This is a genomic window from Comamonas resistens (assembly GCF_030064165.1).
GTDB lineage: Bacteria > Pseudomonadota > Gammaproteobacteria > Burkholderiales > Burkholderiaceae_C > Comamonas > Comamonas resistens.
The window spans coordinates 4,664,562-4,774,541 of record NZ_CP125947.1; the positions used below are offsets into that span (position 1 = coordinate 4,664,562).

126 protein-coding genes and 1 tRNA gene (2 of these 127 running past the window's edge) are annotated in these 109,980 nt (G+C 62.3%); 76 read left to right on the forward strand and 51 right to left on the reverse strand.

Going from position 1 to position 109,980, the window contains the following annotated elements:
* The 3 genes from QMY55_RS21660 to QMY55_RS21670 form a co-directional block, all read left to right on the forward strand.
* Positions 1-649 carry the final stretch of a heavy metal sensor histidine kinase gene (locus QMY55_RS21660; protein WP_283486170.1) on the forward strand. Its footprint begins 728 nt before the window's first position, so only the last 649 of its 1,377 coding nucleotides appear in the window; its start codon lies beyond the left edge, outside the window; its stop codon occupies positions 647-649.
* Between the two features lie 122 nt (positions 650-771).
* Positions 772-1,191, forward strand: a complete 420-nt coding sequence (locus QMY55_RS21665; protein ID WP_283486171.1) for a hypothetical protein — start codon at positions 772-774, stop codon at positions 1,189-1,191.
* A gap of 48 nt (positions 1,192-1,239) precedes the next feature.
* Positions 1,240-1,677 (forward strand): hypothetical protein, encoded by a 438-nt coding sequence (locus QMY55_RS21670; RefSeq protein ID WP_283486172.1) that lies wholly within the window; start codon positions 1,240-1,242, stop codon positions 1,675-1,677.
* A gap of 9 nt (positions 1,678-1,686) precedes the next feature.
* Here the strand turns inward: QMY55_RS21670 and QMY55_RS21675 are convergent, their stop codons facing one another.
* Together QMY55_RS21675 and QMY55_RS21680 are read right to left on the reverse strand one after the other, a co-directional pair.
* Entirely contained in the window at positions 1,687-4,113 is a 2,427-nt protein-coding gene (locus tag QMY55_RS21675; RefSeq protein WP_283486173.1) for a WG repeat-containing protein, read from the reverse strand.
* Between the two features lie 164 nt (positions 4,114-4,277).
* Positions 4,278-5,603, reverse strand: coding sequence for a DUF445 domain-containing protein (locus QMY55_RS21680; protein ID WP_283486174.1), 1,326 nt, complete (start codon positions 5,601-5,603; stop codon positions 4,278-4,280).
* 139 nt (positions 5,604-5,742) lie between these two features.
* On the opposite strand from QMY55_RS21680, the gene QMY55_RS21685 reads away from it, so the two are divergent.
* Together QMY55_RS21685 and QMY55_RS21690 are read left to right on the forward strand one after the other, a co-directional pair.
* Positions 5,743-5,988, forward strand: coding sequence for a DUF3297 family protein (locus QMY55_RS21685; RefSeq protein ID WP_283486175.1), 246 nt, complete (start codon positions 5,743-5,745; stop codon positions 5,986-5,988).
* 11 nt (positions 5,989-5,999) lie between these two features.
* Entirely contained in the window at positions 6,000-6,704 is a 705-nt protein-coding gene (locus tag QMY55_RS21690) for a hypothetical protein (RefSeq protein ID WP_283486176.1), read from the forward strand.
* 82 nt (positions 6,705-6,786) lie between these two features.
* On the opposite strand, the gene hmpA is transcribed toward QMY55_RS21690, so the two are convergent.
* Positions 6,787-7,965: an NO-inducible flavohemoprotein gene (hmpA, locus tag QMY55_RS21695; protein WP_283486177.1), complete on the reverse strand. Its 1,179-nt coding sequence runs from the start codon at positions 7,963-7,965 to the stop codon at positions 6,787-6,789.
* Between the two features lie 159 nt (positions 7,966-8,124).
* Here hmpA and norR point away from each other — a divergent pair, with 159 nt between their 5' ends.
* Positions 8,125-9,696: a nitric oxide reductase transcriptional regulator NorR gene (gene norR, locus QMY55_RS21700; protein ID WP_283486178.1), complete on the forward strand. Its 1,572-nt coding sequence runs from the start codon at positions 8,125-8,127 to the stop codon at positions 9,694-9,696.
* 18 nt (positions 9,697-9,714) lie between these two features.
* Here the strand turns inward: norR and QMY55_RS21705 are convergent, their stop codons facing one another.
* The 5 genes from QMY55_RS21705 to QMY55_RS21725 form a co-directional block, all read right to left on the reverse strand.
* Positions 9,715-10,125, reverse strand: coding sequence for an FKBP-type peptidyl-prolyl cis-trans isomerase (locus QMY55_RS21705; protein WP_283486179.1), 411 nt, complete (start codon positions 10,123-10,125; stop codon positions 9,715-9,717).
* Between the two features lie 60 nt (positions 10,126-10,185).
* Complete coding sequence (locus QMY55_RS21710; protein WP_283486180.1) at positions 10,186-10,659, reverse strand: hypothetical protein; 474 nt, start codon at positions 10,657-10,659, stop codon at positions 10,186-10,188.
* A 41-nt stretch (positions 10,660-10,700) separates the two neighbouring features.
* Positions 10,701-11,831, reverse strand: a complete 1,131-nt coding sequence (locus tag QMY55_RS21715) for an aminotransferase class V-fold PLP-dependent enzyme (RefSeq protein ID WP_283486181.1) — start codon at positions 11,829-11,831, stop codon at positions 10,701-10,703.
* A gap of 208 nt (positions 11,832-12,039) precedes the next feature.
* On the reverse strand, positions 12,040-15,333 hold the full coding sequence (locus QMY55_RS21720) for an acetyl-CoA carboxylase family protein (protein ID WP_283486182.1): 3,294 nt from the start codon (positions 15,331-15,333) through the stop codon (positions 12,040-12,042).
* 157 nt (positions 15,334-15,490) lie between these two features.
* On the reverse strand, positions 15,491-17,089 hold the full coding sequence (locus QMY55_RS21725; protein WP_283486183.1) for an AMP-binding protein: 1,599 nt from the start codon (positions 17,087-17,089) through the stop codon (positions 15,491-15,493).
* 165 nt (positions 17,090-17,254) lie between these two features.
* Between QMY55_RS21725 and QMY55_RS21730 the strand changes: the two genes are divergently transcribed.
* Together QMY55_RS21730 and QMY55_RS21735 are read left to right on the forward strand one after the other, a co-directional pair.
* Positions 17,255-18,010 carry a TetR/AcrR family transcriptional regulator gene (locus QMY55_RS21730; protein WP_283486184.1) on the forward strand — a complete coding sequence of 252 codons (756 nt, stop codon included), beginning with the start codon at positions 17,255-17,257 and terminating at the stop codon, positions 18,008-18,010.
* Between the two features lie 42 nt (positions 18,011-18,052).
* Positions 18,053-19,300 (forward strand): branched-chain amino acid ABC transporter substrate-binding protein, encoded by a 1,248-nt coding sequence (locus QMY55_RS21735; protein WP_283486185.1) that lies wholly within the window; start codon positions 18,053-18,055, stop codon positions 19,298-19,300.
* Positions 19,301-19,444: 144 nt separating this feature from the next.
* On the opposite strand, the gene QMY55_RS21740 is transcribed toward QMY55_RS21735, so the two are convergent.
* Complete coding sequence (locus QMY55_RS21740; protein WP_283486186.1) at positions 19,445-20,176, reverse strand: YggS family pyridoxal phosphate-dependent enzyme; 732 nt, start codon at positions 20,174-20,176, stop codon at positions 19,445-19,447.
* A 37-nt stretch (positions 20,177-20,213) separates the two neighbouring features.
* Here QMY55_RS21740 and QMY55_RS21745 point away from each other — a divergent pair, with 37 nt between their 5' ends.
* From QMY55_RS21745 to QMY55_RS21755, 3 genes are all read left to right on the forward strand, one after another.
* Complete coding sequence (locus tag QMY55_RS21745; protein WP_283486187.1) at positions 20,214-21,257, forward strand: type IV pilus twitching motility protein PilT; 1,044 nt, start codon at positions 20,214-20,216, stop codon at positions 21,255-21,257.
* A 127-nt stretch (positions 21,258-21,384) separates the two neighbouring features.
* Positions 21,385-22,521 carry a PilT/PilU family type 4a pilus ATPase gene (locus QMY55_RS21750; protein ID WP_283486188.1) on the forward strand — a complete coding sequence of 379 codons (1,137 nt, stop codon included), beginning with the start codon at positions 21,385-21,387 and terminating at the stop codon, positions 22,519-22,521.
* A 121-nt stretch (positions 22,522-22,642) separates the two neighbouring features.
* Entirely contained in the window at positions 22,643-23,548 is a 906-nt protein-coding gene (locus QMY55_RS21755) for an NAD(P)-dependent oxidoreductase (protein WP_283486189.1), read from the forward strand.
* A 154-nt stretch (positions 23,549-23,702) separates the two neighbouring features.
* Here the strand turns inward: QMY55_RS21755 and QMY55_RS21760 are convergent, their stop codons facing one another.
* The 3 genes from QMY55_RS21760 to QMY55_RS21770 form a co-directional block, all read right to left on the reverse strand.
* Positions 23,703-24,356 carry a BON domain-containing protein gene (locus tag QMY55_RS21760; protein ID WP_283486190.1) on the reverse strand — a complete coding sequence of 218 codons (654 nt, stop codon included), beginning with the start codon at positions 24,354-24,356 and terminating at the stop codon, positions 23,703-23,705.
* Positions 24,353-24,961, reverse strand: coding sequence for an SIS domain-containing protein (locus QMY55_RS21765; RefSeq protein WP_283486191.1), 609 nt, complete (start codon positions 24,959-24,961; stop codon positions 24,353-24,355). The genes QMY55_RS21760 and QMY55_RS21765 overlap by 4 nt, the downstream gene beginning before the upstream one ends.
* Before the next feature lie 78 nt (positions 24,962-25,039).
* Positions 25,040-25,429 carry a YraN family protein gene (locus QMY55_RS21770; RefSeq protein ID WP_283486192.1) on the reverse strand — a complete coding sequence of 130 codons (390 nt, stop codon included), beginning with the start codon at positions 25,427-25,429 and terminating at the stop codon, positions 25,040-25,042.
* On the opposite strand from QMY55_RS21770, the gene rsmI reads away from it, so the two are divergent.
* On the forward strand, positions 25,429-26,352 hold the full coding sequence (rsmI, locus tag QMY55_RS21775) for a 16S rRNA (cytidine(1402)-2'-O)-methyltransferase (RefSeq protein WP_283486193.1): 924 nt from the start codon (positions 25,429-25,431) through the stop codon (positions 26,350-26,352). The genes QMY55_RS21770 and rsmI overlap by 1 nt on opposite strands.
* 57 nt (positions 26,353-26,409) lie before the next feature.
* Here the strand turns inward: rsmI and QMY55_RS21780 are convergent, their stop codons facing one another.
* The 3 genes from QMY55_RS21780 to QMY55_RS21790 form a co-directional block, all read right to left on the reverse strand.
* A complete protein-coding gene (locus QMY55_RS21780; protein WP_283486194.1) occupies positions 26,410-27,660 on the reverse strand; it encodes an Hsp70 family protein in 1,251 nt (416 codons plus the stop codon).
* A gap of 179 nt (positions 27,661-27,839) precedes the next feature.
* A complete protein-coding gene (locus tag QMY55_RS21785) occupies positions 27,840-28,844 on the reverse strand; it encodes a 2-hydroxyacid dehydrogenase (RefSeq protein ID WP_283486195.1) in 1,005 nt (334 codons plus the stop codon).
* Between the two features lie 10 nt (positions 28,845-28,854).
* On the reverse strand, positions 28,855-30,360 hold the full coding sequence (locus tag QMY55_RS21790; RefSeq protein WP_283486196.1) for a DASS family sodium-coupled anion symporter: 1,506 nt from the start codon (positions 30,358-30,360) through the stop codon (positions 28,855-28,857).
* 279 nt (positions 30,361-30,639) lie between these two features.
* Here QMY55_RS21790 and QMY55_RS21795 point away from each other — a divergent pair, with 279 nt between their 5' ends.
* Entirely contained in the window at positions 30,640-30,966 is a 327-nt protein-coding gene (locus QMY55_RS21795) for a hypothetical protein (protein WP_283486197.1), read from the forward strand.
* A 74-nt stretch (positions 30,967-31,040) separates the two neighbouring features.
* On the opposite strand, the gene QMY55_RS21800 is transcribed toward QMY55_RS21795, so the two are convergent.
* The 19 genes from QMY55_RS21800 to QMY55_RS21890 form a co-directional block, all read right to left on the reverse strand.
* A tRNA-Met gene (locus tag QMY55_RS21800) sits at positions 31,041-31,117 on the reverse strand.
* A 22-nt stretch (positions 31,118-31,139) separates the two neighbouring features.
* Positions 31,140-31,523 (reverse strand): 50S ribosomal protein L17, encoded by a 384-nt coding sequence (gene rplQ / locus QMY55_RS21805; RefSeq protein ID WP_003050544.1) that lies wholly within the window; start codon positions 31,521-31,523, stop codon positions 31,140-31,142.
* Positions 31,524-31,661: 138 nt separating this feature from the next.
* The gene (locus QMY55_RS21810; RefSeq protein ID WP_003050542.1) at positions 31,662-32,660 is read right to left on the reverse strand and encodes a DNA-directed RNA polymerase subunit alpha; all 999 of its coding nucleotides are present in this window, start codon (positions 32,658-32,660) and stop codon (positions 31,662-31,664) included.
* A gap of 112 nt (positions 32,661-32,772) precedes the next feature.
* The gene (gene rpsD, locus QMY55_RS21815; RefSeq protein WP_283486198.1) at positions 32,773-33,396 is read right to left on the reverse strand and encodes a 30S ribosomal protein S4; all 624 of its coding nucleotides are present in this window, start codon (positions 33,394-33,396) and stop codon (positions 32,773-32,775) included.
* Between the two features lie 88 nt (positions 33,397-33,484).
* A complete protein-coding gene (gene rpsK, locus QMY55_RS21820; protein WP_042417426.1) occupies positions 33,485-33,886 on the reverse strand; it encodes a 30S ribosomal protein S11 in 402 nt (133 codons plus the stop codon).
* Between the two features lie 17 nt (positions 33,887-33,903).
* Entirely contained in the window at positions 33,904-34,269 is a 366-nt protein-coding gene (rpsM, locus tag QMY55_RS21825) for a 30S ribosomal protein S13 (RefSeq protein WP_003068424.1), read from the reverse strand.
* Positions 34,270-34,291: 22 nt separating this feature from the next.
* Positions 34,292-34,405 carry a 50S ribosomal protein L36 gene (rpmJ, locus tag QMY55_RS21830; protein ID WP_003050535.1) on the reverse strand — a complete coding sequence of 38 codons (114 nt, stop codon included), beginning with the start codon at positions 34,403-34,405 and terminating at the stop codon, positions 34,292-34,294.
* A 118-nt stretch (positions 34,406-34,523) separates the two neighbouring features.
* Positions 34,524-35,837 (reverse strand): preprotein translocase subunit SecY, encoded by a 1,314-nt coding sequence (gene secY, locus QMY55_RS21835; RefSeq protein ID WP_283486199.1) that lies wholly within the window; start codon positions 35,835-35,837, stop codon positions 34,524-34,526.
* 24 nt (positions 35,838-35,861) lie between these two features.
* Positions 35,862-36,293 carry a 50S ribosomal protein L15 gene (gene rplO / locus QMY55_RS21840; protein ID WP_003050519.1) on the reverse strand — a complete coding sequence of 144 codons (432 nt, stop codon included), beginning with the start codon at positions 36,291-36,293 and terminating at the stop codon, positions 35,862-35,864.
* A gap of 11 nt (positions 36,294-36,304) precedes the next feature.
* Positions 36,305-36,487 (reverse strand): 50S ribosomal protein L30, encoded by a 183-nt coding sequence (gene rpmD, locus QMY55_RS21845; protein ID WP_003050517.1) that lies wholly within the window; start codon positions 36,485-36,487, stop codon positions 36,305-36,307.
* Positions 36,488-36,501: 14 nt separating this feature from the next.
* Entirely contained in the window at positions 36,502-37,023 is a 522-nt protein-coding gene (gene rpsE, locus QMY55_RS21850) for a 30S ribosomal protein S5 (protein ID WP_003050515.1), read from the reverse strand.
* A 16-nt stretch (positions 37,024-37,039) separates the two neighbouring features.
* Positions 37,040-37,405 (reverse strand): 50S ribosomal protein L18, encoded by a 366-nt coding sequence (gene rplR, locus QMY55_RS21855; protein WP_283486200.1) that lies wholly within the window; start codon positions 37,403-37,405, stop codon positions 37,040-37,042.
* 11 nt (positions 37,406-37,416) lie between these two features.
* Positions 37,417-37,950 (reverse strand): 50S ribosomal protein L6, encoded by a 534-nt coding sequence (gene rplF / locus QMY55_RS21860; protein WP_283486201.1) that lies wholly within the window; start codon positions 37,948-37,950, stop codon positions 37,417-37,419.
* Between the two features lie 24 nt (positions 37,951-37,974).
* Positions 37,975-38,370, reverse strand: coding sequence for a 30S ribosomal protein S8 (rpsH, locus tag QMY55_RS21865; RefSeq protein WP_283486202.1), 396 nt, complete (start codon positions 38,368-38,370; stop codon positions 37,975-37,977).
* 20 nt (positions 38,371-38,390) lie between these two features.
* Positions 38,391-38,696 (reverse strand): 30S ribosomal protein S14, encoded by a 306-nt coding sequence (gene rpsN, locus QMY55_RS21870; RefSeq protein ID WP_283486203.1) that lies wholly within the window; start codon positions 38,694-38,696, stop codon positions 38,391-38,393.
* 8 nt (positions 38,697-38,704) lie between these two features.
* Positions 38,705-39,244 carry a 50S ribosomal protein L5 gene (gene rplE, locus QMY55_RS21875; protein WP_283486204.1) on the reverse strand — a complete coding sequence of 180 codons (540 nt, stop codon included), beginning with the start codon at positions 39,242-39,244 and terminating at the stop codon, positions 38,705-38,707.
* Between the two features lie 10 nt (positions 39,245-39,254).
* Entirely contained in the window at positions 39,255-39,575 is a 321-nt protein-coding gene (gene rplX, locus QMY55_RS21880) for a 50S ribosomal protein L24 (RefSeq protein ID WP_283486205.1), read from the reverse strand.
* Positions 39,576-39,585: 10 nt separating this feature from the next.
* Entirely contained in the window at positions 39,586-39,954 is a 369-nt protein-coding gene (gene rplN / locus QMY55_RS21885; RefSeq protein ID WP_120971765.1) for a 50S ribosomal protein L14, read from the reverse strand.
* A gap of 448 nt (positions 39,955-40,402) precedes the next feature.
* On the reverse strand, positions 40,403-41,998 hold the full coding sequence (locus QMY55_RS21890; protein WP_283486206.1) for a glycerol-3-phosphate dehydrogenase/oxidase: 1,596 nt from the start codon (positions 41,996-41,998) through the stop codon (positions 40,403-40,405).
* Positions 41,999-42,427: 429 nt separating this feature from the next.
* On the opposite strand from QMY55_RS21890, the gene QMY55_RS21895 reads away from it, so the two are divergent.
* Genes QMY55_RS21895 through glpK form a run of 3 tightly spaced genes read left to right on the forward strand, consistent with a single transcriptional unit; the run spans position 42,428 to position 45,194 of the window.
* Positions 42,428-43,192: a DeoR/GlpR family DNA-binding transcription regulator gene (locus tag QMY55_RS21895; protein WP_283486207.1), complete on the forward strand. Its 765-nt coding sequence runs from the start codon at positions 42,428-42,430 to the stop codon at positions 43,190-43,192.
* Complete coding sequence (locus QMY55_RS21900) at positions 43,189-43,689, forward strand: GNAT family N-acetyltransferase (protein ID WP_283486208.1); 501 nt, start codon at positions 43,189-43,191, stop codon at positions 43,687-43,689. Before QMY55_RS21895 ends, QMY55_RS21900 begins: the two co-directional genes overlap by 4 nt.
* The gene (glpK, locus tag QMY55_RS21905; protein WP_283486209.1) at positions 43,686-45,194 is read left to right on the forward strand and encodes a glycerol kinase GlpK; all 1,509 of its coding nucleotides are present in this window, start codon (positions 43,686-43,688) and stop codon (positions 45,192-45,194) included. The genes QMY55_RS21900 and glpK overlap by 4 nt, the downstream gene beginning before the upstream one ends.
* A gap of 108 nt (positions 45,195-45,302) precedes the next feature.
* Here the strand turns inward: glpK and aqpZ are convergent, their stop codons facing one another.
* A complete protein-coding gene (gene aqpZ / locus QMY55_RS21910) occupies positions 45,303-46,001 on the reverse strand; it encodes an aquaporin Z (protein ID WP_283486210.1) in 699 nt (232 codons plus the stop codon).
* 99 nt (positions 46,002-46,100) lie between these two features.
* Between aqpZ and QMY55_RS21915 the strand changes: the two genes are divergently transcribed.
* Positions 46,101-47,279 carry an esterase-like activity of phytase family protein gene (locus QMY55_RS21915; RefSeq protein WP_283486211.1) on the forward strand — a complete coding sequence of 393 codons (1,179 nt, stop codon included), beginning with the start codon at positions 46,101-46,103 and terminating at the stop codon, positions 47,277-47,279.
* A gap of 54 nt (positions 47,280-47,333) precedes the next feature.
* Positions 47,334-48,173: a pyrroline-5-carboxylate reductase gene (gene proC / locus QMY55_RS21920; protein ID WP_283486212.1), complete on the forward strand. Its 840-nt coding sequence runs from the start codon at positions 47,334-47,336 to the stop codon at positions 48,171-48,173.
* Between the two features lie 93 nt (positions 48,174-48,266).
* Here the strand turns inward: proC and ubiA are convergent, their stop codons facing one another.
* From ubiA to recG, 5 genes are all read right to left on the reverse strand, one after another.
* Entirely contained in the window at positions 48,267-49,148 is an 882-nt protein-coding gene (gene ubiA, locus QMY55_RS21925; protein WP_283486213.1) for a 4-hydroxybenzoate octaprenyltransferase, read from the reverse strand.
* Between the two features lie 52 nt (positions 49,149-49,200).
* Positions 49,201-50,022, reverse strand: a complete 822-nt coding sequence (locus QMY55_RS21930; protein ID WP_283486214.1) for a phosphatase PAP2 family protein — start codon at positions 50,020-50,022, stop codon at positions 49,201-49,203.
* 163 nt (positions 50,023-50,185) lie between these two features.
* Positions 50,186-50,737 (reverse strand): Dps family protein, encoded by a 552-nt coding sequence (locus tag QMY55_RS21935; protein WP_283486215.1) that lies wholly within the window; start codon positions 50,735-50,737, stop codon positions 50,186-50,188.
* Positions 50,738-50,794: 57 nt separating this feature from the next.
* Positions 50,795-51,763: a LysR substrate-binding domain-containing protein gene (locus QMY55_RS21940; protein ID WP_283486216.1), complete on the reverse strand. Its 969-nt coding sequence runs from the start codon at positions 51,761-51,763 to the stop codon at positions 50,795-50,797.
* Positions 51,764-51,951: 188 nt separating this feature from the next.
* Positions 51,952-54,183, reverse strand: a complete 2,232-nt coding sequence (gene recG, locus QMY55_RS21945; protein ID WP_283486217.1) for an ATP-dependent DNA helicase RecG — start codon at positions 54,181-54,183, stop codon at positions 51,952-51,954.
* A gap of 164 nt (positions 54,184-54,347) precedes the next feature.
* On the opposite strand from recG, the gene QMY55_RS21950 reads away from it, so the two are divergent.
* Together QMY55_RS21950 and queA are read left to right on the forward strand one after the other, a co-directional pair.
* On the forward strand, positions 54,348-55,556 hold the full coding sequence (locus tag QMY55_RS21950) for an HD-GYP domain-containing protein (RefSeq protein ID WP_283486218.1): 1,209 nt from the start codon (positions 54,348-54,350) through the stop codon (positions 55,554-55,556).
* A gap of 72 nt (positions 55,557-55,628) precedes the next feature.
* The gene (queA, locus tag QMY55_RS21955) at positions 55,629-56,717 is read left to right on the forward strand and encodes a tRNA preQ1(34) S-adenosylmethionine ribosyltransferase-isomerase QueA (protein ID WP_283486219.1); all 1,089 of its coding nucleotides are present in this window, start codon (positions 55,629-55,631) and stop codon (positions 56,715-56,717) included.
* 149 nt (positions 56,718-56,866) lie between these two features.
* Here the strand turns inward: queA and QMY55_RS21960 are convergent, their stop codons facing one another.
* On the reverse strand, positions 56,867-57,601 hold the full coding sequence (locus tag QMY55_RS21960) for a uracil-DNA glycosylase (RefSeq protein WP_283486220.1): 735 nt from the start codon (positions 57,599-57,601) through the stop codon (positions 56,867-56,869).
* 158 nt (positions 57,602-57,759) lie between these two features.
* Between QMY55_RS21960 and QMY55_RS21965 the strand changes: the two genes are divergently transcribed.
* The gene (locus QMY55_RS21965) at positions 57,760-58,161 is read left to right on the forward strand and encodes a winged helix-turn-helix domain-containing protein (RefSeq protein WP_283486221.1); all 402 of its coding nucleotides are present in this window, start codon (positions 57,760-57,762) and stop codon (positions 58,159-58,161) included.
* A gap of 21 nt (positions 58,162-58,182) precedes the next feature.
* Here QMY55_RS21965 and trpC read toward each other — a convergent pair whose 3' ends face one another.
* The 4 genes from trpC to QMY55_RS21985 form a co-directional block, all read right to left on the reverse strand.
* Positions 58,183-58,983, reverse strand: coding sequence for an indole-3-glycerol phosphate synthase TrpC (trpC, locus tag QMY55_RS21970; RefSeq protein WP_283486222.1), 801 nt, complete (start codon positions 58,981-58,983; stop codon positions 58,183-58,185).
* A 2-nt stretch (positions 58,984-58,985) separates the two neighbouring features.
* On the reverse strand, positions 58,986-59,132 hold the full coding sequence (locus QMY55_RS21975) for a hypothetical protein (protein ID WP_283486223.1): 147 nt from the start codon (positions 59,130-59,132) through the stop codon (positions 58,986-58,988).
* On the reverse strand, positions 59,129-60,163 hold the full coding sequence (gene trpD, locus QMY55_RS21980) for an anthranilate phosphoribosyltransferase (RefSeq protein WP_283486224.1): 1,035 nt from the start codon (positions 60,161-60,163) through the stop codon (positions 59,129-59,131). Before trpD ends, QMY55_RS21975 begins: the two co-directional genes overlap by 4 nt.
* Positions 60,164-60,300: 137 nt before the next feature.
* Complete coding sequence (locus tag QMY55_RS21985) at positions 60,301-60,882, reverse strand: anthranilate synthase component II (protein ID WP_283486225.1); 582 nt, start codon at positions 60,880-60,882, stop codon at positions 60,301-60,303.
* 1,068 nt (positions 60,883-61,950) lie between these two features.
* Here QMY55_RS21985 and QMY55_RS21990 point away from each other — a divergent pair.
* From QMY55_RS21990 to QMY55_RS22095, 22 genes are all read left to right on the forward strand, one after another.
* Complete coding sequence (locus tag QMY55_RS21990) at positions 61,951-62,706, forward strand: hypothetical protein (protein ID WP_283486226.1); 756 nt, start codon at positions 61,951-61,953, stop codon at positions 62,704-62,706.
* A gap of 118 nt (positions 62,707-62,824) precedes the next feature.
* Positions 62,825-63,037 (forward strand): AlpA family transcriptional regulator, encoded by a 213-nt coding sequence (locus QMY55_RS21995; RefSeq protein ID WP_283486227.1) that lies wholly within the window; start codon positions 62,825-62,827, stop codon positions 63,035-63,037.
* A 41-nt stretch (positions 63,038-63,078) separates the two neighbouring features.
* Entirely contained in the window at positions 63,079-63,954 is an 876-nt protein-coding gene (locus QMY55_RS22000; RefSeq protein ID WP_283486228.1) for a ParA family protein, read from the forward strand.
* A complete protein-coding gene (locus QMY55_RS22005; protein WP_283486229.1) occupies positions 63,938-64,195 on the forward strand; it encodes a type II toxin-antitoxin system HicA family toxin in 258 nt (85 codons plus the stop codon). Before QMY55_RS22000 ends, QMY55_RS22005 begins: the two co-directional genes overlap by 17 nt.
* Complete coding sequence (locus QMY55_RS22010; RefSeq protein WP_283486230.1) at positions 64,183-65,817, forward strand: ParB family protein; 1,635 nt, start codon at positions 64,183-64,185, stop codon at positions 65,815-65,817. Before QMY55_RS22005 ends, QMY55_RS22010 begins: the two co-directional genes overlap by 13 nt.
* Before the next feature lie 15 nt (positions 65,818-65,832).
* Positions 65,833-66,393, forward strand: coding sequence for a DUF2857 domain-containing protein (locus QMY55_RS22015; RefSeq protein ID WP_283486231.1), 561 nt, complete (start codon positions 65,833-65,835; stop codon positions 66,391-66,393).
* Positions 66,394-66,396: 3 nt separating this feature from the next.
* Entirely contained in the window at positions 66,397-67,665 is a 1,269-nt protein-coding gene (locus QMY55_RS22020; RefSeq protein ID WP_283486232.1) for an STY4528 family pathogenicity island replication protein, read from the forward strand.
* 252 nt (positions 67,666-67,917) lie between these two features.
* The gene (locus QMY55_RS22025) at positions 67,918-68,277 is read left to right on the forward strand and encodes an ArsR/SmtB family transcription factor (protein ID WP_283486233.1); all 360 of its coding nucleotides are present in this window, start codon (positions 67,918-67,920) and stop codon (positions 68,275-68,277) included.
* Complete coding sequence (gene fdxA / locus QMY55_RS22030) at positions 68,274-68,615, forward strand: ferredoxin FdxA (protein ID WP_283486234.1); 342 nt, start codon at positions 68,274-68,276, stop codon at positions 68,613-68,615. The genes QMY55_RS22025 and fdxA overlap by 4 nt, the downstream gene beginning before the upstream one ends.
* 35 nt (positions 68,616-68,650) lie before the next feature.
* The gene (locus tag QMY55_RS22035; protein ID WP_283489033.1) at positions 68,651-69,628 is read left to right on the forward strand and encodes an arsenic resistance protein; all 978 of its coding nucleotides are present in this window, start codon (positions 68,651-68,653) and stop codon (positions 69,626-69,628) included.
* Positions 69,629-70,054: 426 nt separating this feature from the next.
* Positions 70,055-70,831: a PFL_4669 family integrating conjugative element protein gene (locus QMY55_RS22040; protein WP_283486235.1), complete on the forward strand. Its 777-nt coding sequence runs from the start codon at positions 70,055-70,057 to the stop codon at positions 70,829-70,831.
* Positions 70,828-71,355, forward strand: a complete 528-nt coding sequence (locus QMY55_RS22045; protein WP_283486236.1) for a DUF3158 family protein — start codon at positions 70,828-70,830, stop codon at positions 71,353-71,355. The genes QMY55_RS22040 and QMY55_RS22045 overlap by 4 nt, the downstream gene beginning before the upstream one ends.
* A 69-nt stretch (positions 71,356-71,424) precedes the next feature.
* The gene (locus tag QMY55_RS22050; protein ID WP_283486237.1) at positions 71,425-71,871 is read left to right on the forward strand and encodes a single-stranded DNA-binding protein; all 447 of its coding nucleotides are present in this window, start codon (positions 71,425-71,427) and stop codon (positions 71,869-71,871) included.
* 300 nt (positions 71,872-72,171) lie between these two features.
* Positions 72,172-74,205, forward strand: coding sequence for a DNA topoisomerase III (locus QMY55_RS22055; RefSeq protein WP_283486238.1), 2,034 nt, complete (start codon positions 72,172-72,174; stop codon positions 74,203-74,205).
* A gap of 543 nt (positions 74,206-74,748) precedes the next feature.
* On the forward strand, positions 74,749-76,323 hold the full coding sequence (locus tag QMY55_RS22060) for a DNA cytosine methyltransferase (RefSeq protein ID WP_283486239.1): 1,575 nt from the start codon (positions 74,749-74,751) through the stop codon (positions 76,321-76,323).
* A 307-nt stretch (positions 76,324-76,630) separates the two neighbouring features.
* Complete coding sequence (locus QMY55_RS22065; RefSeq protein WP_283486240.1) at positions 76,631-78,208, forward strand: ATP-binding protein; 1,578 nt, start codon at positions 76,631-76,633, stop codon at positions 78,206-78,208.
* 316 nt (positions 78,209-78,524) lie between these two features.
* Positions 78,525-79,088, forward strand: coding sequence for a hypothetical protein (locus QMY55_RS22070; RefSeq protein WP_283486241.1), 564 nt, complete (start codon positions 78,525-78,527; stop codon positions 79,086-79,088).
* Positions 79,089-79,419: 331 nt separating this feature from the next.
* Entirely contained in the window at positions 79,420-79,629 is a 210-nt protein-coding gene (locus tag QMY55_RS22075; RefSeq protein WP_283486242.1) for a hypothetical protein, read from the forward strand.
* Positions 79,630-79,651: 22 nt separating this feature from the next.
* Entirely contained in the window at positions 79,652-80,041 is a 390-nt protein-coding gene (locus tag QMY55_RS22080) for a hypothetical protein (RefSeq protein WP_283486243.1), read from the forward strand.
* A gap of 244 nt (positions 80,042-80,285) precedes the next feature.
* On the forward strand, positions 80,286-80,987 hold the full coding sequence (locus QMY55_RS22085) for a hypothetical protein (RefSeq protein WP_283486244.1): 702 nt from the start codon (positions 80,286-80,288) through the stop codon (positions 80,985-80,987).
* 78 nt (positions 80,988-81,065) lie between these two features.
* Positions 81,066-81,803, forward strand: a complete 738-nt coding sequence (locus tag QMY55_RS22090) for a DUF5983 family protein (RefSeq protein ID WP_283486245.1) — start codon at positions 81,066-81,068, stop codon at positions 81,801-81,803.
* A gap of 97 nt (positions 81,804-81,900) precedes the next feature.
* A complete protein-coding gene (locus tag QMY55_RS22095; protein ID WP_283486246.1) occupies positions 81,901-82,179 on the forward strand; it encodes a uridylate kinase in 279 nt (92 codons plus the stop codon).
* A 35-nt stretch (positions 82,180-82,214) separates the two neighbouring features.
* Here the strand turns inward: QMY55_RS22095 and QMY55_RS22100 are convergent, their stop codons facing one another.
* Together QMY55_RS22100 and QMY55_RS22105 are read right to left on the reverse strand one after the other, a co-directional pair.
* Entirely contained in the window at positions 82,215-82,676 is a 462-nt protein-coding gene (locus QMY55_RS22100) for a PaaI family thioesterase (RefSeq protein ID WP_283486247.1), read from the reverse strand.
* A 29-nt stretch (positions 82,677-82,705) separates the two neighbouring features.
* Entirely contained in the window at positions 82,706-83,374 is a 669-nt protein-coding gene (locus tag QMY55_RS22105; RefSeq protein ID WP_283486248.1) for an ArsR/SmtB family transcription factor, read from the reverse strand.
* Between the two features lie 106 nt (positions 83,375-83,480).
* On the opposite strand from QMY55_RS22105, the gene QMY55_RS22110 reads away from it, so the two are divergent.
* From QMY55_RS22110 to hisI, 24 genes are all read left to right on the forward strand, one after another.
* Positions 83,481-83,834, forward strand: coding sequence for a DsrE/DsrF/TusD sulfur relay family protein (locus QMY55_RS22110; RefSeq protein WP_283486249.1), 354 nt, complete (start codon positions 83,481-83,483; stop codon positions 83,832-83,834).
* Positions 83,834-84,499 carry an aminotransferase class V-fold PLP-dependent enzyme gene (locus QMY55_RS24855; RefSeq protein ID WP_407650558.1) on the forward strand — a complete coding sequence of 222 codons (666 nt, stop codon included), beginning with the start codon at positions 83,834-83,836 and terminating at the stop codon, positions 84,497-84,499. Before QMY55_RS22110 ends, QMY55_RS24855 begins: the two co-directional genes overlap by 1 nt.
* Positions 84,496-85,041: a prolyl-tRNA synthetase associated domain-containing protein gene (locus QMY55_RS22125; RefSeq protein ID WP_283486250.1), complete on the forward strand. Its 546-nt coding sequence runs from the start codon at positions 84,496-84,498 to the stop codon at positions 85,039-85,041. Before QMY55_RS24855 ends, QMY55_RS22125 begins: the two co-directional genes overlap by 4 nt.
* Before the next feature lie 25 nt (positions 85,042-85,066).
* Positions 85,067-85,687, forward strand: a complete 621-nt coding sequence (locus QMY55_RS22130) for a class I SAM-dependent methyltransferase (RefSeq protein WP_283486251.1) — start codon at positions 85,067-85,069, stop codon at positions 85,685-85,687.
* A 275-nt stretch (positions 85,688-85,962) separates the two neighbouring features.
* Positions 85,963-86,775 carry a GTPase gene (locus QMY55_RS22135; RefSeq protein WP_283486252.1) on the forward strand — a complete coding sequence of 271 codons (813 nt, stop codon included), beginning with the start codon at positions 85,963-85,965 and terminating at the stop codon, positions 86,773-86,775.
* Complete coding sequence (locus QMY55_RS22140; RefSeq protein WP_283486253.1) at positions 86,772-86,990, forward strand: hypothetical protein; 219 nt, start codon at positions 86,772-86,774, stop codon at positions 86,988-86,990. Before QMY55_RS22135 ends, QMY55_RS22140 begins: the two co-directional genes overlap by 4 nt.
* Positions 86,991-87,069: 79 nt before the next feature.
* Positions 87,070-87,423 carry a DUF3085 domain-containing protein gene (locus QMY55_RS22145; protein ID WP_283486254.1) on the forward strand — a complete coding sequence of 118 codons (354 nt, stop codon included), beginning with the start codon at positions 87,070-87,072 and terminating at the stop codon, positions 87,421-87,423.
* A 145-nt stretch (positions 87,424-87,568) separates the two neighbouring features.
* The gene (locus QMY55_RS22150) at positions 87,569-88,411 is read left to right on the forward strand and encodes a phosphoadenosine phosphosulfate reductase domain-containing protein (protein WP_283486255.1); all 843 of its coding nucleotides are present in this window, start codon (positions 87,569-87,571) and stop codon (positions 88,409-88,411) included.
* Between the two features lie 294 nt (positions 88,412-88,705).
* Positions 88,706-89,614: a DUF3577 domain-containing protein gene (locus QMY55_RS22155; RefSeq protein ID WP_283486256.1), complete on the forward strand. Its 909-nt coding sequence runs from the start codon at positions 88,706-88,708 to the stop codon at positions 89,612-89,614.
* 57 nt (positions 89,615-89,671) lie between these two features.
* On the forward strand, positions 89,672-90,370 hold the full coding sequence (locus QMY55_RS22160; protein WP_283486257.1) for a DUF3275 family protein: 699 nt from the start codon (positions 89,672-89,674) through the stop codon (positions 90,368-90,370).
* Between the two features lie 95 nt (positions 90,371-90,465).
* Positions 90,466-90,789, forward strand: a complete 324-nt coding sequence (locus QMY55_RS22165) for a hypothetical protein (RefSeq protein ID WP_283486258.1) — start codon at positions 90,466-90,468, stop codon at positions 90,787-90,789.
* Between the two features lie 101 nt (positions 90,790-90,890).
* The gene (locus QMY55_RS22170; RefSeq protein WP_283486259.1) at positions 90,891-91,049 is read left to right on the forward strand and encodes a hypothetical protein; all 159 of its coding nucleotides are present in this window, start codon (positions 90,891-90,893) and stop codon (positions 91,047-91,049) included.
* A 16-nt stretch (positions 91,050-91,065) separates the two neighbouring features.
* Positions 91,066-91,326, forward strand: coding sequence for a hypothetical protein (locus QMY55_RS22175; RefSeq protein ID WP_283486260.1), 261 nt, complete (start codon positions 91,066-91,068; stop codon positions 91,324-91,326).
* 76 nt (positions 91,327-91,402) lie between these two features.
* A complete protein-coding gene (locus tag QMY55_RS22180; RefSeq protein WP_283486261.1) occupies positions 91,403-91,744 on the forward strand; it encodes a hypothetical protein in 342 nt (113 codons plus the stop codon).
* 112 nt (positions 91,745-91,856) lie between these two features.
* Positions 91,857-92,507: a hypothetical protein gene (locus QMY55_RS22185; RefSeq protein WP_283486262.1), complete on the forward strand. Its 651-nt coding sequence runs from the start codon at positions 91,857-91,859 to the stop codon at positions 92,505-92,507.
* Between the two features lie 68 nt (positions 92,508-92,575).
* Positions 92,576-93,685, forward strand: coding sequence for a DUF6094 domain-containing protein (locus QMY55_RS22190; protein WP_407650715.1), 1,110 nt, complete (start codon positions 92,576-92,578; stop codon positions 93,683-93,685).
* Positions 93,686-93,737: 52 nt separating this feature from the next.
* Positions 93,738-94,055, forward strand: coding sequence for a methyltransferase (locus QMY55_RS22195; protein WP_283486264.1), 318 nt, complete (start codon positions 93,738-93,740; stop codon positions 94,053-94,055).
* A 103-nt stretch (positions 94,056-94,158) separates the two neighbouring features.
* Complete coding sequence (locus QMY55_RS22200) at positions 94,159-94,458, forward strand: hypothetical protein (protein ID WP_283486265.1); 300 nt, start codon at positions 94,159-94,161, stop codon at positions 94,456-94,458.
* Between the two features lie 112 nt (positions 94,459-94,570).
* Entirely contained in the window at positions 94,571-96,853 is a 2,283-nt protein-coding gene (locus tag QMY55_RS22205) for a helicase-related protein (protein WP_283486266.1), read from the forward strand.
* 733 nt (positions 96,854-97,586) lie between these two features.
* A complete protein-coding gene (locus QMY55_RS22215; RefSeq protein WP_283486267.1) occupies positions 97,587-97,976 on the forward strand; it encodes a Fur family transcriptional regulator in 390 nt (129 codons plus the stop codon).
* Between the two features lie 122 nt (positions 97,977-98,098).
* Complete coding sequence (gene yidD / locus QMY55_RS22220; RefSeq protein WP_283486268.1) at positions 98,099-98,356, forward strand: membrane protein insertion efficiency factor YidD; 258 nt, start codon at positions 98,099-98,101, stop codon at positions 98,354-98,356.
* Complete coding sequence (locus tag QMY55_RS22225) at positions 98,353-98,913, forward strand: LbetaH domain-containing protein (protein ID WP_283486269.1); 561 nt, start codon at positions 98,353-98,355, stop codon at positions 98,911-98,913. Before yidD ends, QMY55_RS22225 begins: the two co-directional genes overlap by 4 nt.
* Positions 98,914-98,915: 2 nt before the next feature.
* Positions 98,916-99,158 carry a hypothetical protein gene (locus tag QMY55_RS22230; protein WP_283486270.1) on the forward strand — a complete coding sequence of 81 codons (243 nt, stop codon included), beginning with the start codon at positions 98,916-98,918 and terminating at the stop codon, positions 99,156-99,158.
* Positions 99,155-99,673: a phosphoribosyl-AMP cyclohydrolase gene (hisI, locus tag QMY55_RS22235; RefSeq protein WP_283486271.1), complete on the forward strand. Its 519-nt coding sequence runs from the start codon at positions 99,155-99,157 to the stop codon at positions 99,671-99,673. Before QMY55_RS22230 ends, hisI begins: the two co-directional genes overlap by 4 nt.
* Before the next feature lie 356 nt (positions 99,674-100,029).
* Here the strand turns inward: hisI and QMY55_RS22245 are convergent, their stop codons facing one another.
* The 3 genes from QMY55_RS22245 to QMY55_RS22255 form a co-directional block, all read right to left on the reverse strand.
* Complete coding sequence (locus tag QMY55_RS22245; RefSeq protein WP_283486272.1) at positions 100,030-100,242, reverse strand: YgaP family membrane protein; 213 nt, start codon at positions 100,240-100,242, stop codon at positions 100,030-100,032.
* Positions 100,243-100,311: 69 nt separating this feature from the next.
* Entirely contained in the window at positions 100,312-100,839 is a 528-nt protein-coding gene (locus QMY55_RS22250) for a rhodanese family protein (protein WP_283486273.1), read from the reverse strand.
* Positions 100,840-100,861: 22 nt separating this feature from the next.
* Positions 100,862-101,173, reverse strand: a complete 312-nt coding sequence (locus QMY55_RS22255) for an ArsR/SmtB family transcription factor (protein WP_283486274.1) — start codon at positions 101,171-101,173, stop codon at positions 100,862-100,864.
* Positions 101,174-101,263: 90 nt separating this feature from the next.
* On the opposite strand from QMY55_RS22255, the gene QMY55_RS22260 reads away from it, so the two are divergent.
* From QMY55_RS22260 to QMY55_RS22270, 3 genes are read left to right on the forward strand one after another with little or no spacing between them, the layout of a single operon-like run.
* A complete protein-coding gene (locus QMY55_RS22260; RefSeq protein ID WP_283486275.1) occupies positions 101,264-102,133 on the forward strand; it encodes an MBL fold metallo-hydrolase in 870 nt (289 codons plus the stop codon).
* Positions 102,130-102,612, forward strand: coding sequence for a 6TM ABC transporter family protein (locus QMY55_RS22265; protein ID WP_283486276.1), 483 nt, complete (start codon positions 102,130-102,132; stop codon positions 102,610-102,612). The genes QMY55_RS22260 and QMY55_RS22265 overlap by 4 nt, the downstream gene beginning before the upstream one ends.
* A gap of 7 nt (positions 102,613-102,619) precedes the next feature.
* Positions 102,620-103,846 (forward strand): MFS transporter, encoded by a 1,227-nt coding sequence (locus QMY55_RS22270; RefSeq protein WP_283486277.1) that lies wholly within the window; start codon positions 102,620-102,622, stop codon positions 103,844-103,846.
* A gap of 22 nt (positions 103,847-103,868) precedes the next feature.
* On the opposite strand, the gene QMY55_RS22275 is transcribed toward QMY55_RS22270, so the two are convergent.
* A complete protein-coding gene (locus QMY55_RS22275; protein WP_283486278.1) occupies positions 103,869-105,638 on the reverse strand; it encodes a SulP family inorganic anion transporter in 1,770 nt (589 codons plus the stop codon).
* 66 nt (positions 105,639-105,704) lie between these two features.
* On the opposite strand from QMY55_RS22275, the gene QMY55_RS22280 reads away from it, so the two are divergent.
* The 6 genes from QMY55_RS22280 to QMY55_RS22305 all read left to right on the forward strand — a co-directional run.
* Positions 105,705-106,028, forward strand: a complete 324-nt coding sequence (locus QMY55_RS22280) for an ArsR/SmtB family transcription factor (protein WP_283486279.1) — start codon at positions 105,705-105,707, stop codon at positions 106,026-106,028.
* A 13-nt stretch (positions 106,029-106,041) separates the two neighbouring features.
* A complete protein-coding gene (locus QMY55_RS22285) occupies positions 106,042-107,394 on the forward strand; it encodes an NAD(P)/FAD-dependent oxidoreductase (protein ID WP_283486280.1) in 1,353 nt (450 codons plus the stop codon).
* Positions 107,395-107,406: 12 nt separating this feature from the next.
* Positions 107,407-107,772 (forward strand): DUF5368 domain-containing protein, encoded by a 366-nt coding sequence (locus QMY55_RS22290; protein ID WP_283486281.1) that lies wholly within the window; start codon positions 107,407-107,409, stop codon positions 107,770-107,772.
* Positions 107,773-107,808: 36 nt separating this feature from the next.
* Positions 107,809-108,186 carry a carboxymuconolactone decarboxylase family protein gene (locus QMY55_RS22295; RefSeq protein WP_283486282.1) on the forward strand — a complete coding sequence of 126 codons (378 nt, stop codon included), beginning with the start codon at positions 107,809-107,811 and terminating at the stop codon, positions 108,184-108,186.
* 106 nt (positions 108,187-108,292) lie between these two features.
* On the forward strand, positions 108,293-108,664 hold the full coding sequence (locus tag QMY55_RS22300) for a DsrE family protein (protein ID WP_283486283.1): 372 nt from the start codon (positions 108,293-108,295) through the stop codon (positions 108,662-108,664).
* A 705-nt stretch (positions 108,665-109,369) separates the two neighbouring features.
* Positions 109,370-109,980: the 5' end (the start) of a c-type cytochrome gene (locus QMY55_RS22305; RefSeq protein ID WP_407650560.1), read on the forward strand. The gene runs 1,582 nt beyond the window's last position; the window shows 611 of its 2,193 coding nt (coding positions 1-611); its start codon is at positions 109,370-109,372; its stop codon lies beyond the right edge, outside the window.

The window sequence follows — 109,980 nt, forward strand, 5'->3', positions numbered from 1 at the left end:
CAACACCCCGCTGACCACGCTGATCAGCAGTTGCGAGCTGGCTCTGCGCAAGCCGCGCGACGCAGAGGAGCTGCGCGACATCCTGGCCTCCAATCTGGAAGACCTGCAGCGCATGGCCGGGATCGTGGCAGACATGCTGTTTCTGTCCCACGCCGACCGCGGCGAAAGCGCCCGCCGCACCCTGGTGCCCAGCATGGCCGGGCTCGCCAGCGAGGTGATCGACTATCACGAGGCCTCGCTGCAGGAAGCGGGCCTGCAGATCAAGGTCGAGGGCGATGCCAGCGCCGAAGTCGATGCACGCCTGCTGCGCCGCGCCCTGTCCAACCTGCTGGGCAATGCCACCCGCTACGCCCACGCAGGCTCGACCATCGCCTTGCGCATCATCAACTCCACACCGGATGGAACGCTGAGGCTGGAGGTCAGCAACATCGGCCCCGAGATTGCCCCCGAACATCTGCCACGCCTGTTTGACCGCTTCTACCGCTCCGATGCTTCGCGCAGCCACGGCGACCGCAACCACGGACTGGGCCTGGCCATCGTGGCGGCCATTGCCCGCATGCATGGAGGCCAGGCTTTTGTGGACTCCTCCCAAAGCATTACCACCGTGGGCATGGTGCTGCCCGCCAACACCAGCACAGCCATGCGTTGAGAGCCGGCCCTGCGCCGGCCTTCGTCCATGCAGTGCCCACATGGACGGTCAAGCACAGATGACATACAGGCCTGCCTCAAAGTAGAAACATCGAAGTCTGCTTCCCTTTGAAAGGACAAACCATGTCAAAGCTCTGGAAAACGACAGCACGCATATTGCCCGCCCTGCTGCTGACTGCGGCCGGTTCGCTCGGTCTGCAGGCTCAGGCACAGGGCCAGATACCGCCCATGCATGAAAAAGGTGCCGTGCAATACAGCTGCGGCGGCATCGGCAAGGACGAGTCCACCGCCATGCGCGCCGCCATGAAGGACTACCCTCTGTCTCTGCTGTTTGCGGCCAAGGATGGCGAATACCTTGCCGATGTGTCGGTGGACATTCAGTCTTCCCAGGCCAGCGCACAGTTCGTCGCCGGTGGCCCCGTCTGCCTGATCAAGCTGCCCGCAGGCAGCTACAAAGTCACCGCCACCTCCAAGGACGGTCAAAGCCATAGCCAGTCGGTCACGACGGGCAAGTCGGCGCACAGCCTGGACTTCCGGTTCTGAACCGGCTCAAAGGGACATGAACCCAAGAGCCGCCAGAACTTCTGCGCAATGACGACAATTCCGTCCATGCCCCAAGACAGCAGTACCGACTACCAAAACCACCTGCAGGCAGGCAATGCCCTGGTGGCCCAAGCCCAGACCCAGGCCACCCAGGACTTTGCCAAGGCCCGATCGCTCTGGCAGGCCGCCGGCAAGGAGTTCTATCTGGCACACAAGGCTGACATGAACCAGCCCGAAGCCGCTTTTCGCCTGGCGCAGGCCTGGATGGCCGAAGCCCATGCACTGCAAAAGGAAGAGAGCAACAACGCCTTGGTCATGTGGGCCAATGCGGCAGCGCAGTGCGAGATGGCATTTGACCTGGACCCCGAGAACGGCCGCATCGCCATGACAGCCGCCAGCTGCCACTACTTTGCCGGGCAGACCGATGCCGCCAAGGCCTGGCAGCAGATCGGCCAGCATCTGCTGCCCGATGCCGAGCAGCCTTAAGAACCAGCGCTAGCCTCCGCGCTGGCGCTTGCGCCGGGAGAGGCCGGCCCAGAATATCAGCAGCAGCGGGATGACAGTGGCAAGAGCACGCCAAAGAAGGCTGCGTATCCGTTCATCGCGCTGCTCGCGGTCGCGCTCAAGCACCTGCACCAACCGCTCCTGGAACTCCGCAAGTTCAACGGGTTTGCTGCCTGTGATCAGCGAAGCTGCATCACGCTCCGACACCACCTCTTCCGTGGCTGGCTCGTCTCCTGGCTGCAGCACAGCCGCATCAGCTAGCAGCGCCAGTTGCTGCATGACGGCAGCGGCCTGCGCAGGCCGCATTCTGTACACCGGCACATTGAGCACCAGGCTCTCGTTACCCTGCACGGTCTGCACCAGCGTGATGCCGCTGACGGAATTGCCCTTGGGCCGGCCCAGCACCAACTTGCTCAGCCCCCAGCTCAGACGCTGATGCCCATCGTCCCACTGCGGAGGGAGCAGCCAGGTCACCGAGGTTGATTGCACGCCTTCAGCTCCTGCATCCAGGGGGCTGCCATAGTCATAGCGGCGAATGGTATCGGCCAGTCCCTCGGGCTCCAGCTCCTGGTCCGAAGGCCGCCGCAGACGCCCCGTCCTGATCAGCTGGACACGTGCCGCCCATTGAGGATCCTTGCCCTGCGCAATCACTCCCCAGGTGAGGTCACCGTCCTGCTCCTGCGTCGATCCGGCAGTAGTTTCCTCCCTGCGCATGGCGGCAATGGCCTCGGGCGGAAGATAGCGATAGCCAGCCGGCAGGTGCAGCGTCAGCTGGCCCGACATGCGCGGACTGGCAAGCACTATCGCCGCAGGCCCCTCCACCCAGCCGGTGCGATCGCTCAGGTACTGGTCGTCGCTGCGCAAGGGCAAAGGCCATACCGGCAAGCCTGCTGCCTGGCGCAGCACGGCTTCCGGCCCCAGATTCAGATCTGTGTCATTGGCCTCGCGCAGCTGCTGCAGACGCCCTTGATCGGCGGCAGACAGATATTGGGCCTGCGGTTGCCGCTGTTGACGCTCGGCCTCCAGCACACAACGCTCGGCCACATCGTCCACAGGCCATAGCGGCTGCCCATCGGCACTGCGCAACTGCTCGATGCCGCAACCGAGCCGGCTGCGCACGAACAGCAGCTCCCCCCGGCTATCGACCCAGGCGGACTCATCGCCGACCTTGTCCTCTTCCGGCAAGGCCCGCATGGGAAACACACGAACCGGCCCCTCGCGCTCGGACCAGGCCGAGACGCTGGCCTCGCGAACCTGCGCCGCCTGCGGCCCCAGATTCACGCCAATGGTCTTGCCCTCCCTGTCCACCAGCAGATTGCCGCCGCCGTCATCGCCCACAAAGACGCTGGCCGTGCCGTTGACAAAACGCCCCGCCCATTGCCAGCCATGGCCCTCATGCAGGACCCGCCCCCGGCTATCGATCAGCAGGATACGTTTTTGCCAACGCGGCTCCTGGCCGTTGCGGCCTTCGACTTCCCGCGTCTGATGAATCCAGGCCCGGCCCTCGAAAAATCCGGCAGGCACATACCAGCTGCTGTCCTCGGGGCCAGCAAAAGCCTTGAGCACAGGCTTGCCGGTACGCAGATCGAGCAGCCCCAGGTGCTTGTCGTTGTTGGAGAAGAAGGCCAGCCCTTCGCCCGCCCGCTGAATCGACTGCGCGCTGAACAAGACCCGCCCTCGTCCATCGATCAGGCTGTCCTGGCCGCTGTCCGCTTGCGAAATCAGCCTGTCCGGCGCCACCACCTGCAACGCGCGGCGTTTGGTGGCAGGCACGCGCATCTGGTTGCGGCGGTCGATAGCTCCCATGCGTTCATCCACAAGCTGAACCACGGCCAGCCCATGGTGAAAATCCTGCACATCGGCGTATTGCTCGGCAATCACCTGCCGACCCTGCGGGTCGATAAAGCCCAGACTGTAGTGCCCGCCATCGGGATCGCGGACAAAACGCCCAACCCTGGCCAGCCCTTCGCGAAAAGGGCCTGCCACCGCATAAGGCCCGGCCAGCACCACATCTCCACGCGCGTTCAGATAGCTGTTGCCGCTGCGCTCCAGCACCGCCATGCCTTCAGAGAAGGCCTCCACACGGGTGTTGCTGCGCATTCGCGCCAGAGGCAGGCCCTTGGCATCCAGCAACTGCTCCGTCCAGCCGTTGTCCAGCACGGCCCAGACGCCCTCGTCCAGATACCGAAGCTGCCTGTCCACAAACTGCGCCGCCCACCGGCCGCGTTCATCGAGCAAGCCACACATGTTTTGCCAGGACGACAGACAGACCGGAATCAACGTGCCAGAGGGAATGGGAGCTGCGGGCTGATCGTTGCTCCCCAAGGCCAGACCCGACACACCAGAAAGCACCACAAGCCACGCCAACGACAGCGTTCGCACACCTTTGGCAGCTCCATAAATTTGCACAAAATTCATCGATTCTCTATATCCATCAACCGCCTGCAGCTATCAAATTCAAAACAACTTGTGCAAATCAGGCGCAAGCAAAAGCTTCGCCTCAGGCCAGCAACCCTTGGTTCATCCGCTACGGCGGCCCGGCGCAGCGGCGGTCCGGCTTGTTGGCGCAAGTCCTGTTTCAATTACCTGAGCATTGACTGCAGATTCCGCAGCAGCGTGCCCGCATGGGAGATCAGAAACAGCAGCAGGCCGATGGCACCGCCCACCAGCGTGCCATTGATGCGTATGTACTGCAGGTCCTTGCCGATATGGGCTTCGATCAGCGTGGACAGTTGCTCTGCATTCCAGCGCTTGACGGTGTCTGCGATGTGCTGGGCTATGAACTGCGAAACATCGGGAGCCAGCGTCGTGGCCCAGCGCTTGAGGCGCTCGTTCATCGACAGGCGCAGCGCCTCGTCATGCGCCAGCGCCTGCCCCAACCAGCGCCCCATGACGGCCACGCGCCGTGCCAGCGCAGAGTTTTCGTCCGCCAGGTCGCGCTCCAGCCGGGCACGCCAGCCCAGCCACAGCTCGCGCAGATAGGCCGCCAGCTTTTCGTCGTGCAGCAGATAGTTGCGCAGCTTTTCCACGCGCTCGGCATAGGCCGGATCGCTTTGCAGCCCCTCGATCAGGCGGTGCACCGATCCGTCAAAAGCCTCACGCAAGCGATGGTCGGGGTTATGCGCCACGTCCTGCAGCAGGCTGTCCAGCGCGCTGGCAATCAGGCTGGCCCCCTTGTCGCTGAGCCAGTCTGTCGGCAGCATTTTTTCCTTGATCGGGTGTTCGCGCTTGAGCCACACCACAATCGTCTGTGCAATCAGCACATGGGTCTGTTCCTGCCGCAGCAGGCGGCTGATGCGCGCCAGCACATCGTCCAGCACCTCCTGATGACGCCCGCCGGAAGTCAGGCCCGACAGCAGTGATGCGGCCGTGCGCGACAGATCCACATGCTGCATCACGGCCTTGAGCGACTGGGTCAGAAACTTCTCTACCTGCTTGTCCTGCACCATTTCCAGGGCGGCCAGCGCCATGCGCGCCACCTGCTTGCCCAGCAGTTGGCTGTTGGCCGAAGCCGTCAACCAGTCCGCCAGGGCCTGAGCCGGGTTGTGGCGCTCTATCAGTGCGACCAGCGACGGAGCGTCGAGAAACTTGTCGCGCACAAACACCGCCAGGTTCTGCCCTATGCGATCCTTGTTGCGCGGAATGATGGCCGTGTGCCGTCCCACCAGAGGCAGAGGAATATGACGAAACAGGGCCGTCACGGCAAACCAGTCGGCCAGCGCCCCGACCATGGCCGCCTCGCAAATGCCGCGCAGACAGACCAGCCATAGCGGCACGGCCTGCCCCTCTATGGCCCAGCGTGAGCCGGCCAGCGCAGTGGCAATGAAACCAGCCGCGACGAGCAGCAAAAGAATCAGTGGCAGGCGCTTGGCTTGTTGCAGCGACAGGCTTTGTTCTTGCGTCAGCATGGATGCAAGCATAGGACAGGCAGCATGAGCTGCCAATCGCACAAGGGCTGAAAATCTTCAGTCCTAAACCCGGAGCTAGGATCGTGTTTACGATTGCGCAGAAAATGGCGGGCTTTGTATCCCGACTTCCAAGAACATCATGACCGACGCAACCCGCCCCGAACTGCCCGACCACCTGTCCATCGACCCTCGCAGCCCCCATCATGTGGCCGCCGTCTTCGAGCACGACATCGGCATCCGCTTCAATGGCAAGGAGCGCTTTGACGTGGAGGAATATTGCGTCAGCGAAGGTTGGGTCAAGGTGCCCCACGGCAAGGCGCTGGACCGCAAGGGCAAGCCACTGCTGATCAAGATCAAGGGTACGGTCGAGGCGTATTACCGCTAAACCCAGTCCCCATGGCCGCACAACGCCTGAACAAGCACCAACTCAAGCGTGAGCTGAATGCCGTGCGGCCATACTCTCGCAGCCAGATCGCCGATGCGCAAAGGCACGAGGCCAGGCTGCGACACAAAATCACGGCGGGCGAGCTGAAATGGCTGATGCCCGGGCTTCCGCTGCCCTGGCAAACCTGGGTGCAGCAGGTGCTGCGGCCCGAAGCCATCGCTGCACAGCCCGCGCTTTGCAGCAGCTTCGTTTTGGGGATGGACATACCGCTGCTGCAGCGCTTTGCTGCAGAAGTGCCAGAGTCCGACAGTCTCCATGTGCACAGCCTGAGCGATGCTCAAGCACTGGTCTTCAGTGATGCAGGGCATTGCGTCAAGGCCACCCTGCAGCAGGGGCAGATCAGCGACTGGCAAACCAGTCCCGCGCAAGCCTCCGAGTCTGAAACACGATTGCGCGCAGCAGACGCCACGGCTTTGCATGCTGCATGGCAGTGCTTTGCTCAAGAGATGGACTGCCCCGCCAACCTGAGCCAGTTCAGCGCACAGGTGTTTGATGCAGATCTGCAGAGCCAGCGTCTGGTCTGCATTTCGCCCATCACGCTGGATTGGATGGATCACTACGCCAACATCCACACCGACTGCCGCTGGTTCAATGGCGTCAGCCGCATCCTGGATGGCACGCAAATCGTTCACACCATGGGGCATGGAAGAGACTGAAGAGCTGAGTTCAAGCCCTTTCAGCCTCTACCCCTTTCACACCAAGCGCATAGAGCTATTTATTCAATAGCATTCAATCCGCTCAAGCCAGCGCTTCGGCCGGGCCGAAGAACTCGTAGCGCACCTGCTTGTCGGGCACACCCAGGTTGTGTAGCGAGCGCTTGAGCACACGCATGAAGGGGCGTGGGCCGAGGAAATAGACATCGGCGTCGCGCGAGGCGGGCAGCCATTCGCCCAGGCGTTGCTCGGTCAGATAGCCTTCGGCGTCCACCTGGTCCTCGGGCACGGCGCGGTCGTAGCAGTAGTAGCGCGTGAGCTGCGGATGCTCGGCAGCCAACTGGTCGATGCGCTCACGGAAGGCATGTGCCGAGCGCTCGCGTGCGCAATGGATGAAGGTGACCGGACGCGGGGCCGCCAATGCCGTGGCCAGCATGGGCAAGGTGGGCGTGATGCCGACACCGCCGCTGATCAGCACCAGCGGCTTGCTGCTGTCCTGCAGCGTGAAATGGCCGGCCGGCGGAAACAGCGACAGAGTACCGCCCACCTGGATCTGGTCGTGCAGGAAGTTGGACACCTTGCCGCCGAGCTCGCGCTTGACGCTGATGCGCAGGCTCTTTCCATTGGCCGGAGCCGACAGCGAGTAGTTGCGGCGCTGCTCCTCGCCGCCCACCATCACGCGCAGGCCTATGTACTGGCCCGGCAGGTGGGCGATGACCTTGCCGCCGTCGGCTGGCACTAGGTAGAACGAGGTGATCTCGGCGCTTTCCTGCACCCTCTTCTCCACCTTGAAAGCGCGCTCGCCACGCCAGCCGCCTTCGGCCTCGGCCGTGCGGTCGTAGACGCTGCGCTCGGCGGCGATCAGGATGTCGGCCAGTTGCTGGTAGGCAGCACCCCAGGCGGCCAGCACCTCGTCGGTGGCGATCTCGGCACCCAGCACCTCGCGGATGGCGCGCAGCAGGCAAGCGCCGACGATGGGGTAATGCTCGGCCTGCACCTGCAGCGCCACATGCTTGTTGACGATCTGCGCGGGCAGATCGCCCAGGGCTTCGAGCCTGTCGATGTGCTTGGCGTACATCAGCACGCTATAGGCCAGCGCGCGCGGCTGGGCGCCGCTTTGCTGGTGGGCCTGGTTGAACAGCGGGCGCACCTCGGGGTACTCGCCCAGCATGGTGTTGTAGAAATGGGTGATCAGCGCTTCGCCGCCGGTTTCCAGCAGGGGGACAGTGGCTTTGACAATTTCGCGTTGACGTTCAGTAAGCATGCAAATCTCCAGATTCCAGCCCAGCCAGCTGCGGGGCCTGCTCTCATCAATGCAAAGGGCGTGCCAGCTTCACACCCCTTGTCAAACAATGGTTTGGCAAGATATGCGTCAATATGACATCCATTAAATGAAGTCCTTTTGACATCATTCAGAGTCACTATGACAACAAGCCATATTCTCAATGCCGTCATCCCGCTGGTCGCGGACCTGGCCCAGGAGATGCCGGAGCGCGAGCGCATGCGCCGCCTGCTGGCCGCCCTGCGCACGCTGCTGCCCGCCGACGCCGTGGCCCTGCTGAAGCTCGAAGGCGAATGGCTGCGCCCCATGGCCATCGACGGCCTGGTACCCGACGCGTTGGGGCGGCGCTTTCGCCTGGCCGAGCACCCGCGCTTTGCGCAGCTGCTGGCCGCCGGCCAGGCCATGCGCTTCGCACCCGACAGCCCCCTGCCCGACCCTTATGACGGCCTGGTCGCCCACCAGGGTCAGCCCATTGCCGAGCTCCATGTGCATGACTGCATGGGCTGCGTGCTGCAACTGGGCGGCCTGCCCTGGGGCTTGCTGACGCTCGATGCCATGCAGCCCGGGCGCTTTGCCGATGCAGCCTCGCTGGAGCTGCTGCAGGCCTTCAGCAATCTGGCGGCGGCCACCGTCGCCACGGCTGAACGGGTGCAGCAGATGGCGCAGCTGGCCCACAGTGCCTGCAGCATCGGGACGATCAAAGCCCCCTCCGACCGGGTGCTGCTGGGGCACAGCCCCGCCATGCGCAGGCTGCAAAAAGACATCGCCCTGATTGCGGGCAGCGACCTCAGCGTGCTCATCACCGGTGAAACCGGCACCGGCAAGGAACTGGTGGCCCGGGCCGTACATGCCCAGTCCTCACGCGCCGCTCACCCCATGGTCAGCATCAACTGCGCGGCTCTGCCCGACAACCTGGTGGAAAGCGAGCTGTTCGGCCATGTCCGCGGCGCGTTCACCGGCGCCCAAACCGAGCGCAGCGGCAAGTTCGAGCAGGCCCACCAGGGCACGCTGTTCCTTGACGAAGTGGGCGAGCTGTCGCTGCCCGTGCAGGCCAAGCTGCTGCGGGTGCTGCAAAGCGGCCAGTTGCAGCGCCTGGGATCGGACCGCGAGCACCATGTCGATGTCCGCGTGATCGCCGCCACCAACCGCGACCTGGCCGCAGAAGTCAGCGCCGGCCGCATGCGCTCGGACTTCTATCACCGCCTCAACGTCTATCCGCTGCAACTGCCATCGCTGCGCGAGCGCGACAGCGATGTGCTGCTGTTGGCGGGCTACTTCCTGGAAGAGAACCGCTCACGCCTGCAACTGGGAGGATTGCGCCTGGATGGCGCCGCACAGGCAGCCTTGCTCAAGCACACCTGGCCCGGCAATGTGCGTGAACTTGAGCACCTGATCAGCCGCGCCGTGCTCAAGGCCCTGAGCCGCCAGGATGCCAGCGCCAGCCGGGGCAGACCGCGCATGCTCACGCTCAGGACCGATGATCTGGAGATCGGGCCAGGGCCGCATATGCAGCAGCCGCCACAGCCGGAGCCAACGTCAATGCCCGCCACCACGACCAGCTTGCGCGATGCCGTGGCGGCTCATGAACGGGCCTTGATCAATGCCAGCCTCAAGCGCCACCACGGCAGCTGGGCCGCAGCCGCCAGAGAGCTGCAGATGGACAGAGCCAATCTGCAACGCATGGCCAAACGGCTGAATATAGAAAAGTCCTGAGTCAGTCCAGACCATCGATCAACGGCCTTGTATGCCCAGCAGCTCCACATCAAAGCTCAAGGTCGCATTGGGCGGTATGACCCGGCCCGACCCACGCGTGCCATAGGCCAGGGACGGCGGGCAGGTAAAACGCGCCTTGCCGCCCACCTTCATGCGCTGCGTGCCTTCCTGCCAGCAGGCAATGACGCTGCCCAAGGAAAACTCGATGGGCCGGTTGCGTGCATAAGAGCTGTCGAACTCCTTGCCTGAGTCCGGGAAATAGCCACGGTAATGCACCTTGATCACGTCCGAAGCCGTGGGGCTCGGGCCTGTACCCTGCACCAGGCTCTCGAAGATCAGCCCGTTGCTGTGGACCTCTGCGGCCGCAGTCCCGGACAGAGCCAGAAGAAGAGACGATAGGGCCAACAGGAAACGGCTTGCTGCTTTCATATCCAAGACACGACAAAGAGAAGTTTCAAGACTGTAGCCGAGCCTCTTCTCCTGTTTATGTCACTTGCCGGCCGCACAGGGCTCCAAGCGCTTGGCGCTCCACGCCCAGGTATCGCCCGCAGTGTTCACCGCGTGGCCCTGCAAATGGTCGGAGCTGCCATTCACCACCCCTGAATACACGGCATAGTCATCATTGAAGCGCAGCTGCACATAGCGCCCCTTGCCTTCCCAGCGGTCGTTGTTCGGTGTTCTGTCATTGGGGTGCGCATTGAGCATGCGCCCACCTGGCAACAGCCTGAACACATAGCTGCGCGCAGGCTCCCCCTGCGTCTTGTAGCTGATCAACCAACGGCTGCCCGACAGCGCGTTGCCGTCGCTCGCAGAGTTATCCGCAGCAGAAACGCTGCGCTCGCACAGCGAATCCTGCACGGACGAGGCCGGCGCGGGTGAAGCAACACGCTTGGCCTGCGCGGTCTGCAGGGATGCAGCAGCCAGCAGCGCCACCGCGCACCAGCTTGAAATACGCCATGCCATTCAGCCTCCTTGTGTGTCGATCTACGCTGCCGGCACCGGCATCAGACGCCGATATCGTCGAGCGCCTTGCGCAAATGGCCAACGGTGCGTTCCACGTTATGCCATTTCTCCAGCCCGAACAGACCCAGACGGAAGGTCTGGAAATCCGGCCCTTCGTCGCACTGCAGCGGCACACCCGACGCGGTCTGCAACCCCACCTTGATGAAGGCACGGCCGCTTTGAATCTCGGCGTCGGTGGTGTAGCTGACCACCACACCCGGCGACTTGAAGCCCTCGGCCGCCACACTGGGAAAGCCCCGCGACTGCAACAGCTCGCGCACCTGGGTGCCCAGCGCAATCTGTTCCTCGCGCACCTTGGCAAAGCCGTATTCGCGAGTCTCCAGCATCACATCGCGCAGACGCAGCAGTGCGTCGGTAGGCAAGGTGGTGTGGTAAGCATGCTGGCCTTTTTCGTAGCCTTCGGCGATCTGCATCCACTTCTTGAGGTCGCAGGAGAAGCTGGAGCTTTGCGTGTGCTCGATGGCTTCACGCGCACGCTGCGAGAGCATGATCATGGCGCAGCAGGGCGAGCTGCTCCAGCCCTTTTGCGGTGCGGAGATCAACACGTCCACGCCGGTTTTCTCCATATCAACCCACATGGCCCCCGAGGCCACGCAGTCCAGCACGAACAAGGCGCCTACTTCGTGCGCGGCATCCGCCACGGTGCGCAGGTAATCATCAGGCAGCAAAATACCGCTGGCCGTTTCCACATGCGGCGCAAACACCACCTTGGGGCGCTCGATGCGGATGGTCTCTGCCACATCTGCCGCCGGGCATGGGGCCCAGGGAGCCTGGGCGCCCTCACCCTGCTTGCGTGCCTTGCAGACCACCGAACCGCCACCCAGCGCGCCTTCGTCGAAGATCTGGGTCCAGCGGTAGCTGAACCAGCCGTTGCGCACGATCAGCACCTTTTCCCTGTTGGCGAACTGGCGCGCCACGGCCTCCATGCCGAAGGTGCCGCTGCCGGGCACCAGCACGGCGGTGTGGGCGTGATAGACATCCTTGAGTGTGCCCAGAATGTCCTGCATCACGCCGACGAATTTCCTGGACATATGGTTGAGCGCTCGGTCGGTGTAGACCACCGAAAACTCGAGCAGGCCATCGGGATCGATATCGGGCAGAAGTCCGGGCATGGGTTATCTCCAGTCACATGGGCCGCATCCCATGCGCCGGGCGCGGCCGATTATTGAGTCAAGACTTCCAGCTTAGCATGGGAAAGCGGGCGTCCGGCGCCTGGAAACCGCCTCCACAGGCGCTTCATGGAGCGTGTGGGATAGGCCAAAAAACAAGGCCGCTGCCTCTTGCCAGGCTGCGGCCTTGTTTCATGATCCGCCGCGGCGGCTACCAGGTATCGACAAACCGGGTGGGTTCATCGCGCAGGCGGGCGCCTGCCAGCCCGCGCACCAGCCAGGCGCGCGTCTCGGCGGGGTCGATCACGGCGTCGATCTCCAGCGTGGACGCCATGTGCATGGCCTCGCCGTGCGCGTACTGCTGGGCCAGCAGCTTCTGGAACAGCGCCTCGCGCTCAGCCCCCTCGGGCAGGGCTTCGAGCTCCTTGCGGAAGCCCAGGCGTACCGCGCCCTCAAGGCCCATGGCGCCGAACTCGCCCGTGGGCCAGGCCACGTTGAAGATGGGCGCATGGAAGCTGCCCGCCGTCATGCCCATGGCGCCCAGGCCGTAGCCCTTGCGCAGCACCACGCTGAAGTACGGCACGCGCAGCTTGGCGGCCGTGACGAACAGGCGGCTGACATGGCGCACCTGGCCTGTTTTCTCCACCTCGGGCCCGACCATGAAGCCGGGCGTGTCGACCAGGCTGACGATGGCAATGCCATGCGCATTGCACAGCTGCATGAAGCGCGCAGCCTTGTCGGCGGCATCGGCATCAATAGCCCCGCCCAGGTGCGAGGGATTGTTGGCCATCAGCCCCACAGGCCGGCCCTCGATGCGCGCCAGCGCCGTGTGGATGCCGGCGCCAAAGCCCGTGCGCAACATGAGCAGGCTGCCCTCATCCACCAGATGCGCCATGGCCGCGCGCGTGTCGTAGGCGCGCAGGCGGTTCTCGGGCACCACATGGCGCAGCTGCCGCTGGTCGGGCGCATTCCATTCATGCGTGCGGCCCTGGAAGAACGACAGGTAATGCTTGGCCGCCACCACGGCCTGGGCCTCGTCCTCGACCAGGATGTCGATCACACCGTTGGCATGCTGCACGCCGCTGGGACCCACCTGCTCGGGCTTGAAAACGCCCAGGCCGCCGCCCTCGATCATGGCCGGCCCGCCCATGCCTATGGTGCTGGCGCGCGTGGCGATGATGATGTCGCTGCAGCCCAGCAGGGCCGCATTGCCCGCAAAGCAGCGGCCGTGGGTAATGCCCACCACGGGCACCTGGCCCGACAGCGCCGCATAGGCCGCGAAGGTGTGCACATGCAGGCCTGCGACCACGGGCGTGTCGGTGTCGCCGGGGCGCCCGCCGCCGCCTTCGGCGAACAGCACCACGGGCAGCTTCTGCTGCAGGGCGATGCCCAGCATGCGGTCGGTCTTGGCATGGTTGCGCGAGCCCTGGGTGCCGGCCAGCACGGTGGCGTCATAGGCCATGACCACGGCGCGCGCCTTCTCCTCGCCGAACTGCGCGCTATTGATGGAGCCTATGCCCGTGACCATGCCGTCAGCCGGCGTGTTGGCCACCAGGTCTTCCATGCTGCGCCGGCGCGTCTGCGCGGCAATCGCCAGCGCACCGTATTCGATGAAGCTGCCCGCATCGCAGAGGTCGGCGATGTTCTCGCGCGCGCTGCGGCCGCCCTGGGCATGGCGCTTGTCCATGGCCTCTGGCCGCGCCGCGTCCTGCGTGAAGGCGTGGCGGTCTTTCACGCGCTGCAGGTCGGCGCGGATATGGTCCGGGTCCTGCGCCTGCTGCTCGGCCCGGGCATGGGCGGCATCGCCCTCGGCCGGCGCCAGCACCAGCAGCGGCTGGTCCTGCACCACATAGCTGCCGGGCTCGGCCAGCAGCTGGCCCACGGTGCCGGCCTGCTGGGCCAGCAGCACATGCTGCATCTTCATGGCCTCGAGAATGCCCAGCTCGGCACCGTGCGGCACGCTGTCGCCCTCGGCCACGCTCCACTGCACGACGCGCGCGGGCATGGGGGCCAGCACTGCGTTTTCGGGAGCTGCTTGCGCTGAATGGTTGGCTTTTTCAGATTTATTCCCCTCTGAAACCACTTCATGGCAAGCGCTAGTAGCTATTGATTCAGCAGCATCCACCAGCTCTGGCAGCACCTCTTCCAGCCAGCGTGTGTGCACGGCCTGGGCCTGCATTTCGGGCCTGCCGGCCAGCGCCTGCAGCAGTGGCAAGTTGGTGGCCAGCCCCTTCACATGACTTTCGCCCAGCGCGCGCTGCGAGCGGCGCAGCACATCCTCGAAGCGTGCGGCAGGGCTATGGACAATGAGCTTGGCCAACAGACTGTCGTAATGCGGCGATGGGCTTGCGCCTTGCACGGCATGGCTGTCTGTACGAATGCCCGGCCCCTGCGGCCAGCTCAGCTCGGCAATGCGGCCGCTGCCGGGACGTGACCGGCCTTGCGCATCCAGCGTTTCGGCATTGATGCGCCACTGCATGGCATAGCCGCGCGGCCGGGGCGGCAGGTTCACGTCCAGCCCCAGGTCGGCAAAATGCTCGCCCGCCGCGATGCGGATCTGAGCCTGCACCAGATCGACGCCAAAGACCTCCTCGGTAATCGTGTGCTCGACCTGCAGGCGCGGGTTGGCCTCGATGAACACATAAGGCAGTTCCTGCGACTGCGAGTCGACGAGAAACTCGAACGTACCCAGACTCTCGTAGCGCAGCCTGGCCGCCATGCGCAGCGCGTCCTTGGTGATGCGTTCGCGCAGCGGCTGCGGCAGGCTGGGGCTGGGCGCGATTTCCACCAGTTTCTGAAAGCGCCGCTGCAGCGTGCATTCACGCTCGCCCAGCGCGAGCGGCCATTCGCTGCCATCACCCAGAATCTGCACCTCGATATGGCGGGCGCCCGTCATCAGGCGCTCCACATAGACGCCATCCACACCAAACGCGGCTCTGGCCTCGCTGCGGCAGCGCTCATAGGCGGCAGCGACCTCAGCGGCGTCGATCACGGCGCGCATGCCGCGCCCGCCGCCACCGCCTATGGCCTTGATCATGATGCCGCTGGCACCGTCGGCTTTCTGCGCCGCGAAGAAGGCCTGGGCCTGCTCCAGCGTCACGGCCTCCTGGCTGCCGGGCATCAGCGGTACCTCACATTGCTGGGCCAGTGCGCGGGCTCTGGCCTTGTCACCCAGCAGAGCCAGTTGCTCGGGTGTGGGACCGATGAAGCGCAGGCCTGCCGCCGCACAGGCGCGCGCGAAGTCCGCGTTCTCGCTGAGAAATCCATAGCCGGGATGCAGAGCGTCGCAGCCATGCTCCTGCGCGATCCGCAGCAGCTGTGCGCCATCGAGATAGGCCGCCGGGCCGCTGGCATTCAGCGCCACGGCCTCATCGGCGTTGACATGCAGGGCCGCCGCATCGTCTTGTGCATACACGGCCAGGCTGGCGATACCCAGCTCCTGCAGCGCGCGGATGATGCGCACCGCGATTTCGCCACGGTTGGCGATCAGGACTTTTTCAAACATGGGAACTCTCGTTGAACTGACGCAAACAAGGATGTACCAGCAGACTGCTGCCTTGGGGGCGACGCTCCTGCCTGAGCCTGATTTGCGTCAGCTGTTATCGTTTCAGTAGCATCTTGCGCTTGCTACTCAATGACTTGAGGCCTTTTTCATTGAAACCTCATGGAATGTCTCTCAGCAACCGCCTGAGCACCTTGCCCGCACCCGTGGCGGGCAGCGCGTCGATGAACCGCAGCTCGCGCGGCGCCTTGTAGCTGGCCATGTTGTCCTTGCACCAGGCCAGCAGCGCATCGGCATCCACGCTCTGGCCGCTCTTGCAGACGATGAAGGCGCGCACGACCTCGCCCTTTTGCGGATCGGCAACTCCGATCACGGCGGCCTGCGCCACCGCCGGATGCTTGATCAGAATGGTTTCCACCTCCTCGGGGAAGACGCTGTAGCCCGAGACCTTGATCATTTCCTTGAAGCGACCGATGAAGGTCAGATAGCCGTCCTCGTCGAACTTGCCCATGTCGCCCGTATGGACCCAGCCGTTCTTGAGCGTCTTGGCCGTGGCTTCGGGCTTGTTCCAGTAGCCCTTGAAGTTGCCGGGGCCGCGAATGATGATTTCACCCACTTCGTTCGGCGCGAGCGGTGCACCGGTTTCCGGGTCTATCACGCGGATCTCATTGCCCGGCACTGGCTTGCCATGTGTGCCCCAGCGTATGGCATCGCCGGGCATGAAGGTGTCCATGGTGTGGGTTTCCGAAAGGCCGTAGGCCGCTTCGCTGGAGATGGCATTGGGCGCGAACCGGCGCCATTTCTGCGCCAGATCCTCGGTATAGGTGATGCCGAAACTGGTGACGGTATTGCGGCGCAGCGCGCTGAAGTCCATCTTCTCCACACCAGGAACCTGCATCAGCGCCACATTCATGGGCGCGATGCTGTACCACCAGCTCACGCGATAGCGCTCCAGCGCCTGGGCCACGGCCAGCGGGTCGAAACGGTGCAGCAGCACGCAGGTCGCCCCCGAATGCACAGGCATGTTCACACCCATGGACATGCCGGCAATGTGATAGAGCGGCGCCACGGCCAGCAGCATATCCTGATCGTTCACTCCGGTTGCTGCAGAGGCACCCGCCGTCTTGTGCGCGGCAGCCCCGAAGCTCAGCATCGCGCCCTTGGGCAGACCTGTGGTGCCCGAGGTATATGTCATGAGCGCCACGTCATCCATGGAGACTGCCACGGGCTCGGGCCTGGCGCCGCTGTGCATGATGTCCCACACCGACTCCACGCCCTGCGGCAAAGGCTGCACCGGGGCCAGCAGCTCGGCAGGCAGCTGCAGCGTGGGTTGCGCGGGCAGCCAGTCGGCATAGCGCACGGCCAGCACATGCTGGAGTGCCGTGGTGCTGCGCACCTTGTCCACCACGGGCAGCAGCACATCGGCGGCGATGATGACGCGGGCCTGCAGGTCATTGAGCTGGTATTCGAGCTCATGCTCCTTGTTCAGCGGCCCACAGGGGCAGACGATGGCGCCTATCTTCTGCACCGCGTAATGCGCAACGATGTACTGCGGGCAGTTGTTCATGAACAGCGCCACAGGCTCACCCTTCTTCACCCCCAGGGCCTGCAGGCGAGCCGCCACGGCATCGCTGGCCTCATCCATCTGCCGCCAGCTGATGTGCTGTCCGTACCAGATATAGGCATCGCGCTCGGGATGGTTGCGCGCGTTGCGGCGCAAGGCCTCATGCAAGGGAATGAGGGTCTCGGATTCAGCCATGGTTGTCTCCTGGGTGTCTCTTGAAAACCGAGCACTGGCGCCGCTTTGCGGTCTTTCTCAGGGATTGCCTTAGGGCAATCCGCGGCTCGGTGTCTTGCCAATGTATACCCGCTGGTAGAACATTGCTACCCATCGGTATAACGAACGCGACACACGAAAACCCTCATGCCCGCCACGTCCAGAAAGATCTCAAAAACGCCGCCACCACCCGTGGCTCCGCGCGGCCGGCAGCGCTTTCCCACGGCGGGCTCGGACGAGAAGCGCGAGCGCATTCTCAAGGCCGCCGAAGCGCTGTTCGACCGCTATGGCTATGCCAGCACGACCATAGAGCAGATCGTGCAGGCGCTGGGCGTGACCAAGCCTTTTGTCTACTACTACTTTCGCAACAAGCAGGAGATTTTCGAGACCCTGTGCTGGGCACCGACCGAGGCCTGCTTCACGGTGCTGGACTTTGCGGCCGACGACCCGCGCCCTGCGCATGAAAAAGCGATTGACGGCCTGCAGCGCCTGATTGCCGCCACCATTGCGCACTACCCTGCGGGCTTTTTCCCCTATCGCGAACCACAGGCCTTCAGCCCTGCCTACCTCAAGGCTTCGCGCAACGTGGCTCAACAGTTCTACAAGCAGCTCTGCGAGCTGCTCGAAGAAGGGCGGGCCAGCGGTCACTTTCATTTTCGTGAGACGCGCATCACCGCCCAGGCCGCCTGCAGCCTGCCCGGCTTTCTCTACAACTGGTACCAGCCGGGCGGACGCCTGGGGCCCGCCGAGATGGTGGCGGAACTCACCGATCTGGCCACGCGCGTGCTGGGTTTGAACCTCACTCCCGCCGCCTTGCCAACCCCGGCCAAACGCCGCGGCAACCCGCCATCTGCACGCAAAAATTCCACGAAAAAAAGCACCACCCCCTCATCCACCACATAAGAGCCATCAGGCCCAGTCATTCCACCCTCCAGGAGACAAACCATGCCCATCCGCTTTTCTACCATTGCCGTGGCCGCTGCGCTATGCGCAGGCGCCGCTTCGGCGCAGACTGCAGAGCCGTTCAAGATCGCCTTCATCGACCCGCTTTCCGGCCCGTTTGCCAATGTGGGCGAGCTGATGCGCAACCATGTGCTCTATGCCGTTGATGACGTGAATGCCAAAGGCGGCCTCTACAACGGCGCCAAGCTGCAGATGCTGCAATTCGACAGCAAGCTCTCGGCCCAGGAAAGCCAGAGCGCACTGCAGGCTGCCATCGACCAGGGCGCACGCGTGGTGGTCACGGGCGGCTCGGGCTCATCGGTGGTGACGGCGCTGGTGCAGGCTGCGTCCCGCTACAACCAGCGCAATCCGGGCAAGGAGGTCCTGGTGCTCAACCACAGCTCCATAGACCCCGAGCTGACCGGCAAGTCCTGCAGCTTCTGGCACTTCATGTTCGATGCCAACACTGCCATGCGCATGCAGGCGATCGCCAACTACATCAAGACCCAGCCCGAGATCAAAAAAGTCTTTTTGCTCAATCAGGACTATGCCCACGGCAAGCAATGGGCCCACTATGGCCGTGACATGATGGGCAAGGCCAGGCCCGATATCCAGTTTGTCGGCGAAACCCTGCACCCCATGGGCCGCATCAAGGACTTCTCGCCCTATGTGGCCAAGATGAAGGACTTGGGTACGGACTCGGTCATCACCGGCAACTGGGGGCAGGACCTGGCACTGCTGCTCAAGTCTGCAGGTGATGCGGGCTACGACCTGCGCTACTTCAACCATAGCGCGGGCGGCATGCCCGGCACCGTCACCACCATCTCCCAGACCAAGTTGGGCCGGGTCACCTGGGTCGCCGAATGGCATCCCGGCCAGGCCGACCGACCGCTGGCCGATGCCCGCGCCAAGGAATACAAGGCCAAGATGAACCAGGACTTTCTGGCCCCGCGCATGGACCTGGTGCCGCGCATGCTGGCCGCCGCCATGGCCAAGGCACAGTCCACCGAGCCCGTGAAAATCGCCAAGGCCATGGAAGACATGCAGATGGATACCATCTTCGGCCCCGTGAAGATGCGTGCCAAGGACCATCAGCTGTTATTGCCCCAGGTGGTCAACGCCATTGCACCCGTGGATGGCAAGACGGTGAAAACGGGCTGGGAAGGCACGAACTACGGCTTCAGAACCGATGCCGTTTATTCAGCGCAGCAGGTCGAACTGCCGACCGAATGCCAGATGAAAAGGCCTTAACCACAATCTCCTGTGCGGTTTGGCATGACCTCTGCGGTCTGATACCGGCGCGTACCAGGCGAGAGACAGCGAGCAAGCGCCGCCGCGCAGCGAGGCTGTCGTCCCCCTCCCGCGAAGCGAGAGAGGGGGAAGCCGCGTAGCGGCTCAGGGGGTTGGCGTACTGTAAGTACGCCGTCCAAACACTCCGCTTCCCACCCGCACCATGGTGCTGCCCGCCGCCACGGCGGCTTCCAGGTCCCCCGTCATGCCCATGGACAGGGTGTCGAACTGTTCAAGCCCCGGCAGGCCGCAGGCTTTTATTTCATCAAAAATGGCTGCAGCCTTTTTGTGAACTGCGCATTGCGCTTCAAAATCAGGAGTGTCATCGGGAATGCTCATGATGCCGCGCAACATCAGCCGGGGCAGCCTGGCAATGGCTTCGACCAGCGCCAGCGCGTCTTGCGGTATCACACCGGACTTGGTCGCACCGCCATCCACATTGACCTGTATGCAGACGTTGAGCGGTGCCATGCCAGCCGGGCGCTGGGCCGACAGCCGCTCGGCAATCTTAAGCCGGTCCACGGTCTGGGCCCAATCGAAGTTCTCGGCCACCAGTCGAGTCTTGTTGCTCTGGATCGGACCTATGCAATGCCATTGCAGCGCCTCGCCGCCTGGCAGCGCCATGGCGCGCACGGCAGCGATCTTGTCCACGGCCTCCTGGATATAGTTCTCGCCAAAGCTGCGCTGACCGGCCAGCACGGCTTCGCGCACCGCATCGGCACCAAAGGTCTTGGAGACGGCCAGTAGTTGCAGCGATGTCACGGGACGGTTTGCCTGAGCGCAAGCCGCAGCCATGCGGGCATGAATCTGCCCCAGATTGTTTTCAATCATCGTCATAATTGCCGCCAGAGTATCAAAACAGGGAGGTCTGTCCGTGGACATCACGCAATTGCTGGCATTCAGTGTCAAGAACAAGGCTTCGGACTTGCATTTGTCCGCGGGACTGCCACCCATGATCCGCGTCCACGGCGATGTGCGCCGCATCAATATCGATCCGCTCGATCACAAGACCGTGCACGCCATGGTCTACGACATCATGAGCGATGCGCAGCGCAAGCAGTACGAAGAATTCCTGGAGGTGGACTTCTCGTTCGAGATCGAAGGTCTGGCCCGCTTCCGTGTCAACGCCTTCAACCAGAACCGCGGCGCGGCCGCCGTGTTCCGTACCATTCCGAGCAAGATTCTGACGCTGGAGCAGCTCAACGCCCCCAAGATTTTCTCCGACCTGGCCCTGAAGCCGCGCGGACTGGTGCTCGTAACCGGCCCCACGGGTTCGGGCAAATCGACCACGCTGGCAGCCATGGTCAACTACCTCAACGAGACCGAGTACGGCCACATTCTGACGGTGGAAGACCCCATCGAATTCGTGCATGAATCCAAGAAATGCCTGATCAACCAGCGCGAAGTCGGCCCCATGACGCTGTCGTTCGCCGCGGCGCTGAAGTCCGCGCTGCGTGAGGACCCGGACGCGATTCTGGTCGGTGAAATGCGCGACCTGGAAACCATACGCCTGGCCATGACGGCCGCCGAAACCGGCCACCTGGTGTTCGGCACGCTGCACACCTCATCGGCCGCCAAGACCATCGACCGTATCATCGACGTGTTCCCGGCCGAGGAAAAGGAAATGGTGCGCGCCATGCTGTCCGAGTCGCTGCAGGCCGTGATCTCGCAGACGCTGTGCAAGACCAAGGACGGCCAGGGCCGCGTTGCGGCGCACGAGATCATGCTGGGCACGCCCGCCATCCGCAACCTGATTCGCGAGGCCAAGGTGGCGCAGATGTACTCCACCATCCAGACCAGCCAGAACATGGGCATGCAGACGCTGGACCAGAACCTGACCGACCTGGTTCGCCGCAATGTCATCAGCGCCGCCGAGGCCCGTTCCAAGGCGAAAATTCCCGAAAATTTCCCTGGGTAACCCATTACCCCCTGAGCGGCTTTGCCGCTTCCCCCTGAGGGGGACGACAGCCTTTGCTGCGGGGCGGCCCTTGCTGGCTGTCTCTCGCTTGGGTTGCGCCAGTTTTGACCGTCTTTGAGGAGTGATCATGGAACGCGATCAGGCCAGTAAATTCATCAACGATCTGCTCAAGCTCATGGTCAGCCGCAACGGCAGCGACCTGTTCATCACGGCGGAGTTTCCGCCAGCCATCAAGATCGATGGCAAGGTGACCAAGGTCTCGCCCCAGCCGCTGTCGCCGTTGCACACGCTGGCTCTGGCCCGTTCCATCATGAGCGACAAGCAGGTGGCCGACTTCGAGCACACCAAGGAGTGCAACTTCGCCATCTCTCCGGCCGGCGTGGGGCGTTTTCGCGTCAATGCCTTTGTGCAGCAGGGCAAGGTCGGCATGGTTCTGCGGACCATCCCCACCACGCTGCCCACGATCGACGGCCTGGGTGTGCCCCAGATCCTCAAGGAAGTGACCATGACCAAGCGTGGTCTGTGCATCCTGGTGGGCGCCACGGGCTCGGGTAAATCGACCACTCTGGCCGCCATGGTGGACTGGCGCAACGAGAATTCCTTCGGCCACATCATCACCGTGGAAGACCCCGTGGAATTCGTGCATCCGCACAAGAACTGCGTGGTCACGCAACGCGAGGTGGGTCTGGATACGGACAGCTGGGAAGCCGCGCTCAAGAACACGCTGCGCCAGGCGCCCGACGTGATTCTGATGGGCGAAATCCGCGACCGCGAGACCATGGAGCACGCGATTGCCTTCTCCGAAACCGGGCACCTGTGCCTGGCCACGCTGCACGCCAACAGCGCCAACCAGGCACTGGACCGCATCGTCAACTTCTTCCCCGAAGAGCGCCGCCCCCAGCTGCTGATGGATGTGTCGCTGAATCTGCGCGCCATCGTCTCCCAGCGCCTGATTCCCAAGCAGGACGCCAAGGGCCGCGTGGCCGCCATCGAGGTGATGCTGAACTCCCCCCTGATTGCCGATCTGATCTTCAAGGGCGAAGTCGCCGAGATCAAGGAGATCATGAAGAAGAGCCGCAACATCGGTATGCAGACCTTTGACCAGGCGCTGTTCGACCTCTTCGAGTCCAATCTCATCACCTATGAGGATGCGCTGCGCAATGCCGACTCGGTCAATGACCTGCGCCTGCAGATCAAGCTCAACAGCCAGCGCGCCCGCACCCAGGATCTGGCTGCTGGTACCGAGCATCTGACGATCGTTTAGCCCCCTGGGGGCTCCAGCCTTTGCAGCTGGGCGGCAGGGACGTCCAGGCCCTTGCTGGCAGCCCTGGCATGCGCCACGCCAGTGGCGTGCAACTTCAACCATCAAGCATTCGAGGATTTTCATGACTGCCACCATCGCCCCCCGCAGCTACGAGCCTTGCGCCTCCACGCCCGTGGCCTTTCTGGGCCTCGGTGTCATGGGTGCGCCCATGGCCGCACATCTGGCAGCCGCAGGCCATCAGGTCACGGTCTACAACCGCACAGCGGCCAAAGCCGAGCAGTGGGCCCAGCAATTCGGTGGCCGCCATGCAGCAACGCCACGCGAAGCCGTACAGGGCGCTCGCATGGTGTTTTGCTGTGTTGGCAATGATGACGACCTGCGCGCCGTTGTCGAAGGCGAAAACGGCGCCCTGGCAGGCATGGAATCCGGGGCCATCCTTGTGGACCACACCACGGCCTCGGCCCAGATTGCCCGTGAGCTGTACGTGCAGGCCCTGCAGCGTGGTCTGCACTTTATCGATGCGCCGGTTTCTGGCGGCGAGGCCGGGGCCGTCAACGGTCAGCTCACGGTGATGTGCGGTGGCGATGAAGCCGTGTTCGAACAGGCCGCGCCAGTGGCTGCAGCCTTCTCTCGCGCCTTTACCCATATGGGTCCCAGCGGCAGCGGCCAGCTGACCAAGATGGTCAACCAGATCTGCGTTGCAGGTCTGGTTCAGGCTCTGTCCGAAGCCATCGCCTTCGGCCTGCGCGCCGATCTGGATGTCAACAAGGTGCTGGATGTCATCGGCAAGGGCGCAGCCCAGAGCTGGCAACTGGACAACCGCGGCAAGACCATGGCGGTGGGCAAGTTCGATTTCGGTTTTGCGGTCGACTGGATGCGCAAGGACCTGAACCTGGTGCTGGAGGAAGCGCAACGCAACGGAGCCCGCCTGCCCGTGACGGCGCTGGTGGACCAGTTCTATGCCGATGTGCAGGCCATGGGCGGCAACCGCTGGGACACATCAAGCCTGATTCAGCGCCTGCGCTAAGCCTGCAGACCCTGGTGCCCTTACGCGCCCCATTTCGGGTGATTCGCTGCCCCTCCTGAAGGGGCCAGGCAGCCCCGGCGTTTTCATCTTGGGCGGCCTGGCGATGAAAAAAGCCGGACTCTTGTCCGGCTTTTTTGCATTCACAGACTTCGCTTCAGTTCATGCTGGAGCGGTCCTCGACCACGGGGGCGGGCTGGGGAGACATATTGGAAAGCTCATCCTCCGAAATCACCTCGAACAGACGCACCACCTTGGATACATCGTTGACGCCACGCGCAACCTCGGCCGCGCGCTTGGACTCACGTGGTGTGACGATGCCCATCAGATAGACCACATTGTTTTCGGTCACCACCTTGATGGCCGAGGCGGAAATATCCTTGGCATTGACCAGGCTGGCCTTGACCTGGCCGGTGATCATCGTGTCCTTGGAGCGCTGGCCCAGGGTCGCGGTGAAGGGCGCCACCTCGATCTCGTTATAGACATTGCGTACCGTGGGTTGCTCGCGCACCAGCTTTTCAATGGTCGCCTTGTCAGTGGCATTGCCCGCCTGGCCGGTCAGCAGCACCACACGGTTGTAACTGGTCGCACTGGCGCGCGCCTTATCACCCATGACCTCGGCAATGCGGTTGCCTGCGCGCAGTTCTATGCCCTGGTCTTCCACCTGTGTGCCTGTGGTGCGCCTGTCCACGGCCGACATACCTGCCACGGCAGCACCACCGCCCACCAGGGCGATACAGCCGCTGAGCGCTCCGCCCAAGGCCACCACGGTCAATGCGGCACATGCCGCGCGGGTCCACTGCAATTTCATAAAGGCATCTCCTGGTCACCAAGCAATTGCGAATCCACACCGTCCGCCAGACAGTGAAGAATCAGGGTATGGGTCTCGCGCACGCGCGCTGCACGGTCATGAGGCACGCAGATCAGCACATCGGTCTCGCGCACATGAGCCGCCAGATTGCCGCCGGTGCGCCCTGTCAGCACCACGGCCATCATGTCGCGCTCATGGGCGGCTTCCAGGGCTTCCTGCATCACCACATCGTTGCCGCTGACGGACATCAGCAAAAGCAGGTCACCGGGCTGGCCCAGTGCCCGAATCTGCCGTGCCAGATATTGCGTGGCGTTGCCACCGGACCCCGTGGCGCCCACGGTTCCCAGCAGACCGCCATCCGAGCTCAGGGCCAGAGCCGCCAGTTCGGGACGATCGCGCTCGAAACCTGTGACGCACAGGGATGCAAATAATTGGGCATCGCTGGCCGAAACGCCGGCGCCGCAAGCCAGCACCTTGCCGCCACCGGTGACACAGGCCAGCATGGCCTGCACAGCGGAAGCGATGGGTTGGCTCAGCGCCTGGGCGGCCTGATACTTCAGGTCGGCACTGTCGATGAAATGCTGTTGAATTCGTTGCTCTAGCATGGAGGCCCGATGATACCTGCGTGCTGTTATCTCTTTGGTAGCTAAGAGTTATTTGCGCATCTATGTTGCAGCCAACATTCACTGTGCATCGAAAGCAGCCTTGAGCCATTGCAGCTCGGCCCCCTCCAGCAACACCACATCAAACCGGCAAGGCGGCGGCGCTGCAAGGCGCGCCAGGTAATGGCGGGCCGCCAGCACGATGCGCCCCTGCTTGGTGGTGCCGATGCTGCCACCCGCGCCACCATAGCGTCCGGTGTTACGACTGCGCACCTCCACAAACACCAAAGACCCGTCGCGGTCACGCAGGATCAGATCGATTTCACCGCCACCACGGCCCGCCGTTCGATAATTGCGCTCAATCAGCCTCAAGCCCTGCCTCTGCAGGTAAGCCAGCGCAGCATCCTCGGCCTGCTGGCCGCGTGTGGTTGTGCTTTGCGCCGGCTTGGGCCGCTTTCCAAGGAAATCCATTGACTACCTCTTTCGCCTCTGCACTGACGGCCGCACGGGATGCGGCCGCTTCCCAGCATTATCCGCAGGGAGCCCTGTATGTGGTGGCGACGCCCATCGGCAATCTGGCCGACATCGGCCTGCGCGCCCTGCATGTGCTGCAGCTCGTGGACTGCATTGCCTGCGAAGACACGCGCCACACCCAGGGCATGCTGCGCAGCTATGGTCTGGAGCGCCCGGGCAGCCAGTTGCTGGCCGTGCACCAGCATAACGAGGCCGAAGCGGCCCAGCAGGTCATCGCACGCCTGCAGCAAGGCCAGCGCATCGCCTATGTCAGCGATGCCGGCACGCCTGGCGTCAGCGATCCCGGCGCGCGCCTGTGCGCCGCGTTGCAGGAAGTGGGCTTGCGCAGCATTCCTTTGCCCGGAGCCAGCAGCGTGACCTCGGCCATCAGCGTGGCTGGCGCCATACCCCCCGCTCAGGGCGAAAGCGGTTTTCTGTTCGCCGGCTTTCTGCCCACCAAGAATGCCGAACGCCTGGCCGCCGTGCAAAAACTTGCCGATCAGCCGCGCTGCACCGTGCTGCTCGAAGCGCCACACCGCATCATCGAACTGGCCCAGGCCCTGGCCCTGCTTGGCGAGCGTCGCGTCACGCTGGCGCGCGAGATCACCAAGCAGTTCGAAGACATCGCCACCATGCCAGCCAGCGAACTCGCGGCCTGGCTGCAGGCCTCGCCGCAGCGCGTCAAGGGCGAGTTTGCCATCGTGCTGCACCCTGTGGCGGTGCAGCAGGAATCGGGCGAGGCCGAGCGCGTGCTCAAGCTGCTGCTGGCCGAGTTGCCGACCAAGACGGCCGTGAAGCTGGCCGCCGAAATCACTGGAGCCAGTCGCAACACGCTCTACGACCGGGCGCTGGAACTCAAGCGGGCCGCCGAAGGCGAATAAGCATCAAAATGACCGATAGCGCTTATATACAAAGCGCTATCAGCTCACTTTTTGATATCAGGCGTAAGCCAGGCCGGTGGCCACGCCGCCAAACAGATCGCCTTCGACCTGCGGCGTGGCGGGAAACGCCGTGCGCAAGGCATCGCGCAGCGTGCGCAGGGCCGACGAGCCGCCGGTCAGATAGATCGCATCCGGCGCATCCACACCGGCCTGGTGAACGCAGTCCTGGGCGCATTCCACCACCTGCTGCAGCAGGGCCTGCAACTGCTCCTCCAGGACCTGCGGAGAAATTTCCGCGGGCAAGCCGTCTTCTAGCCAGCCCAGGGCGATGCCGGCTGCCGCATGGCTTTGCGAGGCAGCGATCTTGGCCTGCTCCACCGCATCGGCGAGACGGTGGCCTTCGCGCCATTCCAGCACCTTCATCAGGCGCTGGTGCAGTTGCAGGTCGCTGTAGTCGTTCTTGAGATTGCGCGCCGACGCCAGCGATTTGGCCGTGTACAGCCACTGGATCAGATGCCAGGTGGAAAGATCGAAGAACACGCTGCTGGGCACCTCGCGCCCGCTGGGACCGATGTGCTTGTAGCCCAGCAAGGGCATGACCTGGGCCACATTCAAACGGTGGTCAAAGTCCGTGCCGCCGATATGCACGCCCGTGGTGGCCAGAATATCCTGACTGCGATCGGCATGTCCGGCCTGCTGCGGCCCCAGGCGCACCACGGTGAAGTCCGAAGTGCCGCCGCCGATGTCGACGACCAGCACCAGCTTTTCCTCGCTCAGGCGCTGTTCGTAATCCAGTGCCGCGGCAATCGGCTCCAGCTGGAAGCTGACTTCACCCAGGCCCGCGGCGCGCGCCGCAGCGGCCAGGGCATCCTGCGCCTGACGGTCTCGCTGCGGGTGCTCGTCGACAAAATGCACGGGACGCCCGAGCACCACGCGCTCGGGCAGACGTCCGTCCAGCGCCTGGCGTGCCTGATCGGCCACGCGCTTGAGAAAGATCGCGATGATGTCCTGGTAGCTGACGAGCTGCTCGTGCACCGCGGTCTTTTCCAGCAAAAGGCTGCTGCCCAGCAGGCTTTTGAGGGAACGCATCAGACGCCCTTCCTCGCCCGCCAGATACTGCTGCATGGCATCGCGGCCGAAATGCGTGCTGTGCTCTTCGGTATTGAAGAACAGCGCCGTGGGCATGCCGGTGGCGACGCCTTCCAGCGGCAGCAGGCGCGCGGGTGCGCCCGGCATGCGATAGGCGGCCGCCGAGTTGGAGGTTCCGAAATCTATGCCCAGTGTGGCGGGGGAAAAAGCAGTCGTCATGGGAGGTGGCACAGCACTGGCGGCGGTAACAAAAATGCCCACCTGCTGTGGGCTGTAAATCGGCAAAGGGACGCCATTCTAGCGTTGCCGAATTCCGCCCGTGCCCGCCCGATGATTCGGCCCAATACCCATGCACAGGCTGCGGTAAAAGCCCTTGCTGCAGTCCCGGGCCGCCCAGCTCAGTTGCCGGGCACACGGTTGAGCAGCGGCGCGCCGCGCTCGAAATCCGTGATGCTGTCCACCGTGGCCGCCATGATCTGACCTATGGCCTCCACGGTGAAAAAAGCCTGGTGGCCGGTGACGATGACATTGGGAAAGGACACCAGGCGCTGGATCACGTCGTCCGTGATGATGGTGGACGACAGGTCCTGGAAGAACAGGCTGGCCTCCTGCTCGTAGACATCGATGGCCAGGCCGCCGAGCTGGCCGCTCTTGAGCGCCTGCACCGCCGCTTCGGTGTCCACCAGGCCGCCGCGGCTGGTGTTGACGAGGATGGCGCCGCGCTTTATGTGGGACAGCGAGGCGGCATCGACGATGTGATGCGTCTCCTCGGTCAAGGGGCAGTGCAGCGAGATCACGTCCGAGCCGGCCAGCAGCTCGCGCACCGGCACGTAGCGTCCGCCCTGCTGCTCGAAGGCCGGATCGGGGTACTTGTCATGGCCCAGCACCGTGCAGCCGAAGCCAAGCATGATGCGCGCGAAGAGGCTGCCGATCTTCCCAGTGCCGATCACGCCCACGGTCTTGCCGTGCAGATCGAAGCCCATCAGGCCGTCAAGCTCGAAATTTCCCTCGCGCGTGCGCATGCTGGCACGCGCGATCTTGCGGTTGACGGCCAGCAGCAGGCCCACGGCAAACTCGGCCACCGAGTGCGGCGAATAGTCGCTCACGCGCACCACGGCCACGCCCAGCCGTCCTGCCGCAGCTGCATCGATATGGTTGTAGCCCGTGGAGCGCGTGGCCACCAGGCGCGTGCCCTGGTCCGCCAGCAGTTGCAGCACCTCGGCATCCACGCAGTCGTTGACGAAGACACAGACGGCCGCGCAGCCGCGCGCCAGCGCCGCAGTCTCGGCCGTGAGCCGGTCCTGGATGAAGAGCAGCTCATGGCCCGCCGCGGGATTTGCGTGATTGGCCTCGGTGAGCAGGGACTGGTCGTAGCGGCGGGCACTGAAGACGGCAACTCTCATGCGAACCTCCTCACCACAGGCCCAGCAGCTTCCACCAGCCGCTGCCGACCACGGCAAACACCAGCAACTCGAGCACGCACATGGCCGCACCCACGCGCCACCAGTTGCCCAGCGTGACATAGCCGCTGCCGAAGATGATGGGCGAGGTGCCGGTCGCGTAGTGCGTCAGCGTCATCATGATCGCCGAGCCCGCCGTCATCATCAGCATGAAGGGAACGACATAGTCGGCAGGTATCAGTTGCGCCCCAACGGTCAGAAAGGCCAGCATCATGGCGCTGATATGGGCCGTGGTGCTGGCGAACAGATAGTGTGAGAACACAAACACACCGACCAGGATAGCCGCCACGGACAGCCAGCCCAAGCCGCTGGCGACGATGGCGTTCTTCATGCCCTCGGCAAACCAGGCGACAACGCCCAGCTTGTTGAGCTGCTCGGCCAGCATAACCAGGGCGCCGAACCAGATCAGGGTGTCCCAGGCGCTTTTCTCGGACAGCACATCATCCCAGTCGATGGTGCCGGTGATGATCAGGGTGAACAGCCCCAGAAAGGCCACCACGGTCGGATCCAGCGTGAACGCCGGGCCGAACAGCATTTGCGGCACATTGGCCCAGAGCAACAGCATCATGCCGAAGGTCCCGAGCATCACCCGCTCCTTGCCCGACAGCGGCCCCATGCGGGCCATCTCGGCACGCGCGTATTCCACGGCATTGGGCGTGGCCTTGAGCTCGGGCGGCGACAGCAGATAGACGGCCAGCGGCATCAGCAGCAGGCACAGCAGACCCGGCAGCAGCATGTACAGCGCCCAGTTGGTCCAGCTCAGGTGCAGGGACTGGCCCGTGGCCTTGGCCACCAGATCCACGACCAGTGGGTTGGGCGCGGTGGCGGTCAGAAACATGGCCGAGGTGATGGGGTTGGCATGGTAATTGACCAGGGCCAGGTAGGTGCCGACCTTGCCCTGCGTGCCCTTGGCCGGGTCCGATTCGAAGGCATTGGCGATGGACTTCATGATCGGATGCACGATGCCGCCGCCGCGCGCCGTATTGCTGGGCGTGAACGGCGCGAGCACCAGTTCGCAGATCGCCAGACCGTAGCCTATGCCTAGGGTGCGCTTGCCCAGCAGCGCGATGAACATTAGGCCGATGCGGCTGCCCAGCCCCGTCTTCTTGAGGCCGCGCGAGATGAGAACGGCCACCACGATCAGCCAGATCAGCGGATTCGCGAAGCTGCTCAGCGCATCGGTGATCGCCCCCTTGGAGGAGGTGGAGGTGACCTGGGACAGCGAGACGATGACGATGGCCATCAAGGCCATCACGCCTATGGGCATGACCTTGAGGATGATGGCCACGATGGTGGTCAGGAAAATAGCCACCAGTTGCCAGGCCTTGGGATCCAACCCTGCGGGCACCGGCGTCAGCAGCAGACCGATCAGCACCAGGGTGGCGATCAGCGCGGGCAGCAGACGGAACGGCACGGCCGATTTGAAGTAGCGGAACAGCGAGGCGATTTTCTCGAGCATGTAAGTCCTTTTCTTTGCCACTGCGACGCCAGGACGGGAGCATGCCCGGGCCAAAAGCCAAGAAGCCTGCACGGGCATTGCTGGCTGCGCCGCATGACGGACATCATGATGCAGTGCCGCATGACTCGGTCTCCGCGCCGATTCTTGCGCCACCAAAGTTTGACCAGCATCAAGAGCCCGCCAGCAAAACCCGCAGCCACGTGCGTGCGCATGCCAGTATCTCGGCGTCGGACATGCAACGCCCGCATGCCCATGGAGTGAACAGGAGAAACAGCCTACATGCCAGCCAACCGCTTCTTGCCTCATGAGTGGGAAAGTCGTCTCGAGGAGATCGACCTGGAGATCGTGCGCCAAGCCGCCATCTGCAAGGTCGCACTGCTCGACCCCGGCGCCATCGAACGGGTGCTGGCCAACGATGCCGGCGTCTGCGGCGCCGAGCACGAGGCCGCGTTCCGGACGCTGCGCGGCCTGCTGTATCTGCACTACACCGAGGTGCTGCATATCAGCGAGGGACTGAGCCCGGAGATCGCCAATGTGATCGCCAATCGGGTGCGCGAGCACCTGCGCCACCGCATCGGCACGCAGCTCGGTCGCATGGCCGGCTGAGGATGGGCTCCGCGATCTGCCGCCATGCGGCAGGGCAAAAAAAAGGTCACGACATCGTCGTGACCTTTTCAATTTGGTTGCGCGAGAAGGATTTGAACCTCCGACCTTTGGGTTATGAGCCCAACGAGCTACCAGACTGCTCCATCGCGCGGCATTTCCAAATTATAGCAGGCTTATTCAGCTGCTGCAGCGGCTTCTTCAGCGCGCTCAACCAGTTCCACATAGGCCATGGGAGCGTTGTCGCCCACGCGGAAGCCCATCTTCAGGATACGTGTGTAGCCGCCGGGACGCTGAGCGTTGCGGGGACCCAGCACGTTGAACAGCTTGGTCACGCTGTCGCGGTCACGCAGGCGGTCAAAAGCCAGGCGGCGGTTAGCCACGGTGTCAACCTTGGCCAGAGTGATCATGGGCTCGATCACGCGGCGCAGTTCCTTGGCCTTGGGGACGGTGGTCTTGATGGCTTCGTGTTCGATCAGCGAATTCATCATGTTCTGCAGCATTGCCTTGCGGTGTGCAGAAGTGCGGTTCAGTTTGCGGAGGCCGTTGCCGTGACGCATGGTGCTTTTCCTTTGCTCCCCGTTTTTATCCGGAGATCTTTTCTAAATTAAATCAGGCAGCCGTATCAGGTACTGCCCGAGGCACTTTGAGACTTCACCCAAGCCATCTGGCTCAAGTAGAGCTCGCTATTATAGCAATTAACGCTTTTCCAGGCCAGCGGGTGGCCAGTTTTCGAGCTTCATGCCCAGCGTCAGACCGCGGGAAGCCAGGACTTCCTTGATCTCGTTGAGCGACTTGCGGCCCAGGTTAGGCGTCTTGAGCAGCTCGTTTTCGGTACGCTGGATGAGGTCACCGATGTAGTAAATGTTCTCTGCCTTGAGGCAGTTGGCAGAACGCACGGTGAGCTCGAGCTCGTCCACGGGACGCAGCAGGATGGGATCGAAGGACGTAGCAGCGCCACGGCCACCGGCAGGAGCGTCGAACACGCTGGCGATATCGCCGCCGTCCAGCTGGGCGAACACGGCCAGCTGTTCCACCAGGATCTTGGCGGAAGCACGCACTGCATCTTCAGCGGTGATGGCACCGTTGGTTTCGATTTCCAGGACCAGCTTGTCCAGGTCGGTACGCTGTTCCACACGTGCGGATTCGACAGCGTAGCTCACGCGCTTGACGGGCGAGAACGAAGCGTCGAGCACGATACGGCCGATCGACTTGGTCGACTCGTCACCATAGCGGCGCACGTTGCCGGGCACATAGCCACGGCCCTTTTCCACCTTGATCTGCATGTCCAGCTTGCCGCCTTGCGACAGATGGGCAATCACGTGATCAGGGTTGACGATTTCTACGTCGTGGGGGGTCTGAATGTCACGAGCAGTGACAACACCTTCGCCATCCTTGCGCAGGCTCAAGGTGACTTCGTCACGGTTGTGCAGCTTGAACACCACACCCTTGAGATTCAGCAGGATGTTGGTCACATCTTCCTGGACACCGTCGATGGAGGAGTACTCATGCAGCACTCCAGCAATCGTCACTTCAGTCGCTGCGTAACCCACCATGGAGGAGAGCAGAACACGGCGCAGGGCATTGCCCAGCGTATGACCGTAGCCACGCTCAAACGGCTCCAGAACCACCTTGGCACGGTTGTGACCAAGCTGTTCGACATTGATTGTCTTGGGCTTCAGCAAATTCGTTTGCATGCAGACTTCCTCTCAATACCCCCGGCTCGTTACACCGGTAAGGCTGGTGAAGCACCCACGGCGCGATGCCTCGCGCCGTGGGAACGGTTTACAGAAATGTCGCTGCTAAGGATTAACGCGAGTACAACTCAACGATCAGGGATTCGTTGATGTCAGCTGCGAATTCGTCGCGGTCAGGAGACTTCTTGAAAGTGCCTTCTGCCTTGTCAGCAGCCACTTCCACCCATGCGGGGAAGCCCACTTGAGAAGCCAGTTGCAGAGCTTCGACGATACGAGCTTGCTTCTTGGACTTTTCACGCACGGCAACCACGTCGCCTTCCTTCACGGAGTAGGAAGGAATGTTCACAGCTTGACCGTTCACGGTGATGGCCTTGTGCGACACCAGCTGGCGTGCTTCAGCTCGAGTGGAGCCGAAGCCCATGCGGTACACCACGTTGTCCAGACGCGATTCCAACAGGGACAGCAGGTTGGCACCGGTGTTGCCGCGCTTGCGATCGGCAGCTTCGAAGTAGCGGCGGAATTGCTTCTCCAGCACGCCGTACATGCGCTTGACCTTCTGCTTTTCACGCAGTTGCAGACCGTAGTCGGAAGTGCGCTGACCGGAAGTGCGGCCATGCTGACCAGGCTTGGTGTCAAACTTTGCCTTGTCAGCGATGGAGCGACGGGCGCTCTTCAGGAACAGATCGGTGCCTTCACGGCGGGAGAGCTTGGCCTTGGGGCCGATATAACGTGCCACTTGATTTCCTTTGTGTCATCTACCGTGCGCAAACACGGGAGCCGCCCGCGATGCTAATGCACCTGGGCGGCGGTGGTCTTGATAAAGATTAGATACGACGGCGCTTTTGAGGGCGGCAGCCGTTGTGGGGAACCGGAGTCACGTCCGAGATGGAAGTGATACGGATGCCCAGAGCACCCAGGGCGCGAACCGAGGATTCACGGCCAGGACCGGGACCCTTGATTTCGACGTCCAGGTTCTTGATGCCCTGTTCGATAGCAGCACGACCGGCCACTTCCGAAGCAACCTGAGCTGCAAAAGGAGTCGACTTACGCGAACCCTTGAAGCCCTGGCCACCCGACGAAGCCCACGACAGAGCGTTGCCTTGACGGTCGGTGATCGTGATGATCGTGTTGTTGAACGAAGCGTGAACGTGAGCGATGCCGTCGGAAATGTTCTTGCGAACTTTCTTGCGAACGCGTGCTGCAGCGTTGTTTTGTGCCTTAGCCATAGTGATCTCTCAATCCCTTATTTCTTCAGAGCCGCTGCACCCTTGCGCGGACCCTTACGAGTGCGAGCATTCGTGCGGGTACGTTGACCGCGCATGGGCAGGCCGCGACGATGACGGAAACCACGATAGCAACCGATGTCCATCAAACGCTTGATGTTCATGGTGGTTTCGCGACGCAGGTCACCTTCCAGAGTCATGGGATTCAGGAAGTCACGGATCTTTTCCAGATCAGCGTCCGTCAGGTCCTTGACCTTCTTGGAATACTCGATACCGCATGCTTCGCAGATCTTGCGAGCTGTAGTGCGACCGATGCCATAGATGGCGGTCAGGCCGATTTCAGCATGCTTGTGCGGCGGGATGTTAATGCCAGCAATACGTGCCATATTAGTCCTCTAATGCTTTCAATCAACCTTGGCGCTGCTTGTGGCGCTGGTCAGTGCAGATCACGCGCACGACACCTTTGCGGCGGATGATCTTGCAGTTACGGCAGATTTTCTTGACCGAAGCCGAAACTCTCATTCTATTCTCCTAAAACGTTCCATCCACTATCGGCCTATCGACCGGGAAACAATGCCCGCGATAGATCGATGGGCGTCTACTAACTTTTGGCAGGCTGCCCACCCGGGCAGCCTTGTCATCAAATACCAGCCTTAAAGTTCGCCTTTTTCAAGAGCGACTCATATTGCTGCGACATCACGTAGTTCTGCACTTGTGCCATGAAGTCCATCGTCACGACCACAATGATCAGCAACGAAGTACCGCCGAAGTAGAACGGAACGTTGTACTTCAGGATCAGGAATTCGGGCAACAAGCACACGAAGGTAATGTAGATCGCACCAGCCAGGGTCAGGCGAACCAGAATCTTGTCAATGTAGCGGGCTGTCTGTTCGCCAGGACGAATCCCGGGGATGAAAGCGCCACTCTTCTTCAGGTTGTCGGCAGTTTCCCGGCTGTTGAAGACCAGGGCCGTGTAGAAGAAGCAGAAGAAAATGATCGCGGCAGCATAAAGGATGACATAGATCGGCTGACCAGGGGTCAACGTGCTCGCAATATCCTTCAGCCAGCGCATGGATTCTCCTGCACTGAACCAATTCACCACCGTCGCAGGCAGCAAGATGATTGAGGAAGCGAAGATGGGAGGAATGACCCCTGCCATGTTCAGCTTCAGTGGCAAGTGCGAAGACTGACCACCATACACCTTGTTGCCGACTTGCCGGCGGGCGTAATTCACCAAGATCTTGCGTTGGCCTCGCTCGACAAACACGACGAAGTACGTCACGGCTGCCACAACGAGGACAATGAAGATAGCCGCCAGGATGCTCATGGCACCGGTGCGCACCAGTTCCAGCAGACCGCCAATAGAGCTTGGCAGACCTGCGGCGATACCGCCAAAGATCAGTATCGAGATGCCGTTGCCCAGACCACGTTCCGTGATCTGTTCACCGAGCCACATCAGGAACATGGTGCCGGCCGTGAGGCTGACCACCGCAGTCATGCGGAAGCCAAAACCAGGGCTCAGAACCAGGCCTTGAGAGCTTTCCAAGGCGACAGCAATCCCCAAGGACTGGAACAAGGCCAGAGCCAATGTTCCATAACGGGTGTACTGGGTAATCTTGCGACGACCCGATTCACCTTCCTTTTTCATCTGCTCGAATGTCGGGACCACATAGGTCATGAGCTGCATGATGATCGATGCCGAGATGTACGGCATGATCCCCAGTGCGAACACTGTGAAGCGCGAAAGCGCTCCACCCGAGAACATGTTGAACAGATTGAGAATGCCGCCCTGCTGGCCAGAGAACAGCTGCTGCAGCTGCGCTGGGTCGATGCCCGGAACGGGGATATGCGCCCCGATACGGTATACGACCAGCGCAAGCAACAGAAAAACCAGACGACGACGCAGGTCGCCGAATTTTCCAGTCTTTGCAATTTGAGCTGCGCTAGTAGCCACGGATGTCTTCTTTCAGAACTTTAATCAGGCGATGCTGCCACCGGCAGCTTCGATGGCAGCCTTGGCACCGGCGGTAGCGCCGATACCGTTGAGCTTGACAGCCTTTGTCAGTTCACCGCTCTTGATGATCTTCACGACCTTGGCGATAGAACCGACCAGACCGGCTTGCTTCAGAGCAGCCAGATCGACTTCGGCCAGGCCGAGCTTATCCAGCTCGGACAGGGTCACTTCTGCATTGAACTTCAGCAGATGCGACTTGAAGCCACGCTTGGGCAGGCGACGCTGCAGAGGCATTTGACCGCCTTCGAAGCCCACCTTGTGGTAGCCACCCGAACGCGACTTCTGACCCTTGTGACCGCGACCGGCAGTCTTACCCAGACCAGAACCGATACCGCGACCCACGCGACGCTTGGCGTGCTTGGCGCCGTCTGCAGGCTTGATGCTATTGAGTTCCATCATCAATCCTTTCAGAGAACCTTCACCAAGTAGGCGATCTTGTTAATCATGCCGCGCACTTCAGGAGTGTCCTGCAGTTCGCTGACGCTGTTCAGCTTGCGCAGACCCAGGCCACGCACAGTCGCACGGTGCGACTCTTTGGTGCCGATGGGGCTACGAACCAGCTGAATCTTGACAGTTTGTTGTGTTGTCATGTGCTGGACTCCGATCAGGCGGTGAAGATGTCTTCGACCGACTTGCCGCGCTTTGCTGCCACGTTCGCAGGGGTCGTGGAGTTCTTCAAAGCGTCAAAAGTTGCGCGAACCATGTTGTAGGGGTTCGACGAACCATGGCTCTTGGCCACGATGTCGGTGATACCCACTACTTCAAAGACAGCGCGCATAGGGCCGCCAGCGATGATGCCGGTACCCTTGGGAGCGGGGTGCAGCTCAACCTTGGCAGCGCCGTGATGGCCCTTCACCGAGTGGTGAATGGTGCCGCTCTTCAGAGCAACCTTCATCAGGTTGCGGCGGCATTCTTCCATCGCCTTTTGCACGGCAGCAGGCACTTCCTTGGACTTGCCCTTACCCATGCCAACGCGACCGTCACCGTCGCCAACCACGGTCAGTGCAGCGAAGCCGAGGATACGACCGCCCTTCACGACCTTGGTGACGCGGTTGACCGCGATCATTTTTTCGCGCAGACCGTCGTCACGACCTTCGTCTTGCACCTTGGGGGAAAATTTAGCCATTTTCTATCCGCTCCGCTTAGAACTGCAGGCCCGCTTCGCGAGCGGCTTCTGCCAAAGCCTTCACGCGGCCATGGTATGCAAAACCGGCGCGGTCGAAAGCCACTTTCTCAACGCCAGCAGCCTTAGCCTTCTCGGCAATACGCTTGCCGATCAGCGTGGCGGCAGCCACGTTGCCACCCTTGCCAGCGGCGCCGATTTGCGAACGCACTTCGGCTTCTGCAGTGGAGGCCGAAGCCAGCACCTTGGTGCCGTCTTCCGAAACCACGGAGGCGTAGATATGGAGGTTGGTACGGTTCACGCTCAGACGCGCCACGCCTTGCTGGGCAATGCGGATGCGAGTCTGACGGGCACGACGCAGACGCTGCTCTTTCTTGTTCAACATCATGCAGCTCCTTACTTCTTCTTGGTCTCTTTGATCACGACCTTCTCATTCGCATAGCGAATGCCCTTGCCCTTGTAAGGCTCGGGAGGACGAACGGCGCGGATCTCAGCGGCCAATTGACCGACGACTTGACGGTCAGCACCCTTGATCACGATTTCGGTCGGAGTGGGGGTAGCGATGGTGATGCCGGCAGGCATATCGAAGTTCACGGGGTGCGAGAAGCCCACAGCCAGGTTCAGCTTGGAACCTTGTGCAGCGGCCTTGTAGCCCACGCCGATCAGCGTCAGCTTCTTCTCGAAACCTTCGGTCACGCCCTTGACCATGTTGTTGACCAGCTGGCGGAAAGTACCGGCCAGAGCGTCAGCTTCACGGGAATCATTTGCGGGTGCGAACGACAGCTTGCCGTCGTTGTTGCTGATGGTCACCAGGCGGTTCAAAGACAGGGACAGATCGCCGCCCTTGCCCTTGACCTTGATGGAGTCAGCATTGATAGACACATCCACGCCAGCGGGGATGGTCACATTTGCTTTTGCTACGCGAGACATTTCAGTATTTCTCCTTAATGTCCGTTAGGCCACATAGCACAGCACTTCGCCGCCGACACCGGCTGCACGTGCTTTGCGATCGGTCATCACGCCTTGAGGAGTGGTGACGATGGCCACGCCCAGGCCGTTCTGGACCTGAGGGATTGCGTGACGACCCTTGTAAACACGCAGGCCGGGACGGCTCACGCGCTCGATACGTTCGATCACAGGGCGACCGGCGTAGTACTTCAGGGTAATTTCGAGTTCGGACTTGCCACCTTCGGACTTCACTTCGAAGCCGTCGATATAGCCTTCTTCCTTCAGCACTTGTGCGATGGCAACCTTGACCTTGGAGGAAGGAGCCGACACGGTGGCCTTGGAGACCATTTGTGCATTGCGGATACGGGTCAGCAAGTCAGCGATGGGATCACTCATGCTCATGTTTAATCTCTCCTGCTTGCTTACCAGCTGGCCTTGGTGACACCGGGGATGTCGCCAGCGAAGGCCAATTCACGCACCTTGGCGCGGCCCAGACCGAATTGACGGAATGTGCCACGGGGACGGCCCGTGATCTCGCAACGTGCACGTTGGCGAGTGGGGTTCGAGTTACGGGGCAGCTTTTGCAGACCCAGGCGAGCGGCATCACGCTCTTCGTCGGAACGCTTTGCGTCGCCGGCGATTGCCTTCAGTTCTGCATACTTGGCAGCGTACTTGGCTGCCAGCTTTTCGCGCTTCAGTTCGCGCTGAATCATTGCTACTTTAGCCATGCGCCACCTCAGTTCTTGAAGGGGAATTTGAAAGCGGCGAGCAGTGCCTTGCACTCGTCGTCGTTCTTCGCTGTTGTCGTGATGCTGATGTTCAGACCACGCAGAGCGTCCACCTTGTCGTACTCGATTTCGGGGAAGATGATTTGTTCTTTGACGCCAACGTTGTAGTTGCCGCGACCATCGAACGAACGGCCCGAAATACCACGGAAGTCACGCACGCGGGGCAGAGCCACGGTCACGAAACGGTCCAGGAATTCGTACATCTGAACGCCACGCAGGGTCACCATGCAGCCAATAGCCTGGCCTTCACGGATCTTGAAACCAGCGATAGCCTTCTTGGCCTTGGTCACCACGGGCTTTTGACCAGAGATCTTGGTCAGGTCAGCCACGGCGTTGTCCATCACCTTCTTGTCGGCCACGGCTTCGCTCACACCCATGTTCAGGGTGATCTTGGTCAGACGGGGCACTTCCATAGCGGAGGTGTAGCCGAACTTTTCTTTCAGTTCAGCCGCGATCTTTTCGCGATAGAGTTTTTGCAGTCGTGCCATGTGTTACTCCTCAGGCGGCCTTGATTTCGGCGCCGCTGGACTTGAACACGCGAACACGTGTGCCGTCGGCGTTCACCTTGATGCCCACGCGATCGGCCTTGCCAGTCGCTGCATTGAAGATGGCCACGTTGGATTGGTGGATAGGCATGGCCTTTTCCACGATACCGCCGGTGGTGCCCTTCATGGGGTTAGGCTTGGTGTGCTTCTTCACCAGGTTGATGCCATCGATCAACAGGTGGGAGTCGTCCGTGCGAGCCGAGACCACGCCTTGCTTGCCTTTGTCACGGCCGGTCAGCACGATGACTTGGTCGCCCTTGCGAATCTTGTTCATGGTGCTTCCTTTAGAGAACTTCAGGTGCCAGGGACACGATCTTCATGAACTTTTCGGTACGCAGTTCACGAGTCACGGGGCCAAAGATGCGGGTGCCGATAGGCTCCAGCTTGGCGTTCAGCAGCACGGCGGCATTGCCGTCGAACTTCACGAGCGAACCGTCTGCACGACGGATGCCCTTAGCGGTACGCACCACCACAGCACTGTAGACCTCGCCTTTTTTGACGCGGCCACGAGGAGCTGCTTCCTTGATGCTCACCTTGATGATGTCGCCAACACTTGCATAGCGACGATGAGAGCCGCCCAGCACCTTAATGCACTGAACAGACTTCGCGCCGGTGTTGTCGGCAACCTCTAACCGAGATTCTGTTTGGATCATTTCAATATTCCCAACTTGCTCCAGCAACGCCCGACAGCCCCAGAGTCTTCTCAAGGGCCGATCAAGCAGCCAGTCAGTCTTGGGCCCGTCGTCCACATCGCGAACCATTTCGCAATGCTTCCACTGGGCAGAACGCTTCACGCTTTTTACACGTGAAGCATGAGATTGTCGCAGGATTTCCGTTTAACGTCAAGCCCTTAGCCTGCAATAACCGCAGCTTCGTCGAGGCTGCCGCACAGCCGCTTCGCCGCCCCCTGCCAGCAATATCAAAAACATAGCGAGCAGCGCATGCAACACCTTGATTCCAAACAATAATTAATCTTTATTGATTGAGCATCAAGCGCTAGCCGCTCCTGTTTTGAGAGAACGCATTTGAGCGCACTCATCCCGCACTGTTGCCACCCCGCCACGAGGTCTCGACAATGCAACGGCAAAGGCGCGAAGCAGTTCAGCGCTGCTCGGGCAGATATTGCTGAGCCAGTGCCTGGAACTCGGCCAGCTTGACGTCACAGCCCAGCTCCTGCCCCAGGATTTCAGCCACGCGCGGTGCAACTTCCGCCGCCTTGCGAGCATCAAGGAACAACAGACGGCTGCGGCGTGCCAGCATGTCTTCCACGGTACGGGCGTATTCGAAGCGGGCCGCAAAACGCACCATGGCCTCGGACAGCCCATCGGTCAGCCAGGCATCGACACCTGGCAGGTCGGTCACGCTTGGCGCATCCGTGCCGTAGGAGTGCAAGCCCTGGGTCTGGTTCATGCGGTGCTTGACGGCGGCCTCGGCGGGCGCCCCCACCAGCGGCAGATGCACGGTCACGCCCGCAGCCCGGGCAGGCAGGCTGCCAATGTGGAAGCACTCGGCCAGCACATCTTCGGCCATGGCGCGGTAGGTGGTCCATTTGCCGCCCGTCACCGTCACCAGGCCCGTCTTGCTGGACATCACCGTGTGCTCGCGGCTGATCTTCTTGGTGTTCTCGCCATCATCGTCCTGCGGCTTGACCAGCGGACGCAGGCCCACCCACATGCTGCGCACATCGGCCAGTGTGGGCTGGCGATTCAGGTATTTGCCGGCTTCGGTCAGGATGAAGTCCAGCTCTTCCTTGAAGGGCAGCGGCTCGCGCGCCAGATCATGGCGCGGCGTGTCTGTGGTGCCCAGAATCACCTTGCCCAGCCATGGCACGGCAAACAGCACACGGCCGTCAGCGGTCTTGGGCACCAGCAAGGCGTGATCGGTAGGCAGGAAGTCGCGATCGACGACCACGTGCACGCCCTGGCTGGGCGCCACCATGGGCTTGACGGGCCGGCCCTGGGCTTCGGCATCCTGCTGGCGGAACAGATCCACCCAAGGACCTGTGGCATTGACCACGCATTTGGCGCGCACCGTGAAACCTTGACCGGACTCTGCATCGCGGCAGATCACGCCGGCAACGCGATTGTTTTCGTACACCAGCTTTTCAGCGGGACAGTAATTGACCAGCAAGGCCCCTTTGGCGGCCGCGGTACGAGCCAGTGCCAGCGCCAGGCGCGCATCGTCAAACTGACCGTCCCAGTACTTGACGCCGCCCTTGAGTCCTTTTTGCTGCACGGTGGGCAGGTATTTGACGGTCTTGCTGCAGGAGAGGAACTCCGTCGCACCCAGGCCGGCCTTGCCTGCCAGGGCGTCGTACATCTTGAGGCCAATACCGTAGAAAGGCGTATCCAGCAGCTTGTAGGAAGGCATGACAAAGGCCAGTGGCTGTGCCAGGTGCGGCGCGTTGTGCAGCAACGTTGTGCGCTCGTGCAGTGCCTCTCGCACCAGCGAGATATTGCCCTGGGCCAGGTAGCGCACACCGCCATGCACTAATTTTGTGGCACGCGAGGACGTGCCCTTGGCAAAGTCCATGGACTCCAGCAGCACCACCTTGAAACCACGTGCCGCCGCATCCACTGCCACACCCAGACCGGTGGCACCACCGCCAATGATGGCCAGATCATAGGTTTCGGGTTGCGACAGACGATTCAGTAATTCTGCGCGGGAAGTGGACAAGGGGGACGGTGCAGCGGACATGAGTACCTCGTTGATTCAGCATCGCCAATGCAGGCCTGTGCCAAGCGTAGCGCGGCGGACTGGCATGGGCGATATCGGAGTGCGCCGGATTTTCGCTCTTTTTTCAAATCTCTGCGCGTTTCAATTTGATTTCTTTCGTTTTCGTTCGATAAGAGCCATCGCAGACCTATCCAGACGCAGCCAGCCAGCTTTTCAACAATTTATGACAGCCCCGTGAACCCATCGTGCAGCTGTAGTCTGCGCAGGTGATTCGGGAAGAGCCTCTTTACGAGCCCAAAGATCCATAAATACAAGCATCAAGCAGCAAAGTCGGCGGTAACGCGCCCTGGTCAGTGCGGGTTTCCTTTGGTTTCGGTTTAAAGTGCCGACTGCCGCGCCTGATTGCTTAGTTGTACCAACGGGCTTTGTTTCCTTCATTCCATCGACGCCGTGAACTCCAACCCCCGTCAATTGCAGCTTGTAGAAGAAGTCCGCGCCCGCCAGTCCACCTCGGTGGAGCAACTGGCGGAAATTCTGGGCGTGACCCTGCAAACCGTACGCCGCGATATCCAGAAGCTGGCCGACGCCGGCCTGCTGGTGCGTTTTCACGGCGGGGTTCGCGTGCCCAGCGCCACCGTGGAGAACCTGGCCCACACTCAGCGCCAGGTGCTGCACGCCGAAGGCAAGATGCGTATCGCGCGTGCCGTGGCCGAGGCCGTTCCCAACGGCTGTTCGCTGATTCTGAACATCGGCACCACGACCGAAGCCGTGGCCCAGGCGCTGCTGCAGCACAAGGGCCTGCGCGTCATCACCAACAACCTCAACGTGGCCGCCATCCTCAGCAGCAATGCGGACTGCGAGGTCATCGTCGCCGGCGGCGTGGTGCGCACGCGCGACCGCGGCATCGTGGGCGAGGCAGCGGTGGACTTCATGCGCCAGTTCAAGGTGGACATCGCCGTGATCGGCATCTCGGCCATCGAGTCCGACGGCAGCCTGCGCGACTTCGACCTGCGCGAGGTCAAGGTCGCGCAGACCATCATCGGCCAGTCGCGTGAAGTCTGGCTGGCCGCCGACCACAGCAAGTTCAGCCGTCAGGCCATGGTGGAGCTGGCACGCCTGAACCAGATCGATCGCCTCTTTACCGATGTGCAGCCTTCTGCCCCCTTCGATGCGCTGCTGCGCGACGCCGAAGTGCAGTGCACGATTGCGCAATGACCCGCCACCTGCTGAACCACATCCGCCCTGCTCTGCCCAGCGATGCGGCAGGCATCAGCGAGCTGCTGCACGGCATAGGCTGGTTCAAGGCTTATGAAGACCGCAGCGTTGCACAAAACACCGAAGCCATCCAATCACTGTTGATCTGCGCCCATGCGGAGCCCGAGCGCAGCCTGCTGCTGGTGGCCGAAGACGCCCAGCAGCGCCTGAACGGCTACTGCGCCATCCACTGGCTGCCTGTGGCCGTGCTGCAAGGCTGGGAAGGCTATGTCAGCGAGCTGTTCATTGCCGAGCGCGCACGCGGCCTGGGTCTGGGCCAGCAGTTGCTGGACGCTGCCACCGAGGCGGCGCGCGCGCGCGACTGCCTGCGCATCTGGCTGGTCAACAACCGTGAGCGCCCGTCCTATGCACGGGGCTTTTATTCACAGCAGGGCTGGTCCGAGCAAGCCGAGATGGCCCGCTTTGTCCTGCCCCTGCGAACCTTGGACAACTCATGACCACCTATCTGCTTGCTCTGGACCAGGGCACTTCCAGCTCCCGCTCCATCGTGTTTGACGCCCAGGGCCGCCTTGTGGCCTCGGCGCAGCTGGAGCTGCCGCAGATCTATCCTCGTCCGGGCTGGGTGGAACATGACCCTCAGGAAATCTGGCGCACCCAGCTGAGCACCGCCAGGGAGGCCCTGACCAAGGCAGGCCTGACGGCCCGCGACATCCGCGCCGTGGGCATCACCAACCAGCGCGAAACCACCGTGGTCTGGAACCGCAAGACCGGCGCGCCCATCCATCACGCCATCGTCTGGCAGGATCGCCGCGCCGAGCCAATTTGCGCCGCGCTGCGCGAGGCCGGCATGGCCGACACCATCCAGCAAAAGACGGGCCTGCTGATCGATGCCTATTTCTCGGGCAGCAAGCTGCAATGGCTGCTGGACCATGTGCCCGGCGCCCGCTCGGCCGCCGAAGCCGGCGATCTGGCTTTCGGCACGGTGGACTGCTGGCTGATCTGGCAGCTCACGGGTGGCGCATCAGGTACAGGTCGTCATGTCACCGATGTCAGCAATGCCAGCCGCACCATGCTGTTCAACGTCCACACCAACCAATGGGACGACGAACTGCTGGCCGCGCTGCGCATTCCCAGGTCGCTGCTGCCCGAGGTTCTGCCTTCGGCGGCCGACTTCGGCAAGACCGCTGCGGAGGTGCTGGGCGGCGAGATTGCGATTGGCGGCGTGGCCGGCGACCAGCAGTCCGCCCTCTTCGGCCAGGCCTGCTTCACGGCCGGCATGGCCAAGAACACCTATGGCACGGGCTGCTTCATGCTGATGCACACGGGCGGCAAGTTCCAGACCTCGGCCAATGGCCTGCTGACCACTGCGGCCGCGCAGCCCACCGCTACGCCTCTGTTCGCACAGGAAGGCAGCGTGTTCGTGGGCGGTGCCGTGGTGCAATGGCTGCGCGACGGCCTGCAGGCCATAGAACACAGCGGCCAGGTGCAACAACTGGCCGAAAGCGTGCCCGACAGCGGTGGCGTGATGATGGTGCCGGCCTTCACCGGCCTGGGCGCGCCCTACTGGAAGCCTGACGCACGCGGCACTATCACCGGCCTGACGCGCGGCACCACCATTGCCCATATTGCCCGCGCGGCACTGGAATCCATTGCCTACCAAAGCGCCGCCCTGCTGCTGGCCATGAGCCGCGATGCCGTTGCCCGCGGCGGCACGCCTGTCAGCGAGCTGCGCGTGGACGGCGGCGCCTGCGTGAACAATCTGCTGATGCAGTTCCAGGCCGATCTGCTGGGCATTCCTGTGGTTCGCCCCGCCTGCGTGGAAACCACCGCCCTGGGCGCCGCCTATCTGGCCGGCCTGGCCACAGGCGTGTATCAGAGCACCGAAGAGCTGTCCGCCCTGTGGAAGGCCGAGCGCCGCTTTGTCCCCACGCTGAGCAAGGAACGCGCCGACGAGCTGATGCAGCGCTGGGAGCAGGCCGTGCGCCAAACCACGGCCCTGTAAATCCAAAAAATCATAGCTGCCAGCGCTTGACAGACAATCGTCAAAGGCCGAAAGACCATAAAAAAGGGATGCAGACGCATCCCTTTCTTGCTTCAAGCGCGAGGCCGCTCAGTCCTCGTCACCCAGCAAAGCCTTGTGAATCAGCGCGCCGATGACGGCGCCCACAATGGGAGCCAGCCAGAACAACCACAGTTGCTCCAGAGCAATCGAGGGGCCTAACAGCGCGGGACCCGTGCTGCGTGCGGGGTTGACCGAGGTATTGGTCACGGGAATCGAGATCAGGTGGATCAGCGTCAGGCACAAGCCGATGCTCATGCCCGCAAAGCCGACAGCCGCCTTCTTGGTGGTGGAGCCCAGAATCACCAGCAGGAAGATCGCCGTCAGCACCACTTCGGTCACCAGCGCGGCCGTCATATTGAACTTGCCGGGGGAATGCTCGCCAAAGCCGTTGGTCGCCAGATCGGTCACATTGGCACCGGCCTTGCCCGTGGCAATCAGATACAGCACGGCAGCTGCAGCAATCGCCCCCAGCACCTGGGAGATGATGTAGCCGGGCAGCTCGGCCGCGCGGAAGCGCCCGGCCACCATCAGGCCCACGGACACGGCCGGATTGAAATGTCCGCCGGACACCGGACCGAAGGCATAGGCGCCCGTCAGCACCGTCAAACCGAAGGCGAAAGACACGCCCAGCAGGCCTATGCCCACTTCCGGGAAAGCCGCCGCCAGCACCGCGCTGCCGCAGCCGCCAAAGGTGAGCCAGAACGTGCCCAGAAACTCCGCCGACCACTTTTTGACATTGGATGCCATGATTGCTCTCCCAGGTTTCAATGAATGCTGCCTTGTGACACACAAGGCATGACGCCAGACATCTTAAAAAGCGCATTGCGAAATGCACAAGGCACAAATGTGAACAATCTGCGACATCATTTGCCGCTTTCCACACTGCTGCTCGGCCTTTTGCTGACGGCCTGCAGCAGCACGCCGCAGACCGCCGCAACCATCTGCAGCAGCCCTGCGGCCATCCCCTGGACGCTGCTGGGCGAGGTTCGCTGGCCCCACGATTTGCAGTTTGCAGGCACAAGCGTCGGCGGCCTGTCCGCCATCGACTACGACCCCGGCCGAGATCTGTATTACCTGGCCAGTGATGACCGGTCGGCGCAGGACCCGGCACGTTTTTACACGGCTCGCATCCGCTATGACGGAACAGGTCTGCACGAGGTCAGCCTGCAAAGTGTCATTCCTTTGCGAGGCCCGAACCAGCAATTGTTCGCCAACAGCAGAGCACCCGAACCGGGCATTGCCAGGCCCGACGCCGAAGCCCTGCGCGTGCTGCCTGGAGGCAGGTCACTGCTCTGGAGTTCCGAGGGTGATTTCGCGCGCGGCTTTGGCCCGCAAATCATCGAGTCGGCTACCGATGGAAGCTGGCAACGGCAGTGGCCTTTGCCGCCCGGCCACGGCCTGCCACGCCAGGCTGGCCAGGGGCCGCGCAACAACTTCACGCTGGAGGCGATGGCGATCAGCGACGATGGCCAAACGCTGTGGGTCGCCATGGAAGCACCGCTCAGGCAGGACGGAGCCATGCCCTCCCCTGGCAAGACCGGCGGCGCCGTGCGCATCACGGCCTATGACATGGCCACGCAGCAGCCGGTGCGCCAGCTGGCTTATCTGCCGGACGCGCTGCCTACCGGGCTTTGGATGCCGCGCCGAGCGCTCAACGGCATCAGCGAGATCCTGGCCGATGGCCCCGATCATCTACTGGTGCTGGAGCGCTTCTTCGCACCGCCACTGCACTTCGGTGCGCGTATCTACCGCATCAGCACCCGCCCGGACGCCGGCAGCGACACGCTGAATCAGCCCCAACTCACACCCGGCAACCACCAGCCGCTCTCAAAAACGCTAGTGCTGGACCTGGCCGACGCCGGCCTGCGCTCTGTGGACAACATCGAGGGCATGAGCTGGGGACCGCCCCTGCCCGATGGCCGCCGCGTACTGCTGCTGGTCAGCGACAACAACTTCAACCCTGCAGAGGTCACCCAGTTTGTCGCGCTGCGCCAGGAAGCAGGCAGTTGCGCCGCAGGTTTATAGTGCCTGTCGGGGCCTGATGTGCAGACCCATTCTTGCAGACCGAATTACCAAACCATGAGCCAGACGAACACCTTGCAAACCGCTTTTCCTCCCATTGCCTTCATCGGCGGCGGCAATATGGCCAGCGCCATCATCGGCGGGCTGATCCGCCAGGGTGTTCCGGCCAGCAGCATCACGGTGGTCGAGCCTTTTGAGGCCTCCCGCCAGGCCCTCAAGACCCAGTTCGGCATCGATGCCCTTCCTGCTGCCAGCGATGCACTGCAAAGCGCGCAGCTCGTGGTCTGGGCCGTCAAGCCACAGAGCTTCAAGGAAGCCGCCGAGCCCGTGGCAGCCTTCACCCGCAATGCACTGCACCTGAGCGTGGCAGCCGGTATCACCACCGAAAGCGTGGCTGGCTGGACTGGCACACAGCGCATCGTGCGTGCCATGCCCAATACCCCGGCACTGGTCGGCAAGGGCATGACCGGCCTGTTTGCCCGCCCCGAAGTGGATGCCGCTGGCAAGGCCTTGATAGCCGCCGTGATCGGCAGCACGGGCGAGCTCACCTGGGTGGAGCAGGAAGCGCATCTGGACGCCGTGACGGCCCTGTCCGGCTCCGGCCCCGCCTATGTGTTCCTGTTCCTCGAAGCCATGACCCAGGCAGGTGTGGACATGGGCCTGACCGCCGAGCAAAGCTACAAGCTGGCCGTGGCCACGTTTGCAGGCGGCTCGGAGCTGGCGGCACGTTCCACGGAGAGCGCCGAAGTCCTGCGCCAGCGCGTGACCAGCAAGGGGGGCACCACTTATGCGGCCATTACCCATATGCAGGAGAACAAGCTGCCCGAGATCTTCATTGCCGCCATGCGCAAAGCGGAAAAGCGGGCCCAGGAACTGGCAGCCGAATTCGGCAAATAAAAAAACCGGCTTCAGCCGGTTTTTTTGAGCCTTTTTGGGCTCTAGCGCTTGCTCAGCAAGTGCTGGCAGCTATCAAAAACGATTAGCCCATGATCACTTCAGCGCAAACCCCAGCGCCACGCCCGCAAAAATGCTGGCGCCAATCCAGTGGCTTTTGCTGAAGGCCACAAAGCAACCCTCACGGGTACGGTGGCGAATCAGTGTGAAATGCCAGGCAATCTGCGCCGCCGCCACAGCCATGCCCAGCCAGAACGGCAAGCCCAGCTGGTATGGCGCCAGCACCCAGGCGATTAGAGCCCAGCACAGCACGAAAAAACCCATCACCCCCGCCACATCGAAGCGGCCCAAGGTGATGGCCGAGGTCTTCATGCCGATCTTGAGATCGTCATCGCGATCCACCATCGCGTATTCGGTGTCATAGGCCAGCACCAGAAACATATTGGCCAGCCACAGCGTCCAGGCCGTGGCATTGACCTCGCCCGTCACCGCCGCAAAGGCGATCACGATGCCGAAATTGAAGGCAATGCCCAGAAAAGCCTGGGGCATGGCAAAGAACCGCTTGGTAAACGGGTAAAGGATGGTGAACAGCACGGCCGGAACCGACCAGGCTACCGCCTCCCAGCGCGTGGACAGCACCAGCCCGAACGCCACCAGCGTGAGCACCAGGCCCACCATGGCGGCCTCCTTCACACTGATCTGGCCGCTGGTGATGGGGCGCTGCGTGGTGCGCTTCACATGTTTGTCAAAGTCGCGGTCCGCAATATCGTTGATGGTGCAACCCGCACTGCGCATCAGCACCGTGCCCAGCACAAAGACCACCAGCAGATGCCAGCCCGGAAAGCCCTTGGATGCCACCCACAGCGCCACCAGCGTGGGCCAGACCAGCACCAGCCAGCCCGCAGGACGGTCGAAGCGGATCAGATCCAAGTACAGCGACAGCTTGGAGCGCTGGGAGGCGGGAATGGAAGCAGACATGGGGACAGGTTCCGGAAGGCAAGAGATCACGACGGCAGCCTACGGGCCACGGTCAGCGCAGTGGCAATTGTGCCTCGGACCGTGGCAGCCCGAGGGCGCCGCCCCCATGCTCGATACGGTCTGCTGCCCAGAGCACCAGGGCCGTCCAGGCCAGGCCCAGGCACAGTCCGGCCAGCACATCACTGGCATAGTGCACGGACAGCAACACCCGGCTCAGCCCCGTGCTCAACGCCAGCAGCCCTGCCGCAGCCAATACCGGAGCCCGCCAGCGCGGCGGCATGCGGCGTGCGGCCAGCCAGGCCAGCATGCCGAAGACCGCGGCCGCGCCCGCGCTATGGCCGCTGGGAAAGCTGAAGCCCGCCTCGTGCACCAGCCCGTCCAGCGGCCGTGCACGCTGTATGGCAGCCTTGAGGCAACGCACCCACAGCCCCGTGCCGGCCACGGCCACCGTCCAGGTCAGCAGTTGCAGGCCCTGGCGCCGCCACAGCAGCCACAGGCCCACGGCCAGGCTCAGCAGCCCCATGACGCGCAAATCCCCAAGCATGGTCCAGCCCCTGACCAGGGGCACCAGCGCGGGCGGCAGGCCGGCGCTCACCATGCGCTGCAGCGCCAGATCCAGCGCCATCAGCCCCTGCACAGGCTGGGTCGACTGAGACAGGTGCACTCCGATGGCCAGCAGGGCCAGAGCGGCGGCGGCCAGCCCCGCCGCCGCCAGCAGCTTGCCGCCTTCGGGCCTGAAGCCGGTGCTGCAGTCCTCCCATAGCCACGCGGCCCCGCCATGCGCACGCCAGCGCAGCATGGCAGCTGCGGCCAGCAACAGTAGCAGCAGCATCCAGATGGCATGCCCGTCCAGCCACTGCATCAGGGAAACCATGGGAGCCGCCTCAGAAAACACGCAAATTCCTTTCAAGAGCAAAACAAAAAGCCCTGGCGGGCCTCCAAAGGCTAGCCCGCCAGGGCTTGAAGAAAGCTGAAAGCGCAGCAGAGATCGGTGAGCCGGCACGCCCCGTAAGCCTGGCGCCTCGGCACCAGGCTGCTTACTCCTCGAGCAGGGAGCGCAACATCCAGGCCGTCTGCTCGTGCACGGCCAGGCGCTGGGTCAGCAAATCGGCCGTGGGTTCGTCGCCGGCCTTGTCGGCCCGGGGGAACAGCTGGCGGGCCGTGCGCGCCACGGCCTCGTGGCCCTGCACTAGGATGCGCACCATCTCCAGGGCCTTGGGCGGCTGGGTCGGCGCATCGGGCAGACTGGTGAGCTTGCCGAACTGTGCGTACGAGCCCGGCGCATGGTGGCCCAGCGCGCGAATGCGTTCGGCTACGGGATCGACCGCGTTCCACAGCTCGGTGTACTGCGCCATGAACATGGTGTGCAGCGTGTTGAACATGGGTCCCGTGACGTTCCAGTGGAAGTTGTGCGTGGTCAGGTACAGCGTATAGGTATCGGCCAGCAGGGCCGACAGGCCCTTGGCGATGGCAGCGCGGTCCTCGTCGCTGATGCCGATATGAATGCCGGTCGAAGGCGGCAACGCCACGGCCTCCGGTACCGCGTCAGGCTTGTGTTTCTGCGATTTTTCCTTGCCTTGCTTGGCCATGCTCTCACCTTTCAGGTTTAACAAATCAAGACTGCGGTGCCCAAGCCACGCCAGCGCTTATTCCGACAGGCGCTTCACGCCGGGCAGCGGGCAGGCATAGACAGCATTGCGCAGCGCAGCAATGGCCTCGTAGCGCGTAAAGCTGCGGCGCCAGGCCAGCACCACGCGACGGGTGGGCGGTGCAATGCCGTCTTCCTCGTGAATGGGCAGGTAACGGATGTGGGGCTCGTCCGACTTGCGGCGGCGCTCCGTGGCAACGAGAGCATCCTCTGGAACGGACAGGCGCGGCACCAGGGTCACGCCCATGCCGGCAGCCACCATATGCTTGATGGTTTCCAACGACGAGCCCTCAAACGTGCGGCGAATGCCTTCGGAATTGCTGGCATAGCGCGCGAATTCGGGGCAGACCTCCAGCACATGGTCGCGGAAGCAATGGCCCGCGCCCAACAGCAACATGGTTTCGTTCTTGAGGTCCGTGGTGGACAGGCTTTTTCTCTCCGCCAGCGGATGGGCGCTGGGCACCGCGGCCATAAAAGGCTCGTCGTACAGAGGCGCCAGCGCCAGACCGGTATCGGGGAAAGGCTCGGCCATGATGGCGCAGTCGATCTCGCCCGTGCGCAGCATCTCCAGCAGCCTGACGGTGAAGTTCTCCTGCAGCATCAGCGGCATCTGCGGCGTCATCTTGATGGAGTTGCGCACCAGCTCGGGCAGCAGATAGGGACCGATGGTGTAGATCACGCCCAGAGTCAGCACACCGGACAGAGGGTCCTTGCCGCGCTTGGCAATTTCCTTGATCTCATTGGCCTGCTCCAGCACGCTCTGCGCCTGGCGCACGATCTCTTCGCCCAGCGAAGTGACCGAAACCTCTCCGGCGCTGCGCTCAAACAGCTTTACGTCCAGTTCTTCTTCCAGCTTCTTGATAGCCACTGACAACGTGGGCTGGGAAACATAGCAGGCTTCGGCCGCACGGCCAAAGTGCTTTTCCCGCGCAACAGCCACGATGTACTTCAATTCGGTAAGGGTCATAGCGACAAGGTGATGGCGAACATCAAAAACTGCATGAATCGTGCAAGTTCGGGCATTCTTTGCACAAACCTCACGGCGAAAGCCTGGGCTATCACATGCATTCAACCATAAATTTCTTTAGTCACAGATTACAGAAAACCAGCACATCCTGTGACCGCTTGCATTGAAAGCCATACTGTCCGGCGATATCAGGCCTTCAAATATTCGGCCTTGCCACCCAGCCAGCGGCTGACATGGCGCGCGGCCAGGGTCGGATGCTGCTCCAGCATGCGAGGTGCCAGCTCTCGCGCCCAGTCCAGCAACAGCACATCCTGCTCCAGATCTGCAAAGCGCAGCATGGGCGCGCCCGACTGGCGCGCCCCCAGGAATTCGCCAGGACCGCGGATCTCCAGATCGCGCCGCGCGATCTCGAAACCGTCATTGGTCTCGGCCATGGCACGCAGGCGCTCCTTGCCGGTTTCGGAAAGACGGCCATTGTCATTGACCGAATACAGCAGCACACAGGCCGAGGCTGCAGCACCGCGCCCCACCCGCCCACGCAGCTGGTGCAGCTGCGACAGGCCGAAACGCTCCGAATGCTCGATGACCATGAGCGAGGCATTGGGCACGTCCACACCGACCTCAATCACGGTAGTGGATACCAGCACGCCCATGATCCCTGCCGAGAACAGCTCCATCACGGCCTTTTTCTCCGCCGTGGGCATGCGCGAATGCAGCAGCCCCACCATGACGCCGGGCAGCATCTCGCTCAAGTACTCATGGGTGGCCGTGGCATTGGACAGGTCCAGTGCCTCGCTTTCTTCGATCAGCGGACAGACCCAGTAAACCTGGCGCCCGCTGGCAACCTGGGCACCGATACGCTCGATCACCTCGTCCTTGCGGCTGTCCGAGATCAGCTTGGTGACGATGGGCGTGCGCCCCGGCGGCAGCTCGTCGATGGTGGAGACATCAAGGTCGGCGTAATAGCTCATGGCCAGCGTGCGCGGAATCGGTGTGGCGCTCATCATCAGCAGATGCGGCTCCATGCCGCTGGCAGCCAGTTTCTGCCGCAGCGCCAGGCGCTGGGCCACGCCAAAGCGGTGCTGCTCGTCGATCACGGCCAGCGCCAGGTTCCTGAACTGCACCTGTTCCTGAATTACCGCATGGGTGCCTACGACCAGCGCTGCCTCGCCGCTTTCCACCAGCGCCAGCATCTCGGTGCGCTCTTTCTTTTTCTGCGCTCCCGCCAACCAGGCAACTTTCTTACCGAGGGGAGCCAGTATGGGTTCCAGCCAGCCCACCAGCTTGCCGAAATGTTGCTCGGCCAGGATTTCGGTGGGAGCCATCAGTGCGCACTGCCAGCCAGCCTCGATGCAGGCCACGGCAGCCAGCGCTGCCACCACCGTCTTGCCCGACCCCACATCGCCTTGCAGCAATCTGTGCATGGGAATCTGGCGCGCCATATCCGCACAGATCTCGCTCACCACACGCTGCTGCGCTCCCGTCAACCCGAAAGGTAGTTGATCGAGAAACTGCTGCGTCAGTTCTGCGTGACCTGGCAGTGGTTTCAGCACAGGGGCCCTCAGGCGGGCCCGTTCGCGCTTGGCCTCGTATTGTGAGAGCTGCTGAGCCAGCAACTCCTCCGCTTTCAGACGCTGCCATGCGGGATGGGAGTGATCCTCCAGAGTCGCCAGCGCCACATCGGGTGTTGGATGATGCAAAAACGTGAGCGCATTGCGCAGGTCATAAAAGGGCTGCAAGCCATTTTGGCCATAAAACTGCGCCACCGGCGGTTGCTCACCCGGTGGCAGGGTTTCGGACAGGTCAGCACGTTGCAGTGCCGTGACAATGGCGCGGCGCAGATAGGACTGTGGCAGGCTGGCCGTAGCGGGATAGACGGGCGTCAGTGCCGTGGGCAGCTCGCCCCCCGCGACACGAAACGAAGGGTGCATCATCTGCCGCCCCCAGAAACCGCCTTTGACCTCTCCCCGAATACGCAGGCGCGCCCCTATGGCCATGGTTTTCTGTTGCGAGGGATAGAAGCTGAAAAAGGTCAGCACGCAAGCAGCCGAGCCATCGTCCACCGTCACTTTGAGCATGCGCCTGGGGCGCAGTTGCACTTCGCATTGGGTGACCGTGGCTTCGATCTGCACGGTATCGCCCTCACGTGCATTTTTCAGCAGCGTGATGCGGGTTTCATCCTCATAACGCAGCGGCAGATGCAGGGCCAGGTCGATATCACGACGCAAACCCAGCTTGAGCATGGCTTGCTGCGCCGGGCTGGGGGCTTTTTTCGCTGCCTGGGCCGCTTGGGCCACATTCTCAGCGGCTGCCGGCTTGCGTGCCGCGCGGCCTTTCCTGGCGCCGCCCACCTGAGGGCCCCCTCCTGTACCGAGAGTCTCTGCAGCAGACGAAAGGGAAGCAGCGGGCTTGCGAGGCATGCGAGAAGGCGGGTGAAGCGTGTGCGCCCTGTCGCGCCACACACTGATGATGAACCAGTGTATGAATATACAGCTCTCTTCCCAAAAATGAACGTCTGACATACAGGAATTCAGCGTTACATCTATGATTCGTTTTGTTACATCATGCTTTTCTTCGCCCGACTGTGTTACAGCTCATCCGCGTTGAGCAGGCAACCGTTGGTATGTTTGTGCATGAGCTCTGCAGCCCATGGATGAAGCATCCCTTCTGGCGCCCTCGCTTCCCCATCAACTCCGAGCAGGATCTGGAGCGCCTGCGCGCCACTGCCATTGAGTACCTGTGGATTGACGCAAGCAAAGGCGTGAAAGCCACCAGCCCCGAGCCGGAATCACAGCCTACAGAAGCTGCTCACGCACCGGCGCCTGCCGTCGCGCCACTTACCCCGCCGACACCTTTGTCTCAGGAGCTGGCGCGCGCCGCGCAAATCTGCGCACGCACGGGACGGGTACTGCAATCCATGTTCAGCGATGTGCGCCTGGGCCGCCCCATCAAGCTCGACAACGCCAACCAGCTGGTGCAGCAAATGCATGCCTCCATCCAGCGCAATCCCCATGCGCTGATCAGCCTGGCGCGCATCAAGTCCGCCGACAACTACACCTATCTGCACAGCATGGCCGTCTGCACGCTGATGATGGCCTTGGCCCAGCGCATGCAGATGAATGAGGACGAAGTGCGCCTCGCAGGTCTTGCAGGTCTGCTGCACGATGTGGGCAAATGCCGCATTCCCCTGCGCATCCTTAACAAGCCCGGAGCATTGACGCCGGAGGAATGGCGCATCATGCAGGATCATTCGCTGCTGGGTGCACAGCTGCTACGCCCACTTGATGTCCCCGAACCCGTGCTGAACGCCTGCCTGCAACACCACGAAAAAATGGATGGCACCGGCTACCCAGGCAGGCTCAAGGCAGAGCAGATCCATGAGCTGTCTCGCATGACAGCCATCTGCGATATCTATGACGCCGTGACCTCGGACCGCCCCTACAAGAAGGGCTGGCCTCCCGCGCAGGCCCTGCATCGCATGGCCCAATGGTGCGGCAGCCATCTCGACAAAGCCATCTTCGAGCAATTTGTTCAGACCGTGGGCATCTATCCCATAGGCTCCCTGGTGCGTCTGAGCACGGAGCAACTGGCCGTGGTGATCGATGCAACTTCGCAAAACCTGCTCAGCCCCCTGGTCCGCGTTTTCTACTGCATCACCTCAGGCCAGCACCTGGCGCCTACCGAAATGGACTTGCAGCAGGGCGAGGTACGCATCATCTCCCGGGAGGACCCACAAGATTGGCAACTGGGCGACATCGATGCGCTGTGGCAGCCCTGCTCCCAGCGGACTTAGAACCAATTTGAGACAATCGCCAACCTGTTTGATTGAACTTGGAACGGGCCCGGTCCGGCCCTCAAGCCCCGCATGTCTTCCTGCTCTCGTGAATTCACCCTCAGCGACTTTGACTTTGAACTGCCCGAAGCGCTGATCGCCCAGCATCCAACCGCCGTGCGCAGTGCCTCTCGCCTGCTCGACGGCCGTGATCTCACACCTACCGATCGCATCTTCCGCGAACTGCCCGATCTGCTTCAGCCCGGCGACCTGCTGGTCTTCAATGACACCAAGGTCATCAAGGCCCGCGTCTTTGGCGAAAAAGCCAGCGGCGGCAAGATCGAAATCCTGGTCGAGCGCGTGTTGCAAAACAATGAAGTCGTCGCGCATATGCGCGTGAGCAAGAAGCCGCTGCCGGGAGCCAAGATTCATCTTTGCGGCGGCCTCAAGAACGGTGGCTTCGAAGCCACGCTACTGGGCCGCTGGCCCGATGAGAATGGCCCACTGTTCCACCTCTCGCTTCAGGGCAACAACGGCCAGACCCCTTACGAGCTGCTGGAACAGTTCGGTCATCTGCCCCTGCCACCCTATATCGAGCGCCAGCAAGATAGCGGCAACGATCCTGACGAAAAGGAAGACAGCGAACGCTACCAGACCGTGTTCGCCGCACACCCCGGCGCCGTGGCGGCCCCCACGGCGGCTCTGCACTTTGACGAAACCGTGCTGGCCGCCCTGGAGGCCAAAGGTGTGGAACGCGCCAGCGTGACCTTGCATGTGGGCGCTGGAACCTTCCAGCCGGTCAAGACCGAAAATCTTGCCGAGCACAGAATGCACAGCGAGTGGTATGACATCCCGCTGCCTACATTGGCCGCCATGGAACGCTGCCGCCAACGCGGAGGCCGCATCATCGCCGTGGGCACCACCACGGTACGAACCCTGGAATCCTGGGCCAAGTACGGCAATATCACCGGCGACACCAGCATCTTCATCACACCGGGCTTTGAATACCAGGTCGTGGACATGCTGGTCACCAATTTCCACCTGCCCAAAAGCACCTTGATGATGCTGGTCAGCGCTTTTGCCGGTTATGAGCATGTCATGAGCCTTTACCGGCACGCAGTGGCGCAGCACTATCGCTTCTTCAGCTATGGAGATTCGATGTTGCTTGAGCGCAAGCGTTGAAACACCCCAGAAACAAGACATAAATCAGTAACAGAGGCCTTGCAATTATTGGCTTCAATTCCAATGTCTCTGCACCTGTTTCAGCCAGCTAGGCCATGTCTACCTGCCCAGGGGCAATCCGCTGCATAAAGCATTTTTTCAAACCTCAGTCAATATCCATGGCTGAGCCTGAACTCCCGCGCCCTCCCGAAGTGGCCGTTTCCGATGAACGGAACGGGCGGGCGCAGCGCGGACAGCGGAGAGGGGTGATTGCTCATCAACACAAGATGACCACTATCCTGCGGGATGAAGACCCGCTTGGACTGGGCATGCGAGCCCCAGAGCATGAACACTGTTGGGCGTCCGTGTTCGGCCACATGACGAATGATGGCGTCAGTCAATGCTTCCCAGCCACGTTTGGCATGGCTGGCTGCCTGCCCTTCCTCCACGGTCAAGCAGGTGTTGAGCAGCAGCACACCATGCTGCGCCCAGCTCACCAGACTGCCTCCGGGCTGCGGAAACGATGGGAAAGGCGTTCCAAGATCGCGCTGCATTTCCTTGAAGATATTCTGCAGCGAGGGCGGCAGCCTCACACCAGGAGCCACCGAGAACGACAGCCCTTCGGCCTGGCCTCGCCCGTGATAAGGGTCCTGCCCCAGGATGACGACACGCACCTCTTCGGGTGGCGTCAATTCCAGCGCGCGCAGCGGCTTGGGCGGGAACACGACTGCACCATCTGCCAGACGCTGCTGCAAAAAGCCCAGCAATTGCTGCCCCGTCTTTCCAGCAAAAAAAACATCCACCACCGATTGCCAGCCCTCCGCCACCGGCCATTGGGCCGGGTCTGCACTGCAGAGCTGGGTGGAACAAAGGTCTTGGCCGGAGTTCTGACTGGATAGATTCATGCACTGATTTTCACCGCATCCAGGGGCGATTCATCCTCAAATATCAAGGGTTAACCCTTGAATTTAAGTCGCAAAATACCTGATTTCAGTGAGTGACTCAAGGTGACAAATTGCAAAGAATTGCATCCGATGCCGATCACTTGGCGAAGGAGGTTCTCATGCATACCACTCAACACTTTCAGCAAGCACCCACGCCTCCCAGGTTTTTTCCCGTCACCAGCTCCGCTTTCAGCCTGGGCCCCCAGGGATTTCGATTTGCAGGCTGGGAGCTACGCTTGCGCTCGCGTCGCCTCATCAGCCCGGAGGGCAAGGAGGTGAGTCTGACCAAGACGGAATGCGCACTGCTGCAGGTGCTGCTGCACTGCCCGCGCCAGATCATGAGCCGCGAGCAAATCATGGACATGACCCATACCGAAGCCAATGTCTTTGACCGCGCCGTCGATGTGCAGATGCTGCGCCTGCGCCGCAAGGTCGAAGCCTGCGGCAACGCCCCGGCCTTGCTCAGGACCAAGCGCGGTGCCGGCTATTTTCTGGATGCCGATGTGCAGGTTCTGAACTGAGCCTGCCCGCACCTTTGAGAATCAGCGAAACAGCTTGGCCAGGGCCTCGCCCGGGTCAGGCGCACGCATAAATGCCTCACCGACCAGAAAGGCGTTGATACCGGCATCGCGCATGGTCTTCACATCGGTCGCGGCCAGAATGCCGGACTCGGTCACCAGCAAGCGGTCGGCCGGCACGTTCTTCTGCAGCTCCAGCGTGGTTTCGATATGGACCTCGAAATTGCGCAGATTGCGGTTGTTGATGCCCACCAGCTCGGTCTTGAGCTTGAGAGCACGCTCCAGCTCCTCGCCATCGTGCACTTCGACCAGCACGGCCATGTCCAGGCTGCGTGCGATCTGCTCCATCTCGGCCATTTGCGCGTCATCCAGGCAAGCGGCTATCAGCAAGATGGCATCGGCGCCCATGGCACGCGATTCGTAGATCTGATAGGGGTCGACCATGAAATCCTTGCGCAGCACGGGCAGCGTGGTGCTGGCACGGGCCTGCTTCAGATAGTCGGGCTGGCCCTGGAAGAACTGGCGATCCGTCAGCACGGACAGGCAGGCTGCGCTGGTCTTGCCATCGCCCACCATATAGCTCTGGGCAATCTCGGCGGGATCGAAGTTGGCGCGGATCACCCCCTTGCTGGGGCTGGCCTTCTTGACCTCGGCAATCACCGCTGCCTGGCCATGCGCAATCTTGGCGCGCAGCGCACCCACGAAGTCGCGCGTGGAAATACGGCTTTCCGCATCGCGGCGCATATCCTCCAGCGACATTTTTTTCTTCGCGGCGGCGACTTCCTGCACTTTGACGTCGCAGATTTTTTTCAAGATGTCAGACATTCTTATTCCTTGGATTCAGGGGCCGGGGCACGCACCACCTTCATGATGATGCGATGCATGGCAATGCCGACCACGATGAACAGCAGCGAGACACCCAGAACAATCCAGGTGCCCGCATCATTCCAGATGGGCGCGTCCAGCAGGCTCATGCCTGTGCGCCGAGCTTTTGCGTATAGCCCACCAGTTCCTTGAGCTTGGCCAGCGCCGCACCACTGTCGACAGCCTTTTGCGCGCGCTCCAGACCATCTTCGATCGAACTGGCCACATTGGCCGCATACAGGGCTGCGCCGGCATTCAGGCAAACGATATCGCGCGCCGGCCCTTGCTCGCCTTGCAGCACGCCCAGCAGCATGGCCTTGGATTCCTCGGGGTTCTCGACCTTGAGCGAGCGCGTGCCCGCCATGCGCAGGCCAAAGTCCTCGGGGTGGATCTCATACTCGCGCACCACGCCGTCCTTGAGTTCGCCGACCAAGGTACCCGCGCCCAGGCTGATTTCGTCCAGGCCATCGCGGCCATAAACGACCAGTGCATGCTCGGCTCCCAGGCGCTGCAGCGCACGCACCTGGATACCGACCAGGTCTTCGTGGAACACGCCCATGAGGATGTTGGGCGCACCAGCCGGGTTGGTGAGCGGGCCCAGGATGTTGAAGATGGTGCGCACTCCCAGTTCCTTGCGCACGGGCGCCACATTCTTCATGGCCGGGTGGTGGTTGGGCGCGAACATAAAGCCTATGCCCACATCGCGTATGCAATCGGCGATCTGCGCGGCGTTGAGGTTGATGTTGACGCCCAGCGCTTCCATGGCGTCGGCGCTGCCGCTCTTGCTGCTGACGCTGCGCCCGCCATGCTTGCTGACCTTGCCGCCTGCTGCCGAGATCACAAAGGTGGAGCAGGTGGAGATATTGAAGGTGTTGGCGCCGTCGCCGCCCGTGCCCACGATATCGACCAGATTCGCCCTGTCATGCACATTGACCTTGTTGGAGAACTCGCGCATCACCTCGGCGGCGGCCGAGATCTCGCCAATCGTTTCCTTCTTCACGCGCAGGCCCGTGAGGATGGAGGCCGTCATCACCGGCGAGAGCTCGCCGCGCATGATCATGCGCATCAGATGCAGCATTTCGTCGTGAAAGATTTCGCGGTGTTCGATCGTGCGTTGCAGCGCTTCCTGGGGAGTAATCATTGCCGTACCTCTCTATGCTTTTAGGAGCTGCTTGCGCTTCTCATTCATGAATTTTGAATAGTTTTCGTAGTGAAACCCATGCATGAAAAGCGCTAGCAGCTATCAGTTAATGAGTAAGCCTTGCTTGTGAACTTGACTTACTTTTGTTCAAGGAAGTTCTTCAGCATGGCATGGCCATGCTCGGTCAGGATGCTCTCTGGGTGAAACTGCACGCCCTCGATGGCCAGCGTCTTGTGACGCACGCCCTGGATTTCACCATCTTCGCTGGTCGCGGTGATTTCAAGGCAGTCGGGCAACGTATTTCTGTCAATGACCAGAGAGTGATAGCGGTTGACCGTGAACTCCTTGGGCAGATCGGCAAACACGCCTTTCTGGTCGGTGTGGATCACGCTGGTCTTGCCGTGCATTTGCTGGCCCGCACGAATGATGTCGCCGCCAAAGGCCGCGCCAATGCTCTGGTGGCCCAGGCAGACGCCCAGAATCGGCATCTTTCCGGCAAAGTGCTTGATTGCAGCCACCGAAATACCGGCCTCGTTGGGCGAGCAAGGGCCGGGCGAAATCACCAGGCGCTCAATGCCTTCACGCGCCATCAGCGCCTCGACTTCGGCCACCGTGGTTTCGTCATTGCGCACCACGGTCACCTCGGCGCCCAGTTCGCCAAAGTACTGGACGATGTTGTAGGTAAAGCTGTCGTAGTTATCGACCATCAGGATTTTCATGAACTTAAGTCCTTGATTTTATTGATTTTTTTCATTACACACACCCGCCATTACACACATCATTACACACATGGACATTTGATTGCGATGAACGAAATGCAGACAGGACTCGGAACGGGAACACGAAAGGGCGCGGAGCTAGTCGCCAGGCGCACCAGTGTGATGCGCTATGGAAGTATTCGCAGAGTTGGGCCAAACGCGGAGACCGGACGAACACGCATGAGCCCCACAGCAGCGCGGCGCGCGGGGCCTCAAGTTGACTACGGGGTAGGTGCGCTAAGGGCATCGGGCTATCTCCTCAAATCTTGGAGCCGCCGTGCCGGGAAGCTTTCTTGAAACCTTGCCTGCCGGTACGGCGGCAAGGTGCGGTCAAGACCGCGACGACATGCCGCTTCCTATTGGAAGCGCCACCACAGAGCGATGCAGGTCGAAGCGGTATGGGTCATGGACAGACCAAAAATGTATTGAAATAAGAAGCCAACAAAACCAGTCCGAACGTCTCTCGAACCGAATTCCAGCTGGCAGCCTTAATCATTTTACCACAGAAAGGCTAGCCAAAGTCCACTTCTATGAGAACGAAGAGATCCCTGCGTCGAGCACTCGAGTCGCCGAAAGAACCACTAGCAACCCTCCGCCAGCTTGTCGCTCAAAGCAGCTAAACGTGATGCTATCTCGCTATATCAGCATCCCGGCCAGATATGGGCATCGAAGGTTTTCTCTGCAAACCACTGCTTTCAAGCAATAGTTGCCGGTACTCGTAGCCTCTGAAACCGGTTGCATATCAGAGGATACCTAGATGGTTTTGCCAGGACCGCAATTTCTTACGACCCTGATAGCGTGAGCATCAATGTCGAACCCGCGTTCAGATGCTCGCCCACCACACGATCGATGACATTTTGCACATTGAGTACACGGCGGCTACCAGCAGCACGAACTGCTGAAAAGCACTCAATACCTAGTCCGAAGCGAGCCCGCTGCTCGCTTACGAGTAAAGGAAAACAGGCCGACCGATCGAATCGGCAGCAAAGGAGCCGTCCATGTAGATCTTCACCTGGAAGGAGACGGAGCATGCACGAGAACAGAAATGATGCACCGCCATCAAAGGTGTTCTACCGCCCCATCGAGGCATCCATCCGCTGGGCTGGGCTGCTGCGGTATAAGCAACTCATCCTGGCCGCGATCTCATCGCCAAGGAATCTGCCGCTGTCGCTGGACTGCCCGCGTTGGGCAGAACTACGGCTGTGCACTGACCGCATCTACGACGGCATACTCAACGGAGAACTGCCATTCGGAAAAAACGGCATCACGGTACAAGACACTTCATTGCTCGATGCCCCCGACTTGACGGTGCGCCATGTCGATCTAAAGCGTTGGATGTGCCAGCACTATCCTGAGCAGCGACCTAACTTCCTTTTTTCTCGTAGCGAGCGTATCGCACATCCTGTCATCTCTCTTGAAACTGGGCAGGCCATGCTTGTGGAACAGCTTGCCCTGAAGTCAGCCTTGGAGCATTCCAAGCGCCAACTTCGCGAGCTGCAGGACAAGCACGACGCACTGCTCAAGCAGTCCACGGTGATCCCCGCCTGCGCGCAGTGCCCGATCAGCGATCGAGCCGAAGCCACCTACCTGAACATCATCGGGGGCATGCTGGAGCTGATGCTCGGCCAGTCGCCCTCGGGCACGCCGTACTCCAGTTTCAAGACGCAGGAGGCCGTTGTCAGCGCATTGGTCGCCCATCACCACGGCGTCATGGGCATCGCCGAGCGGACATTGAACGGCAAGTTCGCCACGGCCAAGCGCCAGCTGCATAGCGCCACGCTCTGAGGATTTCCAGCTTGTATGTGCAGTCGCGGAGATTGCATTTGCAATGTCTTTCCGCAGCCATGTCTATTGAATAGAGGTCACGCCAACAAACGCCACTGAGCGTTCAGGAGTGACCGCCATGTCGCAAACACCTGTACTGCTACCCAACGAGCGCCGCATCCTGCGCCTGGAAGAAGTCGAAGCGAAATCCGGCTTCAAGCGTGCCCACATCTACAACCTGATGAAGAAACGCCAATTCCCGCAGGCGCTGCGCCTGGGTGTACGCGCCGTCGGCTGGGATTCCATCGAAATCGATCAGTGGATCGCCGAGCGCGTCAACAACCGGACCTGACCCTTCTCCCACGGACTTTCCATCCTCTCACGGAGAACGCCATGCAGGTTGTATCCATCATTTCAACGAAAGGTGGCGTCGGCAAGACCACCACGGCCGCGAACCTGGGCGGGCTCGTTGCCGACGCGGGACTGCGCGTGCTGCTGCTCGATCTTGACGTGCAACCTACCCTGTCGTCCTACTACGAACTGGGCCACCGCGCGCCTGGCGGCATCTATGAGCTGTTGGCCTTCAACGAGCGCGACCTCGGCCAGCTCGTGTCCCGCACAATCATCTCGGGCATGGATCTGGTGCTGTCCAACGACCACCGGGGCGAGTTGAACACCTTGCTGTTGCACGCACCCGATGGGCGCCTGCGACTGCGGCACCTGCTGCCGATCCTGGCTCCCCTCTACGACCTGATGCTGATCGACACCCAGGGGGCACGCTCGGTGACGCTGGAGATGGCGGTGCTCGCCTCCGATCTCGCGCTATCACCCGTAACCCCAGAAATCCTCGCCGCCCGAGAGCTGCGGCGCGGCACCATGCAGTTGCTGGAGGACATCGCCCCGTACCGGCACCTGGGCATCGAGCCGCCGCCGCTGCATCTGCTCATCAACCGGGTCCACCCGGTGTCGGCGAACGCCCGGCTGATCCAGCAGGCCCTGCGCGATCTGTTCCAGGACCACACTGGCATCCACGTGCTGGACACCGACGTGCCGGCCATCGAAGCCTATCCGCGCGCCGCGACGCGCGGCCTGCCGGTGCATCGGGTCGAGTACCGCCAGCCACCGGGCAGAGTCGCCCCCGCCGCGCTCGACAGCATGCGCGGCCTCGCTGGCGAACTATTCCCGCAATGGCAGCACCGATTTGCCACGGTGTCCGGCCGCCCGCCATTTCCTCTTGATAGCGGGAGGCCACATGGCGAACGCGCATGAACTGGCCCGAGGCCACAAGCGGCTGCGCTCCCTGATCGAGTTCGCTGTCGGCGAAGGCTGGCACGTCAAGCGCACGCCAGGCGGCCACCTCAAATTCACCAAGGCCGGCTGCGCCGCTATCTACACCAGTTCGACTGCCAGCGACCACCGGGCAGCCCTCAATGCCCGGGCGCAGATCCGCCGCGCCGAACGGGAGGTGCAGGCGTCCAATGCCCGCGGGGGGGAACCATGGCTGAAATGACCTCCCAGGACATGGCAGGCAAGCTGCTGGCCGCTGGATTCGAGCGCAGCGGCCCGTCAGCGACAGCCCTGAGTGACCCGATCGCTGACACACCCATGGTCGTGACGCTGGACCAATTGCGCCCCTACGATCACGACCCGCGCAAGAAGCGCAATCCGGCCTACGATGAAATCAAGGCATCGATCCGTGAGCGTGGCCTGGACGCGGCTCCAGCCATCACCCGGCGCCCAGGCGAGGACCGCTACATCATTCGCAACGGTGGCAACACGAGGCTTGCGATCCTGCGTGAACTGTGGTCGGAGACCAAGGATGAGCAGTACTTCCGCATATCGTGTCTTTTCCGCCCGTGGCCCGAACGTGGCGAGATCATCGCGCTTACTGGGCATCTTGCCGAAAACGAACTGCGTGGCGGCCTCACGTTCATCGAACGCGCATTGGCCATAGAGAAAGCACGCGAGTTCTACGAACTGGAAAGCGGTGCCACGCTGAGCCAGTCAGAACTGGCCCGCCGCCTCGCTGCCGACGGATACCCCGTGCAGCAATCGTACATCAGCCGCATGGCCGATGCAGTGCGCTACCTCTTGCCCTCGATTCCGACGATCCTCTATGGAGGCCTCGGCCGCCACCAGGTCGAACGCCTGTCGGTCATGCGCAAGGCCTGCATGCTCGCGTGGGAGCGGTACGCCAAAGGCCGCACCCTAGTACAGGACTTCGATGACTTCTTTCAGGAGGTGCTGTCGCAGTTCGACACGCAGGCCGACGAGTTCGCCCCCCAGCGCGTGCAGGACGAGCTGATCGGCCAAATGTCCGAACTGCTCGGCATCGCCTACGACGTACTGGCGCTCGACCTCACCGAATCCGAAAGCCGCCATCGCGCCCTGGTCAGCGATCCGACCCCACCAACGGCACCGCCCACGCTGCCTGAGGCTGGCACCATGGCACGCCCGCCCGCGGCACCAGCCCCATCGGCCCCGACGCCGGCGAACACGCCTGGGTCGCGCGAGCGCGAGGGCGGCTCTGGGACGGACGGCACACCAGCAGGAAGCCCAGTCTCTGCTCCTGGTGATCTGCTGCAGGGGCACATCGTTTCGCCTGCACCGACGACGGAGCGGCTGCAATCCATTCAGCGGATGGTCTCCGAGGAGCTGGGGGATGCGCTGCCCGATTTCTCTGCCAACGTCTTGCAGTCCATTCCCGTCCAGGCAGGCGGTCTCTACCCGATTTCCGACGTCTGGCACATCGACGCGGGCCTGGACACGCCTGATCGCCTGCGCATCCACATCGCGCAGTTCGCACGCGAGATCGCGGGCGAGGCAGGCCTCGATCAGTGCATCGAGGAACGCGCGGACAGTGTGGGCTTCGCATGCCATGCCAGCGCGCAGACCCCATCACCGCAGGGCCGCGCCGTGCTGGCATTGCTGGCGAGCCTGGCAGGCCAGAGCTTCACCGATGCTGATCTGGACGGCGGGCAGCTTGCCGCCGAGCTGCCGGCGCTGCTGCACGGCCAAGGCGATGCGAGACGCCGCTTGAGCGACACCGCGCTGGTCAAGCTGTTCCGATTGCTGCGCCTGGCCCGGCGCCTGCTGGACCTGGAATCCGGTGTCGCAGGCCCTGGGGCATGAAGGAAGGAGACCAGCATGTCCACCCCGCACCCGCTCAATCAAGCCGTCATCGCCCAGGCGCTCTACGACCTGCGCAACGGCCAACTGCGCCGCTGCAAGGCGATGGGCTTCAGCGAGGCCGAGCTGGATGCACTCAAGCATCCAGCCATGGTGAGCGTGCTGGCCAACGCCGGTGTCTCGTGGTGTTCCGTATCTGTGAACCGTGAGGTGCTCCGGCGTCTGCTCGCGCAGGCGCAGGACGTGGAGAAGGAAATCGCGACCGTCGATCGCATGCTCAGGCTGGGCGCGAGCACCGAGATGGTTAGCCGCTTCTACGGCCTGACTCACCAGGAAGTGGCGCTTCGCCGCGAAATCCTGGGCATGCCCAAGCGCAAGGGCCGCCACCCCGTGCTGGATGAGAAACAAGACACGGAACTGTGGCGGAAGTGGAAGGCCGTGACCGGCAGCAGGAACGTCGATCTCGAAGACGAGACCTCCATCCTCGATGCCGCGATGGACTTGGCCGAAGTCATGTCGCTGCCTCTGTCGGTGGTCTGGGCCTCGATCAAGGGCTGGGTCGATCAGGGACTGGGTTGAACCATGGCCGTGGACGATAGCGCACCACGTCGTGGCCCCATCCCGATCGCAGATCTGTTCGACGCTGCGCTGCAAGACCTTGCGCCCAAGCCCCAGTCCGAACCCGGCCCCAGCGCGCCTGCGGCGGCACCGACGCCCATGCCCACGTCCACGCCCAGCACGTCCGGCGATGCCTTCCTGTTCAGCGGCAACCGTCATGAAACCGTGCCGCGCCGGCTGTTTCTTGACCGTCGCCTGACGCCGCTGGAGCGAAACGCCTGGCAGGTGTTCCGGTTGATGCTCAATGACGATGGCGTGACCGCGTTCCCCACCTATGAGCAACTTCGACCGTGGCTGGCCTCAATGCCCTGCGCTGGACAGGCTTCGCATGAAACCGTGGCACGGGCGCTCACGCTGCTGCGCCTGACCCGATGGTTGAGCCTGGTGCGGCGACGGCGCGATGCCAAGACCGGCCGCATCCTCGGCAATCTCTATGTCCTCCACGATGAACCGCTGACGCCGTTCGAGGCCATGCAGCTCGACGCCGACTACCTGGCGCTGGTCAGCCAGTCCCTGGGCCACTCGGCCAAGGCCGTGCAGATCGTCGGCCTGAATACGCTCAAGGAGATAGCGGACGACCCGCTGCTCTCCGGCCGCACGCTGCCGTCACGGTTGCAGGTCCTGGCCGAGCGCCTCGCCAGCCAGGGCATCACGACCACCGAGAGTTATCCACAGCAGGAAGACATCCACGATTCCGAAGAAGGGGTCGCGAGCCTTCTTCGGAATCACGATGACCCCACTTCGGAATCCGAAGCAGGGCCGAAACCCGCACCAGACGCCTCTCTTCGGAATCCGAAGCAGGCCCGTACAGTACGTAGTAGTTGTATTAATGAAGTACGTACTACCGCGCACGCACAAGCGCAGGCGCGCGCGTTGGGCGATCTGCAATGGCCCAAGCGCTTCGCGGAACTGAAGGCAGAGCAGCAGACAGGTGCCAGGGTGGCATTGAAGCAGGTCGATACCTCACTGAGACAGGCCGTGCTGGACGAATGGGCTACGCGATGCAGCAGCCCTGGCATCCGCAATCCTGCGGGTTATCTGTTCGGCATTATCCAGCGGGCCATCCATGGCGAGTTCAATGCCTGGACCAGGAAGGATGCGCCATCGGCACCCATCTCGCCGAATGAGCAGCCACCCCCAGCGCCACCACCTCAGCCGCAGGGCAAGCCGGTGTCGCCAGAGGTCGCCAGGCAGCACATCGAACGGCTGCGCAATCTGCTCGCCAACCAGTGAGCCGGCCTGCAAGGCAGTGAAAGAGACGTCCATGGATGCCCGTGGAATTATCCCCAGGGGATAAATCTACTGAGGTCTACTACATCGAGCCGCTGCACACCAGGCTTCGATCGCCTGCGGCGGGATCGGCCTTGTCCTCTCTGATCCAGGCCTGTAGCGTCCCTTGGCGCTCGATGGAACTACCCCTTGGGGATAGGTGACATCCTCTTAGGTCTTTCTATAATATCATTTCAACATTTCGTTAACTATCACATGAAAGAGAAAATTGCACTTGCAGGCTTTTCTGCACTCTCCCACGAGGATCGTCTGCGAATCATCCGCATGCTGGTCGTCGCTGGCGCCGAGGGCATGGCTGCTGGCGCAATTGCAAGTAGCCTTGATGATGCGCAACCTTCGCGCGTTTCTTTTCATCTGAAGGAACTGGAACACGCTGGACTCGTGCAGGGGCGCCGGGAGGGCAAGTCAGTCATCTACAGCGCCAACTTCCCCGCGCTCTCAGACCTTGTTGCATTCCTGATGCACGACTGCTGCCAGGGACATTGCGCCTACTGCGACAAGGCCATCGCACTGTTTGCGAAATGCACAGGCCGCCCGACCGAGAGGGACGCATGACGCATGTAGTGACGGAGAACTGCATTCGGTGCAAGTACATGGACTGCGTGGAGGTGTGTCCTGTGGACTGCTTCTACGAAGGGGAGAACATGCTCGCCATTGACCCAGACGAGTGCATCGACTGCGCCGTCTGTGTGCCGGAGTGCTCTGCCAACGCGATCTTTCCCGATACCGTCTCAGGTCTTGAGCCCTGGCTGGAGTTGAATGCAACGTATGCCGCCCAGTGGCCGAACATCACCAGGAAAGGTGCCGTACCCACTGATGCGGATGCGTTCAACGGCATGCCGGACAAATACCACCTCTACTTCTCGCCCCGGCCAGGCCGGGCGAAGCAATGAATTCCTCAACCACTATCAGCATTCAAGGTCACCGCATGGAGAACATCAGGGCAACACTCGAAGCACGCCAAGTCTGGATTTATTTTCTTGCGATTGCGTGTGGCGCACTTCTGGGACTGACCGTGCCCGGCATGGGGACGCTGGAGGCAGCGATCAACCCTGCGCTCGCCGTCATGCTTTTTGCGACGTTTCTGCAGGTACCGCTGGCGGAGATCGGCGCGGCCCTGCGCAATGTGCGCTTCCTGGGTGCATTAGCGGTGACGAACTTTGTCATCATTCCCATCGTGGCCGCCGCGCTGGTCCAGTTCTTGCCCGCCGAGCCCATGCTCCGCCTGGCGGTGTTGTTCGTGCTGTTGGCCCCCTGCATCGACTATGTCATCACCTTCACCCACTTGGGCGGCGGTAACGCTCGTCTGCTACTGGCGATGACGCCAGTCCTGCTCGTTCTCCAAATGCTGCTGCTGCCGGTTTACTTGACCTTGGTATTGGGCAGCGAGGTCTCGAATCTCGTTGAGGTTGGTCCGTTCCTGCACGCCTTTATCTGGCTGATCGCTGTTCCACTACTGCTGGCCGCCAGTTTTCAGGCGCTGGGGCGCAAGACGTCGGCTGGTGAGCGACTGGTTGACGTTTTGAATCTGTTGCCCGTACCGGCGACCGCGATCGTACTGTTCATCGTACTGGCCTCGGTGATGCCGCAAATTGGGTTGGCGCAAGAGGCGGCATTGCGTGCCGCACCGATCTACGTGGCCTTTGCCCTGATCGCACCACTCGCAGGGCGACTCGTCACACGTAGCTTGGGTCTCGACGCTGCCTCAGCGCGGGCCGTGTCGTTTTCCGCGTCGTACCGAAATTCGTTGGTCATCCTGCCATTGGCCTTTGTCGTGCCCGGCGGGGTGCCACTGCTACCGGCCGTGATTCTGACGCAGACCATTGTCGAACTGTGCTTCATGCCGATTTACGTGCGTTGGATACCTCTCCTTGCCAAGGCCGAGACCGGAGCATCGGCAGCGTAAACAACTGGTATTGCTTGGACACCGGCGGCTCGAAAGACCTCGGTAGCAGATCAAACCGATATCGCCAGAAGTCGCCAGGCAGCACATCGAGCGGCTGCGCAATCTGCTCGCCAAACAGTGAGCCGACCTGCAAGGCAGTGAAAGTAGACGCCCATGGATGCCCGTGGAATTATCCCCAGGGGATAAATCTACTGAGGTCTACAACATCGAGCCGCTGCACACCAGGCGCGAGACATGCCTTGTCCGCGCTGATGCAGCGCCTGAAGCGTTCCTTGGCGCTCGATGGAACTATCCCCAGGGGATAGCTCTCGCCACATCAGCCCACCACGCCTTGAACCGGTGACAGGCGGGTTTCGGTTTGTTGACTGACTGCCTTCCGCTTCCTGCCGAAGCTGTCCGCTCCTTTTCCCAAAACGAGCGGACACCATGGCAACTGAACCTCTACAACTGAATCTCGGGGCCTTGCGCAGCGCAATGTCGCTGACGCTGCACACGCACCACGCTTCCCGCATCTGGCACGGCCGCGCCGCTGCCGAAGGGCGACCCGGCATCGTCGGCCTGAACGGCTACATCGCCCAGATGAACAAGATGCGGCGCGGCTCGGAACAGGACGACCCGTATTCGGACTGGTGGATGCTGCGCATCGAGGACAAGCTCGACCAGACCAAGACCACGCTGCAATCGCTGCGCGAACAGGTGGATCAGGCGCTGGCCGGTGTCCCCGCCGCATTGAGCCTGGGCGAAAACCTCAACGTCCAGCCCGTCAAGCTGCCGCTGTTCGTCAATGCGCAGTTGGGCTTTGCCGCCGTCTATCTGCTGGCCGACTACGACGACATCGCACGCAAGCTCATCCTCGCGCATCACACTGCACTGATTGATCGGTCGACGCTCGAACGCTGGCTCAACGAAGGGGCGCACGCGCTGCGTAGTCTTTTCAGCCTGGCCCAGCAGTACCGCTTTTCGGGCTGCACCCGCGATGACTTCGCTTCGAAGAACGCTGCAGCGCGAGCGGCGCTGGAGAAGTTCGGCGAGCTGCCGCAGGACGTGCTGGTAGGCACGCGCCGCTCGAAGTTTGCGCCACCCATCGTGCGCCGTGGCCTGCAGCAACACGGTGATGGAACTGCCGCAGCACCTTCGGCCGACGAAGAAACACCTACCGCCGAGCCGATCGAGGGCAACACCGGCGAGGACGAGTCGGCATGAGCGACCCGAACCGCGAAACCCTCTACTTCCGGGATCTGCAACAGACTGCCTTCATGCGGCTGGAACACGCAGCCTCTCTAAAAGGCCTTTTAAAGCCTTTTAAAGGTAAAGGGGACTTGGAGGACTGGGCCAGCCAGTGCTTCGCCATGCGCGACGAGTTGATTGGCCTGGCGCAGCGACAGGTACTGCAACAGACTGGCGGACATCCCTTCCATCTGTTGCGCGTGGAACTGGCCCAGCAAACCACTGGCGCAGGTACGACGTTTTTGCGCTGGCGCAGGCACGACAGGTCAGCCATGGGCGTGTCCCTGTGGCAGGAACTGATGGCGAGCACCACCACGCCGGTCAACCTGCTGGCCGATCTGCACGCCATCGAGCTTCAGCGCATCACGCTCAACATGCAGATCAGCCTGTTGCACACCTTGGGCAGGCAAGCGCAGGACTGCGCCAGCAAGGCCGCCGAGGCGGAAAACGCATACCTACGCCGGCTCAAGGCAACCCCACCCGCTATGCGCGATCGCTGATCGCGCTGGGCAACCCAGCGCCCGCGGCCGATCAGGTGCGGGTATTTCAACCACCATGGAGATTGCAACATGAGCACGCATTTTTCGGGCGAAGGCAACATCGGCTCTGCGCCGGAGTACCGCGAATTCCCCAGCGGCAACGACGAACCGCGGCGCTTGCTGCGGCTGAACGTCTATTTCGACAACCCCGTCCCCACCAAGGGCGGTGACTTCGAGGACCGCGGCGGCTTCTGGGCTCCCGTCGAAATCTGGCACCGCGACGCCGCGCACTGGAAGGACCTCTACCAGAAGGGCATGCGTGTGCTGGTGGTCGGCCGCATGGAGCGCGAACCCTGGACGGACAACGACGAGCAGCCACGGGAGACCTGGCAGATCAACGCGCGCAGCGTGGCCATCCTTCCGTACCGCATCGAGTCTGTGACCCTCAGCCCGAAGCCGCAGCAGGAGGCAGAACCGAAGCCCCAGGCCAACGACGAACCGACTGCGCCGAAAGAGACCAGGCAGCGCAAGAAGTGACCTGAATGGAGGGCGGCCAGCATGCTTCGCCGTCCTCCATGCATTCAGCGGTTCGAGGTCGTAGACCTCAGTAGATTTATCCCCAGGGGATAATTCCATGGAAGTCCACTGACTTCCACGCGCTCCCGGAAATCGCGGCTCCCGCCGTACACACCTTCGGCCGCTCCCACTCCCATTCCCGCCATTCCATCCCTTGAAAGCGGTCGCCACCGGATGCGGCTTGTTTGCTGCTGCCTCTGGCGGTGCTCGGCATTCTCGATTCCAGCAACTCCATGAACTACGGGAATCGGATGGACGGACATGCGGCTGTTCTTGTGCGAGAAGCCCTCCCAGGGCAAGGATATCGGCCGGATTCTCGGCGCGACGCAGCGCGGTGAAGGCTGTCTCAGCGGCTCCGGCGTCACCGTCACCTGGTGCATCGGTCATCTTGTAGAAGCGGCAGCACCCGAGGTCTATGACGCAGCCCTCAAGCGCTGGTCGCTGGAACAGTTGCCGATCATTCCCCAGCAATGGCGGGTCGAGGTCAAACCGAAGACCGCCACGCAATTCAAGGTCGTCAAGGCTCTTCTGTCGAAAACGACCCATCTCGTCATCGCCACCGATGCCGACCGCGAAGGCGAGTTGATCGCCCGCGAGATCATCGAACTCTGCGGTTACCGAGGTCCCATCGAGCGGCTGTGGCTGTCGGCGCTCAACGATGCGTCGATCCGCACCGCGCTCGGCAAGATGCGGCCCTCGTCCGACACGCTGCCGATGTACTACTCGGCGCTGGCACGTTCACGGGCCGACTGGCTCGTGGGCATGAACCTCAGCCGGTTGTTCACGGTGCTTGGCCGACAGGCGGGCTATGACGGTGTGCTTTCGGTTGGCCGCGTCCAGACGCCAACGCTCAAATTGGTCGTGGACCGCGACCGCGAGATTGCAGCGTTCAAATCGGCACCGTTCTGGGTCATCGACGTGTCCCTGTCCGCTGGCGGCCAGGCTTTCAGCGCGCAGTGGGTGCCACCCGATGGCTGCACCGACGACACGGGGCGATGCGTGCAACAGCAAATCGCCCAGCAAGCCGCGCAGCACATCCGCGCAGCGGGTGCTGCCCAGGTGGTATCGGTCGAGACTGAGCGCGTGCGCGAAGGTCCGCCGCTGCTGTTCGATTTGGGCACCTTGCAAGAAGTCTGTTCCAAGCAGCTTGGGCTCGACGTTCAGGAGACCCTGGAGATCGCCCAAGCCTTGTACGAAACGCACAAAGCCACCACGTACCCGCGTTCGGATTCCGGCTATCTGCCCGAAAGCATGTTCGCCGAAGTGCCCACGGTCCTGGACAGCCTGCTCAAGACTGATTCCACGCTGCGACCGATCATGGAACAGCTTGATCGCTCCCAGCGCTCGCGCGCCTGGAACGATGGCAAGGTCACGGCCCACCACGGCATCATCCCCACCCTGGAGCCTGCCAACCTCTCAGCCATGAGCGAGAAGGAACTGGCGGTGTACCGGCTGATCCGGGCGCATTACCTTGCGCAGTTTCTGCCTCATCACGAGTTCGACCGCACCGTCGCCGAGCTTTCCTGCGGCCAGCAGAAGCTGGCGGCCACCGGAAAGCAGGTGGTCGTCAAGGGCTGGCGCCTGGTGCTGGCCGAGCCTGAACGTGAAGGTGGTGAGGACGAGGATGGTGAAGTCACAGCGCGCAGCCAGGTACTCCCCGCGCTGCGTGAAGGCCTGGCGTGCCAGGTGGCTCAGGCTGAGATCAAGGCGCTCAAGACGCTGCCGCCCAAGCCCTATACCCAGGGCGAACTGGTCAAGTCGATGAAAGGCGTTGCGCGCTTCGTCACCGACCCGCGCTTGAAACAGAAGCTCAAGGACACGACGGGCATCGGCACCGAAGCTACGCGCGCCAACATCATCACCGGCCTGCTGACTCGGGGCTATCTTGTGAAGAAAGGTCGTTCCATCCGCGCATCGGAGGCCGCTTTCACGCTGATCGACGCCGTGCCCACCGCGATTGCCGACCCCGGTACGACGGCGGTGTGGGAGCAGGCGCTCGACATGATCGAGGCCGGCCAGCTCACACTGGACGTGTTCATCGGCAAGCAGGCCTCGTGGATTTCGCAACTGATCGCGCAGTACGGCAGCACTTCGCTGTCCATCAAGGTTCCCCACGGACCGCCTTGCCCGCAGTGCGGCGCTCCCACGCGCCAGCGCACCGGTAAGACAGGCCCCTTTTGGTCATGCAGTCGCTACCCCGACTGCAAAGGCACGCTGCCGGTCGAATCCGACGCGTCCAAGCCTGGCGCCTCGCGCACCCCACGCCGTAACATTACGAGCCGCAAAGGTGCCTGACCGACCCCGTTCCCCCTGAGCCGTCCCCGCCATCGGCGGTAGGCCCGTGTCCCGCATGCCCTGCGGGACGTCCAGCGCGCATTGCCTTCCCGATTCGTGTGCGCGTCCCGCCCGGCCATTCCCGGCCGTGGGACCTGAAGGTGGCTTCTCCCGCGAACAGCGCTGCGCGCGTTCTCCTGCTCCGCGTTCATTCCGCCCCTGCGAAGGGTCCCCCGATGGCTTGCCTCTCCAGGCTGCGAACCATCGGGAGACCCTTCGTGGTCAGCGGTATTCAGTGCCGTGCCCAACGGCGAAAAACTGGGCTCCATTTGTGCGCGGATGTGCGCCAGACGATGCCGGCGCCAACCACGATATGCGCCGGGTGTGATTGCTTGATAAGCAGACGGTTTTAACGACGACCGTACCTGCCGATCAGCCCACGGGTGGTTCTGTCCTCCCGAGCCGAAGGCCGCAGTGCCTTCGGCAACTTTCTCCTGCCCATCAACGTCCCGGCCCGCCTTGACTCCAGTTCAAGCCCTGGGCCACACGAACAGGAGACCCAACATGAACCCGCAACCTCGCACCCCACGCGGCGCGCCCCAGGCCGCGCCACTGCTGTACGGCAGCGTGTGCAGCGGCATCGAGGCCGTGAGCCTCGCCTGGCAACCCCTCGGCCTCAAAGCCGCGTGGTTCGCCGAAATCGAGCCGTTCCCGAGCGCCGTGCTCGCCCACCGTTACCCCCACGTGCCGAACCTCGGCGACATGACCGCGATCGCCCGCCTGGTGCGCGCCGGCACCGTGCCGGCACCCGACATCCTGGTCGGCGGCACGCCGTGCCAGTCGTTCAGCGTGGCCGGTAGCCGTCGCGGGCTGGATGACCCGCGCGGAGCCCTTTCCCTTGCCTATGTGGAGCTTGCAAATGCCATTGACCAAACCCGCCACCAAGACCGCCGCCCGCCGGCAACCATCGTCTGGGAAAACGTCCCGGGCGTCCTCAACGACCGCAGCAATGCTTTCGGCCACTTTCTGGGAGCACTTGCCGGCGAAAGCCGTGCGCTCGAACCGCCAGGGGACAAGTGGGCGTACGCAGGTTGTGTGTCTGGACCCCGGCGCCGCATCGCGTGGAGGGTGCTCGACGCTCAACATTTCGGTGTCGCCCAACGCCGCAAGCGCGTGTTTCTTGTTGCAAGTGGTGGAGATGACCTCGATCCCGCCGAAGTACTTTTTGAGCGCGCTGGCGTGCTCGGGGATTCTTCTTCGGGCAGCGCGCCGTGGCAAGAAGCTGCCCGCGCTGCTGGATCTGGCGCTCAAGCAGCAGGCAGCGGGTACGCAGGACTAACGCAACCCTACGGCAAGGTCACGACGACGTTCGGGTTCAGTGGCGGCACCGGACCCGCCAATGTCGCGGCATGCCTGATGGCTGCTGGCCCCAAGCATGACATTTGCACCGAGACGTTCATGGTGCAGACGATCGCAGGCAACATCACTCACACCCTGAACACCGCCAACAACGGCAAGGGCAGCAGCGAGGACGGCACGGGTAAAGGTGTGCCAATCATTGCCTTCACTGCTGAGGATTGCGGTGCTGATGCCACGGTTGATCGGACGCCGACGGTGCGCGCGAGCGTACATGCTGCAATTGCTTTCGCGCAGAACTCGCGGGGTGAGCTACGGCTGGAGTCTGGGCATGGTCAGGTAGCCGGAACGCTTTCCACGGGGGGCGGCAAACCAGGTCAAGGCCGTCCCATGGTGGTTAGCGTGGCGCTGCGCGGCCGTCCCCAAGGCCTCGCGGCTGAATTGGGCGGCAGCGTGGCGGCCGCATTGCGCACCAGCAGCGGCGGTGCCGACAAGCCCCATGTGCTGGCCCCCGACTTCGAGGCACATTTCCACTACGACTGGAACGACCCCGGCCCCGGCGACTGGTCGCACTGGCGGGTGCGGCGGCTGATGCCTGTGGAATGCGAGCGGCTGCAAGGCATGCCCGACGACTACACGCTGATCCCGTACCGTGGCAAGCCCGCCACCGACGCTCCGCGCTACAAAGCCATCGGCAACTCCATGGCCGTCCCGTGCGTTGCCTGGCTGGGCCAACGGCTGGTGCAGCACCTGCACAAGACGGGCGAAACCGATTCGGATTGATGCAAGACGCCAGCGGTGGCTGACGCCATTCTCATCCCTGCATAGCCGAAGCATCGGCGACTGCCAGCAGCCACGGTCTTTCAGGCTGCGCCGCGGATTCTCCCGCGTCGACCTCCTTGTCCGCATCGCACTGTGCCGCGGACACGCGCCCAGCCTGGGCGTTGGTGCTGCATCTCCAACGGGCCTATCCGCCCATTCCCCCTAGACCGGCCATTACCGCCCGGCACGCCATCGCGGCGGGCTTCGGTGTACGCCGCTTCCATCTCCGCGCCAGACCGGCGCACCACCTCATCCAAGGAACCATGCCATGACCACCATCCGTCTTCAGACGAACCAGAACCGCCTGATCGAAACTTTTCGCCATGCGTTCACCCAGGCCTCGATGCTGGGCGAGCTGCTACAGAATGCCCGGCGCGCGAAAGCCCGCCACATCCACATCACCGCCGAAGGCGACACGCTCACCGTCAGCGACGACGGCGAAGGCATCGCCAACCTTCAGACCCTCATCTGCATCGCCGAATCAGGCTGGGACGAGGAACTGAAAGCCCGCGAAAACCCCTTCGGCATCGGTGTCCTCTCCACGCTGTACTTCGCACGCAGTCTGCGCGCGCATTCACTTGATATGGCCTTTCGTGCCACCACCGCCGCGATCATCAACGGCGAGGACATCGACGTGATTGCCGCGCCAGCGCGCATCGGCACCGAGATCCGCTTGTGCGGTGTCGAGCCCCCGTACAAGGGCCCGACACTGACCCAGTGGGTCGCGCAGCAACTGGTGCGGCTGTGCGAAGCCTTCCCCGTCCCCGTGACATTCAACGGTACAGAGGTCGAGCGCCCGCTATCGCGCCCAGGCTTGGCCTGGCGGGAAACAGACGTCGGCCAAATTCTCATCGATCTGGAAGGAGCGCCGTCACAGTACCGCTGCTATCTCCAGGGACTTCCCATCGGAAGGTGGCCATCCTCGCAGTTGCACCAGATCGTGATGTTGCGCGACGACATGATCGCCCGCCCACCGGATCGCCAGCACCTGCTCCATGAAGAAGAGGATGGCAAGCGCATCCAGGCAGCGGTCGATCAGGCCTTCCGCAAGGCGTTGATCGAAGCAAAGGAGAAACTGTCCGGGGTCGATTTCGTGACGCTGTATGCATCCACGTGCCTGTCCTCATCGAACGCCGACCTGCTCAACAGCATTCCCTTTGTGCCACGCAGTTGGTTCCGTGACTGGGCCCATGAGCCGCCGGGCTTTCGCAGTCACTGGGGCAGGTACTGGGATAGGCCCCACGCTGAGGGTGTGGTCGTTCAGGAAGAGCTCCAAGAGGCCGGTGTCTGGTCTATCGACGCCGAAGACGATGAAGATGTACCAACCGCCGAGGTCTACCTGGCGGCCCGACAGGCTTTCCTGCTGGAGGAACATCGTCTCAGTGGTGATCATTGGCTGATGGATTTGGTTCGCTACGCAGACCCGGATCAGGTTGGCATCCACCATGGTGAAGTTCTCCACGTGGACGACAGCTTGCCATTCAACGGCGACATCGTTGGCGTCACCCTGGTCGGAACCTTGTCCGCCAGCCTTGGCGAGGACACCCGCGAATACGCGGTATCTGCCATCCGCAGGCACGGTCGACTCTACGTAACACCCCATGCGAGTGGCGCCACACTGCTGTTGTCCGACTACATCTTCGATGACCGCTACGACGAAGGTCGGGAAGATGAGGATGCACTGACCATCGCCACGTTCATCGCGGTCGGCTGCTCGGTTTCGCCTGCCCGTGCCATCGAGGAACTGCTGCCCAGGTCCTGGCGATACACCCCGCAGTCCAAGCTCGTCGGTGCCACCGTGCACCTGAGTTTCGATGCCGATGGCAAGCTCGCCAGCGTGCAGTGATCCTCCTTTGCAGCTCCCTTCGGGGAGCTGTTTTTCTTGGGGCCAATCCGGTGGCGATGAATTCAGATTGCCGGATGACGCACGGCGGCGCTGCGCCGATGCTCCATCGCATGTGTTGCTGCTGTCGCAGCGCCATGCCCGCAGCCAGGGTGTCCAGGCTGCCGTGGGTTTCCACCACGTCACCCGCCAGTTCGCCCCGGCATCTCACCGGCGAACGCTGCCCACCGGGCATCGATGCCTCCTTTCTCCAACCCACGGGATGGTCGCCACATCCCGCCAGGGGCGTGTCGCCACCCGGTCAATTTCAGGACTTTCCATGGAAAACATTACCAACCAAGACCGCATCACGCTGAAGAATCTCAAGGTGGCAGACTTCGCAAGCGAAGAGACTCTGTGCTTCACCGCCACTGTGATCTTCGACGGCAAGCCTGTCGCCACTGCCAGCAACGACGGACATGGTGGCTCCACCCGCCTGCTCGCGCTGGAAGGCCAGCGTGACCGCTTCACCGAGGCAGAAGCCTTTGCCGCCAGCCTGCCACCGGACGTCACCGAGTACGACGACCCCAACGACAGGTCGCGCCGGTTCACCATCGACATCACGCTGGACTATCTGGTCGATGGACTGGCCAACGCCATCCACGCCGACCGCAAGCTGCGTACTTCGTTCAACCGCGACGTCGGCAACAAGGTGCTGTTCATCAAGGACGGCAAACTGCTGTTCATCAAAGGCATCAAGCTCAAGGCCATCGCTGACCGCAAGACGTACTTCGCGTCGCTGCGCACCCGCCAGGCCCAGCCCATCGTGATCCTCGCCGAGCTTCCGCCCGAGCAGGCATTCGACCTGTGGAAGCAGCATGTCCTGGGCGACAAGCCCGACTGACCCGGTGCCTTTGCACCGTCCTGACAGCCTCGCGTGACGCGGGGCTGTTTTTTTCGCTATTCGCATGAATCGGGGCCAGGCCGGATGCGGTTTTCCAACTGACGCAGCGCGGCCCGCGCACGAAGCTGCCCGCATGTTCGCTGATTCGTCAGCACATGCCAGCAGCCAGGGTTCCAGGCTGCGCGGAGTTCGCTCCGTACAACCCACCAGTCCGCCCAGCATCGTCCTGCGGACGAGCGTCCTCGCGACGCCGATGCATCTTTCTCAACCCCAGCGGGAGCCGCCATCCCGCCTAGGCGTGGTCGCCTCGCATCTTTCAAGGAGTCCGACCATGCCAAACGCCTCTTTCGGCGAACTCGCCTTGTTCCATACCGGCAAGCAATTGCCGCTTCAAGTCCTGCCTAGCGCCGCCGGTCATTACATCGGGACGCGCGATTCCCAAGGGCCTGTCTCGCGGGAATCCCGCGAGTACTTCCGCAGCTCTGCCGCTGCGGAACGCGCCCTCGCAAGAGGCGGCTGGTCTCAGCTCGCCATCCCTTGATCCACTCAGTAAGGAATCTCTCATGAGCCAGCTTCCCCTGGAAGTTGCCGAAGAGATCGCACGGGAGCAGCAGCACTTCGCTGCTGCGCCCGATGCCTTCTTCAAGGCATGGAAACGTGGTGTACAGATCGCCGGCCCCCGGTGGTTCGGTGACGGCACCCAAGAGGGCTTTGAGCAGGCCCGCGACAAATGGGCCTTGTGCCCGGACATGCCGCGGATCAGCAAGGCCCTGGGCGTCCTGAGCGCCGGGGAGCGCATGTTCCTCGCCGCGATGGTGAGCTTCTACAACGCCCACAGGAGCGCGCCTTTGCTGCGCCGCTGCGGGTTTGAAGGCCTGTCCGACCTGAGCGGCCTCGACCTTGCACGCCGCCAGGTCATTGCCAGCCTGGTGCTGCACTACAACGGCTGGTAAGACCCTTGCGGGTCTCGCCGCCATTCCTCTCCGCCCCGAACGAGGGACACGCACCCTCCGGGGCCGTGTCCCTCCGACACTACAACCATTTGTATGTCCTTGCCAACTGCGGCCTGATCGAGGTGTTAAAGGCGCTGGGCGACTTCAGCGATTTCGGCGAATAGACCGGAATTTCTTCTTTTTCCCCCTTGCGGATGCTCTGTCCGCAGGGGCTGGCTCCGCTCATTTCTCGAAAGGAGCCACCATGGCAAACAACTACTACGAAGGCACCGGCGTGCTCATGCTCGACCGCGTGACCCCCATCATCAAAGCGCTGTTCAGCGGCTTCAAGCTGGACGAAAACTACCCCGGTAACGGGCAGGCCTACATCGCCCAGATCTCCGAAACCAACAATCCTCAATGGGACGATGTCTTTGGCGGCCTGGAAGATTTGGCCGCGCAGCTTGGCGCCCCCATGCCCAAGGACGAAGGATCGGAAGACGAAGGTTTGCCGATCCCGCAGGCCATCGAACGGCTGGCCGAGTTCTTCGGCAGCAGCAAGGACGCAGAACTGGCGAACCTGATCGAACACCATAACTTCGAGGACGGTGCCGATCTCGACGCACTGCTTTTGATCGCAACCTGCCTGGACGACGGCCATCACCTGACCGCCATTCAATACGAGGGGTGCTGGTATTGCAGCAAACCGCGATTGTTCGAGTTTGGTGGCGACGGCTGCTATCTGAGCCGGGAGGTTCAGGTCGTCAGAGCATCTTCACGGGCACGCCAACTCGGCGACCAACTGCGCAAAGCCATTCTGGCCGCCGACGCAGAAGAAGCCTCGGCCGTGATTGCACTGGAGGCCGGCAGCCTGCTCGCCGGCATCAATGACGAGCGATTTCGCATGAATGTACGTCGACGCGTTGCAGAACGGCTGGCCCAAGCGCCAGTAATCAGCGCCGTCTGACGCAGTTTCCACTTTAACCCACCGGGTGCCATTCTCGGTGACGGGAATTGGCTCCATTATTCAATCTGGAGAAATCCCATGTCCCAGAAACCCAATCCTTTCCTTCGCGGCTACTGGAATCTGAAAGTCGTCCGCACGCTGTGCATCAGCTACGACGATGGTAGTCCGCATGTCTGGCGAAACATCCATGCGAGCCAGCAGCATTTCTCCGACGAGGAACTGGTTTCATCCTCCTGCATCGTCACCAGCGATTTTGCGGTGGTCAGCTATGGTCGCGAGCCCGCGAGTTCCGAGGTGCTGGCCGAATGCCATGCCGGCGAAGGCGTCTGCGGTGAAGGCATGATCGACGCCGTGGTCTATGCCATCCAAGGCGAAGATTTCGACGGCCGCCCGCTCCACGTCGCCGACTGCTATTCGGCCGAGGCCGCGCAGGAAGTCGTGCAGCGCCTGAGTTTCGAGACCGGCTACTACAGCCGTTGCTGGGAAATCAGCAGTGCACACATCAGCCACGAAACCGGCCAGTACCTCGCCAACCTGGCAGACCTTGCTACGCCGGAGGCCTTCCTGTTCATCGCCTTCCGGGTTCCGTACAGCCCTGCAATCGGCATCAAGCTGATTTCTACGCCCTGGACGGATGAGAACCTGGAGCACGCTGAAGGCATCAGCGCGCAGCAGCTTCGGCAGGAGCACCGCAGCAAGGGTATGCCGGACGACCTGGCGAACATCCTTGAACTGGCTGGCCAGGCCGATGTGCGCATCCTCATCCTCGATGCCGATGCGCCCGTGTTGCTGGGTCTGCCGCTGACCGAGCCCTAGCAGGCGCGCAACGCGCCAGCTTTCCTCTTTGTCTCCCCAAAGCCGGCCCGACTCCTCGCCAGGAGCCGGGCTGGTCCATTTTCATAGGAGCACCCCCATGTTCCCCGACCTCATCTCTCGCGCACCCGACTTCGAGCACCAACTCGGAGCCTGCGTCAACGCCATGAGCCAGGACGACGCCATCGGCCAAATCCTGGTATTCGAGCGCACGAGCGGCACGCTGCACATGCGCCATATTGCCAGCGTCGACCTGCTGGGCACCGACATCGACGACTACGAGATGGTCGTCTTCGACGGTGGCAACACCAGCGGCGATGCGTGGAAGCACGTTTTCTTTCCACGTCAGCGTGAACACTACTTCGTGTACGAAGCCTGACCCTGCCAGCCCCTCATCCGAGGGGCTGCTTGTTCTCAGGCCTTCGCCACGAACTGCACGGCCACCATCACGCCGGTGACGCACACCTCACCGCCCGCGCTCAGTGTCAGGTCGATGACGGCCTTGCGTCCCTCTAGGGAACACAGCGTGCCTTCGATCAGCAGTTCGACACCGAGGGGCGTAGGCCGCCGGTAGTCCACCTTCAGCGAGCCGGTGACAAAGCGGATCGGCGGGCCGCCGTCACCCATGACACGGCTTTGCGCCCGGTATGCGAAGGCCGCCGCGCTGGCGGTGCCGTGGCAGTCCAGCAACGAGGCCAGCATGCCGCCGTAGACGTTCCCCGGATAGCCACCGCTGTACATCGACGCCGGCGTGAAACGCGCATGGGTCCGTTCCCCGTCGATATAGCTCTTGAGATGGAACCCATGCGGGTTGGCTGGCCCACAGCCGTAGCAGTGCGAGAATTCGGCCGGGTAATGATCCTGGATGGCTTGCATGTCGATCCTTGGTTGAACAATGGCGAGGCTCAAGCCTCCACGGCCAGCCCGGCTGCCTTCCACTCCGGGAAGCCGTCTTCGAGCCGGCGCACCTTGAAGCCCTTGGCGCGCAGCGCCGCCACGGCCTCGAAGGACATGACGCAGTACGGCCCCCGGCAGTAGGCAATGAGTTCGTGGCCCTTGGGCAAGTCGGCCAGGCGCCGCTCCAACTCGTCGGCCGGGATGTTGATGGCGCCGGCCACGTGGCCCAGCGCGTATTCCGCTTCCGGGCGCACGTCCAGCACCGTCACCTGGTCGGCATTCAGGCGCTGTGCCAGCTCCTCGCGCGTGACGGCTTCCAGCGCATCGCGGTCGTGGAAGAAGTCGCGCATCACGCCGCGCACCTCCGCGATGTTGCGTTCGCCCACGCGGCCAAGCGCCTTCAGCAGCGCCACCACCTCGACGTCGCCCGCCAGCCGGTAGAAGACCCGCTTGCCCTGGCGTTCGGCCTCCACCAGCCGCGCGCGCCGCAGCAGTTGTAGGTGGCGCGAGGCGTTGGCCATCGACAGGCCGACCAGTCCAGCCAGGTCTTCGACGCTGCGCGGCCCCTGCGCCATGCCTTCCAGCAGTTCCAGCCGGTGCGCGTGGCCCAGCGCCTGGGCCACGGTGGCCAGGTTCTCAAACACCACGTGCTTGGGACTTTCGGATGAGGTTGACAAGATCGCTTTCATAATTACACAATCAACATATTGATTGAATGATGGCATGATTGCTGTCAAGCAGCAAGTCATTCCCTACAAAGCCATTTTCTCCGCTGAGGCCCCCATGAAAACCCTTCTCATCATCAACGACCCGCCCTACGGCACCGAGCGCATGTACAACGCGCTGCGTCTGGCCTCCAAGCTGCTCAAGGACGCGGCCAACCACGTCAGCGTGTTCCTGATGGCCGATGCCGTCTCGGGCTGCAAGGCCGGGCAGAAGACGCCCGACGGCTACTACAACGTCGAGCGCATGCTGCGCCGCGTGACGAGCAACGCCCAGGGCGAGGTGCTGCTGTGCGGCACATGCCTGGATGCGCGCGGCATCAAGGACGAGGAGGTGATGCCCGGTGCGCGCCGCAGTACCATGGACGAACTGGCCGCAGCCACCGTGGCGGCAGACAAGGTGCTGGTATTCTGATGGCCGGCATCTATCTCGACTACAACGCCAGCACGCCCATAGCGCTGGAAGTGCGGGCGGCCATGCTGCCGCTGCTGGAGATGGCTTACGGCAATCCCTCCAGCGGTCATTTCGCCAGCACCCCGGCCAAGGCGGCGCTGGAACGGGCGCGTGCTCAGGTGGCGGCGCTACTGGGTGCGGCACCCGACGAAATCGTCTTCACCAGCGGCGGCAGCGAGGCCAACAACCTCGCGCTCAAGGGCAGCTTCCTGCCGTCGCTCTTCACAGGCTCGCTGATCGCGCGCTTCGGTGTGCTGCGCATCATGCTCACGGGCGTGGTGCTGTTCATCGGCCACATCCTGACGACGCTCACCGGAACCGGCTTCACGTCCTTCGCCAGCGCACTGGTGCTGCTGGGCGTCGGCTGGAACTTCATGTACATCGGCGGCACCACGCTGCTGACCGGCACCTACACCGCCGCCGAGAAGGGCCGTGCGCAGGCCATCAACGACATGACGATCTTCGCCGTGGGCCTGACCTGTTCCTTCAGCGCCGGCAGACTGCTGCAGGCCCTGGGTTGGCAGACCATGAACGTGGTGCTGATCCCGTGGCTGGTGCTGGCGGCGCTGTCTCTGCTGTGGCTCGGGATGCGCCAGCGGTCGCAAGCCGTGAAGGCGGGTGCATGAGCGCGCAGACAAGCAACGAGGCAGCGGCCGAAGATGCGGCCTACCGCCGCCTGTCCGAGCGCTTCGAGGCCCTGGGCATCGGCGCGAAGGTCGTGCCGTACCCCGAACACACGACCGTCGAGGAAGGCAAGGCACTGCGCGGCGCCATGGCCGGGACATTCACCAAGAACCTGCTGCTCAAGGACAAGAAGGACCGGCACTTCCTGCTGGCGATCCATGAGGATCGGGTACTGGACCTGAAGGCCGTTTCGGCGCTGTTGGGCGGCAAGGGGCACCTGAGTTTCGTGACCGGCGAACGCATGCAGGCGTTGCTCGGCGTGCAGCCGGGTGCGCTGACGCCGCTGGGCCTGTTGCAGGACGAAGAACGCTTGGTGACGGTGGTGGTGGATGCCTCGCTGATGGGTGATGCCCAACTGAACTTCCATCCTCTGCAGCAGACAGAGAGCGTCGGGCTGACGCCCAAGGAGCTGGTGGCCTTTGTGCACTCATGCGGGCGCGAGCCGCTGCTGGTGGATTTCGACGTACCGCTGCCAGCCGCGTAGCGCCTGCGGCACGGGAGAACAGGACATGCAATCCAGAGAACATTGGGATCACGTCTATCGAACCAAGGGGCCGACCGGCGTGAGCTGGTTCCAGCCGCACGCCAGCGATTCGCTGGCGTTGATCCGCGAAACCGGCGTGCCGCTCGATGCGCCGAGCATCGACGTGGGCGGCGGTGCCTCGACGCTGGTGGACGATCTGCTGGACCTGGGCCATACCAGCCTCACCGTACTGGATCTGTCGGGTGCCGCGCTGGCGGCATCCCAGGCCCGGCTGGGCGAGCGCGCCAAGGCGGTGGCCTGGAAGGTCGGGGACATTACAAAGGTCGAGCTACCCGCGCTGGCCTACGACGTGTGGCACGACCGCGCGGTGTTCCACTTCCTGACGGCGCCGCAGGAGCGCCAGGCCTATGTTCGAGCGATGCTGCACGCCCTGCGGCCGGGCGGCTTCGCCATCATCGCCACCTTCGCGGATGACGGGCCGCAGCAGTGCAGCGGATTGCCAGTGGCGCGCTACAGCCCGGACGAGCTGCATGCGCAGTTCGGCGATGCGTTCTCGATGCTGCGGCAGGAGCGGCAAGCGCATCACACGCCCTTCGGGACGGTGCAGCAGTTTGTTTGCTGCCTATTCCAGAAGACGGCCTCATGAAATCTTGAGGAGCGACATGGCATAGGCCATAGGAAGAAACCGGGCGCGGCGCAGTGCTGTTTCCTACGGGCGGGTAGTCTGCTCCAGGGCCATCCTTGGCCCCATGTTCGTCGGCATAGCCGACACATGCCCAGGCAGCCGAGACCTTCGAGGCTGCAAGCGCGAGTAACCGTGCTGGTCGTTTCTTCCTACGGACGCACCGCGTCCATCCACCCACAAGGGATCTCTCCCTTGTGGGCGGGGAATCCCTTGTTTCATCTTCAAGGAGATTTCCCATGGATCGCTCTCTCATCAAGACCCTGATGCCTTCGCTTGTCGCAGGCCATGTCCCCCGCAACGTGCGGTCGTTCAAGTACCGCGTGTTCGATGATCAACCACAGTCCTCGACACTGGGCTTCGCCATTGATCCCAAGCCCTTCGACGGCAAGGTGGTCGCCGCCAACGACGACGCCATCGTCGTCAAGCTCAAGCCCAGCGAGTTCGCGGTGCTCGACCCCAACCTGGTGACTACCGTTCCCAGCGAAGGTGCCAAGGTGCATGTCCAACCGTATGCCCGCCGCCGTTTTGACGGCCTGCGTGCGGACACCCCGGAAGAACGCACGGAGATGACGTCCGACGGCATTCCTTATACCGTCAAGACGCACATCCTCGGCTCCGCGCCGGCCAAGCTGCCCATCCCCGAGCCGAAATGCCCGGAACTGCACGACCTCATCCAGCAACTGGAAGAACTTCCTGCTCCTGATGGTTTTCGGAAGATCACTCACATGCTGGTCGATGCGGGTGCCAAGGACTTCACCTGGGTCGATCCGACGCCCAGCAAAATCATCGAAACTCCGCCCGCCATCAGCTTTTCCGTTTCCACGGCGAAGTTCGAGGGGAGCGTCACCGTGCTCTATGACCGTGCCGGGGACGTGTACGTGATCGAACTGCACCAAGGTGACGAACTGGTCGAACGCATCGACGAGGTGTATTTCGACAGCCTCGGCGAAGTGCTCGCTCATCGGATTGACGACGGGCAATGGCGCCAGATCCGCGTGGACGTCCTCAATGCGAAGGCGACCCGCCCGCGCAAGGCGCTTCCCGCATGACCGGCGAGAACATGGGTGTTTGGGTGATCTATTCGCCCAACGAGTCGGCCATCAGCGATGGCTCAGGCTTCTGGTCCAGCGAGCATGGCTGGGTCGAAATCGACCAGGCCACGCACTTCAGTCCCGCGCAGGCCTGCGACGTGGCGCTGCCAATGGCTACCGGCCATGACGCACGGTTCGTCGCGCTGAGCGAAGCCATGCAGCACTACCGCTGACTCCGCAGCCAACCGGCAACTTGTCCCCACAGGCCCTCCATCCATTCGGTGGAGGGCCTTTTTTTCAGGAGATTCAACCATGTCACTGCGATTCAAAGGCTCCGACCTGCGCCCCATCCTGGCCGAGGCCGTTACCAACCAATGCCGCGTTGTCCTTGCCAAGGATCAGGGTGTGTACTTCCTCGCCGAGCGTGGGGAACGCCATCCCGATGGCCGCGTGAAGCTGCTGGCCTATGCCGTCGGCTGCAACCCGGATACCGACCCGTTCGATGACTGGTGGGAACTGGCGCGCACCGAGCTGGGCGGCGACGACTTCGGCGAGTTCTTCGACCCGAAGGAAGGCGTCTTCGCACGCATCCTGCACGGCACAGACGATTTGATGTTGTCCGCCACCGCAACGCACCTGTCGCTGGAGGTGGTGCCACCGGCGTAGTTCGGCTACTACCGTCCCTCACGGCCCCTTCATGGGGGCTTTCTTTTCTACGCACCGCGGCTGTTGCCGCGCGTGCGCGTTCGTCTCCAGCCGCCATGGCCTGCCGCGTCGGCCCGTCCGCCGACCACCCCACGGAGACGAACCCATGCACGACCCGTTCAAGATTACCCAACCGACCTGCATCAGCTTCTCGGGTGGGCGCACCAGCGCCTACATGCTCTGGCGTGTGTTACAGGCCAATGATGGTCTGCCCGCGGACACTGTGATCTGCTTCGCCAACACTGGCAAGGAAGTGGAAGCAACCCTGCGCTTCGTGCGCGACTGCGCCGAGCACTGGCAGGTGCCGATCCGCTGGCTTGAATACCTGCCCACGGCACCGGGCTTCACGCTGGTGGACTTCGATCGGGCCAGCCGACAGGGCGAGCCGTTCGAGGCACTGATCCGCAAACGCCAGTATCTGCCCAATCCCGTCGCACGTGGCTGCACCACCAGCCTGAAGATCCGCCCGATGCACCACTACCTGCGGAATCTGGTCTGGGAGGACTGGGACCAGATGATCGGCATCCGGGCCGATGAACAACGTCGGGTCGCCAAGATTCGCGCGCGCGGCCATTCCACCGAATCGACCCACGAGACCATGTGCATGCCGCTGGCGGATGCCGGCATCACTGTTCGCGACGTGGGCGCGTTCTGGCAGGCGCAACCGTTCAACCTCGACCTGCTGACAGTGAACGGGCGCACGCTCGAAGGCAACTGCGACCTGTGTTTCTTGAAACCGCTCAGGCAGCGCCTGGCCCTCATCAAGGCCCGTCCGGAGGCTGCTGCGTGGTGGATTCGTATGGAGTCCCTGAACCTGGCGAGCAAGCCCAGCGGGGCGCGGTTCCGCGCTGATGGTCCCAGCTACGCTGACCTGGCGCGCTTTGCTGCCGATCAGGGCGACCTGTTCGACGCCACCGAGGAATCCATCGCCTGCTTCTGCGGCGACTGAGGAAAAGGGATGCCCCCGGATACCGATTGATTGCTGCCTCGCACGCGAGGCCCGGCCATGCTGATCCCATGCCTGCTGACGTTGTCAGCGACATGCCAGGCAACCATCGGTCTTCGAGGTTGCGGCGCAGTTCCTACTGCGTGACCGAGCCAGCTCGCACCGCATCCATCCGCGAGCGACCACCAGTCTCTGGTGGCGGATGCTTTCGCCTTATCAACCCACCGCGGGGTTACGCACCTTTCCCCGCATGCGTGGGGCCGGTGTGTCTCCGCTTCTTCCCTATGGAGATTCACCATGAGCACCACTTCCAACGAGAAATCGTATTTCGACCTCCACACCTCGGGCATCGGCTATATCCAGCGCGCCCGTGAAGTACCCGTCAGGGGCGGCCGCCGTGCGCAGCCTTTCCTGGCATGCACGATCGCCGCGCTGGTCGGTTCCGCCAAGGACCCGACCTACCGTTACTTCGACGTCAAGGTCTCGGGTGCAGAGGCCAAGAAGCTGGTCCAGAGCTATATCGGCGTTGACGATCCCAAGCAGCGTCCGTTGGTGCGCTTTCGCACCGGCGATCTGCGGGGTGATCCCTTCATCCGCGACAAGGGTGACAAGAAGGGCCAGGCCGGCGCGTCCCTCAAGGCACGTCTGCTCAAGTCCGAACTGTTGGATCGGGCCGAACTGGCTTCGATCGAGCAGCATGAACTGATCACCCGCGGCATCGGTTACCTCAGCCGAGTGAAGGACGTTACCCCTAAGGATGGCGATCCCTTCCTGTCGTGCACCATCGCCGCCCTGAGCGGACCTGTCGATGAACCGGAGTACCGGTACTTCGACACCATCGTCGCCACCCCTGAAGCCGAGCATTTGGTTCGCCGGTGCATCCAGGCTATCGAGGGGGACCGCAAGGTGCTGATCAGCTTCAAGTTGAACGACATGAAGATCGATCCGTACATCCGCACCAAGGGCGAGCATGCCGGGGAACCGGGTGCGAACCTCGAATCAACGCTGGTTCACATCGGTCTGATCAAGATCGATGGCACCCAGGTCTATCCGACGAGCCAGGCTCAAGCCGAGGCGCCGCAAGCTGAGGACGCACCCGCGCCCGAAGCCGAGGTTGCCGCCGAAACTGTTGCCGACCAGCCCGCCGAGCGCGAGCCCGCAGGTGAAGTCGAGGAGCAAGAGCCGGCATTGGCTGCTTCGTTCTGATCCGGCATGGCCCCCTCACGGGGCCATGCTTTTTCCTATTCCTCAAGGAGAACCATCATGGCAGCCACAACGGCACCCACAAGATCAGTCTTGCCCATCGTCGTCCCAGGTCAGCTCACGTTGCGGACCATCCGCGGCAAGAACGGGCCGTTCACGGTCGGTCGATTGACCACCCCTATCGGCGAGTTCGCCGTCAAAGACGCGGAGCTGGAGCAGTACCCCGAAGGCAAGTACGACGGGGAGTTCATCATCCGGTACATCTTCGCGAAGTCCTATCCGGTCGCGGGCGGCGCGCGCTTTGAAGTCCGCGCCAACCTCGATGGCATGACGCTCAACGGCATCGACAAACTGAGCCGTGACGAGGCCCGCAGCTTCGCCACCCAGGAAGTCGATCCGCTCGATGAAGAGCAAGGTGCGCAGCCTGCGGCAACGCCGGCCAAGCCCGTCAAAGCATCCAAGCCCGCCAAGCCCGCACCCGTGCAGGCGTCGGCGGACCCGATGGTCGATACCACGCCCTTCGGTGTGGATGCGCCGACGCCTGCTGCGACCGATGCGGCCGCTGCCCACGGCAGTGCCGAAGAAGGCGACGTCGCTCTGTTCGGCATCCTGTGGCCGCTGGGTGAATCCGTAAAACTGGATTCGACCATCGACCGCCGCGCGTTGCGTGCGCAGATCGCCCGTCTGGGTGAACTGGGCTACTCGCTGGACTTCAAGACGCAGGAGTGGAGCCGCCAGGCCGAACTGCAACCTGCGTGATCGCAGACGCCGCATCCGCGGTGTTCTTCATTCACCCGCCGGGGTTCCTCCCCCATGCGGGGGAGCCCCCGGATTTTTCTCTGAAGGTTTCCACCATGTCCACCATCGCTTGCGATACCCCAGTTTCCTCGCTGGATGAATCTGCCTGGCAGGCTGTCTGCAAGACGGCGGCCGAGCAAGCCCAGCGTGGTTGCGGCCTGTCCTGGGACCACTGGGTCACGCTTTTCAGTTCGGAGATCGACATGCAGGCCAGTCGGTTGCCGGAGGACCAGCGCTCTCATGCGCTGGACATCGCAACCCAGGAATGGGACTACGCAACGCCTGCCGAACGGCAGGAAGCCCAGGACTGGAATGCCGAAAACGGCTTCTGCACGCATGGCATCGAACTGGGCTACTGCCCGGCCGGTTGCGGTTCCTAGTCTGCACCAGACTCCATCGCCGCACACACGGCATTCCATCACCCGCTGGGGGTTCTTCCCCACGGGGAGGCCTCCGGCTTAACTTTTTCAGGAGGCCTTTCATGGGCTGGTTTTTCTCACCCCAAGCGCGGTCAGAACTGATCGCGAAATTGATCGAACAGCAGGAGACCGCCGACTGGCGTGAAGGTGTTAGCTCCTACCACGCGCGACGGCGCACACCCTCGGCACCTGCGGCACTCGCCGCGGTGCTGATAGCCTGAGCCAGGAGGGACCGACATGGACCCGATCCTGGCTACGCTCCCGGCCGAGTTGCTGCAGCTCGTCGAAGGGAGTTTGTCTAACGACGAAGCGTCCTCTGACGAGGAAATGCTGAAGCACTTCATCAGCAACGGTTTGACTCTGCCACAGGCTGAACAAGCCTTGACCTATCGAAACCTGTACCTCAACAACATCTACCTGGACGACCAGACACCTATCCGTGTCGGCAATCAGGCGCTTCGCTTCAGTCCGTACAGCCGTTGGATCGAACCGATCTGACGACTGATTTCCCCAGTGCCATGGCAGCGCTTGCCCAAGTGGGCGGTGCTGCTGCAACTCATCCAAGGACACCACCATGAGTCAGCACTACTTCGAGACGGTTCACAAGGAATTCCCCATCACCGTCATGCTCGGCTGGGATCGGCCGCTGCGCTATTTCTTCATGACGATCCGCAAGCCTGCAGAACTGATCGACAGCGCCATGAAGGTCGAGGACGAGGATTTCCTGTACAGCAACCTGCACGAGGAAGACCCGTTCTGCCACGGCCTGGACTACTACCGTGTCGTCCTGGGCCATTTCCACATCGACGTGCCGAGCAGCATGTTCACCGAAGTCCAGAAGGACTATGCGGGGAACGTCGGCAACCGCGTCGTCAAACATGAGGCCGATGGTTCGTTCACCGAACTGGGAGCCTGACGTCACCAGCGACGCAGTCGAGGCATTCGCCCTGGAACTGCGCGTTTTTCATCCCTAACGGGGCATTCACTGCCCCTGCGGGCGGTGCGCCCCTCACATCGAGGAAACCACCATGCCTGCAATTTCATCCGACCAGCCCCTGTACCGCATTGACGAATGCACCGACCTCATGGCCGATGCCTGCGTCTGCGGCGACCAGGGCGATTTGATCTTCCTCTCGGTCTGGGCGCGCGACACCGCCATCCAGCAGTTCATCGGGCGGCTCACCCTGGGCCGCGCCGAGGACGGCCTGGACCAGTTCCACGTCATCACCGATCAGGGCGGCTCGCTGCCCGTGTTCGTCGGCTCGGTCGAGCGCCTGGAAAAGCGCCTGACCCGCAGCTATCGCCGCACGCTGTTCGGCTCGATGGTCAATCTCTGGCTGTTCGACCGGCGCTGCATCCGGCCCGACAAGAGTTCGGCCAGCGCCTTGGCGCTGTTGCCACGCTCTGCGGCCGATCCCACGTCACGCCTGTGGCACCTGGTCAAAGACACGTGCCCGCTGCCGCTGCTGGAGCACTGGCAATCGCCAGTCCTGACGCTGTTGCGTGAGCGCGAGATGCTGCGCTCCCTGCCGGTGGCCCTCGGGCCGCTGCAAGGGTTCCGGCTCGCCATCGACGTTCCGGCGCTCACCAACGCGCTGGGCGACCTCATCCGCCAGGGCGAGCTACCCGCCTATCCCTATCCATCCGCGATCTGGATGCCACAACTGGCGACCGCCTGATCCCCCCCATGCAAGCACGCCCTTGGCGTGCTTGCCCCCAATCCTCTTTCGCCAACCAGGAGACTTCCATGGCACTCATGTTCCCCAGGCTCGCTCGGAATTTTGCCAAGAACGGCTACTACCCGACCGACGAAGCCACGCTCGAAAGAACCCTCAGCGCACTGGCGCCCAGCGACGGGTCGATGTGCATTTGTGATCCCTGCGCCGGCGAAGGCGTCGCCATTGCCGAAGCTGCCCATGCCCTCGGGACTGAGCTGGCCAATGCCTATGCCGTCGAGTTCGACCAGGAACGGGCCAACCATGCCCGGCTGCTGGTCGACCACTGCATCCAAGGTGACCTGATGGACACCATGATCTCGCGGCAGGCCTTCGGCCTCCTGTGGCTCAACCCGCCCTATGGCGATCTCGCAAGGGACGCGAACGGCAACCTGGGCTACGAAGGCAAGGGCCGCGGTCGCCTGGAAAAGCTGTTCTACCAGCGCACGCTGCCCCTGTTGCAGTACGGCGGCATCCTGGTCTTCATCATCCCGATCCACGTGCTGGATCAGGAGATGGTCGGTTGGCTAACACGGCATTTCACGGACCTGTCCGTGTTTCAGGCCGTGGACAAGCAGTTCAAGCAGATCGTGATCTTCGGCCGTCGTGTCCGCCAGCGCGAGCAGGCGGGCGACGAGGTGAAAGCGTCCCGCGCCCGGCTGCTGCAAATCGGCCTGGGCGAACAGGAGGCGGACGAGCTGCCGCCAGAATGGACGCTGCTGCCGTATGTGGTCCCCACGGCCCAGGCTGAACCGGAGTATTTCTACCGGATCAGCATGGAGCCGGAGCAGTTCGCCGACGAAGTGCGGCGCCTCAAAGGCCTGTGGCCCGCGTTCGAGACCCATCTCGGCGCAACCCAGCAGACCCTGCGTGCTCCAGCACGCGCCTTGTCCCAATGGCACCTGGCTCTGGCCCTCGCGGCTGGTGCGATCTCCGGTGTCGTGAAGTCACCCAGCGGCCGCACCCTGGCCGTCAAGGGCGACACCTTCAAGCAGAAGTCTTCCGCAGTGGAGTACCGCGAGCGCGACGATGGCTCACTGGCCGAGACCCGCATCCTCACGGACCGCTTTGTGCCAGTGATTCGGGCCTGGGACTTGACCCCTGACTCGGCCACGCTGGGCCAGGTTCTCACCATCCACTGATCCCCGTGGGCGGCTTGCCGCCCGATCTTCATCACCTGCAAGGAGTATTCCCATGCTGTCCATCTTCCAGGGGCGCAAGCCCCAGGTTCAACCGCTGTTCGCACTGGGCACGCTCAAGCTGAGCGAGAAGGTGCATTGGCTGGCGAGCAAAAGCCTCATCGACCCTTTGCCCTACGTGCAGCGCCATGTGCGCGGCGACTGGGGCGAGGCCAGTGAGGCCGAGCGCCAGTTGAACGACGTCGCGCTGGAACAAGGCGCCCCCATGACGTCGCGTTTTCCGATCACGCCGAGGCTGTTCCTGCTCGTCATCACCAGTGACGACCATCGCACCACGGTCGTGCAACTGCCTGAAGAAGGCGAATTGAATTGAACTGATCGACCTGCGCCCGCATCCGCGACGCGCTTTTTTCCACCCACCGGGGCACTTCACCCCGATGGGGCGAGGTGCCTCTTTTTTTGAAGGAGTTACCTCCATGTCCACCGTTACTCAGCAAGCTTTTCCCAGGTTCAACCCCGGCCAGGTCGTCATGACCTCGGGTATCGCCAGTCTGGTCCAACAAGGCCAGTTCAACCCTCGTCCGTACCTGCTGCGGCATCTGTCCGCCGACTGGGGCGACCTCGACGACAGCGACCGGCGCCAGAACGACGCCGCGTTGAAGTCGGGTGAGGACCGTCTGTTCTCGTCCTACGAGATCGACCCGGGCCTGAAGGTCTGGGTCATCACCGAATGGGATCGCAGCGTCACCACGGTGCTGCTGCCCAGCGAGTACTGATTCTCTGCAACACCGGCCAGATCCTGAATCTGGCCGTCTCTTCCTTCCCACCCAGGGGCATGCCATCGCCCCTTGGGGAGCGGTGCATGCCCCTTTTTTCTGGAGCATCACCATGAATGCACAAGTCATCGAAGCGGCCCCGACCGTAGATCCTTCGTCCCTGGACGGCGACCTGCTCGAACAGGAATCGTCCGAGCTGTCTCTGAGCCTTCAGGACTTCGTTTCCGAGTTCGGAGACGAATTGTTGGAGTCCCTCAACCAGGCGAACCCGCCTGTCTACAGCGGCACGCCGCGCCCGCACCGGCAACTGGTGCTGGCTGGCCTCAAACGCCAGTTGTTCCCCGCCCAGGCCGAGGTCGTGCATGCGGCCTCGGAACTGCTCGTCAACCAAGGCGAGCGGGCTGTTTTTGTCAACGGCGAGATGGGCACCGGCAAGACCACGATCGGCATTGCGCTGGCCGCGGTCCTGCATGCGGAGGGCTATCGCCGCACGCTGGTCCTGAGCCCGCCGCACCTGGTCTACAAGTGGCGCCGGGAGATCCTCGAAACCGTCGCAGGCGCGAAGGTTTGGGTGCTCAATGGCCCGGACACGCTGCTCAAACTCATCAAGCTGCGCGAGCAACTGGGCGTACCTTCGGCGGCGCAAGAGTTTTTCGTCCTCGGTCGTGTCCGCATGAGGATGGGCTTCCATTGGAAGCCTGCCTTCGCACGCAAGCGCACCCGTCACGGCTACGTGGGATGCTGCCCGCACTGCGGGGAGGTCATCACCAACCTCGACGGTGAGCCGTTCAGTGTTCAGGAGCTGGAGGCGGAAGAGTTCCGCCGCAAGTGCAATGGCTGCGGCGGTGCGCTGTGGACGCTGATGCGTCCGCGTTCACTGTCCGGCAGCGACCAGTCCTCGGCCGTGCTGCGTGCCTTGAAGCGTATTCCCACCATCGGCGAAGCCACCGCGCAACGTTTGATGAAGACCTTCGGGGACAGCTTCCTGGCCTCGATGCTCGGCGACAACCTGCACAACTTCATCAACCTGATGGACGCGAGCGGGAAACTGGTCTTCAGCGACCGCCAGGCGCACCGCATGGAGCGGGCCATGGCGAACATGGAGTTCGGCTTCGGTGAGGGTGGCTACCAACCCAGCGAATTTGTGAAGCGGTATCTGCCGCGCAGCACATTCGATTTGCTCATCGCAGACGAGGCCCACGAGTACAAGACCGGGGGCTCGGCGCAAGGCCAGGCGATGGGCGTCATCGCGTCCAAGGTCCGCAAGACGATCTCGCTCACCGGCACCCTGATGGGTGGCTACGCGGAGGACTTGTTCCACCTGCTGTTCCGCGCGCTTCCGGGCCGCATGATCGAGGACGGCTACGTTCCCAGTCGCAACGGCAGCATGAACGCCGCCGCGATGGCCTTTATGAGGGATCACGGTGTTCTCAAGGACATCTATTCCGAGTCCGATGGTCCGGCGCACAAGACGGCCAAGGGCAGCAAGGTCACGGTCAGAACGGTCAAGGCTCCAGGCTTCGGCCCCAAGGGCGTACTGCGCTGCATCCTGCCGTACACCATCTTCCTCAAGCTCAAAGACATCGGCGGTGTGCTGCCGCCGTATGACGAGGAGTTCCGGGAGGTGCCGATGAGCGCCGAGCAAGGCGAGGCGTATCAGAAGCTGGCTTCCAGTCTGACCCAGCAACTCAAGGAGGCCCTGCGCAAGCGGGATACCACCTTGCTGGGCGTGGTCCTCAACACGCTGTTGGCGTGGCCCGACTGCTGCTTCAGGGCAGAGACGGTCCGCCATCCGCGCACGCGCGACGTGCTGGCTTTCACCCCGGCCCAGTTCAACGAGCTGGAGTTGATGCCCAAGGAACGCGAGCTGATCGACATCTGCCGCCAAGAGAAGGAAGCAGGTCGCAAGACCCTGGTGTATTCGGTCTATACCGGCACGCGGGACACCACGAGCCGGCTGAAGATGCTGCTGGAGCAGGAAGGCTTCAAGGTGGCGGTACTGCGCGCAAGCGTGGATGCAAGCCAACGCGAAGACTGGATTGCCGAGCAGATCGAACGGGGTATCGACGTGCTCATCACGAACCCCGAACTCGTCAAGACCGGGTTGGACCTGCTCGAATTCCCCACGATCGTGTTCCTGCAATCGGGGTGGAACGTGTACACGCTGCAGCAGGCCGCGCGCCGCTCGTGGCGTATCGGCCAGAAGCTGGCTGTGAAGGTGATCTACCTGGGGTATGCCGCCTCTTCACAGATGGCATGCCTCGCGTTGATGGCCAAGAAGATCCTCGTATCCCAGAGCACATCGGGCGATGTGCCGGAGTCTGGGCTGGATGTGCTCAACCCGGACGGTGATTCCGTCGAGGTCGCACTGGCCCGGCAACTGGTCGCCGCCTGATCCCCATGCCAACGCCGGCCTAGCGCCGCCGGCTTTTCATTGCTCCCACCTCGCAGCCACGCTCCACGGGCCCCGTGGAGCGTGGCTGCGCATTTTTCAAGCGCAACATCGTCCCGATTTTGAACAGCATGCAGGAGCAGGACGTGACACGTCCGGACATCGCCGGCGCAATGAAGAGAATAGTGCACAAGTCAGCGGACGCCAACCGCACGTTCCGGGGTGATGCGCAAGATGTTCAACCTGGGCGAGGTTGGGGGCTCTTGACAATTTCGATTGGTCCACAGTGAGCGGGTTGACGGCCAACGATGCTTGTCCAGTGCACGGTACACCTGTTGCGGCGCGCGCAATCCCTCCGCCCGCAGATGGTCGAGTAGCGTGTCTGCGCTCGCAGGATTCTCCTCACGCGCAAGTGCGTTGAGCACGAGTGACTGGCGCTTGACCAGCTCAAGAGAGTGCAGCTTGGCTGAGGGCGACATTGCTTCAAACGTTATTTTGTAACGATCATCAGTTTGGCGCTTCTAGCCCACAGAGGAAATATCAGCCCTTGCCTCGGGCTGCGGCATTCAATGGCGTCAATGCTCGTGGGAACGGGGCGATCCCATAGTCCATTCACATGGCCTGGTCGAGCGTATTGACGCGCCAGACTGACTCCAATGCAATTATTATTTATGTTATAACATAACATAAAATTCAATATTAGTTCCTGTGCATGTCGCGATCCATGGAGAGTTCTGTGCAACTGACTATCAACCAGCAACGAGTCCTTACGGCCCTTCGGCAAACCAGCGAGCCTCTCAGCGCATATGCGCTTCTTGATCGGTTGCGCGAGCAGGGTTTCAGTGCACCCATGCAGGTCTATCGAGCTCTGGAGCGTTTGGCCAACGATGGGTTGGTACACCGTCTTGCGACCTTGAATGCGTACGTGCCATGCAATCACACGGTGGACTGCCAACACGGCCTCAGGGCCTTCGCCATCTGCGATCAGTGCGGCCATGTGGATGAGTTTTCTGAGCGTGGCTTGGGACGCTGCATCAACCGTTGGACGAAGAATAAAGCCTTCTCGCTGCTTAGTTCGACTATCGAACTGCATGGCAAATGCGCAGATTGCGCAGGGTCGCAATGACATCTGACCGAGCCGATTGCCCCTGAATATGAAGAAATCAAGATGAAACTGAAGGCAGCCGGCTTCATCGTGGAAGACACGCTCAAAGGCATGGTGGTTCGCCCCAAAGGAAAGGAACTGGCATGACGCGCTGGCCCGCCCGCATGCTGGTGCTGCTGGTGCGCGGCTACCAGTTGTTCATCAGCCCGATGCTCGGCCCGCGCTGCCGGTTCCACCCCACTTGCTCGCAGTACGCCGTCGAAGCCTTGCAAACGCATGGGGCCGTCAAGGGAAGCTGGCTGGCACTGCGGCGCGTGCTGCGCTGCCATCCGCTGCACCCAGGCGGGTATGACCCCGTGCCACCCGCCAAACCCACAACATCATGGACCAAAAAACCATGATCCGCAAAAACCCACGCGGCAATTTGCCACAGATTCATCCCGGCGCCTTCGTCGATCCGACCGCCATCCTGTGTGGCCTCGTGGTTGTCGAGGAAGACGTGTTCATCGGCCCCTATGCGGTCATCTGCGCGGATGAGATGGATGCCGATGGGCACATCGACCCCATCGTGATCGGCGCCCACTCCAACATCCAGGACGGCGTGGTGATCCATTCCAAGTCCGGGGCCAGTGTGCGGATCGGGCAGCGCACTTCCATTGCCCACCGTGCCATCGTGCATGGCCCCTGCGCCATCGGCAACGGCGTCTTCATCGGCTTCAACAGCGTGCTGTTCAACTGCACGGTCGATGACGGTTGCGTGGTTCGCTACAACGCCGTGGTTGATGGCGTGCATCTGCCTTCGGGCTTCTATATGCGCTCGACCGAGCGCATCGGCCCTGAAACCGACCTGGCTGCGCGGCCGCAAGTGCCGGCCGCCGCCAGTGAGTTCTCCGAAGACATGGCACGCACAAACAACGAGCTGGTGCGGGGCTACAAAGCCATTCAAAACGAGTTCTGAACATGGACATCACACACCCTCAACAAGCCATCACGCTGACCTTGCCGGATGGATCGCAGCGCCATTTGAATCATCTTGTCACCGTGGCAAAGGTCGGTTCCTCGAATCGCGGTCACGGGAAATCACTGGAGAAACGTCTTATGCCTGATTCAAGCGAACTCAGAAGCCGGGGCTTGAAGGTCACGGTGCCTCACCTGCAAATCCTGGCAATATTTCAGAAAGCAGATAACGAGAAAAACACATGAACTCCAATACTGATGCATCCCGCTCCATCAAGGCCTCTGTGCCGGTGTCATTGCATGCTAGAACGTCCGTTGAACAGGTAGAGGAAGGCCGGGAACTGGCGCCGAAGTTCGATCAGGATGGCTTGATCACTTGCATCACCACCGATGCAGACAGTGGCGACGTGCTGATGCTGGGCTACATGAACCATGAAGCCTTGGTGAAAACTGTTCAAACTGGGAAAGCGCACTACTGGAGTCGATCGCGGAAAACGCTGTGGCACAAAGGGGCAACCAGCGGCTTGGTGCAGGAAGTCGAAGAAATGCGCGTCGACGATGACCAAGATGCGGTATGGCTACGTGTTCGCGTATCCGGCTCCGGTGCTAGTTGCCACGTCGGCTATCGCTCATGCTTTTACCGGTGCATTCCAGTTGGTAAAGAGCATGGAGCAGGAAAGGAACTGATATTCACCGAATCGAGCAAAACCTTTGATCCCAATCTGATCTACGGAGATGCACCCAACCCGACGCTTCTGTAAGCGTTCCGCTCCAAGAAGTAGTGTGATACCCGTTGGTGCTGGGCGCCCCGGCCATCTGCGAGGATCATCCTCGTCAGGTTGATCGGCTTCTTCGTAAGTGCGAACAAGAGCCACTTATCGTCCAGAGGGTAGCGACCTTCGACGTGATAATGACTTTGGTTTACGCCGGCATCGCTTTGGATTTGGTAGGTGCGGCGCTTATTTCTTCCAGTCGCGTGTCTGGCGTCTTACCTCGGCGCATAGCTGGCTAGGCCAACCATGCTCACAACATCTCTTCTGCGACGTAATGCGAAGCCGAATGGGCAGTCCAAAGTCAGCTGAAAGGTGCCTTAGGAATGCGGGGCGATTCAACGTATTCAGTGCCCGCGCACCTGGCTTTTTGTCTTAAGTGGACAAGTGTTGATGCCGACGATTAGATACAACGGGCAAAAGCGCACTACCCCCGTCAGGAGCGGGATGACGCCCAGCCAGCCCCACCAACCTACTGTGCCTGTAGCGGCTAGTGCGATGAGGGCGACACCGACAAGGATTCGAAGGATGCGGTCCACGCCGCCGACATTGAATTTCATGATTTATCCTGCGTCAGTCAAACAAAAAACGAAGCCAGACACGGCTGAATGTGGATATCGGCGAGGCGCTCACCCGGCAAGCGCGTTGCGGTTCCAGGGCATGCGCATCAGCACGCGGGCGAGCCCGCAGAACCCCGAGACACCCGCAAACACAAGCCCGGCCCCCACAAAGCCCGAGAGCGCATGAAACCACGGCGAGACCGTGGCACCCAGCACCGCCCCGAGCACGATCAATGAGCCTGCGGCGATCTGCACCTGCCGCTGCAGCTCCAGCGGCCGCGAGGCATCGGCCACGACGGGTAGCCCCGCTTTTTTCCACGCGTCCAGCCCGCCTTCCAGTACGTAGGCTTCGCAGGCCGTACAGGCCCCCAGAGCCGACGCGTTCACCCTCGTCCGGTTGCCTGAGCGGCAATGGAAGATGACGGCCGGCGCTCCGTCGAGCGGCATGTCGCCGCTTTGCAGGCGGTCCATGGGGACATGGCGCGCCGCTGCAATGCGTTCGCGGGCGTGTTCGTCCGCGGCACGGATGTCCACAAGGACGGCGCCCTGTTTCACAAGTTCGCTGGCGGCTCGGGGCGAGATGGATTTCAGGGACATGGGGATGGCCTCCGGTGGCGGGTCATGGGCAGAAGATGGTCTTGAGCGTGGCAATGAGCTTTGACACGTCCGGGTTTTCAATGCGGTAGTGCAGGGTCTGTGACTCGCGCCGATAGGCCACCAGGCCTTCCTCGCGCATCTTGGCAAGGTGCTGGGATAAGGCGGACTGGCTCAGCGCCACATACTCGTTCAAGGCACCGACGGTCATCTCTTTTTGCTCGATCAGCAGGCAGAGGATGAGCAGGCGATGCTCGTTGCCGACCGCCCGCAACATGGCTGCGGCCTTGGCCGCACCTTCCTGCAAGAACGATTGGTCTTTTTGGCTCAGCGTCATGGCGATTCATATTTCATTGTTTTCTAATTTAGCATAAACTAATAAACTGTCAACGCACTTCTTCCAAAAATCCAAAGCAGGACACTCCCCATGCAATCCGCTGCTCAGATCCAGGCTTTCTTCGATGAGGCCACGAACACCGTGACCTACCTCGTCGCCGATCCCGCCACGCGGCAGGCGGCCGTGATCGACCCCGTGCTCGACTACGACCACCGCAGCGGCAAGGTATCGACCACATCGGCCGACCAGGTGCTGGCCGCAGCGGCTACGCAGGCGCTGGATATCGCCTGGATCCTGGAGACCCACGCCCATGCGGACCACCTGAGCGCTGCGCCCTATCTGAAGGCGCGCACCGGTGCCCAGGTGGCCATAGGAGAGCACATCCGCGATGTGCAAACCATCTTCCGGCCCGTGTTCAACCTGGACGACGTGTCTGGCGACGGCAGTGAATTCGACCGTCTGCTGCGCGATGGCGAAACCCTGACCATCGGCGACTTGAAGGTGGACGTGCTGCACACCCCGGGCCACACGCCCGCGTGCGTGTCCTACCGCATCGGTGATGCCGTGTTCGTGGGCGACACCCTGTTCATGCCGGACTACGGTACCGCGCGCGCCGACTTCCCGGGTGGCAGCGCCCAGACCCTATACCAATCGATCCAGAAACTGCTTGCGCTGCCAACCGAAACGCGGCTGTTCATGTGCCACGACTACAAGGCGCCCGGCCGCGACCGCTACGCGTGGGAGAGCACGGTGGCCGAGGAGCGTGCGCGCAACGTGCACGTGCATGAAGGGGTGAGCGCAGACGAATTCGTGGCCATGCGCCAGCGCCGAGATGCAACGCTGGCCGCGCCCACGTTGCTGCTGCCGTCGATCCAGGTCAACATCCGCGCGGGCCGCTGGCCAGAGGCCGAATCCAACGGGGTTCGCTATCTCAAGATTCCGATGCGCACACCCGCATGACGGTTTCTTCTGCCAAACAGTTTTGGGCAGCGCAGTGGCTGCACGCTACAGCCCCGCTGTGGTGGCTGCAGCAGGCTGCGCTGCTGGCGTTGGCGGTGTCCCGCCTGCAGGCGGGCGGCGGGCTCACCGCCATGCTGCAGCCGGCCGCTGGGATCGTCCTGCTCGGTCTGCTGCGGGCGAGCTGCGAGGCCTGGAGCGCCGCGCGCCTGTTCGACAACGCGCGCGAACAACTGACCATGTGGCGCGCCGAGGCCATGAATGCGTTGGCAGCTCGCTCCCCTCTCGATCGTCAGCGGATCCCGGCCGGTGCCGCCGCCAGCTTTCGCCTCGCTCAACGCGATGTGATTCGAACTGATGGAGGACGAGGCAGTTCGCCGAGACCGCCTCGATCCCAAACAACCCTGACGCGCACCAGCCTCTTTTCGACGAACCACACCCGGCTATGGCAGGGTGCGGTTCGTCTCGCACTTCTTCTCTGATTCATTCATGACGCAAGCCGCTTCACTACTGTTGCCAACGCCCCCAGACGCACGCCGCAACGTGGCACTGCTGATGGCGGCCCAGTCGCTAGGGGGGGCCGCGCCTCCCATCATCATCTCGCTGGGCGGCATCGTCGGGCAGATGCTGACCAGCACGCCGTCGCTGGCCACACTGCCGGTCAGCCTCTACAACCTGGGCCTGGCGCTATCGACCATTCCCGCTGCCCTCTTGATGCGCCGCCTGGGTCGCCGTGCGGCCTATGCGCTGGGCGCCTTGTTGGGTGTGCTCTCGGGCCTGATTGCCACCTTCGGCGTGCTGCAAGGCAGCTTCGAGACCTTCTGCGTCGGCACGGCCATGGCCGGCTTCTACGGTGCCTGCGTGCAGAGCTACCGCTTCGCAGCCAGCGATGCGGTGCCGCCGCCGCAGCGCGCCGCCGTTATCTCGCGCATCATGATCGGCGGCCTGATCGCCGCTGTCATCGGTCCGCAGGTCGTCATCTGGACGCGCGACGCCTGGCCCATGGCGCCGTTTGCCGGCAGTTTCCTGGGCCAGGCGGGCCTGGCGCTGCTGGCCCTGCCACTGCTGTTGATGCTCCGCATGCCGCCGCCGCAGGCGGCCGCCGTCGAGGGCACGGCACGACCGCTGGCCGAGATCGCACGCAGCCCCGGCTTCGTCGTGGCTGTCACAGCGGGCATCGTGTCCTATGGGCTGATGGCGTTCATCATGACGGCCGCACCGATGGCCATGGTGGGCTGCGGCCACACCGTGGGAGAGGCCGCCTTCGGCATCCAGTGGCATGTGCTGGCGATGTTCGCACCGAGCTTCTTCACGGGTCGGCTGATCGCCCGGTTCGGCAAGATCGCCATCACGGCGGTGGGACTGGTGCTGATCGCGGCCTCGGGGCTGCTGGCCCTGGCCGGGCTCGAACTGCTGCACTTCTGGGGTTCCCTGGTTCTCTTGGGCGTGGGCTGGAACTTTGGCTTCATCGGCGCCACGGCCATGGTGACCGATTGCTACACCGCACCCGAGCGCGCCAAGGTACAGGCCCTCAACGACTTCCTGGTGTTCGGCACGGTGGCCGTCGCCTCGTTCGGTTCGGGCAGGCTGCTCAATACCTCGGGCTGGGAGACCATCAACAGCCTGATGTTGCCCCTCATCGCCGGGGTGCTGGTCATGCTGGCCTGGCTGGCGTGGCGCAACCGTCGCCAGCCGACGCCGGCTACCGCGCCGTGAGACCGCCCGGCGCGGGCAGGGTTCAGGCCAGGCTGTCGGGGGCCAGTTCAGCGATGGCCTGGTAGTGGCTGAGGTGGATGCGTCCACCGAGGTGTGCGAGGAAGGGCGTGCGCGACAGGCGGTCCATCACCGGCCCCTTCACCTCCGACAGGTGCAGCTGGATGTCGGCCTCGCGCAGCCGAGCCTCGATGGCCTCCAGGCTTTCCAGCGCGCTGGCATCGATGTCGTTGATGGCCGAGCATTGCAGCACCACGTGGCGCAGTTCACCCTGTGCCGCCACCGCGTCGTTGATGCGGTCTTCCAGGTAGCGCGCGTTGGCGAAATACAGGCTTTCATCGATGCGCAGCCCCAGCACTCGCGGGCCGGTGCGCACCGGGTGCCGCAGCACGTTGCGGAAATGCTCGGTGCCCGGGACCTGCCCCACCACGGCGATGTGCGGACGGCTGCTGCGGTACAGGTGCAGAACCAGGGCCAGGCCCACGCCGGCCACCAGGCCCATTTCCACACCGGCCAGCAAGGTCGTGGCAAGTGTGGCCGCCACCACGGTGAAATCGAAGCGCGAGTAGCGCCAGGTGCGCCGCAGCATGTCCAGGTCCACCAGGGAGAGCACCGCCACGATGATGGTCGCGGCCAGCGTCGCTTGCGGCAGGTGGTGCAGCAGTGGCGTGAACAGCAGGGTTGCCACGGCGATGCCGGCCGCCGTGTAGATGCCTGCGGCCGGCGTCTGCGCGCCCGCATCGAAGTTGACGACCGAACGCGAGAAGCCACCGGTCACCGGCAGGCCACCATTGAAGGCCGCTGCCACGTTGCTGGCGCCCAGCGCCACCAGTTCCTGGTCGGGCTCGACCCGCTGGCGCCGCTTGGCCGCCAGGGTCTGTCCGACGGAGATTGACTCGACGAACCCGACCACGCTCAGCAGCAGGGCCGGCACCACCAGTTCGGCCAGTTGGGTCCAGAGGGCCGGGTTCCCGGTCGGTGGCGTGAAGGGTGGCAGGCCTTGGGGAACCTCGCCCACCACGCGCACCCCATGGGCCGTGGCCAGGTCCCAGTACCAGACCGCCACCGTTGTCGCTGCGATGGCGGCCACGGGGCCCGCCTTGGCCAGTGCGTCGGCCAGGCGCGGGCCAATGCCGGCATGCAGCAGCAGGGGCTTGAGTCGGCGCCGCGACCACCACAGGAACGCCAGGGCCGCCAGGCCGATCGCCAATGCATGGCCATTGGTTTGCGGCAGACCGTGCCAGAGCGCAGGCAGCAGTTCGGGCAGGGTGTCGCCCGAAGCCGGAATGCCCAGCAGGTGCTTGGCCTGGCCGGTGGCGATGAGTACGCCGGATGCCGAGATGAAGCCGGAAATGACGGGATGGCTCAGGTAGTTGGCGATAAAGCCCAGCCGCAGCAGTCCCATCGCGGTCAGCATCAGGCCAGACAGCAGTGCCAACAACAGGGCCGCATCCCAGTAGCCGACGGAACCTGACGCCGCCACCTGACCGACGGCAGCTGCCGTCATCAGCGACGTCACCGCGGCGGGGCCGACCGCCAGCGTGCGGCTGCTGCCCAGGACCGCGTAGGCCAACAGCGGCAGCATGCTGGCGTACAGGCCGGCCTGGGGCGGCAGGCCGGCCAGCAGCGCATAGGCCAGGCTCTGCGGGATCAGCATCAGCTTCACGATGCCGGCGGCCAGCAGGTCGCCGGTGAATTGGTCTCGGTGGTAGTGCCGGCCCCATGACAGGATGGGGAACCAGCGTTGGAGCCGGCGTGGCCTTGCGGCGTTCGGGTGTGGGCGTTGGAGCGGCATGTTGCTGTTCTATGTTATATATTTTTATAGTTTATACTTTTATAAATTGAAATAAGAAATACGCCCATGAACAGCAAAAAAACGCCCAGTCACACGCCGGAGCAGCTGCGCGAACACGCGAGCGAGGCCTGTGCCTTGCTGAAGGCGCTTGCCAACGAGGATCGTTTGATGCTTTTGTGTCAGATGGCACCTGGCCGCCTGAACGTGGGCCAGTTGGAAGCAGCCACGGGCATCCGCCAGCCCACTTTGTCGCAGCAACTGGCCGTGTTGCGTCAAGAGGGGCTGGTCGACACCGAGAAGGAGGGGAAGTTCGTCTATTACCGCCTGGCCAGCGACGACGTCGTGCGCATCATGCGCACGCTCTGGGACATCTACTGCGCTCCGAAGTGACGGAGCCAACACCATGAAAAACGAAAAAAACCTGACAGGAGACACCGCGCTGCAGCGCTCGATCGACCGCCGCCGCGCATTGCTGATGCTGGGGGCGGCAGGGACTGCTGGCGCGATGCTGCAAACGACTTTGGCTCGCGCTGCAGACAGGACACGGACCAAGGCACGCATCGTCATCGCGGGTGCCGGCGCGGCGGGCCTGACTGCGGCCTCGCGCCTGGCCGCCATGCTGGACGGTGCGCAGATCACCTTGATCGACGCGCGCAAAGAGCACTTCTACCAGCCTGGTTTCACGCTGGTCGGCTCAGGCATCAAGCCGATGAACTACGTCACCTCCAGCACCACTGACTACGTGCCGGAAGAGGTCGAACTGGTCCAGGAACGGGTGGCGGAATTCGACCCGGAGGGCAACCGTATCGTCACCGAAAGTGGCAAGGCCTATCCCTACGATTTCCTCATCGTTGCCACCGGCATGAAGCTGGAATACGGCCTGATCGAGGGCATGGACGAAAAGCTGATCGGCCAGAGCGGCATCGGCAGCATCTACCACAGCCCGTCGGGTGCGTTGGCTACCTGGCAGGCGATGTCCGCGTTTGCTGACCGGGGCGGCCGTGGCGTGTTCACGCGCCCCGCCACTGAGATGAAGTGCGCGGGCGCGCCGCTCAAGTACACCTTCGTGACCGAGGACTACCTGACTCGGCGCGGCCAGCGCGGCAAGGCCGAGGTGGTCTACAACTCAAACAACAAGGTCTTGTTCAGCGTGCCCATCGTCTCGGAGAAGGTGCGCATGCTGTTCCAGGAGCGTGGCATCCAGGTGAACCACGAACGTGTGCTCAAGGCCATCGACCCGGGCCGTCGCATCGCGACCTTCAGCACGCCCGAAGGCGCGGAGGAACAGAACTACGACTTCCTCCACGTGATTCCGCCCATGCGCGCGCCCGAAGTCATCCGCAACAGCCCCTTGCCCTGGCAAACCGGTGCCTGGGCAGCCGAGGGATGGATGGAAGTGGACAAAGGCACGTTGCGTCATGTGCGCTACCGCAACGTTTTCGGCGTAGGCGACATCGCTGGAGTGCCCAAGGGCAAGACGGCGGCCAGCGTGAAGTGGCAGGTGCCGGTGGCCGTCGACCATCTGGTGGCGGAGATTGCAGGCAAGCAGTCGGACGCGGTCTACACCGGCTACACCTCCTGCCCCATGATCACGCGCCTGGGCCAAGCCATGTTGGTGGAGTTCGACTACCAGAACAACCTGGTGCCGTCCTTCCCCGGCGTGATCGCCCCCTTGGAAGAGCTGTGGGTTAGCTGGGTCATGAAGACCATGGCCTTGAAGCCCACCTACATCAGTATGCTGCGCGGCCACGCCTGAGGAGACTGCACCATGAAAGAACTTGATCCCTTTGTCCTGCTGGTGGTGTTCCAGGAAATGCTCGGGCCTCTGTTATGGCTGCTGTTGGCGGTGGTAGTGCTTGGCCTGCTGGCGTTCGTGGCTCTGCTGATCCACGAGCGTGGGCTGGTGTCGCGTCGCCTAGTGCGCTCGCAAGGCCTGGGCTTGATCGGCGGAGGTCTGGCGCTGGTGCTGATGGCCCAAGTGTCGTCGTCCGGCTTTACCGATGCCGGCGGGCCGGCCGACTGGTTCCTCATCGCCCTCGTGTTCGGGCTGGGGCTCGTGGGTTCCACCATTCTTTTCTACACCGTCGGCGGCTGGTGGTCTGGGCGCGGCCCGTCCACACGGTCTTCGATCTGATTGCAGCCTGATTTTTCTGCCAATGAGGAGTGTTTGATGACGAGTAACTACAAGCAACTGACCCAGGACGTCATGGCCAATCTGGCGCCTTTGCACAAAGGCGTTCCGCAGGTCATGAAGGGTTTCGGCGAGATGGGCAAGGCCGCCATTGCCGATGGGGCACTTGATGCCAAGACGAAGGAGTTGATCGCGCTGGCGATCGGCGTTGCCTCGCGGTGCGATGGCTGCATCGCCTTCCATACCAAGGCGCTGGCCAAGCTGGGCGCCACGGAAGCCGAAGTGCATGAGGCTCTGGGCGTGGCCATCTACATGGGCGGTGGCCCCTCCGCGATGTACGCTTCAAACGCCGTGGCCGCCTTCAATGAGTTCTTGGCGCTGACCGGCAATTCTGCGCCCTCCGCCCCGGCCCAATAGCGGACACGACGCGCCACAAACCGAGATCGTGGTCTCACTGCCTCGCCGTGTGGGCGCTGTAGTTCAGACTTTCCCGCATTCATTCGATATAAACAAGGACTTGACCATGCAAACTACTGATTTCGTCGCAACCGTTTTTGACGGAAAGAGCAACCCCAACAAAGTTACCGTGACATTTACCATGGCGCTCAATGCGCTGCTCAAGGGGCATACGGCGACTATCATCCTAATGATGGAGGCCGTCGAACTGGGCAAGCCGGGCGCAGCGGCCAGTATGGATGTCGGAAAGCCTTTCGAGCCGGTTGCCAATTTATTGGAGAAATTCGTGGAGAAGGGTGGGCGAATTGCGATCTGCGGAGCGTGCATGATCCACAACGGAATGAGTGCCGAACAAATGGACCCGCGCTTCAGCATCATCACGGCGCCAGACGTCATTGACCTGCTCATAGAGGCCAAAGGGTCATTGCAAGTTACTTGAGACTTCGAAAAACAGATTGAAAAGGCTTTTATCTCATAGCCCCGGCTGTCTATCTGGCCGGGGGAAGTCCACTCCATTACTTCTGCATGTCCGCATGATGCGTTTAGCACAGGGGGCATGATGAAACACACGACAATTCTTTCTATTTGCACTACGCTTTATGAAGGACTGAGTGCCCGCGTGCTTTATGCGCAAAGCGCGCGATAGATTCACAGGCTATATGATACAGGCAGAGAGCCAGGAAAGCAATCTGTCGACAATACGGCAAACTCAACAATGGAAGCGCAGCCTCTAGATCGGCGCGCTCGATGTGTGTTGTCAACAGGTCCTGCAGGGCCTTTTTTCTTAAATACGGACATGAATCTCAAGTTGTTTTCCCGCAGTAAACCAGAGGAAATTTCGATCATTCTTAGATGCAAAAAAAACCAAAGAATATTTCAAATGACGCCACAATTAAAAAAACTTGGAAAATCCATATTTTCAGAGAAAATCGATATTCCGGAAATATTAATTTAGTGTCAATGATTTTTTATTTAAACCATTCCGGATTTAATTAATGAAAGTTGCTTAATTTTCAATTAATCGGAGTGTGGGAAAATCCTAATGGAATCTGTTTTTGCAGTATAAATCATGCATTGATAGTTGACTTCAATCAATCAATTTAGTTGAGAGAGCGCCGATAATTCAGTCATCAGACGTTAATGGATGCTCGCAATGATCAAGGCCCATACTCTTAAGCCCAAATACTTTTCCTGCAGGAAGCGTCGGTTATTACTATTGGTCATTTTTATTGGAGTGATCTCTCTAATCTGGCTGACTGTAGCGGTATTCAACGCACGCACTATCCGTGTCGCAGTGAACAATGAAGGGCTTCCGGCCAGCGGCGCGACCGAGTTGACACCGCAGCAACATGAACTGGTTGAGCAGGGGCGCTACGTTGCACGCTTGGGCGATTGCGTTGCCTGTCATACGTCTGACCCGTCCAAGCCCATGGCCGGTGGCCTTGCACTGGAAACGCCCTTCGGCAAGCTTTACTCCACCAATGTCACGGCAGACAAGAGAACGGGCATTGGCAGTTACAGCTTGGAGCAGTTTGATCGCGCAATGCGCCTTGGGGTGGCTGCCGATGGCCACAACTTGTATCCAGCCATGCCTTATCCGTCCTATGCGAAGATGACGCCGGACGATATGAAGGCGCTTTATGCTTACTTGATGCACGACGTCACACCCGTCGAACAAGCGAATCGGCCCTCTGAGATGGGCTTTCCGTTCAACCAGCGCTGGGGGCTGGCGCTTTGGAACGCGGTGTTTCTGGA

Coding starts and splice junctions, on each gene's coding strand:
- QMY55_RS21665 (WP_283486171.1), top strand. CDS start 772: ATGTCAAAGCTCTGGAAAACGACAGCACGCATATTGCCCGCCCTGCTG.
- QMY55_RS21670 (WP_283486172.1), top strand. CDS start 1,240: ATGACGACAATTCCGTCCATGCCCCAAGACAGCAGTACCGACTACCAA.
- QMY55_RS21675 (WP_283486173.1), bottom strand. CDS start 4,113: ATGAATTTTGTGCAAATTTATGGAGCTGCCAAAGGTGTGCGAACGCTG.
- QMY55_RS21680 (WP_283486174.1), bottom strand. CDS start 5,603: ATGCTGACGCAAGAACAAAGCCTGTCGCTGCAACAAGCCAAGCGCCTG.
- QMY55_RS21685 (WP_283486175.1), top strand. CDS start 5,743: ATGACCGACGCAACCCGCCCCGAACTGCCCGACCACCTGTCCATCGAC.
- QMY55_RS21690 (WP_283486176.1), top strand. CDS start 6,000: ATGGCCGCACAACGCCTGAACAAGCACCAACTCAAGCGTGAGCTGAAT.
- hmpA (WP_283486177.1), bottom strand. CDS start 7,965: ATGCTTACTGAACGTCAACGCGAAATTGTCAAAGCCACTGTCCCCCTG.
- norR (WP_283486178.1), top strand. CDS start 8,125: ATGACAACAAGCCATATTCTCAATGCCGTCATCCCGCTGGTCGCGGAC.
- QMY55_RS21705 (WP_283486179.1), bottom strand. CDS start 10,125: ATGAAAGCAGCAAGCCGTTTCCTGTTGGCCCTATCGTCTCTTCTTCTG.
- QMY55_RS21710 (WP_283486180.1), bottom strand. CDS start 10,659: ATGGCATGGCGTATTTCAAGCTGGTGCGCGGTGGCGCTGCTGGCTGCT.
- QMY55_RS21715 (WP_283486181.1), bottom strand. CDS start 11,831: ATGCCCGGACTTCTGCCCGATATCGATCCCGATGGCCTGCTCGAGTTT.
- QMY55_RS21720 (WP_283486182.1), bottom strand. CDS start 15,333: ATGTTTGAAAAAGTCCTGATCGCCAACCGTGGCGAAATCGCGGTGCGC.
- QMY55_RS21725 (WP_283486183.1), bottom strand. CDS start 17,089: ATGGCTGAATCCGAGACCCTCATTCCCTTGCATGAGGCCTTGCGCCGC.
- QMY55_RS21730 (WP_283486184.1), top strand. CDS start 17,255: ATGCCCGCCACGTCCAGAAAGATCTCAAAAACGCCGCCACCACCCGTG.
- QMY55_RS21735 (WP_283486185.1), top strand. CDS start 18,053: ATGCCCATCCGCTTTTCTACCATTGCCGTGGCCGCTGCGCTATGCGCA.
- QMY55_RS21740 (WP_283486186.1), bottom strand. CDS start 20,176: ATGACGATGATTGAAAACAATCTGGGGCAGATTCATGCCCGCATGGCT.
- QMY55_RS21750 (WP_283486188.1), top strand. CDS start 21,385: ATGGAACGCGATCAGGCCAGTAAATTCATCAACGATCTGCTCAAGCTC.
- QMY55_RS21755 (WP_283486189.1), top strand. CDS start 22,643: ATGACTGCCACCATCGCCCCCCGCAGCTACGAGCCTTGCGCCTCCACG.
- QMY55_RS21760 (WP_283486190.1), bottom strand. CDS start 24,356: ATGAAATTGCAGTGGACCCGCGCGGCATGTGCCGCATTGACCGTGGTG.
- QMY55_RS21765 (WP_283486191.1), bottom strand. CDS start 24,961: ATGCTAGAGCAACGAATTCAACAGCATTTCATCGACAGTGCCGACCTG.
- QMY55_RS21770 (WP_283486192.1), bottom strand. CDS start 25,429: ATGGATTTCCTTGGAAAGCGGCCCAAGCCGGCGCAAAGCACAACCACA.
- QMY55_RS21780 (WP_283486194.1), bottom strand. CDS start 27,660: ATGACGACTGCTTTTTCCCCCGCCACACTGGGCATAGATTTCGGAACC.
- QMY55_RS21785 (WP_283486195.1), bottom strand. CDS start 28,844: ATGAGAGTTGCCGTCTTCAGTGCCCGCCGCTACGACCAGTCCCTGCTC.
- QMY55_RS21790 (WP_283486196.1), bottom strand. CDS start 30,360: ATGCTCGAGAAAATCGCCTCGCTGTTCCGCTACTTCAAATCGGCCGTG.
- QMY55_RS21795 (WP_283486197.1), top strand. CDS start 30,640: ATGCCAGCCAACCGCTTCTTGCCTCATGAGTGGGAAAGTCGTCTCGAG.
- rplQ (WP_003050544.1), bottom strand. CDS start 31,523: ATGCGTCACGGCAACGGCCTCCGCAAACTGAACCGCACTTCTGCACAC.
- QMY55_RS21810 (WP_003050542.1), bottom strand. CDS start 32,660: ATGCAAACGAATTTGCTGAAGCCCAAGACAATCAATGTCGAACAGCTT.
- rpsK (WP_042417426.1), bottom strand. CDS start 33,886: ATGGCTAAGGCACAAAACAACGCTGCAGCACGCGTTCGCAAGAAAGTT.
- rpsM (WP_003068424.1), bottom strand. CDS start 34,269: ATGGCACGTATTGCTGGCATTAACATCCCGCCGCACAAGCATGCTGAA.
- rpmJ (WP_003050535.1), bottom strand. CDS start 34,405: ATGAGAGTTTCGGCTTCGGTCAAGAAAATCTGCCGTAACTGCAAGATC.
- rplO (WP_003050519.1), bottom strand. CDS start 36,293: ATGGAACTCAATAGCATCAAGCCTGCAGACGGCGCCAAGCACGCCAAG.
- rpmD (WP_003050517.1), bottom strand. CDS start 36,487: ATGACAACACAACAAACTGTCAAGATTCAGCTGGTTCGTAGCCCCATC.
- rpsE (WP_003050515.1), bottom strand. CDS start 37,023: ATGGCTAAATTTTCCCCCAAGGTGCAAGACGAAGGTCGTGACGACGGT.
- rplR (WP_283486200.1), bottom strand. CDS start 37,405: ATGTTGAACAAGAAAGAGCAGCGTCTGCGTCGTGCCCGTCAGACTCGC.
- rplF (WP_283486201.1), bottom strand. CDS start 37,950: ATGTCTCGCGTAGCAAAAGCAAATGTGACCATCCCCGCTGGCGTGGAT.
- rpsH (WP_283486202.1), bottom strand. CDS start 38,370: ATGAGCATGAGTGATCCCATCGCTGACTTGCTGACCCGTATCCGCAAT.
- rpsN (WP_283486203.1), bottom strand. CDS start 38,696: ATGGCTAAAGTAGCAATGATTCAGCGCGAACTGAAGCGCGAAAAGCTG.
- rplE (WP_283486204.1), bottom strand. CDS start 39,244: ATGGCACGACTGCAAAAACTCTATCGCGAAAAGATCGCGGCTGAACTG.
- rplX (WP_283486205.1), bottom strand. CDS start 39,575: ATGAACAAGATTCGCAAGGGCGACCAAGTCATCGTGCTGACCGGCCGT.
- rplN (WP_120971765.1), bottom strand. CDS start 39,954: ATGATCCAAACAGAATCTCGGTTAGAGGTTGCCGACAACACCGGCGCG.
- QMY55_RS21890 (WP_283486206.1), bottom strand. CDS start 41,998: ATGTCCGCTGCACCGTCCCCCTTGTCCACTTCCCGCGCAGAATTACTG.
- QMY55_RS21900 (WP_283486208.1), top strand. CDS start 43,189: ATGACCCGCCACCTGCTGAACCACATCCGCCCTGCTCTGCCCAGCGAT.
- glpK (WP_283486209.1), top strand. CDS start 43,686: ATGACCACCTATCTGCTTGCTCTGGACCAGGGCACTTCCAGCTCCCGC.
- aqpZ (WP_283486210.1), bottom strand. CDS start 46,001: ATGGCATCCAATGTCAAAAAGTGGTCGGCGGAGTTTCTGGGCACGTTC.
- proC (WP_283486212.1), top strand. CDS start 47,334: ATGAGCCAGACGAACACCTTGCAAACCGCTTTTCCTCCCATTGCCTTC.
- ubiA (WP_283486213.1), bottom strand. CDS start 49,148: ATGTCTGCTTCCATTCCCGCCTCCCAGCGCTCCAAGCTGTCGCTGTAC.
- QMY55_RS21930 (WP_283486214.1), bottom strand. CDS start 50,022: ATGGTTTCCCTGATGCAGTGGCTGGACGGGCATGCCATCTGGATGCTG.
- QMY55_RS21935 (WP_283486215.1), bottom strand. CDS start 50,737: ATGGCCAAGCAAGGCAAGGAAAAATCGCAGAAACACAAGCCTGACGCG.
- QMY55_RS21940 (WP_283486216.1), bottom strand. CDS start 51,763: ATGACCCTTACCGAATTGAAGTACATCGTGGCTGTTGCGCGGGAAAAG.
- recG (WP_283486217.1), bottom strand. CDS start 54,183: ATGCCTCGCAAGCCCGCTGCTTCCCTTTCGTCTGCTGCAGAGACTCTC.
- queA (WP_283486219.1), top strand. CDS start 55,629: ATGTCTTCCTGCTCTCGTGAATTCACCCTCAGCGACTTTGACTTTGAA.
- QMY55_RS21960 (WP_283486220.1), bottom strand. CDS start 57,601: ATGAATCTATCCAGTCAGAACTCCGGCCAAGACCTTTGTTCCACCCAG.
- QMY55_RS21965 (WP_283486221.1), top strand. CDS start 57,760: ATGCATACCACTCAACACTTTCAGCAAGCACCCACGCCTCCCAGGTTT.
- trpC (WP_283486222.1), bottom strand. CDS start 58,983: ATGTCTGACATCTTGAAAAAAATCTGCGACGTCAAAGTGCAGGAAGTC.
- QMY55_RS21975 (WP_283486223.1), bottom strand. CDS start 59,132: ATGAGCCTGCTGGACGCGCCCATCTGGAATGATGCGGGCACCTGGATT.
- trpD (WP_283486224.1), bottom strand. CDS start 60,163: ATGATTACTCCCCAGGAAGCGCTGCAACGCACGATCGAACACCGCGAA.
- QMY55_RS21985 (WP_283486225.1), bottom strand. CDS start 60,882: ATGAAAATCCTGATGGTCGATAACTACGACAGCTTTACCTACAACATC.
- QMY55_RS21990 (WP_283486226.1), top strand. CDS start 61,951: ATGCACGAGAACAGAAATGATGCACCGCCATCAAAGGTGTTCTACCGC.
- QMY55_RS21995 (WP_283486227.1), top strand. CDS start 62,825: ATGTCGCAAACACCTGTACTGCTACCCAACGAGCGCCGCATCCTGCGC.
- QMY55_RS22000 (WP_283486228.1), top strand. CDS start 63,079: ATGCAGGTTGTATCCATCATTTCAACGAAAGGTGGCGTCGGCAAGACC.
- QMY55_RS22005 (WP_283486229.1), top strand. CDS start 63,938: ATGGCGAACGCGCATGAACTGGCCCGAGGCCACAAGCGGCTGCGCTCC.
- QMY55_RS22010 (WP_283486230.1), top strand. CDS start 64,183: ATGGCTGAAATGACCTCCCAGGACATGGCAGGCAAGCTGCTGGCCGCT.
- QMY55_RS22015 (WP_283486231.1), top strand. CDS start 65,833: ATGTCCACCCCGCACCCGCTCAATCAAGCCGTCATCGCCCAGGCGCTC.
- QMY55_RS22020 (WP_283486232.1), top strand. CDS start 66,397: ATGGCCGTGGACGATAGCGCACCACGTCGTGGCCCCATCCCGATCGCA.
- QMY55_RS22025 (WP_283486233.1), top strand. CDS start 67,918: ATGAAAGAGAAAATTGCACTTGCAGGCTTTTCTGCACTCTCCCACGAG.
- fdxA (WP_283486234.1), top strand. CDS start 68,274: ATGACGCATGTAGTGACGGAGAACTGCATTCGGTGCAAGTACATGGAC.
- QMY55_RS22035 (WP_283489033.1), top strand. CDS start 68,651: ATGGAGAACATCAGGGCAACACTCGAAGCACGCCAAGTCTGGATTTAT.
- QMY55_RS22040 (WP_283486235.1), top strand. CDS start 70,055: ATGGCAACTGAACCTCTACAACTGAATCTCGGGGCCTTGCGCAGCGCA.
- QMY55_RS22045 (WP_283486236.1), top strand. CDS start 70,828: ATGAGCGACCCGAACCGCGAAACCCTCTACTTCCGGGATCTGCAACAG.
- QMY55_RS22050 (WP_283486237.1), top strand. CDS start 71,425: ATGAGCACGCATTTTTCGGGCGAAGGCAACATCGGCTCTGCGCCGGAG.
- QMY55_RS22055 (WP_283486238.1), top strand. CDS start 72,172: ATGCGGCTGTTCTTGTGCGAGAAGCCCTCCCAGGGCAAGGATATCGGC.
- QMY55_RS22060 (WP_283486239.1), top strand. CDS start 74,749: ATGAACCCGCAACCTCGCACCCCACGCGGCGCGCCCCAGGCCGCGCCA.
- QMY55_RS22065 (WP_283486240.1), top strand. CDS start 76,631: ATGACCACCATCCGTCTTCAGACGAACCAGAACCGCCTGATCGAAACT.
- QMY55_RS22070 (WP_283486241.1), top strand. CDS start 78,525: ATGGAAAACATTACCAACCAAGACCGCATCACGCTGAAGAATCTCAAG.
- QMY55_RS22075 (WP_283486242.1), top strand. CDS start 79,420: ATGCCAAACGCCTCTTTCGGCGAACTCGCCTTGTTCCATACCGGCAAG.
- QMY55_RS22080 (WP_283486243.1), top strand. CDS start 79,652: ATGAGCCAGCTTCCCCTGGAAGTTGCCGAAGAGATCGCACGGGAGCAG.
- QMY55_RS22085 (WP_283486244.1), top strand. CDS start 80,286: ATGGCAAACAACTACTACGAAGGCACCGGCGTGCTCATGCTCGACCGC.
- QMY55_RS22090 (WP_283486245.1), top strand. CDS start 81,066: ATGTCCCAGAAACCCAATCCTTTCCTTCGCGGCTACTGGAATCTGAAA.
- QMY55_RS22095 (WP_283486246.1), top strand. CDS start 81,901: ATGTTCCCCGACCTCATCTCTCGCGCACCCGACTTCGAGCACCAACTC.
- QMY55_RS22100 (WP_283486247.1), bottom strand. CDS start 82,676: ATGCAAGCCATCCAGGATCATTACCCGGCCGAATTCTCGCACTGCTAC.
- QMY55_RS22110 (WP_283486249.1), top strand. CDS start 83,481: ATGAAAACCCTTCTCATCATCAACGACCCGCCCTACGGCACCGAGCGC.
- QMY55_RS24855 (WP_407650558.1), top strand. CDS start 83,834: ATGGCCGGCATCTATCTCGACTACAACGCCAGCACGCCCATAGCGCTG.
- QMY55_RS22125 (WP_283486250.1), top strand. CDS start 84,496: ATGAGCGCGCAGACAAGCAACGAGGCAGCGGCCGAAGATGCGGCCTAC.
- QMY55_RS22130 (WP_283486251.1), top strand. CDS start 85,067: ATGCAATCCAGAGAACATTGGGATCACGTCTATCGAACCAAGGGGCCG.
- QMY55_RS22135 (WP_283486252.1), top strand. CDS start 85,963: ATGGATCGCTCTCTCATCAAGACCCTGATGCCTTCGCTTGTCGCAGGC.
- QMY55_RS22140 (WP_283486253.1), top strand. CDS start 86,772: ATGACCGGCGAGAACATGGGTGTTTGGGTGATCTATTCGCCCAACGAG.
- QMY55_RS22145 (WP_283486254.1), top strand. CDS start 87,070: ATGTCACTGCGATTCAAAGGCTCCGACCTGCGCCCCATCCTGGCCGAG.
- QMY55_RS22150 (WP_283486255.1), top strand. CDS start 87,569: ATGCACGACCCGTTCAAGATTACCCAACCGACCTGCATCAGCTTCTCG.
- QMY55_RS22155 (WP_283486256.1), top strand. CDS start 88,706: ATGAGCACCACTTCCAACGAGAAATCGTATTTCGACCTCCACACCTCG.
- QMY55_RS22160 (WP_283486257.1), top strand. CDS start 89,672: ATGGCAGCCACAACGGCACCCACAAGATCAGTCTTGCCCATCGTCGTC.
- QMY55_RS22165 (WP_283486258.1), top strand. CDS start 90,466: ATGTCCACCATCGCTTGCGATACCCCAGTTTCCTCGCTGGATGAATCT.
- QMY55_RS22170 (WP_283486259.1), top strand. CDS start 90,891: ATGGGCTGGTTTTTCTCACCCCAAGCGCGGTCAGAACTGATCGCGAAA.
- QMY55_RS22175 (WP_283486260.1), top strand. CDS start 91,066: ATGGACCCGATCCTGGCTACGCTCCCGGCCGAGTTGCTGCAGCTCGTC.
- QMY55_RS22180 (WP_283486261.1), top strand. CDS start 91,403: ATGAGTCAGCACTACTTCGAGACGGTTCACAAGGAATTCCCCATCACC.
- QMY55_RS22185 (WP_283486262.1), top strand. CDS start 91,857: ATGCCTGCAATTTCATCCGACCAGCCCCTGTACCGCATTGACGAATGC.
- QMY55_RS22190 (WP_407650715.1), top strand. CDS start 92,576: ATGGCACTCATGTTCCCCAGGCTCGCTCGGAATTTTGCCAAGAACGGC.
- QMY55_RS22195 (WP_283486264.1), top strand. CDS start 93,738: ATGCTGTCCATCTTCCAGGGGCGCAAGCCCCAGGTTCAACCGCTGTTC.
- QMY55_RS22200 (WP_283486265.1), top strand. CDS start 94,159: ATGTCCACCGTTACTCAGCAAGCTTTTCCCAGGTTCAACCCCGGCCAG.
- QMY55_RS22205 (WP_283486266.1), top strand. CDS start 94,571: ATGAATGCACAAGTCATCGAAGCGGCCCCGACCGTAGATCCTTCGTCC.
- yidD (WP_283486268.1), top strand. CDS start 98,099: ATGACGCGCTGGCCCGCCCGCATGCTGGTGCTGCTGGTGCGCGGCTAC.
- QMY55_RS22225 (WP_283486269.1), top strand. CDS start 98,353: ATGATCCGCAAAAACCCACGCGGCAATTTGCCACAGATTCATCCCGGC.
- QMY55_RS22230 (WP_283486270.1), top strand. CDS start 98,916: ATGGACATCACACACCCTCAACAAGCCATCACGCTGACCTTGCCGGAT.
- hisI (WP_283486271.1), top strand. CDS start 99,155: ATGAACTCCAATACTGATGCATCCCGCTCCATCAAGGCCTCTGTGCCG.
- QMY55_RS22245 (WP_283486272.1), bottom strand. CDS start 100,242: ATGAAATTCAATGTCGGCGGCGTGGACCGCATCCTTCGAATCCTTGTC.
- QMY55_RS22250 (WP_283486273.1), bottom strand. CDS start 100,839: ATGTCCCTGAAATCCATCTCGCCCCGAGCCGCCAGCGAACTTGTGAAA.
- QMY55_RS22255 (WP_283486274.1), bottom strand. CDS start 101,173: ATGACGCTGAGCCAAAAAGACCAATCGTTCTTGCAGGAAGGTGCGGCC.
- QMY55_RS22260 (WP_283486275.1), top strand. CDS start 101,264: ATGCAATCCGCTGCTCAGATCCAGGCTTTCTTCGATGAGGCCACGAAC.
- QMY55_RS22265 (WP_283486276.1), top strand. CDS start 102,130: ATGACGGTTTCTTCTGCCAAACAGTTTTGGGCAGCGCAGTGGCTGCAC.
- QMY55_RS22270 (WP_283486277.1), top strand. CDS start 102,620: ATGACGCAAGCCGCTTCACTACTGTTGCCAACGCCCCCAGACGCACGC.
- QMY55_RS22275 (WP_283486278.1), bottom strand. CDS start 105,638: ATGCCGCTCCAACGCCCACACCCGAACGCCGCAAGGCCACGCCGGCTC.
- QMY55_RS22280 (WP_283486279.1), top strand. CDS start 105,705: ATGAACAGCAAAAAAACGCCCAGTCACACGCCGGAGCAGCTGCGCGAA.
- QMY55_RS22285 (WP_283486280.1), top strand. CDS start 106,042: ATGAAAAACGAAAAAAACCTGACAGGAGACACCGCGCTGCAGCGCTCG.
- QMY55_RS22290 (WP_283486281.1), top strand. CDS start 107,407: ATGAAAGAACTTGATCCCTTTGTCCTGCTGGTGGTGTTCCAGGAAATG.
- QMY55_RS22295 (WP_283486282.1), top strand. CDS start 107,809: ATGACGAGTAACTACAAGCAACTGACCCAGGACGTCATGGCCAATCTG.
- QMY55_RS22300 (WP_283486283.1), top strand. CDS start 108,293: ATGCAAACTACTGATTTCGTCGCAACCGTTTTTGACGGAAAGAGCAAC.